The 115,343-nt window shown below is 32.5% G+C and carries 80 protein-coding genes and 3 tRNA genes (2 of these 83 only partly in view); 37 read left to right on the plus strand and 46 right to left on the minus strand.

Annotation, left to right across the window (positions count from 1 at the left end; all coding sequences use genetic code 11):
- The 5 genes from ABD939_RS06405 to ABD939_RS06425 form a co-directional block, all read left to right on the plus strand.
- Positions 1 to 1,122 carry the 3' portion of a GMC oxidoreductase gene (locus tag ABD939_RS06405; RefSeq protein ID WP_345165911.1) on the plus strand. It extends 591 nt beyond the left edge of the window, so only the last 1,122 of its 1,713 coding nucleotides appear in the window; its start codon lies off the left edge, out of view; it ends in the stop codon at positions 1,120 to 1,122.
- A gap of 4 nt (positions 1,123 to 1,126) precedes the next feature.
- Positions 1,127 to 1,759, plus strand: coding sequence for a gluconate 2-dehydrogenase subunit 3 family protein (locus ABD939_RS06410; RefSeq protein ID WP_345165914.1), 633 nt, complete (start codon positions 1,127 to 1,129; stop codon positions 1,757 to 1,759).
- Positions 1,760 to 1,778: 19 nt separating this feature from the next.
- Positions 1,779 to 2,579 carry a 3-keto-disaccharide hydrolase gene (locus ABD939_RS06415; RefSeq protein WP_345165916.1) on the plus strand — a complete coding sequence of 267 codons (801 nt, stop codon included), beginning with the start codon at positions 1,779 to 1,781 and terminating at the stop codon, positions 2,577 to 2,579.
- A gap of 93 nt (positions 2,580 to 2,672) precedes the next feature.
- Complete coding sequence (locus ABD939_RS06420; protein ID WP_345165918.1) at positions 2,673 to 3,065, plus strand: transmembrane 220 family protein; 393 nt, start codon at positions 2,673 to 2,675, stop codon at positions 3,063 to 3,065.
- An 84-nt stretch (positions 3,066 to 3,149) separates the two neighbouring features.
- Positions 3,150 to 5,960, plus strand: coding sequence for a TonB-dependent receptor (locus ABD939_RS06425; RefSeq protein ID WP_345165920.1), 2,811 nt, complete (start codon positions 3,150 to 3,152; stop codon positions 5,958 to 5,960).
- A gap of 10 nt (positions 5,961 to 5,970) precedes the next feature.
- Here ABD939_RS06425 and azu read toward each other — a convergent pair whose 3' ends face one another.
- The 7 genes from azu to ilvD form a co-directional block, all read right to left on the minus strand.
- Positions 5,971 to 6,477 carry an azurin gene (azu, locus tag ABD939_RS06430; RefSeq protein WP_345165922.1) on the minus strand — a complete coding sequence of 169 codons (507 nt, stop codon included), beginning with the start codon at positions 6,475 to 6,477 and terminating at the stop codon, positions 5,971 to 5,973.
- 17 nt (positions 6,478 to 6,494) lie between these two features.
- Positions 6,495 to 8,087: an NADP-dependent glyceraldehyde-3-phosphate dehydrogenase gene (locus ABD939_RS06435; protein ID WP_345165925.1), complete on the minus strand. Its 1,593-nt coding sequence runs from the start codon at positions 8,085 to 8,087 to the stop codon at positions 6,495 to 6,497.
- Between the two features lie 163 nt (positions 8,088 to 8,250).
- Entirely contained in the window at positions 8,251 to 9,516 is a 1,266-nt protein-coding gene (gene ilvA / locus ABD939_RS06440) for a threonine ammonia-lyase IlvA (protein WP_345165928.1), read from the minus strand.
- A 123-nt stretch (positions 9,517 to 9,639) separates the two neighbouring features.
- A complete protein-coding gene (gene ilvC / locus ABD939_RS06445) occupies positions 9,640 to 11,115 on the minus strand; it encodes a ketol-acid reductoisomerase (RefSeq protein ID WP_345165931.1) in 1,476 nt (491 codons plus the stop codon).
- Positions 11,116 to 11,136: 21 nt separating this feature from the next.
- A complete protein-coding gene (ilvN, locus tag ABD939_RS06450) occupies positions 11,137 to 11,670 on the minus strand; it encodes an acetolactate synthase small subunit (RefSeq protein WP_345165934.1) in 534 nt (177 codons plus the stop codon).
- Positions 11,671 to 11,681: 11 nt separating this feature from the next.
- Positions 11,682 to 13,415: a biosynthetic-type acetolactate synthase large subunit gene (gene ilvB, locus ABD939_RS06455; protein WP_345165936.1), complete on the minus strand. Its 1,734-nt coding sequence runs from the start codon at positions 13,413 to 13,415 to the stop codon at positions 11,682 to 11,684.
- 50 nt (positions 13,416 to 13,465) lie between these two features.
- Positions 13,466 to 15,145 (minus strand): dihydroxy-acid dehydratase, encoded by a 1,680-nt coding sequence (gene ilvD / locus ABD939_RS06460; RefSeq protein ID WP_345165939.1) that lies wholly within the window; start codon positions 15,143 to 15,145, stop codon positions 13,466 to 13,468.
- Between the two features lie 604 nt (positions 15,146 to 15,749).
- On the opposite strand from ilvD, the gene metK reads away from it, so the two are divergent.
- Positions 15,750 to 17,003, plus strand: a complete 1,254-nt coding sequence (gene metK / locus ABD939_RS06465) for a methionine adenosyltransferase (RefSeq protein WP_345165942.1) — start codon at positions 15,750 to 15,752, stop codon at positions 17,001 to 17,003.
- An 80-nt stretch (positions 17,004 to 17,083) separates the two neighbouring features.
- Here the strand turns inward: metK and ABD939_RS06470 are convergent.
- The 6 genes from ABD939_RS06470 to ABD939_RS06495 all read right to left on the minus strand — a co-directional run bounded on the left by ABD939_RS06470 (position 17,084) and on the right by ABD939_RS06495 (position 23,350).
- A tRNA-Tyr gene (locus ABD939_RS06470) sits at positions 17,084 to 17,165 on the minus strand.
- Positions 17,166 to 17,314: 149 nt separating this feature from the next.
- A complete protein-coding gene (locus ABD939_RS06475) occupies positions 17,315 to 20,095 on the minus strand; it encodes a carboxypeptidase regulatory-like domain-containing protein (protein WP_345165944.1) in 2,781 nt (926 codons plus the stop codon).
- A 41-nt stretch (positions 20,096 to 20,136) separates the two neighbouring features.
- Positions 20,137 to 20,976 (minus strand): GLPGLI family protein, encoded by an 840-nt coding sequence (locus ABD939_RS06480; RefSeq protein ID WP_345165947.1) that lies wholly within the window; start codon positions 20,974 to 20,976, stop codon positions 20,137 to 20,139.
- Between the two features lie 88 nt (positions 20,977 to 21,064).
- The gene (locus ABD939_RS06485; protein WP_345165950.1) at positions 21,065 to 21,898 is read right to left on the minus strand and encodes a GLPGLI family protein; all 834 of its coding nucleotides are present in this window, start codon (positions 21,896 to 21,898) and stop codon (positions 21,065 to 21,067) included.
- A gap of 250 nt (positions 21,899 to 22,148) precedes the next feature.
- Complete coding sequence (locus ABD939_RS06490; protein ID WP_345165952.1) at positions 22,149 to 22,976, minus strand: GLPGLI family protein; 828 nt, start codon at positions 22,974 to 22,976, stop codon at positions 22,149 to 22,151.
- 2 nt (positions 22,977 to 22,978) lie between these two features.
- Positions 22,979 to 23,350: an SH3 domain-containing protein gene (locus ABD939_RS06495; protein WP_345165954.1), complete on the minus strand. Its 372-nt coding sequence runs from the start codon at positions 23,348 to 23,350 to the stop codon at positions 22,979 to 22,981.
- 125 nt (positions 23,351 to 23,475) lie between these two features.
- On the opposite strand from ABD939_RS06495, the gene ABD939_RS06500 reads away from it, so the two are divergent.
- The 6 genes from ABD939_RS06500 to ABD939_RS06525 all read left to right on the plus strand — a co-directional run bounded on the left by ABD939_RS06500 (position 23,476) and on the right by ABD939_RS06525 (position 31,364).
- Positions 23,476 to 25,005, plus strand: coding sequence for a sensor histidine kinase (locus ABD939_RS06500; protein WP_345165957.1), 1,530 nt, complete (start codon positions 23,476 to 23,478; stop codon positions 25,003 to 25,005).
- Positions 24,998 to 25,678 (plus strand): response regulator transcription factor, encoded by a 681-nt coding sequence (locus ABD939_RS06505; RefSeq protein WP_345165960.1) that lies wholly within the window; start codon positions 24,998 to 25,000, stop codon positions 25,676 to 25,678. Before ABD939_RS06500 ends, ABD939_RS06505 begins: the two co-directional genes overlap by 8 nt.
- A 32-nt stretch (positions 25,679 to 25,710) precedes the next feature.
- Complete coding sequence (locus tag ABD939_RS06510) at positions 25,711 to 26,493, plus strand: hypothetical protein (protein WP_345165962.1); 783 nt, start codon at positions 25,711 to 25,713, stop codon at positions 26,491 to 26,493.
- 2 nt (positions 26,494 to 26,495) lie between these two features.
- Complete coding sequence (locus ABD939_RS06515; protein ID WP_345165965.1) at positions 26,496 to 27,110, plus strand: deoxynucleoside kinase; 615 nt, start codon at positions 26,496 to 26,498, stop codon at positions 27,108 to 27,110.
- Positions 27,111 to 27,405: 295 nt separating this feature from the next.
- The gene (locus ABD939_RS06520) at positions 27,406 to 29,850 is read left to right on the plus strand and encodes a protein-disulfide reductase DsbD family protein (protein ID WP_345165967.1); all 2,445 of its coding nucleotides are present in this window, start codon (positions 27,406 to 27,408) and stop codon (positions 29,848 to 29,850) included.
- A gap of 20 nt (positions 29,851 to 29,870) precedes the next feature.
- Positions 29,871 to 31,364 carry an aminotransferase class V-fold PLP-dependent enzyme gene (locus ABD939_RS06525; RefSeq protein ID WP_345165970.1) on the plus strand — a complete coding sequence of 498 codons (1,494 nt, stop codon included), beginning with the start codon at positions 29,871 to 29,873 and terminating at the stop codon, positions 31,362 to 31,364.
- On the opposite strand, the gene ABD939_RS06530 is transcribed toward ABD939_RS06525, so the two are convergent.
- The 4 genes from ABD939_RS06530 to ABD939_RS06545 all read right to left on the minus strand — a co-directional run bounded on the left by ABD939_RS06530 (position 31,354) and on the right by ABD939_RS06545 (position 37,360).
- Positions 31,354 to 32,352 carry an App1 family protein phosphatidate phosphatase gene (locus ABD939_RS06530; RefSeq protein WP_345165973.1) on the minus strand — a complete coding sequence of 333 codons (999 nt, stop codon included), beginning with the start codon at positions 32,350 to 32,352 and terminating at the stop codon, positions 31,354 to 31,356. The two genes, ABD939_RS06525 and ABD939_RS06530, sit on opposite strands and share 11 nt — an antisense overlap.
- Positions 32,353 to 32,430: 78 nt before the next feature.
- Positions 32,431 to 34,173 carry a chondroitinase-B domain-containing protein gene (locus tag ABD939_RS06535; protein ID WP_345165975.1) on the minus strand — a complete coding sequence of 581 codons (1,743 nt, stop codon included), beginning with the start codon at positions 34,171 to 34,173 and terminating at the stop codon, positions 32,431 to 32,433.
- A gap of 138 nt (positions 34,174 to 34,311) precedes the next feature.
- Positions 34,312 to 36,708 (minus strand): sodium-translocating pyrophosphatase, encoded by a 2,397-nt coding sequence (locus ABD939_RS06540; RefSeq protein WP_345165977.1) that lies wholly within the window; start codon positions 36,706 to 36,708, stop codon positions 34,312 to 34,314.
- 124 nt (positions 36,709 to 36,832) lie between these two features.
- Positions 36,833 to 37,360, minus strand: a complete 528-nt coding sequence (locus ABD939_RS06545; protein ID WP_345165979.1) for an inorganic diphosphatase — start codon at positions 37,358 to 37,360, stop codon at positions 36,833 to 36,835.
- A 179-nt stretch (positions 37,361 to 37,539) separates the two neighbouring features.
- On the opposite strand from ABD939_RS06545, the gene ABD939_RS06550 reads away from it, so the two are divergent.
- The 4 genes from ABD939_RS06550 to ABD939_RS06565 all read left to right on the plus strand — a co-directional run bounded on the left by ABD939_RS06550 (position 37,540) and on the right by ABD939_RS06565 (position 41,158).
- Positions 37,540 to 39,768, plus strand: coding sequence for a M1 family metallopeptidase (locus ABD939_RS06550; RefSeq protein ID WP_345165981.1), 2,229 nt, complete (start codon positions 37,540 to 37,542; stop codon positions 39,766 to 39,768).
- A gap of 118 nt (positions 39,769 to 39,886) precedes the next feature.
- The gene (locus ABD939_RS06555; RefSeq protein WP_345165982.1) at positions 39,887 to 40,180 is read left to right on the plus strand and encodes a PID-CTERM protein-sorting domain-containing protein; all 294 of its coding nucleotides are present in this window, start codon (positions 39,887 to 39,889) and stop codon (positions 40,178 to 40,180) included.
- 529 nt (positions 40,181 to 40,709) lie between these two features.
- Positions 40,710 to 41,045, plus strand: coding sequence for a DUF4174 domain-containing protein (locus ABD939_RS06560; protein WP_345165984.1), 336 nt, complete (start codon positions 40,710 to 40,712; stop codon positions 41,043 to 41,045).
- Positions 41,030 to 41,158 (plus strand): DUF4174 domain-containing protein, encoded by a 129-nt coding sequence (locus ABD939_RS06565; protein WP_345165985.1) that lies wholly within the window; start codon positions 41,030 to 41,032, stop codon positions 41,156 to 41,158. The genes ABD939_RS06560 and ABD939_RS06565 overlap by 16 nt, the downstream gene beginning before the upstream one ends.
- Before the next feature lie 44 nt (positions 41,159 to 41,202).
- On the opposite strand, the gene ABD939_RS06570 is transcribed toward ABD939_RS06565, so the two are convergent.
- Positions 41,203 to 43,707 carry a DUF5686 family protein gene (locus ABD939_RS06570; RefSeq protein ID WP_345165987.1) on the minus strand — a complete coding sequence of 835 codons (2,505 nt, stop codon included), beginning with the start codon at positions 43,705 to 43,707 and terminating at the stop codon, positions 41,203 to 41,205.
- Between the two features lie 67 nt (positions 43,708 to 43,774).
- Positions 43,775 to 44,752 carry a pyruvate dehydrogenase complex E1 component subunit beta gene (locus ABD939_RS06575; protein WP_345165988.1) on the minus strand — a complete coding sequence of 326 codons (978 nt, stop codon included), beginning with the start codon at positions 44,750 to 44,752 and terminating at the stop codon, positions 43,775 to 43,777.
- Between the two features lie 314 nt (positions 44,753 to 45,066).
- On the opposite strand from ABD939_RS06575, the gene ABD939_RS06580 reads away from it, so the two are divergent.
- The 5 genes from ABD939_RS06580 to ABD939_RS06600 all read left to right on the plus strand — a co-directional run bounded on the left by ABD939_RS06580 (position 45,067) and on the right by ABD939_RS06600 (position 50,101).
- Positions 45,067 to 45,813 (plus strand): electron transfer flavoprotein subunit beta/FixA family protein, encoded by a 747-nt coding sequence (locus tag ABD939_RS06580; protein WP_345165990.1) that lies wholly within the window; start codon positions 45,067 to 45,069, stop codon positions 45,811 to 45,813.
- 10 nt (positions 45,814 to 45,823) lie between these two features.
- The gene (locus ABD939_RS06585; RefSeq protein ID WP_345165992.1) at positions 45,824 to 46,783 is read left to right on the plus strand and encodes an electron transfer flavoprotein subunit alpha/FixB family protein; all 960 of its coding nucleotides are present in this window, start codon (positions 45,824 to 45,826) and stop codon (positions 46,781 to 46,783) included.
- A 120-nt stretch (positions 46,784 to 46,903) separates the two neighbouring features.
- Positions 46,904 to 47,527 (plus strand): bifunctional nuclease family protein, encoded by a 624-nt coding sequence (locus ABD939_RS06590; RefSeq protein WP_345165993.1) that lies wholly within the window; start codon positions 46,904 to 46,906, stop codon positions 47,525 to 47,527.
- 24 nt (positions 47,528 to 47,551) lie between these two features.
- A complete protein-coding gene (locus tag ABD939_RS06595) occupies positions 47,552 to 49,078 on the plus strand; it encodes a NupC/NupG family nucleoside CNT transporter (RefSeq protein ID WP_345165995.1) in 1,527 nt (508 codons plus the stop codon).
- A 198-nt stretch (positions 49,079 to 49,276) separates the two neighbouring features.
- A complete protein-coding gene (locus ABD939_RS06600) occupies positions 49,277 to 50,101 on the plus strand; it encodes a thymidylate synthase (protein WP_345165997.1) in 825 nt (274 codons plus the stop codon).
- Between the two features lie 73 nt (positions 50,102 to 50,174).
- Here the strand turns inward: ABD939_RS06600 and ABD939_RS06605 are convergent, their stop codons facing one another.
- On the minus strand, positions 50,175 to 50,471 hold the full coding sequence (locus tag ABD939_RS06605) for an isoamylase early set domain-containing protein (RefSeq protein WP_345166000.1): 297 nt from the start codon (positions 50,469 to 50,471) through the stop codon (positions 50,175 to 50,177).
- Between the two features lie 316 nt (positions 50,472 to 50,787).
- Between ABD939_RS06605 and ABD939_RS06610 the strand changes: the two genes are divergently transcribed.
- The 5 genes from ABD939_RS06610 to ABD939_RS06630 are packed head-to-tail and all read left to right on the plus strand — an operon-like array spanning position 50,788 to position 55,177.
- The gene (locus tag ABD939_RS06610) at positions 50,788 to 51,711 is read left to right on the plus strand and encodes a dihydrofolate reductase (RefSeq protein ID WP_345166003.1); all 924 of its coding nucleotides are present in this window, start codon (positions 50,788 to 50,790) and stop codon (positions 51,709 to 51,711) included.
- Positions 51,712 to 51,720: 9 nt separating this feature from the next.
- The gene (locus ABD939_RS06615) at positions 51,721 to 53,277 is read left to right on the plus strand and encodes an NAD(P)/FAD-dependent oxidoreductase (protein ID WP_345166006.1); all 1,557 of its coding nucleotides are present in this window, start codon (positions 51,721 to 51,723) and stop codon (positions 53,275 to 53,277) included.
- Positions 53,278 to 53,322: 45 nt separating this feature from the next.
- Positions 53,323 to 54,216: an ACP S-malonyltransferase gene (gene fabD / locus ABD939_RS06620; protein WP_345166009.1), complete on the plus strand. Its 894-nt coding sequence runs from the start codon at positions 53,323 to 53,325 to the stop codon at positions 54,214 to 54,216.
- On the plus strand, positions 54,217 to 54,711 hold the full coding sequence (gene lspA / locus ABD939_RS06625) for a signal peptidase II (RefSeq protein ID WP_345166011.1): 495 nt from the start codon (positions 54,217 to 54,219) through the stop codon (positions 54,709 to 54,711).
- 43 nt (positions 54,712 to 54,754) lie between these two features.
- A complete protein-coding gene (locus ABD939_RS06630; protein ID WP_345166013.1) occupies positions 54,755 to 55,177 on the plus strand; it encodes a hypothetical protein in 423 nt (140 codons plus the stop codon).
- Positions 55,178 to 55,288: 111 nt separating this feature from the next.
- Here ABD939_RS06630 and ABD939_RS06635 read toward each other — a convergent pair whose 3' ends face one another.
- The 6 genes from ABD939_RS06635 to ABD939_RS06660 form a co-directional block, all read right to left on the minus strand.
- Positions 55,289 to 56,029, minus strand: coding sequence for a hypothetical protein (locus tag ABD939_RS06635; RefSeq protein ID WP_345166016.1), 741 nt, complete (start codon positions 56,027 to 56,029; stop codon positions 55,289 to 55,291).
- A gap of 33 nt (positions 56,030 to 56,062) precedes the next feature.
- Positions 56,063 to 57,694 carry a RagB/SusD family nutrient uptake outer membrane protein gene (locus tag ABD939_RS06640; RefSeq protein ID WP_345166019.1) on the minus strand — a complete coding sequence of 544 codons (1,632 nt, stop codon included), beginning with the start codon at positions 57,692 to 57,694 and terminating at the stop codon, positions 56,063 to 56,065.
- Positions 57,695 to 57,704: 10 nt separating this feature from the next.
- Complete coding sequence (locus ABD939_RS06645; protein ID WP_345166022.1) at positions 57,705 to 60,872, minus strand: SusC/RagA family TonB-linked outer membrane protein; 3,168 nt, start codon at positions 60,870 to 60,872, stop codon at positions 57,705 to 57,707.
- Between the two features lie 250 nt (positions 60,873 to 61,122).
- A complete protein-coding gene (locus ABD939_RS06650; RefSeq protein WP_345166024.1) occupies positions 61,123 to 62,499 on the minus strand; it encodes a helix-turn-helix domain-containing protein in 1,377 nt (458 codons plus the stop codon).
- Positions 62,500 to 62,877: 378 nt separating this feature from the next.
- Positions 62,878 to 63,897 (minus strand): UDP-glucose 4-epimerase GalE, encoded by a 1,020-nt coding sequence (galE, locus tag ABD939_RS06655; RefSeq protein WP_345166027.1) that lies wholly within the window; start codon positions 63,895 to 63,897, stop codon positions 62,878 to 62,880.
- Positions 63,890 to 65,047 (minus strand): DegT/DnrJ/EryC1/StrS family aminotransferase, encoded by a 1,158-nt coding sequence (locus ABD939_RS06660; protein WP_345166029.1) that lies wholly within the window; start codon positions 65,045 to 65,047, stop codon positions 63,890 to 63,892. Before ABD939_RS06660 ends, galE begins: the two co-directional genes overlap by 8 nt.
- 153 nt (positions 65,048 to 65,200) lie before the next feature.
- On the opposite strand from ABD939_RS06660, the gene ABD939_RS06665 reads away from it, so the two are divergent.
- The 3 genes from ABD939_RS06665 (at position 65,201) to ABD939_RS06675 (ending at position 68,376) form a co-directional block, all read left to right on the plus strand.
- Entirely contained in the window at positions 65,201 to 66,436 is a 1,236-nt protein-coding gene (locus tag ABD939_RS06665; RefSeq protein ID WP_345166032.1) for a 3-deoxy-D-manno-octulosonic acid transferase, read from the plus strand.
- 100 nt (positions 66,437 to 66,536) lie between these two features.
- Positions 66,537 to 66,914: a hypothetical protein gene (locus ABD939_RS06670; RefSeq protein WP_345166035.1), complete on the plus strand. Its 378-nt coding sequence runs from the start codon at positions 66,537 to 66,539 to the stop codon at positions 66,912 to 66,914.
- Between the two features lie 88 nt (positions 66,915 to 67,002).
- Positions 67,003 to 68,376 carry a hypothetical protein gene (locus tag ABD939_RS06675; protein ID WP_345166038.1) on the plus strand — a complete coding sequence of 458 codons (1,374 nt, stop codon included), beginning with the start codon at positions 67,003 to 67,005 and terminating at the stop codon, positions 68,374 to 68,376.
- A gap of 60 nt (positions 68,377 to 68,436) precedes the next feature.
- Here the strand turns inward: ABD939_RS06675 and ABD939_RS06680 are convergent, their stop codons facing one another.
- A complete protein-coding gene (locus ABD939_RS06680) occupies positions 68,437 to 69,582 on the minus strand; it encodes a T9SS type A sorting domain-containing protein (RefSeq protein WP_345166040.1) in 1,146 nt (381 codons plus the stop codon).
- Positions 69,583 to 69,863: 281 nt separating this feature from the next.
- On the opposite strand from ABD939_RS06680, the gene ABD939_RS06685 reads away from it, so the two are divergent.
- On the plus strand, positions 69,864 to 70,931 hold the full coding sequence (locus tag ABD939_RS06685; RefSeq protein ID WP_345166044.1) for a T9SS type A sorting domain-containing protein: 1,068 nt from the start codon (positions 69,864 to 69,866) through the stop codon (positions 70,929 to 70,931).
- An 87-nt stretch (positions 70,932 to 71,018) separates the two neighbouring features.
- On the opposite strand, the gene ABD939_RS06690 is transcribed toward ABD939_RS06685, so the two are convergent.
- The 14 genes from ABD939_RS06690 to ABD939_RS06755 all read right to left on the minus strand — a co-directional run bounded on the left by ABD939_RS06690 (position 71,019) and on the right by ABD939_RS06755 (position 92,984).
- Positions 71,019 to 71,771 (minus strand): SDR family NAD(P)-dependent oxidoreductase, encoded by a 753-nt coding sequence (locus ABD939_RS06690; RefSeq protein ID WP_345166049.1) that lies wholly within the window; start codon positions 71,769 to 71,771, stop codon positions 71,019 to 71,021.
- A gap of 42 nt (positions 71,772 to 71,813) precedes the next feature.
- Positions 71,814 to 73,112, minus strand: a complete 1,299-nt coding sequence (locus ABD939_RS06695) for an MFS transporter (RefSeq protein ID WP_345166052.1) — start codon at positions 73,110 to 73,112, stop codon at positions 71,814 to 71,816.
- A 29-nt stretch (positions 73,113 to 73,141) separates the two neighbouring features.
- Positions 73,142 to 73,843: a FadR/GntR family transcriptional regulator gene (locus ABD939_RS06700; RefSeq protein ID WP_345166055.1), complete on the minus strand. Its 702-nt coding sequence runs from the start codon at positions 73,841 to 73,843 to the stop codon at positions 73,142 to 73,144.
- Positions 73,844 to 73,948: 105 nt separating this feature from the next.
- The gene (locus ABD939_RS06705; protein WP_345166061.1) at positions 73,949 to 74,869 is read right to left on the minus strand and encodes a polysaccharide lyase family 7 protein; all 921 of its coding nucleotides are present in this window, start codon (positions 74,867 to 74,869) and stop codon (positions 73,949 to 73,951) included.
- 51 nt (positions 74,870 to 74,920) lie between these two features.
- The gene (locus ABD939_RS06710) at positions 74,921 to 76,417 is read right to left on the minus strand and encodes a PKD domain-containing protein (RefSeq protein ID WP_345166064.1); all 1,497 of its coding nucleotides are present in this window, start codon (positions 76,415 to 76,417) and stop codon (positions 74,921 to 74,923) included.
- Between the two features lie 21 nt (positions 76,418 to 76,438).
- Positions 76,439 to 77,677 carry a hypothetical protein gene (locus ABD939_RS06715; RefSeq protein WP_345166068.1) on the minus strand — a complete coding sequence of 413 codons (1,239 nt, stop codon included), beginning with the start codon at positions 77,675 to 77,677 and terminating at the stop codon, positions 76,439 to 76,441.
- An 18-nt stretch (positions 77,678 to 77,695) separates the two neighbouring features.
- Positions 77,696 to 79,297, minus strand: a complete 1,602-nt coding sequence (locus tag ABD939_RS06720) for a RagB/SusD family nutrient uptake outer membrane protein (RefSeq protein WP_345166070.1) — start codon at positions 79,295 to 79,297, stop codon at positions 77,696 to 77,698.
- Between the two features lie 6 nt (positions 79,298 to 79,303).
- Entirely contained in the window at positions 79,304 to 82,549 is a 3,246-nt protein-coding gene (locus ABD939_RS06725; protein ID WP_345166075.1) for a SusC/RagA family TonB-linked outer membrane protein, read from the minus strand.
- Between the two features lie 390 nt (positions 82,550 to 82,939).
- Positions 82,940 to 83,317: a cupin domain-containing protein gene (locus ABD939_RS06730; protein ID WP_345166079.1), complete on the minus strand. Its 378-nt coding sequence runs from the start codon at positions 83,315 to 83,317 to the stop codon at positions 82,940 to 82,942.
- Positions 83,318 to 83,337: 20 nt separating this feature from the next.
- The gene (locus ABD939_RS06735) at positions 83,338 to 85,590 is read right to left on the minus strand and encodes an alginate lyase family protein (RefSeq protein WP_345166082.1); all 2,253 of its coding nucleotides are present in this window, start codon (positions 85,588 to 85,590) and stop codon (positions 83,338 to 83,340) included.
- Positions 85,590 to 86,624 (minus strand): polysaccharide lyase family 7 protein, encoded by a 1,035-nt coding sequence (locus tag ABD939_RS06740; protein WP_345166085.1) that lies wholly within the window; start codon positions 86,622 to 86,624, stop codon positions 85,590 to 85,592. The genes ABD939_RS06735 and ABD939_RS06740 overlap by 1 nt, the downstream gene beginning before the upstream one ends.
- An 18-nt stretch (positions 86,625 to 86,642) precedes the next feature.
- Positions 86,643 to 88,943, minus strand: a complete 2,301-nt coding sequence (locus ABD939_RS06745) for a chondroitinase-B domain-containing protein (RefSeq protein WP_345166087.1) — start codon at positions 88,941 to 88,943, stop codon at positions 86,643 to 86,645.
- 468 nt (positions 88,944 to 89,411) lie between these two features.
- Positions 89,412 to 92,072: a glycoside hydrolase family 3 C-terminal domain-containing protein gene (locus ABD939_RS06750; protein WP_345166091.1), complete on the minus strand. Its 2,661-nt coding sequence runs from the start codon at positions 92,070 to 92,072 to the stop codon at positions 89,412 to 89,414.
- 27 nt (positions 92,073 to 92,099) lie between these two features.
- Complete coding sequence (locus tag ABD939_RS06755) at positions 92,100 to 92,984, minus strand: hypothetical protein (protein ID WP_345166094.1); 885 nt, start codon at positions 92,982 to 92,984, stop codon at positions 92,100 to 92,102.
- Between the two features lie 167 nt (positions 92,985 to 93,151).
- Between ABD939_RS06755 and ABD939_RS06760 the strand changes: the two genes are divergently transcribed.
- The 4 genes from ABD939_RS06760 (at position 93,152) to ABD939_RS06775 (ending at position 105,599) form a co-directional block, all read left to right on the plus strand.
- Complete coding sequence (locus ABD939_RS06760) at positions 93,152 to 97,285, plus strand: hybrid sensor histidine kinase/response regulator transcription factor (RefSeq protein ID WP_345166096.1); 4,134 nt, start codon at positions 93,152 to 93,154, stop codon at positions 97,283 to 97,285.
- A gap of 240 nt (positions 97,286 to 97,525) precedes the next feature.
- Positions 97,526 to 100,585, plus strand: coding sequence for a SusC/RagA family TonB-linked outer membrane protein (locus ABD939_RS06765; RefSeq protein ID WP_345166098.1), 3,060 nt, complete (start codon positions 97,526 to 97,528; stop codon positions 100,583 to 100,585).
- A gap of 18 nt (positions 100,586 to 100,603) precedes the next feature.
- Positions 100,604 to 102,148, plus strand: a complete 1,545-nt coding sequence (locus ABD939_RS06770) for a RagB/SusD family nutrient uptake outer membrane protein (protein ID WP_345166101.1) — start codon at positions 100,604 to 100,606, stop codon at positions 102,146 to 102,148.
- Between the two features lie 100 nt (positions 102,149 to 102,248).
- Positions 102,249 to 105,599 (plus strand): CRTAC1 family protein, encoded by a 3,351-nt coding sequence (locus tag ABD939_RS06775; protein ID WP_345166104.1) that lies wholly within the window; start codon positions 102,249 to 102,251, stop codon positions 105,597 to 105,599.
- 84 nt (positions 105,600 to 105,683) lie between these two features.
- Here ABD939_RS06775 and ABD939_RS06780 read toward each other — a convergent pair whose 3' ends face one another.
- Positions 105,684 to 106,832: a glycoside hydrolase family 5 protein gene (locus tag ABD939_RS06780; protein WP_345166107.1), complete on the minus strand. Its 1,149-nt coding sequence runs from the start codon at positions 106,830 to 106,832 to the stop codon at positions 105,684 to 105,686.
- Between the two features lie 331 nt (positions 106,833 to 107,163).
- Here ABD939_RS06780 and ABD939_RS06785 point away from each other — a divergent pair, with 331 nt between their 5' ends.
- From ABD939_RS06785 to ABD939_RS06795, 3 genes are all read left to right on the plus strand, one after another.
- Positions 107,164 to 107,811 (plus strand): T9SS type A sorting domain-containing protein, encoded by a 648-nt coding sequence (locus ABD939_RS06785; RefSeq protein ID WP_345166109.1) that lies wholly within the window; start codon positions 107,164 to 107,166, stop codon positions 107,809 to 107,811.
- Positions 107,812 to 107,877: 66 nt separating this feature from the next.
- Positions 107,878 to 110,163, plus strand: a complete 2,286-nt coding sequence (gene bglX, locus ABD939_RS06790; RefSeq protein WP_345166112.1) for a beta-glucosidase BglX — start codon at positions 107,878 to 107,880, stop codon at positions 110,161 to 110,163.
- 26 nt (positions 110,164 to 110,189) lie between these two features.
- Positions 110,190 to 111,518 carry an endo-1,4-beta-xylanase gene (locus ABD939_RS06795; RefSeq protein ID WP_345166115.1) on the plus strand — a complete coding sequence of 443 codons (1,329 nt, stop codon included), beginning with the start codon at positions 110,190 to 110,192 and terminating at the stop codon, positions 111,516 to 111,518.
- A gap of 81 nt (positions 111,519 to 111,599) precedes the next feature.
- Here ABD939_RS06795 and ABD939_RS06800 read toward each other — a convergent pair.
- The 4 genes from ABD939_RS06800 to ABD939_RS06815 form a co-directional block, all read right to left on the minus strand.
- Positions 111,600 to 111,683 (minus strand) — tRNA-Leu (locus tag ABD939_RS06800).
- Between the two features lie 26 nt (positions 111,684 to 111,709).
- Positions 111,710 to 111,781 (minus strand) — tRNA-Gly (locus ABD939_RS06805).
- Between the two features lie 98 nt (positions 111,782 to 111,879).
- Positions 111,880 to 114,492: a DNA mismatch repair protein MutS gene (gene mutS, locus ABD939_RS06810; RefSeq protein WP_345166118.1), complete on the minus strand. Its 2,613-nt coding sequence runs from the start codon at positions 114,490 to 114,492 to the stop codon at positions 111,880 to 111,882.
- A 207-nt stretch (positions 114,493 to 114,699) separates the two neighbouring features.
- Positions 114,700 to 115,343: the 3' portion of a leucine--tRNA ligase gene (locus ABD939_RS06815; protein ID WP_345166121.1), read on the minus strand. It continues 2,407 nt past the right edge of the window; only the last 644 of its 3,051 coding nucleotides appear in the window; the start codon falls outside the window, past its right edge; it ends in the stop codon at positions 114,700 to 114,702.

Below are 115,343 nucleotides of genomic sequence, written 5' to 3' on the forward strand. Positions count from 1 at the left end.
AAAATTGAAGAAAATTTTGAAGATCGTTTATTAACCATTGGAAGAACAGCTCATAAAACTGGTGACGCAGAACATGAAGGGCGCTCTAATTGCCAATTTAGAAATAGATGTGTTAGAGGCTGTCCGTTTGGAGGCTATTTTAGCAGTAACTCATCAACTTTACCTGCTGCAGAGAGAACAGGCAATATGCACCTTAGACATAACTCTATCGCCTATGAAATAGTTTATGATGAAGAGAAAGGTATAGCTTCAGGTGTTCGAATTATCGATGCAGAAACTCATGAAAAAATATTTTTTAAAGCGTCCATCATTTTTAGTTGTGCCTCAACAATAGGATCAGCTAGTATTTTAATGCAATCAAAGTCTGAAAGATTTCCCAATGGCTTAGGGAATGACAGTGGAGAGCTAGGACACAATATTATGGATCATACTTCAAAATCTGGAGCCTCAGCTAAAGTTGATGGTTTTGAAGATATGTATTATAAAGGACGCAGACCAAATGGATTTTACATTCCACGTTTTAGAAATTTAGATGAAAAGACTAAGCAAAAAGATTTTTTACGTGGTTATGGCTATCAGGGAAGTGCTAGCAGAACAAATTGGAAAAGTGGTATGGGAGAACTTAGCTATGGGGAAGACTTAAAAGAAGACTTGATGAAACCTGGTCATTGGCGCATTGGCATGGGAGGTTTTGGAGAATGCCTACCTTACCACGACAATAAAATGACCTTAAATTATGATAAATTAGATGATTGGGGTTTACCAACCGTGAACTTCGATGTTACCTTTAGAGAAAATGAATTAAAAATGAAAAAAGATATAATGAATCAAGCAGTAGCAATGCTAAAAGCTGCTGGCTTCAGTGATGTTAAAGGCCACAACCCTAAAAGTACTCCTGGTATAGCTATTCATGAAATGGGTGCTGCAAGAATGGGACACGACCCTAAGACATCTGTATTAAACAAATACAATCAAATACATGCAGTCCCAAATGTTTATGTTACAGATGGCGCATGCATGACTTCATCTGCTTGCCAAAACCCATCATTAACCTATATGGCAATAACAGCACGAGCAGCTAATCATGCAGCTGCAGAATTTAAAAAGAATAAAAAAGCTTAATACTATGGATAGAAGAACCGCTCTTAAAAATTTAAGTATGAGTTTGGGCTATACAGTTGCTGCTCCAACAATTTTTAATATGTTATCGTCGTGCACTTCTGAAACCGATACATGGACACCTTTATTTTTGTCTTCTGATGAGAAACATATTATTATTCATTTATCAGATATTATATTACCAGCCAGTGATACTCCTGGAGCAATAGATATTAATATTAACGCACCTCAGTTTTTAGATTTGATGTACAATGATATAGAAAAGGATGAGAACAAAACACTATTTAAAAAAGGGGCAACGCTTTTTGCAGAAAAGTTTACAAATAAATTTAACATAGAAGTTGCTAAAGGGAATAAAGAGCAATTTGAAACGTTATTTGCTTCTTATTTTAAAATTTCTGAAGAGGAAACAAAAGTTGTTTTAAAAGAACAAAAACTTCCTATTCAAAAAGTAAAAGACTCTAATATAGACAACTACTTAACATACAAATTTTTACTTTCTGTAAAAATGTACACATTATTTGGCTACTTCACATCAGAAAAAGTTGGTGAAGAAGTATTAAATTACGACCCCGTTCCCGGTGCTTATAATGGTTGCATACCTATGGAAGAAATTCCTAATGGCAGAGCTTGGTCTTAATAAAACAAATAAATTCTTTATGAAAAACTTTTCAAATTTAGTTCTAATAATCTTGCTAGTTTTTTTGGTTGGGTGTAATAAAAAACCTGAAAAAAAAGAAATAATTAAAGTATCTGAAAATTGGGAATCGCTATTCAACGGAAAAGATTTAACAGGTTGGACTCCTAAAATTAAAGGACATGCCTTTGGAGATAATTACAATAATACGTTTTTAGTTGAAGACGGTGTTATGAAAGTTTCCTATAAAGCATATGATTCATTTAATAATGCTTTTGGGCATATTTTTTACAAAAATCCATACAGTAATTATCGCTTTAGAATGGTTTATCGTTTTACTGGAGAACAAATTTTAGGAGGCAGACCATGGGCTCTAAGAAATAGTGGTATCATGATACATTGTGAAGATCCAAAAAATATGGGTATAAATCAAAATTTCCCTGTATCTATTGAAGTCCAACTTTTAGGAGGAAATGGTTTAGACAAACGTTCTACTGGTAATTTATGTACACCTGGTACTCACGTAAAATATAATGACAGTTTAGTGACAGAACACATCATTCAATCATCTTCTAGAACATATCATGGCGAACAATGGGTTAACGTGGAAATTGAAGTAAGAAACGACTCTATAATTAAACATTTTATTAATGGTAAAGAAGTACTTCAATATACTAAACCTCACATTGGTGGCAAAGTAGACTACAATATGGAATTTTGGAAATCAAAAGAAAATCAACCTTTGAAGAGTGGTTATATTTCACTGCAAAGTGAAAGTCATCCTGTGGAGTTTAAAAAAATTGAAATTTTAGAGCTTCATTAAAATGTGTTTAAAAAAATTGAAAGTGAAATCTAAGGTTTAAATTTACAAGCCACTTTATATTAATAACTAAAATTTAGCCATAAATTTGTTATTATGAAAACATCACCTATTCCTAGCAAGAGACAAAAAGTAATCAACTATATCCTTTTTTTTCTTTTTGTTGTTTTTGCAGTTGTTCAACTCAACGATCCTGATGGACTTTTATGGTTTACCATTTATTTACTCGTAGCACTAACTTGCTTAATTTCTAATTTTAAAAGAATACCTAATTACGTTTTAATTTTCTTTACAATTGGGTTGTTAGGTTATGCGGTTTTTCATTTTTCTTTATTTATAGATTATTTACAGACAGAAAATAAAGAAGAGATTTTTGGTGAAATGGTTTACGACAAACCTTATTTAGAAGGCACTAGAGAATTTATTGGACTGGTAATAGCGGCTTTAGGTGTTATATATCAACTTAAATTAAAAACAGAACCTAAGTAAAACATAATCTCTTTTCCAAATTCATTCAATTGGCTTATTTTTGCATTTATTTTGTTTAAAACAACTCTCAAATCAATCAAAAAAATGAATAGACTTTTTAACCTACTACTTTTAATAATTATTACCCTTTTAAGTATTTCAGGTTTCTCGCAATCTACAATTAGTGGTAATGTGGTTGATAGTAATGGAAATTCTTTAGAAGGTGTTTCTATAGCTCTTAACCCTTCAAAATATAAAGGTTACACAAATGTTAATGGCTTTTTTGAAATACAGAATATTCTTGATGGAAACTATTCCATAAGCATTTCTTATATGGGTTTAAAACCAATAAATGAGTCCATTAAAGTTTTAGGCAAAAACCTATCACTTTCGTTTGTTTTACAAGAAAACTTATTAAATCTACAAACAGTTGTAGTTACTGGTACATTTGATCCTAGAACTCAATTGGAATCTACAACTGCTATTAGTATTCTAAGACAGAAAGACATAAAACAAACCTACCCACAAGGAACAGCTGGCTTACTTCAAAATGTTCCAGGAACATTTACAGATGCATCTGCTGGTGAGGTTTACACTAGAGTTTATACTCGTGGTATTTCCGCCTCTGCTGAAGATGATATGGGTTGGTACTATGTGTCTTTACAAGAAGACGGTCTTCCTGTAAGTTTAATTCAGCATTCGTATTACAGTCCTGATCTTTTTCACCGAGTAGATTTAACCACAAAAAAACTGGAAGCTATTCGAGGAGGTAGTGCAGCTATAACATCACTTAATGCACCTGGAGGTATTTATAATTTTATATCTCACGATGTAAGTAATAAGTTTGGCGGAGAGTTACAATTATCTGCTGGTGCTCAAGGTGGTAATAACGCGCTTTATAGAGTTGATACAAATATTGGAGGACCTTTAGGTAATAACTGGTATTTTAATGCTGGTGGGCATTATAGGAAAGATGATGGCGCTAGGGATAATGAATTTACATTTAGTGATGGCGGACAATTCAAATTCAATGTAATTAAGAATACCAATAAAGGCTACTTTAAATTATACGGAAAATTATTAGACGATAAAACAAACAGGTATACCGGTGTAGCTGCAACAAATTGGGATAACCCAAAGGCTGCATTTGGTCAAGATTTTAATTCAACTTCTTTATTAATGCCTAGTTTTAATGGCAGTATTCCTGACGGACGAAACTTAAACATGTCTAATAGTTTCAATCCAGCACAAGGTGTTCATGCTAAAGATTTAGCTTTTGGGTTAGACTTTAATCATGATTTAGGAAACAGATTAACATTAAAAAACAATTTTAAATTCTCGGCTAAAAATGCGAATTGGCAAACCTCAATAAGTAATGCTTTTGTATCACTTAATAATCCATTAGCTTACTTTATAAGCGGTGCAGATTTCCCAGTTGGTCAAGTTGTTTTTAAAGATGCCCGTTCTGGAAATGAAGTTGCAAGACTAGATAATAGTGGTATTTTATCAGGTAATCCTGCCCAGTATTTAACCGCTGGTAGTTTGCCAAATGATGCTATTATGGGAACTTCAGCTTGGTATAAAGATATGAGTGCCGACGAATGGATGAACGAATTCACGCTTCAAAAGAAATGGGATAATCACGATTTCTCTACGGGTTTTGTGGCTGCACATTCAAGCACATCATTATTTACACAAGGTAGTTTTGCTTATGTAACTTATGAGCCCAACCCAAGAATGTTACAAGTAACATTGGAAAATCCCGGACAACCTGTATTGTCTTTATCTGATGAAAACGGGCTTAGTAATTATGGCGGTTTGTTCTACGTAAATGCTAATGCAAAAGTGAATCAAATAGCAGCTTTTGCTAACGACCATTGGAAAGTTTCAGACAAAATTCATTTAGATTTAGGTCTCCGATTTGAGAACGTAGCCCATAACGGAAGTAAAGATCGTTTTGCACCAGCGGGATCACCTGGAGGTATTGATGGAGATATTACAACAGCTTACGATAAAAGTGTAAACGCACCCACTGGAGAAACTGATGATTTTAAATATAATTACACTTATTTGTCATATTCGGCTGGTATAAATTATAAGTTTAATGATAATGCTGCTTTATTTAGTAGATTTTCCAAAGGAAATAAAGCTCCGGAATTAAATTACTATTTCAATAATTTCTCTAATGTTCCAATAAATCAAAAAGGAGAAATTCAAAAGATATTGCAAGCAGAACTTGGTATTAAACTAGATTCTGAAAGAGCTTCTTTTACAGGAACTGCATTTTGGAGTCAGCTAAAAAATATTGGTATTGCCAATTTTGAATTTGATGGCGATGATAATAGTATATTTTACACACCCATTCAGTTTAATACTTCTGAAACTATTGGTTTTGAATGGGAAAGTATTTACAAGCCTTTTGATTATTTAGCCTTTAAGTTTAATGGTGTTATACAGAACCCAAAAGCACTTGAATGGAATATTTACGATGCAGCTGGGAGTGTTGATACTAGTGATGATAGTATTATTGATTATTCTGGAAACATATTACCCTTCAACCCAAAATTGATGTTTAATTTAAGCACAGAGTTTGAAAAAGATAAGATTTCTGCATTTTTAAAATGGCAATATATGGGGAATAGACAAGGTAACGTTGCAAACGGATTTGAACTTGCTGCCTATAGTATTTTTAATTTAGGCACGGGTTACAAAATAAGTAATCACTTATCAGCAAACATACTGGTAACCAATTTATTTAATTCTGAAGGTTTGGCTAACTTTTTTGGAGCAAACAGTTTTGGTGCAAATGCCAACGGTGCTACTCCTGATTTTGTTTCTGCAAATCCTGATGCTAGTTTTGTGGTTTTCCCTGTTTTAAGACGTCGAGCTTTATTAAGTTTAAACTATAGCTTTTAAAGACTATTTATTACTCAACTATAAACTTTCCTTTCATTAAACCTGAATGTCCTGGAAAGCTACATAAGAATTCATATGTTCCAACAGCTGGTGCGTCAAATTCAATTACAGCAGTTTCTCCACCTCCAAGCATTTTGGTATGAGCAATAACATCTTGTGTCCCTTCTGGGATATAATCGTTCTTACTAGCTGTAGCAGCTTGATTAGAAAATGCCATTAAATTAACACCTTGTTTAAGTAAAACAAAGTTGTGTCCCATAACATTTTTATCCATTTTACCAATATGCCTTAGAGTAATCTTTATCTTTTTACCAGCTTCAACTTTAATTTCTGTTTTATTGAATTGCATCCCATCATTACCTGTAATTACAACATCGTTTGGGTTGCTTTCAACTTGTTCTGAAGATGTAGACTTTTTTTCATAAGAAAATCCCTCTTTTTTCTTTTCTTCTTTACCTCCACAAGCAGTAATAAAAATAGCTAGTAGCAATACTAATAATAGCTTAAATTTCTTCATTCTTTAATATTTCTTAATTACAAAATATAGTCAGTACTTATAAAGTTAGACGTTTTCTTTTCAAGTAATTCAGTTAATATGGCATTGTTATACTCATTGTCTTTAGACGCCACAAAAGTTCTTATTGAAAACGAACGTAAAGCATCATGAACACTTAATGTCCCAAAGGCTGAATCTTTTCTTCCTGTAAATGGGTAGACATCTGGTCCACGTTGACATGAACTATTCAAATTAACTCTACAAACCAAATTTACTAAAGTATCAATTAATGGAGATAATGTATGGACATTTTTTCCAAACAAACTTACTTGTTGTCCGTAATTAGATTCTGCCATATCATCTAGTGGTTCATCTATATCTGAAAAAGATATCACAGGAACAACGGGACCAAATTGTTCTTCTTTAAAAACTCGCATATTCTTGGTTACTGGATAAAGTATAGCTGGGAATATAAAATTCTCATTGGTTTCTCCTCCTTTTTTGTTTAAAACTTTCGCACCCTTTTCTTTTGCATCATCAATTAATTCTTGAATGTAAGCTGGTTTATCTTCTTCAGGTAGAGGTGTCAATTTAGCACCATCTTCCCATGGGTTTCCAAACTTAAGCTGGTCTACTTTATAAGCGAATCGTCTATTAAATTCTTCTACAATAGATTCGTGAGCATAAATAACTTTTAGAGCGGTACAACGTTGTCCATTAAAAGATAATGTTCCCGCAATACACTCCTCTACAGCTAAATCTAAATCGGCATCCGGCAATATAATAGCTGGATTTTTTGCTTCCAAACCTAAAACCATACGTAATCTATTTCCTTTTGGATGTTGCGATTGTAATGCGTTTGCAGATTTACTGTTTCCAATTAAAGCCAATACATCTATTTTTCCAGATTGCATAATGGGTGTGGCTAAAACACGACCACGACCATAAACAATATTTACAACACCTTCAGGAAAACTACTTTGAAAAGCTTCTAATAATGGAGATATTAATAACACTCCAAGTTTTGCTGGTTTAAATATTACAGGGTTACCCATAATTAATGCTGGAATTAACAGCGTAAACGTTTCATTTAAAGGATAATTATACGGCCCCAAACACAAAACAACTCCTAATGGACCTCGACGAATATGTGCATAAACTCCAGAGTTTTTTTCAAACTTAGCAGAGTCTCTATCTATTTGTTTATAAGCTTCAATAGTATCATATATATAATCGACTGTTCTATCAAACTCCTTTTGCGAATCAGGAAGATTTTTACCAATCTCCCACATTAAAAGTTTTACAACTTCTTCACGTTTAGTTTTCATTTGTTCTACAAAAGATTCCATACAAGCAATTCTGTCAGCAACTTTCATAGTTGGCCACAGACCTTTTCCATTATCATAAGCTTGAGTTGCAGAATCCAATACTTGTAATGCTTCTTTTTCTCCTAATTGAGGTATAGTCCCTAAAAGTGTTTGCTTATATTTTGATGTTGATGAAATGGTTGAGTATACTTCTGCCGTATCTCCATTCCAATTTTTCAACTCTCCATTTACTAAATATGTTTTTTGGTGTAAAAGCGAATCTATTTTGTATGCTTCTGGAATATCTTGAAACTTTACTTTCATGAGGTGAAATTTTTGTTAATAATTTAGCTAAACTACCTTTAAGTTAATTGACAACTATCCTGTAATATACGGTTCTAATAAAAAAAACCGCATACTTTATATTAGAATTAATAGAAATTAAAACGCAAACGTTTTAGTTAAAAAGTGTAAAATAAAACCCTAATTAAACTAAAAACTGAAATAAATCTGGCTTGTCGTTAAGGTAATCACCAAAAAATTTATGATGCTTCATTTTATCAATTAGCGGTTTTAAATCTGAAGCTGATTTTAATTGTACTCCTACAACAGCAGATCCATTTTCGCGATTAGTTTTTTTGGCATATTGAAAATATGTAATATCATCATTCTCTCCTAAAATATCAACAACAAACTCCTTTAAAGCACCAGCTCTCTGTGGAAAATTAATAATAAAATAATGCTTTAAATTAGCGTATAGTAGAGCACGTTCTTTAATTTCTGGTGTTCTTGTTATGTCGTTATTACTTCCACTAACTACGCAAACAACATGCTTTCCTTTTATCTCATCTTTATAAAAATCTAATGCAGAAATACTTAAAGCACCAGCGGGTTCAACGACAATAGCATCTTTGTTATAAAGTTCTAAAATAGTCTCGCAAACTTTACCTTCTGGAACGGTTATTATACCATCTAGATTTTGTTTACAAATCTCAAAATTTAAATCTCCTACACGTTTTACGGCGGCCCCATCGATAAATTTTTCAATAGTTGTTAGCGTTGTATTTTTATTATTCTGAATAGAAGTTTTCATTGAAGGCGCACCTTCAGGCTCAACCCCAATAATTTTTGTGTTTGGAGATAGTATTTTAAAGACCGTTGATAATCCAGCAGCTAACCCTCCACCTCCTATGGCTATAAAAACATAATCAATTGGGATATCAGATTGTTGTATAATTTCTAGACCTATTGTTGCTTGACCTTCAATAACTTTTTCGTCGTTAAAAGGATGAATAAATGTTTTTCCTAACTCGCTACATTCAATCATGGCTGCATGATAAGCATCATCAAAAGTATCGCCTTCTAATTTAATATCTATATAATCCTCTCCAAACATTTTAACCTGCTCCACTTTTTGATTTGGAGTTGGTGCAGGCATATAAATAGTTCCTTTTATCTCTAGTAATTTACATGACAAAGCAACACCTTGTGCATGATTACCCGCACTAGCACAAACAACACCACAAGATGATTGACTTGTGTTTAAAGAACTTATTTTATTGTAAGCACCTCTAATTTTATAAGAACGAACTTGTTGCAAGTCTTCTCTTTTAAAAAAAATATTAGATTGAAATTGCTTTGAATATCTTAAACTGTAGCCTAAAGGGGTTACTTCTGAAACCTTTTTTATGTTTTCAGCTGCTCTTTTGATATCTTCAATTTCAGGAAAATATGTGTTTTTTTCCTTATTCATCTTTTTTTATTTTTTAAAAAGTTATAGAATTAAACATTATAAGAATAAAAAAAGCCTGTCAGGTTTAAAGTCTAACAGGCTTAATAGTACAAAGTAATTATAGTTTAGTTTAGTTGTTTTGTACTATACTATAGGTTTCATTGCCGTCATAGACGATCTTAAAAATTCACCTACTTTTTCAACAGGATGATTTCTTAAAGCCGCATTTACCTCAATAAGTTTTGCATTATCAACACCTTCACCATTATCTTTGGCGTAAGGCTTTCCAATAACATCTGTTTTTATATTCTTCATAAAATCTGTTAATAAAGGCTTACATGCATGATCGAATAAGTAACATCCGTACTCAGCTGTATCAGAAATAACAGAATTCATTTCGTACAATTTACGTCTTGCAATAGTGTTTGCAATAAGCGGTGTTTCGTGTAAAGACTCATAATATGCAGATGCATCAATAATTCCAGAATCTGTCATCGCTTCAAAAGCTAATTCCACACCAGCTCTCACCATAGCAACCATTAAAACCCCATTGTCGTAATACTCTTGCTCTGATATTTCAATATCTCCTGCAGGTGTTTTTTCGAAGTTAGTTTCAGCTGTAGCAGCTCTCCATCCTAATAAATCTTTATCATCATTAGCCCAATCTGCCATCATACCAGCAGAGAAATGACCTTCAATAATATCATCCATATGCTTTTGGAATAATGGACGCATAATATCTTTTAACTCTTCAGATAATTCAAACGCTTTAATTTTTGCTGGGTTAGAAAGACGATCCATCATGTTAGTAACACCACCATATTTAAGACCTTCTGTTACAGTTTCCCATCCGTATTGAATTAATTTTGAAGCGTAACCTGCATCAATACCTTCTTCAACCATTTTATCGAAACAAAGTATTGAACCTGTTTGTAATAACCCACAAAGAATAGTTTGCTCTCCCATTAAATCGGACTTCACTTCAGCAATAAAAGACGATGCTAAAACACCAGCTTTATCTCCACCAGTAGCAACTGCGTAAGCTTTTGCTTGAGCCCAACCTTTTCCTTCTGGATCATTTTCGTCATGAACCGCTATTAATGTTGGGACACCAAAACCTCTTTTATATTCCTCTCTTACTTCTGTTCCTGGGCACTTAGGCGCTACCATAATAACCGTAAGGTCTTCTCTTACTTGAGTTCCTTCTTCTACAATATTAAAACCATGAGAATAAGATAATGTTGCTCCTTTTTTCATTAAAGGCATAACTGCACCTACAACACTTGTATGTTGTTTGTCTGGTGTTAAGTTTAAAACTAAATCTGCAGTAGGAATTAACTCTTGGTAAGTACCAACATTAAATCCATTTTCTGTAGCATTAATAAAAGACTGACGCTTTTCAGCAATGGCAGCATCACGCAATGTATAAGAAATATCTAGACCAGAATCTCTCATATTTAACCCTTGGTTTAAACCTTGAGCACCGCAGCCTACGATAACTATTTTTTTACCTTTTAATGCGTTTACGCCATCTGTAAATTCTGAAGCGTCCATAAATCTACACTTCGATAATTGATCTAATTTATCTCTTAAAGATAGTGTGTTAAAATAATTTCCCATTGTTATATTTAATTGTAATTATTATTGGTTATTGAATGCTGATAGCATTTCAGTTATTTTCATTTCGTCTTTTGTGACCGCAATACGACCTGAGCGCACAAACTGCATGATTCCAAAGACATTTAAATCACGCCTTAAAGATTCTATCTCATGTCTTCTACCTGATTTTTCAAGCACAAAAAATTGTTTGTTTACGGTAACGATGTTAGAGTCACTTTCCTTTATTATATTTTGAATTTGAGGTTCATCAAATAATAACTCAGATTTTATTTTAAACATACATGATTCAGTAAAAATAGTTTCTTCATCTGTATGATAATATGCTCTAATAGTTTCAACCTGTTTTTCAATTTGTTTAACAATTTTTATGGCATTGGTTTCAGTCATATTAACTACAATAACAAAACGATTAACACCATCAATTTCAGATTGCGATGTTGTTAAACTTTCTATATTAATGTGCCTACGTTGAAAAATTGCTGAAATACGATTTAATAAACCAATGTTATTTTCGGTATAAATGGATATCGTAAATGTTTTTATATCTTCACTCATGTCTATAAATCTTAACTTAATCTTATATCTGAAACCGATGCTCCTGCTGGAATCATTGGAAATACATTATCCTCTTTCTCTACACAAACTTCTAAGAAGTATGATTCTTTTGAAATCATCATTTCTTTTACAGCTTCTGCTAACTCTTCTCGTTTAGTTACTTTTTTGGCTTTTATGTAATAGCCTTCTGCAATGGCAACAAAATTCGGATTTGTCATTTCTGTAGACGCATAACGTTTATCGAAAAATAATTGTTGCCATTGACGTACCATTCCTAAGAATTCATTGTTCAATACCACAATTTTTACTGCTGTTTTTTGCTGAAAAATGGTTCCTAATTCTTGAATGTTCATTTGGTAACCACCATCACCAATAATAGCAACAACTTCGCGTTCTGGTGCTGCCATTTTAGCTCCTATAGCTGCTGGAAGCGCAAAGCCCATAGTACCTAAACCACCTGAAGTAATATTACTTTTTGAAACATTAAAATCAGCATACCTGCAAGCAATCATTTGATGCTGTCCAACATCAGAAACAATAGCCGCCTTTCCTTCACTTTCAATATTTATTTGCTTTAATACTTCTCCCATCGTTAACCCTTCTTTCGTTGGGTTGATATCGTCATTAATTACTTTTTCAAATTCTATAGCATATAAATCTTTGAATTCTTGTAACCAAGATTCGTGAGTGTTTTTATTTAAAGCATTTAAAAGCATAGCTAAGCTTTCTTTAGAATTACCTAAAACAGCAACATCAGTTTTAACATTTTTATCAATTTCTGCTGGGTCAATATCAAAATGGATGATTTTTGCTTGTTTTGCATAAGTATCTAAACTACCTGTTACACGGTCATCAAAACGCATTCCTATAGCAATTAATACATCACATTCATTGGTTAGTCTATTTGGCGCATAATTACCATGCATACCAACCATACCAATATTTAATGGATGTGAAGTTGGCAATGCAGAAGCACCTAAAATAGTCCATGCAGCAGGAATTCCTGCTTTTTCAATTACAGCTTTAAGTTCCGCTTCTGCTTCACCTAAAATAACACCTTGCCCCCAAACAATCATTGGTTTCTTGGCATTATTAATTAACTCCGCAGCCGCATTAATAGACTCCTGACTTGTTTTTGGAACAGGCTTATAACTTCTTATACCCGTACATTTTTCATATTTAAAATCGAACTCAGAAACTTGAGCATCTTTAGTAATATCAACTAAAACTGGCCCTGGTCTTCCACTTTTAGCTATGTAGAATGCTTTGGCTAATGCAGCAGGAATATCTTCTGCTTTGGTAACTTGACAATTCCATTTTGTAACTGGCGTAGAAATACCAACTATATCAGTTTCTTGAAACGCATCACTCCCCAATAAATGAGAAAATACTTGACCTGTAATGCATACAAGTGGTGTAGAATCTATTTGAGCATCTGCTATACCTGTAATTAAATTAGTAGCTCCTGGTCCTGATGTCGCCATAGCAACACCAACTTTACCTGAGATACGCGCATACCCTTGTGCTGCGTGTGCTGCACCTTGCTCATGACGTGTTAACACATGATGAATCTGGTCTTGAAATTTGTATAATTCATCATAAACAGGCATGATAGCGCCTCCTGGATATCCATAAAGAATATCTACGCCTTCAGCTATCAAGCTCTTTACTATAGCTTCACTACCAGTTATACGTTCTGTTTTTTCTGCCACCTCTTGTTTATTATTGATTGTTTGTGTTTTCATAGTTCTCAACGTTTAATGATGAGATTCCTGCATATGCAGGAATGACAATTTTATGCATCTGTAACACAGCCTTTTGAAGCTGATGCTACTGACTTTGCATATTTATATAATATTCCTTTATTATGTTTTAAAGCAGGTTGAACCCATTTTGCTTTTCTTTCTGCTAATTCTTCATCTGAAAGCAAAACATTAATTGAGTTATCCTCTGCACTTATTCTTATTTTATCGCCTGTTTTTAACAGACCAATGTTTCCACCTGATTGTGCCTCCGGAGTAATATGTCCAACAACAAATCCGTGTGTTCCACCAGAAAAACGTCCATCTGTGATTAATGCTACAGATTTACCTAAACCAGCACCCATAATAAGTGATGTTGGCTTTAACATTTCAGGCATACCTGGGCCTCCTTTAGGACCTACATAACGAATGACGACTACATCTCCTCTTTCTACTTCTCCGTTTGAAATCCCTGTATTTGCTGCTTGCTCACCATCGTAAACCACTGCTTTACCTTCAAACAATAAACCTTCGTTTCCTGATATTTTTGCTACTGCTCCATCAACCGCTAAATTTCCATAAAGAATCTGTAAGTTTCCTGATTTCTTTAATGCGTTTTCTTTTTGATAAACAATATCTTGTTCTTCAAACTCTATAGCCTCCACATCTGCTAAATTTTCAGCTAGTGTTTTTCCAGTAACTGTAATGCAGTCTCCATGTAAAAAACCGTTTTCTAACAAATATTTCATGATAGCTGGAATTCCTCCAATACTATGTACATCTTCCATCAAATACTTTCCTGAAGGTTTTAAATCACCAATTAAAGGAGTTCTATCACTTACACGTTGAAAATCTTCTAATGTAAACTCAATATCAGCTGCATGCGCAATCGCTAAAAAGTGTAATACAGCATTGGTTGAACCTCCTAGAGCATTAACTAGTGTAACGGCATTCTCTATGGATTCTTTAGAAATAATATCTAAAGGTTTTAAATCTAATTCCAAAAGATTTTTAATAGCTATAGCTGTTCTTTCGCTTTCTGATAATTTATTAGGGTTCTCAGCAGGTATGGAAGAGTTATAAGGTAATGCAAACCCCATACATTCTATAGCCGATGCCATGGTATTTGCAGTATACATACCACCGCATGCTCCTGCACCTGGAATCGCTCTTTTTATTATTTCTTTATATTCATCTTCACCAATCTCTCCTGCCACTTTTTGACCTAAGGCTTCAAAAGCCGATACTATATTCAGTTTTTTTCCTTTGTAATTTCCTGATGCTGTTGAGCCTCCATACATCATTATTGATGGGCGATTTAAACGTAACATGGCCATTACTGCTCCAGGCATATTTTTATCACACCCAACAATAGCTACTAAGGCATCATAACTTTGGGCATTCATAACTGTTTCAATAGAATCTGCAATAATATCTCGAGATGCAAGAGAGTAGTTCATCCCGGAGGTCCCCATAGAAATACCATCACTAACGCCAATTGTATTAAACCCTAAACCAACTAAACCAGCTATATTACACTCAATTTTTACTTCATCCTTCAGCCCATTTAAATGCATGTTACACGGATTACCATCATATCCTGTGCTAGCAATTCCTATTTGAGCTTTACTCATATCCTCATCAGTTAATCCTGCAGCATATAACATGGCTTGAGATGCTGGTTGAGATTCATCTTGAGTAAGCCTTTTACTATGTTTATTGAGTTCTTTCATTATTTTTTAAAATAATTTAATGCTTTTACTTATTTCAATTCAAGATTCTAAACTATTTAAGACTTTTATTAAAAATTCAATAAAACTCGAAAATTTGCTCGAAATTAATTTATTAACAACTTATTTATACTATTCTTTAATTTTTATGGTTAAATTCATACTACAAAAAAATAATTCAACTATTTGATTCACTGTGCTTTAAGCTGATATTTTTATGATGTTCAAAAAAATGAAAATGTATAATAAAAAAGCCTTCCGTTTCGGGAAGGCTAATAATATTTATTTAATTTATAAATACAGCTTCCTTATCCTTGTGAAATAATCACAATGACAATAATAGAAACTATATTTAAAATTTGTTTTTTCATACAGATAGTACAAATATTTAGAAATAAAAATTAATATCCTATTTATTAGTAAAAAAGAAGAAAAGTGATTTTAATTTCTATTATTTTTTTATTTTTGCATCACAAAATAACAGAGGAAAGATTTGACTGATTGCAACCTCTTTTGCACTAAGTAAAATTAGTACAAAATAAAAATGCTAAAGGCAGTGTAAACTTCCTGAGACGTTATCGTCAAATCTTACTTAAAATACATTTTAATGGCCTATTTATTTACTTCAGAAAGTGTATCTGAAGGACACCCAGACAAAGTAGCAGATCAAATTAGTGATGCTCTAATTGACAACTTTTTAGCTTTTGACACTGAATCAAAAGTAGCCTGTGAAACATTGGTTACAACAGGGCAAGTAATTCTTGCTGGTGAAGTAAAATCGACAACCTATTTAGATGTTCAAAAAATTGCGAGAGATACTATAAACAAGATTGGTTACACAAAAGGCGAATACATGTTTGATGGTAATTCATGTGGAGTTCTTTCTGCAATTCATGAACAGTCTGAAGAGATTAACCAAGGTGTAGACAGAGGAAGTAAAGAAGAACAAGGTGCTGGAGATCAAGGTATGATGTTTGGCTACGCTACAAATGAAACAGAAAATTTTATGCCTCTGGCGCTTGATTTATCACATCGTATTTTAGTAGAACTTGCTGAGTTACGTCGTGAAAATAATGATATCACTTATTTAAGACCAGATTCTAAAAGCCAAGTTACCATAGAATACAGCGATGATAACATACCACAACGCATCGATGCCATAGTAGTTTCTACACAGCATGATGATTTTGATGATGATGATACTATGCTTGCAAAAATCAGAAAAGATATTGTAGAGATTTTAATTCCAAGAGTGGTAGCAAAACTTCCAGAATCTGCTCAAAAATTATTTAACGACTCAATCACTTATCATATTAATCCAACTGGTAAATTTGTAATTGGTGGCCCTCATGGAGATACTGGACTAACAGGACGAAAAATAATTGTAGACACTTACGGCGGCAAGGGTGCTCATGGCGGTGGGGCATTCTCAGGTAAAGACCCAAGTAAAGTAGACCGAAGTGCTGCTTATGCTACAAGGCATATTGCAAAAAATTTAGTCGCAGCCGGTGTTGCCGACGAAGTTTTAGTTCAAGTAAGTTATGCTATTGGTGTTGTAGAACCTATGGGTATTTTTATAGATACTTACGGTACTTGTGCTTTTAATATGACTGACGGTGAAATTGCAGAAAAAGTATCTGAAATTTTTGATATGCGTCCATTCGCTATTGAAGAGCGTTTAAAACTTCGTTCGCCAATGTATAGTGAAACAGCGGCTTATGGACATATGGGCAGGAAAAATGAAACAGTTACAAAAACATTCTCACAACCAAACGGCGAAACGAAAACTTTGGATGTAGAATTATTTACTTGGGAAAAGTTAGATTATGTAGACCAAGTTAAAGAAGCTTTTGGGCTATAAAACTTATTTAAAAATTTAAACAAAACTACTAGTTTTAGTGGATAAAAAAAGCCTGCAAAAGCAGGCTTTTTTTTGTTAAGTGGGGAGAGCAGGATTCGAACCTGCGAAGACGTAGTCAGCAGATTTACAGTCTGCCCTCGTTGGCCGCTTGAGTATCTCCCCAAAACAAGGCACAAATATATTATTGTTTGTTAATTCTTCAAAGGAAAAATTGCAATTTATATTTCTTTTTAAACATAATATCTTAAATATTTATAGAACGATAAAGCCCATTATAAATAATGGGCTTTATCAACAAAACAAAAGTATTTTTACAACGTATATATGACTCTGAATGTTACAAACCTTGGCTGAAGAAATACAGCATCATTTCTTACAGAAAACGTACCTATATTATTACTAATATTTGCATCTATATTAAGTATATTATTTGCTCGTATTTCAAATTCCCACTTGGCATCCCTATCTTTTCTATAACCTAAACGGGCACTCCATCTTTGGAAAGAATCTGAATTAACACCATCGTTTTGATTTGTATATGCATAATCTGTTACGAACGTTAAGGCATCCCAAATGTATGCATCAAATCTAACAGAAGGAGAATTTGTAATAATCTGTGTGCTTCTTGAACCCTGATTTACATCTCTCACTGTATAAGTATAGCGTAATCTTACGTTAGGTGCCTCTCTAAAGTTCGTTCTTATTTCAGGCCTGTATGTTTGAGTAAAATTCTCGTTCACAGACTGTCTATCTCCAATAAATTGATTTTGCAAACTATAATTAAATCTGGTAAATAATCTGGTCTGTATTTTACCAAATCGTTTTTGCCAACTACCAAAAGCAGATAAACTTTCATCTGCAAAAGGGGAATTAAAAAATGTTCCTGTGGAAATTACGTTACTAAAAACAGCATCTCTCCTAATCTGATCAATATTATTATTGTAAGTAACACCAGCAAAAACATTTGTGTTATTAAATAAATTGAAACTACGATAGTTTAAACTTAAAACATGAGACAGTCCATTTTGAAGTTCAGCGTTACCAAAACTTATCGCATCAAAACTATTGAGCACAATATTTTCTGCAATACTGGTTACATCTGTAAACTGGTTGTTCATACGATAATTAAACGTTAAGCTTTCAGACTTCTTAAACTGAACACGAGCTTCAAATTCTGGTAAAATCCTAAAGAAATTATCTTCAAAGGTTTCTCCAAATTGAATATTTTGATTCCCATAGGCATGAACAGATAATCCTGGTCTGAAGGTAAACTTACCTGTTCTTACATTGTATCTGGTTGCTAAATAAATATCACTAAAATTATACTGCGTATCATTTACTCCTCCTAAAACGTTCCCTTCTCCATCGTCTATATTTGGGTTTATTGCCTGTGTATTATTAGAACCCGTTTCATCCAAAAATTGAAAGATATCAGAGTTAAAATCCTGACGACTCAGAATAGTCCCTAAAGTGAAACTAATATTACTTTTGGGATTTATAATATTATAGTAATCTATTTTAGCATCTAATTGATTTGATTTCACTTGGCGATTTTGTCCTAATCTGTAAAAATCTAAATCTCGATTCAACCCTAACTGTTCAGCTGTTTCATCATAAGCATCTTCATCAATAGTATTTGGGTCATCATCAATACCATTATCATTATTTGTAGGATCGTTATTCAGAAAAGCATTATAAAAGGGGTCTTCATCACGGATTAGATGCTGAGCCTCTAACGCAAATATGTTATTCTCATTAAGTGTGTAGTAGTAATTCAAATTTTGATTAATACTAAATGGTGTTACTTGATCTAATTGTGATGTTGTTCCAATAACAGATGATAATTCTGCTTGTCGCTCTTCATCCTTTGATAATCGGGCTAAAACATCATAATCTAATTGATTATTTGCGTTTGGTTTGTAAGATAGACTTAATTTTGCCAAACCTTGATCTGATGCTTCTCGACCTGTATTAGTAGTTTCTTCATCCGGTATCCCTAAATCAGGATCTGTGTACCTAATAAAGCTTTCTTGACGTGTATTTAATCTTGTTGTGTTGTAAATAATGAACCCACTTAAATCTAGCGCCGGATTGGGTGAATAACTAAAATTTGTAGCTAAAAGTTTGGACTCTACTTGTTGTGCGTTCTGAGCAGACGTTAAACCACTAAGTCCGTTATTTCCTAAATTTAAATTTGTTCCGCTATCTCTACTTGGTGATCTAAATCCTCCACCAAAACTACGAACATCTCTGTTTGATAATGCTGGCTCACCAATATTATTCATATCTCCAATAACATTGACACTATACTTAGGGCTATAATAAAACAACTTTGGTTGCACTAAATACAGCTCGTCGTTAGGTGATGGTGCTGTTCCTGCACCTACTGTAACATCACCAAACCAAAAATTTTCTTTTCCTTCTTTAAGTTTAATGTTTATAGCAACGCTATTTTGATTGTTAGTAACACTTCGTAACTGACCAACCTCAGAGAAATTTCTTAAAACTTCAATTTTATCTACAGCATTTGATGGTATATTTTGGGTTGCTAATTTAGAATCTCCATCAAAAAAATCTTTTCCATTTACGGTTATTTTTTGAACTCTGTTTCCTTCAACTTCTATCTGTCCACTATCATTTATCTCTACACCCGGTAATTTTTCTAAAACATCTTCAAGTTTACGTTCTGATCCATTTTTAAAAGAGTCTGCATTGTAAACAATAGTGTCTCCCTTAATGGTTACTGGCATTTCATAAGTTAACTCAACCGCTTCTAAAGAGTTATCAAGAGCCAGAGTAAAATCTTTAGTTATATTGGCTTCTTTTGTTTCAATAACGTCATTAAAAGTTTTCATACCTACATAACTAACCTGCAGTTTGTATTTTTCGTTTTTTCCTAAGGCAATCAAGTATTTTCCATCAGAATCTGTAATTCCATAAGATTCTAAGGCACTTGTAGTTTCATTTATAGCTATAATGTTTGCTAATTCTAAAGGATTACCTATACTATCTTTAACTATACCTGATAGTTTTATTTGTGAAAAAGAATTTCCAGCAACTAATAAACAAAGTAGTAATATTATTTTTTTCATTTTTTGGTTGTTTTTTGATTGATTGATTTTATTAAATCAATTTAATTTCTTCTACCATTACCTTGGCGTCGGCCTCTCATTTCTCTCATCTCTTCCATCTTTTCGGTAGTAATTATTGTATATTCTTCTTGAGTAACTTCCTCTCCTTTTTCAGGTTTTTTAATTTCTTCCTTTTCTTTTGGGTTCATAACAATTTTTGTGCACAAAATTGTTGTTCTGCCTGCGCTTACCTCTAAAATTAACCCAGGTAAACCCCAATAATTATCTGGCCCTTGGTTTATAGGTACTTGTGGTGTATACCAAGCAACAACCTCTATAGTTTTTTCCTCTTCAGCTTCTTTGCTCTCATCTTTTTCTTCATCATTTCTTCTAGATCTACTACCCCAGTCAAAACTTGTATCAGGGATTATTGCCGTAGCTTTAAAACAAGCATACTGACCAATCTGTTTTGTTTCACTTCCCATTTTCCATGCTAGAGGCTCTAGTTCATCTTTAATTAGAAACTGCTTTCCAAAAAACTCTTGGTCTTGTAATAATTCTTTAGTTTTTACATTTTTATACTTTGGTCCGCCACTAAGACCACTGGAAAAACCACCCCATCCACGACCAGAATTTGGCGCTTCTATTCTCTCTTCTTCTTTGTAAATGGATTCTTCTTTGTTGAATACAAGTGTATACTGTTTTTCCAAAAAACTTTTCATTCGTTCTTGGAATCTTTTAATTTGATCTGGTGTAAATTGTCGATTTCCAGTAAACCGACTCATATCCATAGTCGTTTTACTTTGATAATAAGCTTTACCTTGAAAGTCTTGAGCAAAAGCACCACCAACAGTACAAATAATTAAAATAGATGTAAAAAGTTTAAATAGAAAAGGCTTCATATGTTTTGTTTTTTAGTCTTAATTATTTTAAGACTTGCGAAATAACAAAAAGTAAAAACTAGACTATGTTAAACTTGCGTTAAAGAACTTAACTACGTCGTCTTCTCCCTCTGCTATCACGAAACTCTTGCATTTTAAGCATTACAGTTTCTTGATAATCTTTCTTATTAATTTCTTTTCCTTTATCGGGAGCTTCAATTTCAACTTTCTCTTCAGGATTAAGCACAATTTTAGAACAAAGCATTGTTGTATTATCTGCACTAACCTCTAAAATTAAACCCGGTAATCCCCAATAATCTGATGGTCCATGACTAACTGGAATTTGAGGTGTATACCAAGCAACAACTTGTGTCATTTTAATTTCTGGTTGTTTAACTACTCCTGTAGAATCCGTTTGAGGTTCGTTTGACCTCAATCTATCCCACGAAAAATTATACCAAGTCAATTCATCAGAAGGTATAAGAGCTGCCGCCTTAAAACAGGTGTAGTTTCCGATTTTTTTCGTTTCAGAACCCATTTGCCACTCAATTTTTTGAAGTTCGTCTTTCACTAAAAACTTTTTTCCATAAAACTCTTGGCTTTGTGCTAAGGCATTATCCTTTACATTTTTATACAAATCTCCTTGAGTGAAATTTTTACCCCAAGAATCAGTTGCACCAGACATAGCATCTAATTTCTCATCTTCTTTAAAAAATGATTCTGTTTTGTTAAAACTTAATACGTAAGTTTTTTGCAAACGATTTTTCATCCTTGCCATTACTTGCTTTTTTTGAGCTTCACTTAGTCTTGCTCCCCATCTACCTAAATCCATTGTTGATTTTGAAAAATAATAAGCTTTACCGTAAAATTCTTGTGCACTTATTGTTATTGTTGTTAGCAATATAAATGATGTAATTACCAGTGTTTTCAGTGAGGTTTTCATTGTTTTAGACTTAAAAATGATTATTTTGTTCAACAAATATAAACAATTATTAAACAATAATATTTTGTTTAATTCATTTTTAGCAATAAAATAACACTTTTTAACAAATCAAAATTCTTGTTAATCTCTTAATTTCAATACTTTACAATGCTTTTAACCTTTTCAAAAAACGAAGCTTATTTGCTCATACAAAACATTTATATTAAACAAAACAGTTTGTTTAAACATTTAGATTTTAGCTTATTTGGTTTTAACCACCAATTGTTACAAATACACTCTCACCATCTCGCCCCCTTTTTCTGGACCTGAACATCTCCATGTTTTCTTCTTGCTTTTTCTTCCTAATACTGTCGAATTCTTTTTGAGATACTTCTTTCCCTTTTGTTGGCTCAACAATTTCAAACTCCTTTTCTGGGTTTAAAACAATTTTAGTGCAAACTAAAGTTAGTTTACCATCATTAACTTCTAAAACTAACCCAGGTAATCCAAAAAAATCTCCAGGTCCTGAGCTAACTGGTATTTGTGGCGTATACCAAACTGTTACAACACGTTCTTTTGTAACATCTTCATAATTGCCCTCTTCAGTAATGGTTTTTGTTGTATAGTCTTCTTTAAAGACTGCCTTAAAACAAGCATATTCACCAATATATTTGGTTTCGTTAACTAACTCCCATTTCTTCGGTTGTAAAGTATCTTTTATCAAAAAGATTTTTCCAGATATTTCTGTTTTATTGGCATATCGGTTTTCTTTAATATTCCTATAAATTATATCAGACCCTTGATTCAATTTTATAGTAATACCTGATGAAGAAGGTGGCGATGGTCTATCCAGCTTCTCATTTTGCTTGTAATAAGATTCGTTCCTGTTAAAATTTAAAGTATATTCTTGTTGAAATTGACGTTTCAACTGCTCTTGAATTTGTTTTTGCATATCAGAATTCACCTTTTTTTCGTCAATCTTTAAATCCATTTTTCTATGAGATTTATAGATAGCAATACCTTGAAAATCTTGAGCCATGAGGCAATTTGTAATTAAAAAAAGAACTGATGTTGTAATAATTTTTAGTAATTTTTTCATGATTATTCCTTGTTTTTATAGTAATTAATAGCAGCTTTTCTAATTTTTTTTACACTCTTGTAAAAGCTTTTTATTTCATCTGTGTTTCCTTCAACTTTATAACTTAGTGAACTTTTTACTCCGTTTGACATTTTATCTCCGTTACAAATAATTTCAAAATGAAGCTTTTGATTTTTATCAGTATCATCCAAAATTTCCATAATATCTTCTACTTTAAAAGTAGATTCTATTTCTTCGGCAGATTCGACTTCTACTGAAATTTTTAAATCATTAAACTTAACATCCTCAATAACAACATCACCTTCTAATTCTTTAGATTGACTAAAACTTACCATTGTAAGTAATACCATTAAAATTGTAAATACATTTTTCATTTTTAAATTGTTTTTATGATTAATACAACACAAATGTAAAAGTCATTTTCAGTTTTTAAAGTTAACCAATGTTAACGTGTGTTAACCGATTAGTATTTAATAATCTTAACATTTACTTTTGGAGTATGAATGATAGAAAATACAGATATACATTATATATTATAACAATAGTTATACTATCTACCATCGCAATACAAGGATATTGGAACTACAAGAATTATATTTTCAACAAACAGCAACTCATAAAAGATATTCAAATAAGTCTTGACAAAGCGGTTGATGATTACTACACAGAATTAGCCCAAAAAACAACACTTGGTTTTAAAATAGAAGGCGATGCACAAAAAAATGTATTAGACGATGGTGGCTTTTTTGATAGTGTTGCCGCAAATATTGATAAATCTAACAGCAAATTTAAAGACTTTCGAGCTTTAAAAATCGATTCTGTTAAAGGAATAACTGTTTTTAGAGGGTTTAAAGCAGACTCTTTAATGAACGAAAAAGATGAAAAAGGAAAGCATTTTATCAAAAAAGGTGATAAAGGAATAAGTAAATGGTTAAAAAAAGAAAATGACAGCAATAGTGCTAAAAACTTCGGGTTATTAACCTCAAAAGTTTTAATTTCTATAACAAATGATACTTTAGATGTAAAACAAGTAGACAGTATTCTTTTTACAGATTTAACCAGAAAAAATATTTCTATTGATTATTTTTTAGATTTTAAAGAAGCAGAAAAACGTTTCCCTAGTGTTATAAAATCTATAAAAGAAAAGGAACCTAAAATAGATCCTAATCTTTTAAACGTTAAATCTAAGTCTACATTTTTACCAAAAAACAGTTCGTTAACCATTTATTTTGAAAACATTAATTGGACCGTTTTTAAACGTATTTTTTCTGCATTTTTTATTTCTGCATTTTTAGTATTAGCAGTAGTTGCTTGTTTATTTTATCTTTTAGAAATAATAAAAAAACAAAAACAATTAGCAGAAGTTAAAAATGATTTAATTAGTAATATTACCCACGAATTTAAAACACCAATTGCCACAATAGGCGTAGCAATAGAAAGTATAAAAAACTTTAACGTAATTGATGATAAAGAAAAAACAAAAAGCTACTTAGATGTTTCAAATACACAACTAAACAAGCTTAATATTATGGTTGAAAAGCTTTTAGAAACAGCAACTTTAGACAGTGATAGCCTAGATTTAAATAAGGAAGAAATAGATGTTTCTATATTACTGCATTCTTTAGTAAACAAACATAAATTACAAACAGAAACTAAAATCATCAATGTTAACTTGCCTCCAGAATCTATAATCGTTTCAGTTGATTTTTTTCATTTTGAAAACGCTATTAATAATATTCTAGACAATGCCATTAAGTATGGAGGTGATGTAGTTAATGTAAATTTATCTCAAAATAAAACTTCATTTAATATATCAATTTCCGATAATGGTAATTCTCTTAAAAAAGTAAACAAAGAGAAAATTTTTGAAAAATTTTATCGTGTTCCAAAAGGAAACACTCATGATGTTAAAGGTTTTGGAATTGGTTTATATTACACCAAAAAAATTATTGAAAAACATAACGGAAGTATAGAACTTGATTTAACTAAAAACATGACTAATTTTAAAATTTCACTTCCTAATGAATAAAACAACTATAATTCTTGCAGAAGATGAGCCTGCTTTAGGCCAAATAATAAAGGAAAGTTTAGAAACTAGAAATTTTGATGTTTTACTATGCGAAAATGGAGAAAAAGCTTTTGAAGTTTACAAAGCTGAGTCACCAGAATTACTGGTTTTGGATGTTATGATGCCAAAAAAAGATGGATTCACATTAGCAAAAGACATTAGAGCTATAGATGATACCATTCCCATTATTTTTTTAACTGCTAAATCGCAAACTCAAGATGTAGTTGAGGGTTTTACTATTGGTGGAAACGATTACCTCAAAAAACCATTTAGCATGGAAGAGTTAATTGTAAGAATTAATAATTTACTAAACAGAACAAAACTTCAAAAAACCTCAGATATTTTAAAAATCGGCAATTTCACTTTTAACTTTCCCAAACAATTACTTCAATATAATAATGAAGATGCGGTTCAGCTTACACATCGCGAAGCACATTTATTATTTCATTTAATAAAAAATAAGAATCAAGTTTTAGATCGGTCGTTAATACTAAATAAACTATGGGGAAGTGATGATTTTTTTAATGCTAGAAGTATGGATGTTTTTATTACAAAGCTCAGAAAAAAATTAATAAAAGATGAAACTATTCAAATTATTAATGTTCGCGGTTTTGGTTACAAGTTAATTTGCTAAAAGTGGTTTGATTTTTGTATTTTTCAAAACTAATGAAAACTACAATCTATCTTTTTTTTCTAATATCATATTCAATTTTCTGCCAAGAATCTATTGAGGCTACATTTGTTAAAAAAAGCCCTTTTGAAGCTGATAAGCTAGTCTCGGTTGATAATTTTGGCACTAAATATTACATTAACAACGATGTTTTTTACAAGAAAAATACTTCTCAAATATTAACCTACAATAATTTACAACTTGGTAACTTAGAAACCGTAAATGCTTTTAACCCTCTAAAAATAAACCTATTTTATAAAGATTTTAATACCGTAATTATACTTGATAATAGACTAGCCGAAATTTTTAAGATTGATTTTAATACAGCTTCTAAGTACAAAAACGTGTCGCATGTTTCTACGGGGTACGATAATACCATATGGCTTTTTAACCAAGACACTCAGCTTTTAGAGGTTTTTGATTACAAAACAAGAACAACAAGAGCGCAAATATTACAGCCTATCGACAATGAAATTTTAGATTTAAAAAGCAATTATAATTACTGCTATTTACTCACAAAAGAGCATCTTACTATATACAATTATTTTGGCAGTGTAATAAGAATATTAAAGAATGAAGGCTATACAGAATTAGCAGAAAGCAATGAAGCTCTTTATCTAAAAAAAGGTGACAATTTATTTTACCTAGGAAAGAATTCAAAAAACGTATTACCCGTTAATTCAAAAAACATTTTAATAAATCAGTTTTTTGTAACCAACGAAACCTTGTATATTTACGACAATGAAACTCTCCAAGAATTCCAAATAAAAATCAATTAACTATGCATATTGCTATTGCCGGAAATATTGGCGCTGGAAAAACGACGCTTACTAAGTTATTAGCAAAACACTATAAATGGGAAGCTCAACTGGAAGATGTTGTAGATAACCCTTATTTAGATGATTTTTATAATCAAATGGAACGTTGGAGTTTTAACCTACAAGTTTACTTTTTAAATAGTAGGTTTCGTCAGGTTTTACAAATTCGTCAAAGCGGAAAAGACATCATACAAGATAGAACTATTTATGAAGATGCACACATTTTTGCACCCAACTTGCACGCTATGGGATTAATGACAAATCGCGATTTTGAAAACTACAAATCGTTATTTGATTTAATGGAATCATTAGTTCAGGGGCCAGATGTATTAATTTATTTAAGAAGTTCTATCCCTAATTTAGTATCGCAAATTCATAAACGTGGGCGCGATTACGAAAACTCTATAAGCATTGATTATTTAAGCAGATTAAATGAGCGCTACGAAGCTTGGATTCATGGTTACAACAAAGGTAAATTATTGATTATTGATGTTGATAATTTAAATTTTGTAGATAATCCAGAAGATTTAGGAGACGTAATAAACACTATTGATGCTGAGATTAATGGTTTGTTTTAATATAATTTTCAATCAAATTCTATTCATTAACAACTAATTTCAATTTTAATTTTCTACAGTACTTTTATAAGGGTATTTCATTTTTTCCGACTCTTAAGAATAAGTTAATGAGGTTTTATACACTAAAATTTATAATTATTTTTGATTTTATTATTGACTAAATTAGTGTATAACAAAAAAGGGCTATTTACGTAAATAGCCCTTTTTTAAATAAACTCTCAATTAGGCTTAATAATAAAATAAATAGTGCTCAATAAAAATAAGTACTTTTATAGCGCTTTATAAACTGAAATACATGAAAAAAATATTCTTTTTGTTTGCCCTATTTGCAATTGCTATGGGTAATTCTCAAATACTTGAACCTGTAAAATGGTCTACATTAGTAGAGAGAATTTCTAACACAGAATACAAATTAATCACCAAAGCTACTATTGAATCGGGGTGGCATTTATACTCTCAGAAAGTACCAGAAAATGGACCAATACCAACAACATTCAATTATAATGATTCCAAAGGTAGGATTGATTTCATAGGGAACACAAGTGAAGAAGAAGGGCATACAGTTGATGATCCTGTTTTTGGGATGAAAATTAAATTTTTTGAAGATAATGCCATATTTGAACAAAAGATAAAAATTCCTAAAGACATTGACATTATCAATGGAACGGTCGAGTTTATGGTTTGTGATGATACTAGATGCTTACCGCCCACTGAGATCGATCTAGTTTTTAATATTGAAAATAATTCGAATAATAGTAAGTTAAACACCCAAAGTGGTATTTTAAAGCCTGTTAAATGGAGTACATCTATTAACAAAATTTCAGATTTAGAATACGACTTAGTAATTAAAGCAGATATTGAAAACGGATGGCACGTTTATTCTCAGTTCACAGAAGATGGAGGATCATTACCAATAGTAATAGAAAAAGCTAACAAAACAGACAACTATGAATTAATAGGTAAAGCTAGCGAAAGTGATACCATAAAAAAGTATAATGAAACTTTTAAAGTATACGAATCTTATTTCGATAACTCAGCAATATTAAAACAACGGATAAAACTAAACAGTGATGATATTAAGCAAGTACAGTTATATCTATCAGGACAAGTTTGTAAAAAGGTGTGTTTACAAATTAATGAAAAGTTCATATTTTCTCTAAATAATGAAGATTTAGAAAGTTTAAACACAAGTTCATCCAACATTAATAATAGTTTAGTTAATAGTTCTCTTTACGGAATGAATCCAGAGGATTTGAAAACATCCTCAGTTAAATGCGAAAATGAACTTATAACTAGCACTTCAGATGTGCAAAGTGGAGGCAAGTCGCTTTGGAGTATTTTTGGCCTTGGTTTCCTTGGTGGTTTGTTAGCATTATTAACACCCTGCGTTTTTCCAATGATACCATTAACGGTTAGTTTCTTTACTAAAAGCAGTGGACAAAATAGAAGTGCTGGTATATCTAAAGCACTCCTTTACGGTTTTTTCATATTTGCAGTTTACATTATACTTAGTGTACCATTCCATTTATTAGATTCTGTTAATCCAGATATTCTAAATGAAATATCAACCAATGTATGGTTAAACATTATATTCTTTGCAATATTCATGTTTTTTGCGTTCTCTTTCTTTGGATATTATGAACTTACATTGCCTTCAAGTTGGACTACAAAAACAACACAAGGCGAAACTTCAGGAGGTCTTATTGGTATCTTTTTTATGGCTTTAACACTGGCTATTGTATCTTTTTCTTGTACGGGACCAATTTTAGGTTCTTTACTTGCAGGATCTTTAACTGCTGATGGTGGTGCGTGGCAACTCACAGCAGGTATGGCAGGTTTTGGAGTTTCTCTAGGGCTTCCATTTGCAATTTTTGCAATGTTTCCTAACATGATGAATGCCTTACCAAAATCTGGTGGATGGTTAAACACAACTAAAGTTATTTTAGGATTCTTAGAATTAGCTTTAGCATTTAAGTTCTTATCTAACGCTGATTTAGTGGCACATTGGAATATTTTAAAAATAGAACCTTTCTTAATTATTTGGATAATTATTTTTGCAGGCTTAGCACTTTATTTGTTAGGAAAAATTAAATTCCCACATGATTCTCCAATTAAAAAGTTATCATTTTCTAGAATAGCTGGAGGTTTATTAGTAGTTTCTTTTGTTATCTATTTAGCATCTGGCTTCAGAGTAAACAAAGAGACAAATACATTTACACCCTTAACACTTTTAAGTGGATTGGCGCCACCAGTGGGTTATAGCTTTTTATATCCAAACGACTGCCCAAATAATCTGGAATGTTTTAAAGATTTAAAAACAGGAATAGCTTATGCTAAAAAAGTAAGCAAACCTATTATGCTAGATTTTACAGGATATGCTTGTGTTAACTGCAGAAAAATGGAAGAACATGTTTGGCCCCTTAAAAGTGTAGACAATCTTTTAAGAAACGATTATGTTCTAATTTCACTATATGTTGATGATAAAAAAGCACTTCCAGAAACAGAGCAAGTAGAAGTTAATAGAGTGAACGGAGGAACGAGAAAGCTTGAAAGTTATGGCCATAAATGGGCTAATTTTCAAACACAGTTCTTTAAAACAAATTCTCAGCCTTATTACGTATTATTAAATTCTGACGGAACAGAAATTCTAAATCAAGCTGTTGGTTACACTCCAAATGAAGATGATTACGTACAGTTCTTAGAATGTGGTTTAGAAGTATTTAAGGATAACAATAATTAGTATTCATTTCGCTTTTAGTTATGATAGATTCAGCAACAAAGAAATCTAAAAATTTAGAAATCTATTTTCAGCCATTTCGAAAGAATATAGTTGGAATTGATGACTATTTTGAATCTCCATACGGAAGAAAAAAAATAATTTATGCAGATTGGACTGCCAGCGGAAGATTATACAGACCTATTGAGGAAAAAATATTAAACGAAATGGGGCCCTATGTGGCAAATACTCATACAGAAACATCCATCACAGGAAGTGTAATGACTCATGCTTACCATGATGCCAGAGACATTATCAAAAAACATGTCAAAGCATCAAGTAACGACGTATTAATTACTGTTGGCACCGGCATGACTGGAGCAATAAACAAATTCCAACGTATTTTAGGACTTAAACTTTGCGAAAATTTAAAGGATAACACACAAATTCCTGAGGAAAAAAGACCTGTTATTTTTGTTTCTCACATGGAGCATCACTCTAACCAAACCTCCTGGTTAGAGACCATTGCAAGAGTAGAAGTGATTCCTTCAAACAATGAAGGTTTACCTTGTTTGATTAAATTAGAAGAGCTTATTAATAACTTCAAAGAAGTTCCAATTAAAATAGCAGCGATAACAGGCTGCTCAAACGTAACTGGTATAAGAACAAATTATCATGAAGTAGCAAAAGTTATGCATCAAAACAATGGCTTGTGTTTTGTTGATTTTGCTTGCTCAGCACCTTATGTTGATATAGACATGCACCCTGAAGATGAAGATCAATATTTAGATGCTATTACATTTTCTCCACATAAATTTTTAGGAGGTCCAGGATCATCAGGTGTACTTATTTTCAATAAGAAATTATATAAAAACTTAGTCCCAGACAACCCAGGAGGCGGAACTGTAAGTTACACAAATCCTTGGGGAGATCATGATTATATTGACGATATAGAAACCCGAGAAGATGGAGGAACTCCGGGGTTTTTACAAGCCATTAAAATAGCACTCTCTATTCAGTTAAAAGAAGAAATGGGTGTTAAAAACATACTAGATAGAGAACATGAACTTATTGACATTGTATTTAATAGGCTTAGTAGAATTGAAAATCTTAAAATTTTAGCACCAAAGCATAAAGACAGATTAGGTGTGTTTTCTTTTTATATTGATGATGCACACTATAATCTTATTGTTAAGCTTTTAAACGATAGGTTTGGTATTCAAACTCGAGGTGGTTGTTCTTGTGCAGGAACTTATGGGCATTATTTACTTAATGTTGATGAAACAACATCAAAATCAATAGAGTTAAAGATACTAGAAGGTTGTTTAATTGAAAGACCAGGCTGGATAAGAATGTCTATTCATCCTACTATGACTAATGATGAAATAGAATTTATTTGTGATGCTATTGAAGCTGTTGCTAAAAACTATAAAGATTGGAGTGTTGATTATGAATATAATGCTGCTAAAAACGAATATATACACAAAGAAAATCTCAATATAGAGACAGAAATTACTAAGAACTGGTTTAAGCTATAAATCCATTTTCTCTAGCATGTTTAATAGCTTGTTCACTACTCTCAACTAATAAAACAGGAATTTTATTATAATCCTTATATAGGTTAAAAACACGACTCATTTTTTTTCTATGGTTAACACTCCTTAAATAGATTGCTAAAATTCTATTCGGGAAAGCTTCTGAGACCTCTTTGTAAATATCTGGATCGTGCTCTCCAATATCTCCGATTAAAATAAACTTTAACTCAGGATAGGTATTTAAAAGATTAACAATCTCTTTTTGCTTTTGTGGTTTCTCACCCTTTGGTTTTTTTAAAAATGGTTTTGGAAAACTTCTTAAAATTATGGGGCCTTTAGGAAAATTGTTCTTATTTAAAAAATACTTTAGGTATCTGTACAAATTCCATGGACTATGACTTACATAAAATATAGGATTAGATTCCTGACCTGTTTTACCATGATGCAATAAATTATAGAATTCTGGAGCACCTTCAAGAGGTAAACGTTTACCTGCAGAAGTTAAAAGTGTATTTAACAAAACACGCCATTTTAGTAAAGATGTTAGCCCTGTATGCAAAATAGTATCATCAATATCACTAATAACACCAAACGATACTTTACTTGATGGAATAAGCATCTCTCCATGAAATCTATTTTCAGATTTTATAGCTCTTTTTTTTTGTACTTCTTTGTATGAAAACTCAATATTTACCCAACCTTCTGTGTTTGCGTGCCGACTTAAATCCTTAACCTTTTTATCCAATAAAAAATAGCCTCTATGATCTGTTTTTGTTTCGTAGAAAATATCTTCTCCTATTTTAACTTGAAGTTCTGTATTCTTAATTTCATCAGTTTCAAAACGCTTCCATGCATTAAAAAGAAGTTTAAAAGCACCGCGTTGTTCTAAGTTAATACTTTCATCCTCTATTGCCCTTCCTCTAAGGTACAAATGGTTTGATTTACCATAGGTTTGAAAGGCAATAATTTGAAGTAAATCTTTCTTGAACATAAATATTTTTAAATCAGGTTAAAAATACAAAAAACCATATAAAAGCATAGTTCTATAAACTTCAATAAAAAAGATTTCCTATTCCACTACAAAACGACTTGCACCTTTATCGGTTTTTAAAATATACACTCCGTTTGAAAAATAACTTATATCAATTTTTGCTGTATCAAATTCAATTTTTCTATTTAAGATTTGCTGACCGTAAATATTAAATATTTTGATATCTCCAATAACTCCAGTATTTGAAGAAATAGCCAAATCATTATGACAAGGTATCGGATAAATTTTAATTCCTTTATTATTGAAATTTTGCATACCAACCGATAATGTATTTAAAGCTCCAAAGCCAATAGTTAATCCAACATCAGACAGCTTATATGGCCCTATATTTCCTAAAGCTCCAAACTCTTCCGCGCCAGCATCAAAATCTACTTCTCTATCTCCGTAGAGAATATCTTTATTTAAAAATGAATAACTTCCTATACCTGCATTAATCGCTGGACTTCCTGTTGCTAACCTATAAAAATCGCTTCCACTTATTAGCAAACCTGATGCTACTGTTTGGTTAGAATTTACGCCGTTAGTTAAATCCCAATTTCCATTTTGAGTAATATTCCCTTCATAACTTGAAGCACCTATAGCTGGAGTTACTTCTTGAAATGCGTTAATACTAGAATCTAGTATTATATTGTTAGCAACAATTAAATTTTCTGGTGCTAGAGTTGCACCACTTAAACTAGTTCCAATTCTAATACCTAAATCACAATCTACTAGTGTGTTATTTAAAATTTGTACATTTTTAACTTGATAATATCCACTTAAAGGAGAATTTTCTAAACCATTCATTATATTTAAAGCTCCTGTGGTATTGGAACCTGAACCATTTGGTTTTCTGTATCTAAGTCCTTCAAAATAATTGTTGTATACTTTATGGTCTTCACCAATAACTCTTACTCCACCAGAAAATAAATTGTTATTACCAAAAAAGTAATTTCCAAAAACTTCGGTATTATTCCCATGTCTTAAGGTTAGTGTACCTTGATAATCTCTAAAAGTGTTGTTATAATATTTATTACTTCCACTTTTATTTGAAATAATTTCCACTTCGCCAGACCAATTATTAAAAAAATTATCATAAACTTCAGTAAATGAATCGGAAAGTGATGTTGCACTAACGCCTATTCGTATGGCGTCTTGGTCATTTAAACCATTAACATCATTATTTACGGATACTCGATCAGCAAAGTAATTATGATGTATTTTGGAATAATCGGGAGTTGAATTGTTATGGTTATCATTAATAATACTACCAACTCCATTTTTTCCAATAAACGAAGAATAACTTACTTCATTATATTCTCCATAAATAATAACCCATTTAAAAACATCTTCTTCTTGACTTACAGTTCCGTTGTATGAATCTATTTTTATATTCCGAACATGACAGTTTACACAGTCGTTATTGCTTGTATCTCTAAACTCTATTATTGGTTCAATTCTTCCTCCACTTGAAATAAGACCTGATGCATTTTGAAAAACAACCCCTTCAAAAATAACATATGAACCTCCTAAACTTATGTTTGAACGTCCTTCAAAACTTACATTTCCAGCATTTTGAGCCCTTATTATACAAGGGTCTATTTCTGTTGCATTTACATTAATAGAAATTTGTACATCCATCCATGTTCCATCTGTTAACTCAATAATGGTGCCGGCTGTAGCGTTTGTAATAGCATCTTGAAGTTCAGTACTATTTGTGACTACTTGAGAATTAACATTTAAAATACAGACTAGACTTAAAAGTTGGAAATAGTTTTTCATTAACAGATGTTTTTAATTGAAAAACCAAACTGGTTAACCAATTATAAAATATATTAAAGTTTTAACTATTATTAATGAAATAAAACAAAAAAACCACGCAATTAGCGTGGTTTCAATTATTGGATTAAAAATCATTTATTAGTTAACGACTTCCTTTTCTATTTCCTTAGCTTCTGTAATAATATTTTTGCCATCATTTTTTAAAGCTTCAATATTTGCTTTTACTTCCGCTTCTGTTCCTTCAAAAGTTTCGTAATTTGTTGAAGTTACACCGTCCTCAGTTATAATAGTTGTTACTACAGCTTTAGTAATTCCGTCTTCATTTTTATTCATTTCTACTTTTACTTCTTTAGATACTTCAACTTGCTCTGTTGCATTATTATCTGAAAGATAAGCGGTAACTGAATCTGCAGATAACGCTATACTAGGAGCAATTACTAATGCTACTACCGACATTAATTTTAATAAAATATTCAATGAAGGTCCTGACGTATCTTTAAATGGATCTCCTACAGTATCACCTACAACAGCTGATTTATGAGCCTCAGTTCCTTTTCTACCTTCTTCTTCAATAGTTTTCTTAGCATTATCCCATGCACCACCTGCATTAGATTGAAAAATAGCCATAAGTACACCACAAGTAGTTACACCCGCAAGTAAACCTCCTAACATTTCGGCACCACCTAAAAAACCAACAGCAACAGGAACAGCAATAGCTAATAAACCTGGTAAAACCATTTCTCTAATTGATGCTTTTGTAGAAATATCTATACATTTACTATAATCTGCAACACCATCTGCATCATCAAATATTTTTCTATCAGCATCAGATGCTTTAGACATATCTGAATCATACTTACGCATCACTTCTAGTGCAGCCTTTAATTTAGGAATGTCTCTAAATTGACGTCTAACTTCTTCAATCATTGCCATTGCAGCTCGACCAACCGCATTCATAGACAACGCTGAGAATACAAATGGTAACATACCACCAACTAACAATCCAGCCATAATTTTAGGCTGAGATACGTCAATAGCAGTCACATTAGCTGTCTTCATAAAAGCTGCAAATAATGCTAATGCGGTTAAGGCAGCAGAAGCAATTGCAAATCCTTTACCAACTGCCGCAGTTGTATTACCAACAGCATCTAATTTATCTGTACGCTCACGAACCTCACTGGGTAATTCAGCCATTTCAGCAATACCACCTGCATTATCACAAATTGGTCCATATGCATCAACTGCTAATTGGATACCAGTATTTGCTAACATTCCTACCGCTGCAATAGCGATACCATATAAACCTGCAAAATGATGTGAAATCATAATTGCTGCAGCAATTAAAAGAATTGGAATCATTGTAGACATCATTCCTACACCTAAACCAGCAATAATATTTGTCGCAGCTCCAGTTTCTGATTGTGCCACAATTGAGTTCACGGGTTTTTTCCCTGTAGCAGTATAATACTCTGTTATTTTACCAACACCTAATCCAGCAACTAAACCAGCTATTGTTGCCCAAAATACTCCCATTGCTCCAAAAGGTAATCCTTCAACAGACTCTGGTATTAAAGCATTAATAATGAAATATGATGCTACAACCATTAATCCAGCAGAACCAAATTCTCCAATATTTAATGCTGTTTGTGGATTCCCACCATCTTTTACTTTTACAAAAAATGTTCCAAGAATTGACATTACAATTCCTACAGCTCCAAGAACTAGAGGCAAATAAACCGCTCCTAAGCCTGCAAAATCAGGTGTTAAGATAAAAGCTCCTAATACCATAGTTCCTATTATAGAACCTACATATGATTCAAATAAATCGGCGCCCATACCAGCTACATCTCCAACATTATCTCCAACGTTATCAGCAATAGTTGCAGGATTTAGTGGGTGGTCTTCTGGAATACCAGCCTCTACTTTACCAACAAGATCAGCTCCAACATCGGCAGCCTTTGTGTAAATACCACCGCCAACACGCGCAAATAAAGCAATTGATGAAGCTCCTAATGAAAATCCTGAAAGTACATTTAATACCATTCCTAAATTTTCTTCTCCAGGCCAAATACCTTGATATACGATAAATAAACCGCTCAATCCTAAAATTCCTAAGCCTACAACACCTAAACCCATTACAGCACCTCCGGCAAAAGCCACTTCTAAGGCACGCCCTAAAGATGTTCTTGCAGCTTCGGTAGTTCTAACATTTGCTTTGGTTGCCACCTTCATTCCAATGAAACCAGCTAAAGCAGAACATATAGCTCCAATTATAAATGACACAGCTACTACACCACTTGATCCTACTTCAGACTCCCCTTTAAAATATAATAAGACAGCTACAGCCGCTACAAAAATTGCTAAAACTTTATACTCAGCTTTTAAGAATGCCATGGCTCCATCTGCTATATTCTTAGCAATACGAGACATTTTTTCATTACCAACTTCTTGTTTCGATACCCATCCGCTTTTTATAAAAACGAAAATCAAAGCTAAAACACCAAAAAGTGGTAAAAATTTTACTATTAATTCCATATTAGTTAGTTTAAATTAATTATTTTTTTAATGTCGCCAAAAATAGGAAAATCTATGTGATAAAAAAAGTCACCTTTAATTAAAGATGACTCAATTTTATATCGAAATATTATTAATTCCGTAATTATATAGTAAACGTTCGCTTTTTCTTATGCTCACTTTCATCATAACGCTTAACACATTCATGATAAATTTTAATGGCTTCTTCAGCATCTCCCCATCCACCAACATCTACTTTCTTTTCTTCTAAATCTTTATATACTTGAAAGAAATGCTCTATTTCTTTCAGTCTATGTGGATTTAAATCATAAATATCATTTCTTTGACTCCAAACAGGATCTGAAACTGGTACACATATAATTTTCTCATCTGGCCCCTTTTCATCAGTCATATGGAACACACCTATTGGTCTTACTTCCATAACAACCATAGGATATGAAGGTTCTGTTGAAAGTACTAGTATATCTAGAGGATCTTGATCTAAAGCTAAGGTTTCTGGTATAAATCCATAATCTCCTGGATACATCATTGAAGAAAATAAAGTTCTATCAAATCTTATTTTATGAAGTGTAAAGTCGTATTCATATTTATTTCTACTTCCTTTTGGAATCTCTATTAAAACATCAAAAGTTAATTTTTTATTATCTGCCATATATCATATGTTTTTGACTGCAAATGTACTGAACACTTTAGCTTTTAACAACAATAAAAATTAAGAGAGCTATGTTTTTACAAAAGTTTAATTTTTACTTAACCTTATTAAGTATTTACAACAATTACGCTTCAATATTTGCTATATTGTGCATGACTAACTCTTATAATTTAAAAAACATGCGTATTTTTTTCATTTTTGTATGTGCAGCAATATTTAACCTGAATGCACAAACCAAACCTTGGCAAGGTAAATTTGAACCTATTGATAATTTAATTGCTCCGCCAAATACCTACAGAACAGCAAGTGGTGCACCCGGAAAAGCGTATTGGCAACAACGTGCCGATTACAAAATTAAAGCAACCTTAAATGAAAAAAACAATACACTTACAGGAGAAGAGGTAATAACCTATTATAATAATTCACCTGATGATTTAAGTTATTTATGGATTCAACTAGATCAAAATGTTAATAAAAAAGAGAATGAAGATTTTGGCGATATTAATAATAATGTCAAAGACAATATAACCACTAGAAAAATGCAGTTCTTAACTAGAGCTATAGATTTTCCTGCTGGATATTCAATAAAATATGTAAAGGATAGCTCTGGTAATAATTTAAAAACTTTGGTAAATAATACCATGATGAAGTTAAAGCTAAATAAAGTTCTTAATTCTGGAGAATCTGTTACATTTTCAATCTCTTGGTCTTATCATATTACAGACCGTAGTATGTATTCACTTTCAAGAGAAGGTTACGAATACTATCCTGAAGACGACAACTCTGTCTATTTAATTGCGCATTGGTTTCCAAGAATGGCCGTATATAATGATTCTGAAGGTTGGCAAAATCAACAATTTCAAAAGCTTGGAGAGTTTGCATTGGAATTTGGTAATTATGATGTTGAAATTACCGTTCCTGATGATCATATTGTAGCTTCAACTGGAAAATTACAAAACGAAGAAGCTGTACTTAATAAAACACAACGCAAACGTTTTGAGTTAGCTAAAAAATCTTTTGACAAACCTGTTCTAATAATTACAAAAGAAGAAGCTGAAGCTAACGAAAAAACAAAGTCTAATAAGCAAAAAACATGGAAATATACTGCCAATAATGTTCGTGATTTCGCATTTGCTTCATCAAGAAAATTTATTTGGGATGCACAAGCAGTAAAACTACCAACTAATACTGTTATGGCCATGTCTTTTTATCCAAAAGAAGGCTTACCCGTATGGCAAGAAGAATCAACAAAAGCTGTAATGCATGCTCTTGAAGTATATTCTGAAGCTACTTTTGATTACCCATATCCTGTTGCTATTTCAGTAAATACATCTAACATTGGCATGGAATTTCCTATGATTAGTTTTAACGGAGGAAGAGCCACTAACGGCAAAATAAGCGATAGAGCTAAAGCAGGAATGATAGGCACCATTATACACGAAGTTGGACACAATTGGTTTCCAATGATTGTAAGTTCTGACGAACGTAAATGGATGTGGATGGACGAAGGATTGAATACTTTTTTACATCAACGGACAGTAGCAGAACGTTACCCTGATTTTAATAGCGTAACTCCAAAAAGCATTGTGCCTTTTATGAGTGGTGATAAAAATATATTACGACCAATAATGACCACTTCTGATAATGAATTAATGAGTCAGTTTGGTGCAAATTTTTATTTAAAGCCTACTGTTGGCCTGCAAATGTTGCGAAACTCAATTATTGGTAAAGAATTGTTTGATGAAGCATTCAAAGAATACGCTAACCGATGGAAATACAAGCACCCAAATCCGTCAGATTTATTTAGAACCCTTGAAGATGCCACAGCTACCGATTTAGATTGGTTTTACAGAGGTTGGTTTTTTACCACGGATAATGTAGATATGGAATTAAGTAATGTAAAATGGTTTACAGTTTACGAGGAAAACGCTAATATAGAAGACCAAAAGCAAACTTCTAAAATTAAAATTAAGGCCTCTGAAAAAACAGCAGAAGCTAATGCAAAAGACTTCTCAAATGGACCAGAAGTTATAAACATGACATCAACCCCAGACGCTAACTACGGGCAGTTTTTATCAAGGTTAGACGAACCAGAAATTAGAAAACAATTATCTGGAAAGAATATTTATGAGATAACCATAAAGAATAAAGGTGGCTTAGTTATGCCTGTAACCATAGAATGGACTTATACTGATGGCACAAAAGAAATTGATAGGTTGCCTGCACAAATTTGGAGAAGAAATGAATATAAAGTACAAAAGACTTTTGTGAAATCGAAAGAAGTGAGTGAGGTTAATTTAGATCCTAATTTTGAATTTGCAGATACAAATATTGAAAATAATAGTTTCCCAAAACTTGATACTAAATCTGAGTTTGATAGTTTTAAGGATAAGAAAAAAGGGAATTAATTACGGTTCTCTTAATTTTTACCATTAAAAGTTATATTGATGTATTACATCGAAAATATAAGCTCGATTAGAAAATACTCTATATTTTTACAGGGCTATTAACTTAATAATCAACAAAATGAAAACATTGAACAATATTTTTACAACGCTAATGATTGCTCTAGCGTTTACTTTTTCTTCAACACTTTACGCTGATGGAGGAGGAAATGCTGATGGAAGTTACACTGGAGATACTGGGGTTAATCAATATAACCAACCTGGAGGTAACTGTGGGAATGGACCACACACACATGCAGGAAATGCAATATGTAACAAAGGTGGCGGTGGTGACCAAGTCCCATTAGATGGTGGCCTAAGTATTTTACTAGCTGGTGCTGCTGCTTTTGGAATTAGTAGATTAAGAAAAAAATAATAATATACTTTACTTTTCACAAAAGGGTTTTATAAATTTATAAAACCCTTTTTTTATATAATGATGGTCTTAAAACCTAATTACTTTTTTAAATTTTAACACCTATTATAAAAACTTCTTCAATATGATTATTCCCAAATGAGTAAGGAATAAAAATAATAATCTTTTCAGGTATAATTTGTAGCTAACTAAGCATAAAAGCAAAATCCATGAGAATATCATGGATTTTGTTAATAATTAAATAAATACTTGTAACTAACTCAAGTACACTCAAACTAAACTAAACAATCAATCAAATTTTACTATTCATAACAATTTCCTTTTTGATTACTTCAAAGATAAATCTTTATAATGATATATTTTTATTTATATTTTTTATGAAAAGCATAAGTAATATTTATAATCTGTAAAGTTACCATCCAAATTAAAAACTAAGCCTACTATATTTTAAATTTTTTTTTTAATGACTTATTAAACTATTAAAAAGTCCATATCTTAGGGCTAGTTGAAATCAATTAAAAAACAATGTATGACTTCTAAGGTTAACTTACCTTTTTTAAAAATAGTCTTAGCTATTCTATTTACACTTAACATGAATAACATTGACGCTCAAAATATGAAATCACACCAATGGGAAAATAGATTGCTTTTAGTTATAACTGATGATACAACTAATGACACATATAATAATCAATTAAACGAATTGAAGCGATGCATAAGTGGTCTCAGAGAACGAAAAATAATAGTTTACCAAATAAAAAAGGATGGTTACAAAACAGGAGTATTAGGAAATAGAAATTGGGAAAAATCAAGTAGTTTATATAAAACTTACCAAAAACTAATTCACCAATGGAATTATTATTAATTGGATTAGACGGCGGCATAAAATTAAGGCAGAGTAAAATGCTTTACTGCAAAGATTTATTTTCTGTAATTGATGTTATGCCTATGCGCAAATCTGAAATTAATAATAATTAAGGTTTGTTTTAACTATCTCACTTTTTACAATAGACATAGTAAACTTAAAAATAAAAGCCAAAACTTCCTGTAATACCAAATTTTCTGGCATCTGGGTTTAAAATATCGTCTTTATAATTACCTCTAAAATTAAAGTCTATTCGAAACACTTTAAATATATTTCCAATACCTAAACTGTATTCGTAATAAGGATTTTTTGAGGGTGCTATAAGAGGAATACTATTAGGGTTATTTGTAGTGTTTAATGCAATATTCGCATCAGATATTTCACCCCAAACACCACGAATACTTAGAATTTCTCTTAAATTTAATTTCCGTAAAAAAGGAATTCTAGAAAACAAGCGTCCGTTAAAATTATGCTCAAAATGAAACGATGTATATGTGTCGCTTACAAACTCATAAAAATCTAATTGAGAAAAGGTGTTATAGATTGAAAAATAAGTTTGGTTACCCGGTATAACACTTAGCAAACCTAAAGGCACTTCACCAAAGGTTTTACCAGCTTCAATAGTTGTTGTCAATCTTCCAAAACCACCAACTTGCCATGGTTGAATATATGAAAACTGTACTTTTGTATAATCGAAATCGCTATTAAAAACAGTTCTATCTCCTTTACTAACTTGAGCAAATAGTCTTGCAAAATCATCATTAGCAGTTAAGCGTTCTACACCAAAACCTGTCATTTTTCGCTTAGGGAAATAAGATACAGATAAAGAAGTTTCAAACTGTTTTACTTCACTTTCTATACCTGTTGGGGTATTATAATCTAAACTAAAAGTTGGTGATGCCGATTCTAAAGTTCGATAATTTCCCCCAAGCCTAAAAATTACATTCCGCCAAGGTTCTGCTTCAATGGCTAAACTAGTTAAATTTATAGTGGTTAATTTATCGTTTGCTCCTGTACCAACTACTGCTGATGAGGCTAAACTACGCCCTAAAACATCTGTACTTGTTGTTAAACTTGCTCCTATTTGTTCTACATCTCTTCTATTTCCTCCAGATATAATTAGTCGGCTTTTTTTATCTAACAGCCATTTTCCAGAAATACCATATTTAAATTTATCATCTCTAAAACCGTAGGCTAAAAAACCTTCTATTCTCCATAGGTCGTTTCTTCCAAAATAAGTTCTACCACCAGTTCGTAATCGCAAACCTTCAACTTCATTAAAACCAAAAGTTGAAAAAATAGGACCATAATCTAATGGTAATGTGTTAAACTCTATATATCCTGATGATAGTATACTTCCTAAGTTATAAAGTCTTTTAAACTTTTTAACCGTTTTTAAGGTATCTAGCATTTTATAAACACCTTTTTCATCTTGGTTTAATTCTTCTAATCTGTTTTCAGCCCAAAACTTGTCGTCTCTATCATAAACATCTTTATCATAATTATAAACTTCTTGGTCATAAAACTTTTTATCTTTCCCTATATCAAATTTGTAATTATTATATAATGTGGTTCGTTTACCGTAAATACCTCGTGACTTTTCTTTTTTACTGAAGGCAAAATCACTCATCATATAATCGCGTTTTACAAGAAAAAGTGAATCGTTTAGAACTTCAAATTCTTGCTCTATATAGATGTCTTTCACCCAGTTTATATTGGCACTTTTGGACGCCTGAAGATTAATATCTTTAATAGCATAGGTAGTATCTGCTACCCAAAAATCGCCTTTGAAAGTGAGTTCATTTTTTCGGCGTGGATAGTATATGATATTGTAGCACCACTTATTATCTATATAAGCACTATCTGATAAGACATAATTATAGGTGTTTATTCCTGTTCTTGAAAGCGGACTTACGAAGCTTTTATCGAAAAACTGAAGATAGTTATCATAAACATTAAAATCAGAATACAAATCATCCACAAAATCGATAATAACTTGATTATCACTAAAACCAGAATTTTTATTTCCTTTTAAATCCTCCTTTTCTTTATTCAATAAGTTATCGCCATAAACCTTTGTTGCTGCTTCATTTATAAACATTGGCAAATAGGTTTTACCTGTAACTCTGGATGTATCTACTTGTTCAAAAACAAATTCCATACCTCTAAAGAGTTTACTTTTTATAAGTGCGCTATCAATAGTATTTATGTCAAACTCTACTTTTTCGTATTTATCGTATTCATATTGATTGAACTGTTTTAAACCATTACTTCTTTTATTTGCCCATATTTTTCTGAGCAAATCTATAGCTGGATTATTCTTTTTAGATTGTTTACCAGAGACTATTAATACTTCATCTAACTGACCAGCCTCTTCCTTAAGTGTAAACTTTAAATTATAATTTACTTTTTTTAATAAAGGTATATTTAATGTTTCATAACCTATAAAAGATACGGTTAGTGCATCCCATGTTTCGTCAGACTCTAAATAGAACTTTCCGTTTTCATCTGTTATAGTTCCTTGAGTTGAACCTTGAAATAAAACATTAGCAAAAGATACAGGTTCGTTAAATTCGTCAAACACATAACCACTAACTTTAGTTTGTGACAAAACAGAAAGAGCTCCGAAGAAAAAAAATATAATGAGTAATCTTAATTTCATATTATAAAAAAACTTCATCAACAATCGTGCTAATGAAGTTTACATAACGTAAAAAGTTTTACTTTATTTATTTATACATCACCTTTTTAACCGCTTTTATAACGTCTTCATGGTTTGGTAACCATTCTGCAAGTAAAACTGGCGAATAAGGTGCAGGTGTATCTGCTGTATTTATTTTTACAATAGGTGCATCTAAGTAATCGAAAGCTTCAGATTGAACCAGATAAGTAATTTCGGTTGCTACATTTCCAAAAGGCCATGCTTCTTCTAAAACAACTAACCTGTTGGTTTTTTTAACAGATTCAATAATTGCTTTTCTATCCATTGGACGAACCGTACGTAAGTCAATAATCTCACAGGAGATTCCTTCTTTTTCTAATTCATCAGCTGCTTTGTAAGCTTCTTTTATAATTTTTCCAAAAGAAACAATGGTTACATCTGTTCCTTCTCTTTTAATTTCTGCAACACCTAATGGTATGATGTATTCGCCTTCTGGCACTTCACCTTTATCTCCATACATTTGCTCGCTTTCCATAAAAATAACCGGATCGTCATCACGAATAGACGCCTTAAGTAAGCCTTTAGCATCATAAGGGTTTGATGGAACAACTACCTTTAAACCTGGTGTATTTGCAAACCAATTTTCAAAAGCTTGCGAGTGTGTTGCTCCTAGTTGACCAGCAGATGCCGTTGGACCTCTAAATACAATTGGGCAATTAAACTGACCACCAGACATTTGCCTAATCTTTGCAGCGTTGTTTATAATTTGATCAATTCCAACTAGAGAAAAGTTAAACGTCATGTATTCAACAATTGGTCTGTTTCCCGTCATTGTAGAACCTATAGCAATACCTGCAAAACCAAGTTCAGCAATTGGTGTATCTATTACACGTTTGGCACCAAACTCATCTAACATTCCTTTTGATGCTTTGTAAGCACCATTGTATTCTGCTACTTCTTCACCCATTAAATATACGCTTTCGTCTCTGCGCATTTCTTCGCTCATAGCTTCACAAATAGCTTCTCTAAATTGAATTGTCTTCATTAAAGTTTATTTAAATTCGAATTGCAAAAATAGGAATATTTCATAACACTACAGAGAAAAAACCATTTCTAATCATGTAAAAATTAATCTATTCTTTTAATGATTTTTAAAAAAATGACTATTTATAGCATAAAAACCAAATTATTAAGGTATTCACGCTAAGAGATATCTATATCAAAACAACCCATAATTAACTAAAAAAACGATTAAAAGTAGCTGTTTTTGAAATTTATTATGCGTGCATAGTAAATATTCAGAATAAAATAATTAACTTCGTAGCGTTATAAAAATAAGACATTTTAATATAAATAAATATGAAAATATTAGTCTGTATAAGTCATGTTCCAGACACGACATCGAAGATTAATTTCACCGAAAATGATACTAAATTTGATACTAACGGTGTGCAATTTGTAATAAACCCAAACGACGAATTTGGATTAACTCGTGCCATGTGGTTTAAAGAAAAACAAGGCGCAAATGTAACGGTTGTTAATGTAGGTGGTGCTGAAACCGAACCTACTTTACGTAAAGCTCTAGCTATTGGCGCAGATGCCGCAATTAGAGTAAATACACCAGCTTCTGATGGATTTTCAGTTGCAAAACAAATTGCAAACGTTGTTAAAGATGGTGGTTATGATTTAGTTATTGCAGGTCGTGAATCTATTGATTACAATGGGGGTATGGTTCCTGGCATGATTGCTGGTTTAACCAATTCAAATTTTGTAAATAACTGTATTAGTTTAGAAATTGATGGTACTTCGGCTACTGCCACAAGAGAAATTGATGGTGGTAAAGAAACTGTTTCAACATCATTACCATTAGTAATTGGTGGACAAAAAGGTTTAGTTGAGGAAAGCGACTTACGTATTCCTAATATGCGAGGTATTATGATGGCTCGTAAAAAACCATTAAATGTTGTAGAGCCTGTAGATGCTAACCCTGAAACAACATCAGTTTCGTTTGAAAAACCAGCCGCTAAAGGTGCTGTAAAATTAGTGTCACCAGATAATTTAGATGAATTAATTAGCTTACTTCATAACGAAGCTAAAGTAATTTAAAAATAAAGATATGTCAGTTTTAGTATATACAGAATCAGAACAAGGAAAATTTAAAAAGGCAGCATTTGAAGTAGCATCTTATGCTAAAGCTGTTGCCGATAAATTAGGTACTACAGTAACCGCAGTAGCGTTAAATGTTAATGATACTTCAGAATTAGGTAACTATGGAGTAGATAAAGTTTTAAGCGTTTCTAATACTGAATTAGCAACTTTTAACGCAAAAGCCTATGCTGAAGTAATTAAACAAGCAGCTGAAAAAGAAAGTTCAAAAGTTGTTATTATAAGTTCTAGTGCAGACAGTAAATATTTAGCACCGCTTTTAGCAGTTGGTTTAAATGCTGGTTTTGCGTCAAACGTTATTGAGGCACCATCAAACATGTCTCCGTTTACAGTTAAACGTTCAGCTTTTACAAATAAGGCTTTTGAGATTGCTCAAATAAACACTGATGTAAAAATTATTGGTGTATCAAACAATGCATTCGGATTAGTAGAAAATTCAGGAAGTGCTTCATCAGAAGATTTTTCACCTTCAATTCCAGAATTAGGAGTTTCAGTCAAATCTGTAGATAAAGCTACCGATAAAGTAACTATTGCTGATGCAGAAATTGTTGTTTCTGCTGGTCGTGGTTTAAAAGGTCCTGAAAACTGGGGCATGATTGAAGAACTTGCCGATGTTTTAGGTGCAGCAACTGCTTGCTCTAAACCTGTTTCAGATTTAGGTTGGAGACCACATAGTGAACACGTTGGACAAACTGGAAAACCCGTAGCATCAAACTTATATATAGCTATTGGTATTTCTGGAGCTATTCAACATTTAGCTGGTATTAATGCTTCAAAAGTAAAAGTTGTAGTAAATACTGATGCCGAAGCACCTTTCTTTAAAGCTGCAGACTATGGTGTTGTAGGCGATGCTTTTGACGTAGTACCGCAACTCATCGAAAAATTAAAGACTTTTAAGGCTCAACAATAAATTATTTTTTTATAAATTGTTTAGTAGAATTGAACTGATTAAATTAGCATTTTAACTTAAATCTGTATTGTTCAGTTGGTAAAGTCCTAATTTAAACGGTTCTTTGCGTTTTTATAAATTATGAGTTTAGTAAAATTAAACATAAAAGGAATTTCGTATAGCCAAACCCAAAATGGTGCATACGCCTTAATATTAAATGAAGAGGATGGTGATAGAAAACTTCCTATTGTTATTGGTGCTTTCGAGGCGCAATCTATAGCCATAGCTTTAGAAAAAGAAATAAGTCCGCCACGACCTTTAACACATGATTTATTTAAAAATTTTGCCGACAGGTTTGATATTGTTGTAAAACAAGTTATTATTCACAAACTAGTTGATGGCGTTTTCTACTCAAGTTTGATTTGTGAACGCGATAAAATTGAAGAAATTATTGATGCAAGAACTAGCGATGCAATTGCTTTAGCACTTCGTTTCCAGGCGCCTATTTTTACTTATAAAAATATTCTTGATAAAGCAGGTATTTACTTAAAGGTAAATCCTAAGAAAGATGATGAAGATCAAGATACACAGGATAGTATTTTAATGGACGAATTAGTTGCAAATGAACTAGAACCAAACGCTCCAGTAGAAAGTTTTAAAAGTAAAACAATTGAAGAACTTCACAAACTATTAAACGAAGCTGTTGCTAATGAAGATTACGAAAAAGCAGCTAGCATACGTGATGAGATCTCAAAACGAGAATAATAACATCTTCATTATTTTGAATCTATGAAAAAGCTTTTATTGTTATTTATTACTGTTTTTTTAATAGGACATTCAACAATTTTAGCTCAAAATACAGATTCAATAACTATTGAAAATAGCATTAAAACTCAGTCTTCTGCTCTTCAAGATTCTACTAAAAATGTTCTAGAATCTAAAGAAGGTCTTAATATTGATACTTCTTCTGCTTCAAATAAAATTGACAGTACCAATACAATAATTGCTAGTGAGGGCTTTACTGTTAAAAGTCTTTGGCGAGGTGCTTTAGGTATGGTTTCATTAATCTTTATTGCATTTCTTTTTAGCAGTAACAGAAAAGCCATCGATTGGAAAATTGTTGGTATTGGATTAGCTTTTCAACTTTTAATAGCCATAGGTGTTTTAAAAGTTGAGTTTATAAAAACTATTTTTGAATTCATTGGCAGTTTATTTGTAAGCGTACTAGATTTTACAAGAGCTGGAAGCAAATTTTTATTTGAAGGCCTAGTAGTTGATATGGATACCTTTGGATTTATTTTCGCTTTTCAAGTATTACCCACAATCATTTTCTTTTCAGCCTTAACCTCGGTTCTTTTTTATCTAGGGATTATTCAAAAAGTAGTAAAAGCCATGGCATGGTTACTTTCTAAAGCATTAAAAATTTCTGGTGCTGAAAGTTTAAGTGTTGCAGGAAATATATTTTTAGGGCAAACAGAAGCACCCCTTTTAATTAAGGCTTATTTAGAAAAAATGAATAAGTCTGAAATGCTATTGGTCATGATTGGAGGCATGGCAACCGTTGCGGGTGCTGTTTTAGCAGCATACATTGGTTTCCTTGGAGGTGATGATCCTACACTTCGATTGTTTTACGCAAAGCATTTATTAGCAGCATCAGTAATGGCTGCACCTGGTGCTATAGTAATTTCTAAAATCTTATACCCGCAAACTGAAAAAGTAAATACTGATGTATCTGTCTCTCAAGAAAAAATAGGCTCAAATTTTTTAGATGCTATTGCTAACGGAACTACTGAAGGTTTAAAATTAGCAGTTAATGTTGGTGCTATGCTTTTAGTTTTTGTAGCTTTTATAGCCATGTTTAATGGGATTTTAGGATGGGTTGGAGATATCTCTTCTATAAATAATTGGATTGCATCAAATACTTCTTACGAAAGTTTATCCCTAGAATTTATATTAGGCTATGCTTTTGCTCCACTTATGTGGCTCATTGGAGTTGCTAAAGAAGACATGGCGCTTATGGGGCAATTATTAGGTATTAAACTTGCTGCTAGTGAGTTTATAGGTTATATACAATTAGCCGACCTGAAAAACGTTGGAAATTCAATTCATTTAACTTACGAAAAATCAATAATAATGGCAACATATATGCTTTGTGGGTTTGCCAATTTTGCCTCAATAGGTATACAAATTGGCGGCATTGGTTCTCTAGCACCAGGGCAACGTAAAACACTTTCTAAATTCGGAATGAAAGCACTTATTGGAGGTACAATTGCATCTTTAATTTCCGCAACTATTGCTGGAATGATAATTGGTTAATCATTGATTATCAAAAATTGAAGTTTTTTAGCCAGACCATAACCTATAACCTAGTTAATAACTTTTTAATATTATCATAGTAAAAATAAAAGTCCTGACTATCATTTTTTTTAAATTCGCTACCGCAATGAAACACTCTTCATTGCTACCCAATAACTTTTTAATTTTAAGATTCCTTATTCATTAGGAATAATGCTTATGAAACAATATCACGACCTAGTAAAACACGTTTTAGAAAACGGTAACGAAAAAGGAGATCGCACAGGTACAGGTACGAAAAGTGTATTCGGACATCAAATGCGATTTGATTTAAGTGAAGGATTCCCAATGGTAACTACCAAGAAACTACACTTAAAATCTATTGTTTATGAGTTGCTTTGGTTTTTAAAAGGTGACACGAACACCAAATATCTTACTGAAAATGGCGTACGTATTTGGAATGAATGGGCAGATGAAAATGGAGATTTAGGACCTGTTTACGGACATCAATGGCGTAACTGGAATAATGATGAAATTGACCAAATTAAGGAAGTTATATACGCATTAAAAAACAACCCAAACAGTCGAAGAATGTTAGTCTCTGCTTGGAATCCATCAGTTTTACCAGATACTTCAAAAAGTTTTAGTGAAAATGTTGCAAATGGGAAAGCAGCACTTCCACCATGTCATGCTTTTTTTCAATTTTATGTTGCTAATGGTAAATTATCCTGTCAGCTTTACCAAAGAAGTGCCGATATATTTTTAGGTGTACCTTTTAATATTGCATCTTACGCTTTATTTACGATGATGATGGCTCAAGTATGTGGTTACGAAGCTGGAGAATTTATTCATACATTTGGTGATGCTCATATTTACAGCAACCATTATGAACAATTAGAATTACAACTCTCAAGAGATATTCGTCCGTTGCCAAAAATGATTTTAAACCCTGAAATTAAGGATATTTTTGATTTTGATTTTGAGGATTTTACTCTGGTAAATTACAATCCACATCCTCACATTAAAGGAGTTGTGGCTGTCTAATTTTATCTCATATCAACAAAAAAGCACCTTTTTATTAGGTGCTTTTTTGTTATTCTTTTGTTCTTAGTATTTACTAAACACTTACAACACTGTTTTCTGCACCTGCAAAATCGTTCCAAGCATAAGCATCAGCAGCATCATCGTTAACATAAACACCGTCAACAATATATTTAAATTCGTACGAGCTTCCTGCTTCTAAATCAACAGTCCCTTTAAAAGTTCCATTTTTTAATTTTTTAAGCGGCGCTTTTTTAGCATTCCATTCATTAAAAGATCCAACTACTGATACTTTCTTTGCATCTTCAGCTGGTAAAGAAAAAGTTACTTTACAAACTGGTTTACTTTTTAAAAATTGTTTTTTAATAGCCATAATTATATAATTTATTTTTTTACTTCAATGTTTAATAACACTGCAAATTTATAAACAAATTTTAACCCTAACTATTTAATCCTCATTACTAATAAAGAATTATTAATTTAATAATTTGTACTAAACAAAAAATCAAACTATATAAAAATTTAGCAAATTATTTATATAATTATCAACAATTAAATATACGTTTGTATCTGATTATCAAGAGCTTTTGATACTTAAACGTTTTCGTAGAAACTAATTTTACATCTCATTTATTTAAGTATTTAATATCATTAAAAAACTTTAACTTTACAATCGTTATAATATCAATATGTTCGGAAAAAAGAAAGCCAAACCACAAATAGATAAAGACCAACTGGAGCTTATTGAAAATGCTCAGAAACGTATCAAACAGAAAAAGCGTTTATATATACATTTCGTATTGTTTTTAATTGGCTGTGTGTTTTTAATTGTTGCAAATACGGTGTTAGGTATAGGCAAAGATTTTACAATATTAGGTAAAGAATGGTTTTTATTTGCTGTTCTTATATGGTTATTCTTGTTTCTTTATCATGTGTTTAATGTTTTTGTAACTCATAAATTTATGGGGAAAGCATGGGAAAAAGAGCAGTTAGAAAAACTAGTTTCTAAACAACAGCAGCGTATTAACAAACTAAAAGCTGGTTTTGTAAAAGAAGAAACACTTATAGCTCAAAGAGAAGCTTACAGCGAAGAAAACTCTACAAAACAGGAATTAAAAACTAAAGGAAATCTTACCATAATTGTTGCTGCTGCAGAAAATGATGCCATTGGTTTGGGTAATAAATTAATTTGGCATTTAAGTGACGATCTAAAACGTTTTAAATCGCTTACAAACGGGCACCATATAATTATGGGGCGTAAAACCTTTGAGAGTTTCCCTAAGCCCTTGCCTAACAGAACCCATGTTGTAATTACTCGTCAAAAAAATTACAAAGCACCTGATGGTGTTATAATTGTTCATAATTTAGAAGATGCCATTGATGCAACTAAACAAGATTCGCAACCATTTATAATTGGTGGTGGTCAAATTTATAAACAAGCAATGAGTTTTGCTGATAAAATAGAGTTAACTCGAGTACATAATGATTTTGAAGCAGACACTTATTTTCCTAAAATAGATGATAACGCTTGGAGAGAAACTGCCAATATTTTTCATAAAAAAGATGTTGATCATGATTATGAGTTTTCGTTTTTGACTTATGAGCGAAAGTGATTTTGAAGCATGATAAAAGAAATCCAACTTCGCATTACCCTAAAAGAGGAAGAACAGCCAGATATTCTAGTTTTAAAATCTGCTATTAAGTTAGCCATAGACAGAAAAGACATTACTGGTGTTAAAATCCTTAGAAAATCTATTGATGCCAGAAAGCCTAAAATAATTTTCAACTATAAAGTTGCGGTTTACATTAAAGAACCTGTTCCTGAAACATCAAAATATAAATTTGATTATAAAGATGTTTCAAAAGCTAAACCCATTCATATTATTGGTTTTGGTCCAGCCGGAATGTATGCAGCTTTGCGCTGTATAGAACTCGGTTTTAAGCCTATTGTTTTAGAACGAGGTAAAAATGTACGAGACCGACGTAGAGACTTAAAAGCTATAAACCAAGACCATTTTGTTAATGAAGATTCTAATTATTGTTTTGGAGAAGGCGGGGCAGGAACCTATAGTGATGGAAAACTCTACACTAGAAGTTTAAAACGTGGTGATGTTAGGCGTATTTTTGAAAATCTGGTTTATCATGGTTCTACAAATCAAATTCTAGTTGATGCACACCCACACATTGGAACAAACAAACTACCTAAAGTAGTTCAAAATATTAGAGAGACTATTTTAAAATACGGTGGTGAAATTCATTTTGAAACCCGTGTTACAGATTTTATTATAAAAAACAACAAAATTAGAGCCCTTCAACTTAAAAATGACGAAGAGTTAACAGTTGAAAAAGTAATTCTAGCCACAGGGCATTCGGCTCGAGACATCTTTTATTTACTTAACAAAAAACGAATCGCTATTGAAGCAAAATCATTTGCTATGGGTGTTCGAGTAGAACATCCGCAACATATCATCGATTCTATTCAATATCATTGTTCTAGCGATCGTCATGAACTATTACCAGCTGCTTCTTATGGCTTAGTAGAGCAAGTTCGAGATCGTGGAGTCTATTCATTTTGCATGTGCCCAGGAGGTTTTATTGTGCCTGCAGCCACAGCCAATGGCGAGGTGGTTGTAAATGGCATGTCTCCATCAAAGCGAAATAATTTATACGCTAATTCTGGTATTGTTGTTGAAATTAATGCAGATAGTGATTTACCTAAGTACGAACAATTTGGAGCCTTAAAAGGTTTAGAATATCAAAAGAATTTAGAACGTTTGGCATTTACATCTGGTGGCAGAACTCAAGTAGCACCTGCACAGCGGTTAACAGATTTTGTTAAAGGCAAATTATCTAATACTTTAAATGATACCTCTTACCAACCCGGACTTAAATCTGCTCCTTTACATTCTTTACTTCCTAAATTTATTGGTGGCAGACTTAGAAAAGGATTTGAAGCTTTTGGCCGCAAAATGAAAGGATATTATACTGAAGAAGCTAATATTGTTGGTGTAGAATCTAGAACCTCATCACCCATTTCAATTCCTAGAAATGAACAGTTACAACATCCACAAATTTCTAATTTATTTCCTTGTGGCGAAGGTGGTGGTTATGCCGGTGGAATTGTTTCTGCGGCAATGGACGGAGAACGTTGTGCGGAAGCCGCAACTAATAACCTATAGTTGTAATTTAATTGTTATTTTTGCTTCACTAAAAAAACGACTAACATGAATGCATATATTTTTCCGGGGCAAGGCGCACAATTTTCAGGAATGGGTTTAGACCTTTACGAAAACTCACCTTTAGCACAAGAACTATTTGAAAAAGCTAATGCTATTTTAGGCTTCAATATTACAGACACCATGTTTGAAGGCTCTGCTGAGGATTTAAAAGAAACTAAAGTAACACAGCCTGCAATTTTTTTACACTCTGTAATTTTAGCTAAAACACTAGGAGATAGTTTTAAGCCAGATATGGTTGCGGGACATTCTCTCGGGGAATTTTCAGCACTCGTAGCAAACGGCTCGTTAAACTTTGAGGATGGTTTAAAACTGGTATCTCAAAGAGCTACAGCAATGCAAAAGGCTTGTGAGTTACAACCAAGTACTATGGCTGCTGTTTTAGGTTTGGATGACGACATCGTAGAAAAAATTTGTGCCATGACTGAAGGAACTGTTGTTGCCGCAAATTATAATTGCCCAGGACAGTTAGTTATTTCTGGAGAAGTTGAAGCAATTAACAAAGCCTGCGAAGCTTTAAAAGAAGAAGGCGCAAGGCGTGCTTTAGTATTACCTGTTGGTGGTGCATTTCACTCACCATTAATGGAGCCTGCTCGTGAAGAATTAGCTGCGGCTATTGAAAACACGATGTTTAGTAAGCCAAACTGTGCTATTTATCAAAATGTAACAGCAAATGCCGTGATAGATGAATCGGCTATAAAAGCGAATTTAATTTCTCAATTAACAGCTCCTGTTCGTTGGACGCAATCTGTTCAGCAAATGATAACTGATGGTGCCACATTATTTACAGAAGTTGGCCCTGGTAAAGTATTACAGGGTTTAGTAAAAAAGATTAATAGAGATTCTCAAACTGCTTCTGCAACTCTAGAAAGTAATAGCTAAATGAAATTATCTAAACGCTCCGCTTATATTTCTATTGTAATTATTCTAACAATAGCAGTAGACCAAATCTCTAAAATTATAGTTAGAAAACACATTAATCCAAATGAAGTAATAAGTGTTATAGGAAAGTATTTCTCTCTTCACAACGTTGAAAATACAGGTGCTTTTTTAGGTATGGGTAGCGATTTAAATCCTACTTTAAGAATTGTTTTATTGCTTATTTTACCCATTGCCGTTTTAGGCTTTGTTTTACGATATGTTTTAAAAGACAAAACTTTAGATAATTGGTCAATTTTTGCATTTTCGAGCATTATTGGTGGAGGTATCGCAAATGTTTTTGACAGAATTGCTTACGGTTCTGTAACTGATTTTTTTTATATAAAACTTACCGATTTGTTACGAACTGGTATTTTCAATATGGCCGATTTATCAGTAACAACAGGTATGATTATTTTGGTTATTGTTAGTTTTAGAAAGAAGAAAAATATAAAATAGTCTATTTCATAATTTAGCAAAAAAGCTAAAACAGAAATAACAAATGAAAATAAAATTCAAGAAGAAAAGATTACTAGCGAATTTATTCCTCGGAATAGTTTGGATTGGACTCGGAATTTTTAATATTCTGGAGGACTATAATTTACGTTGGTCAGATTATGGATATTTAGTTATTGGAATTTTATATATTGGACATTATTTATACGATTTCAAAAATCAATATTTGACTATTGAAAACGGAATAATACGGAAAAACGCATTTTATGGATTTAGAAAAAAAATAAATCTGAATGATATTAATTGGATAAAAAAATTTGCTGGAGATTACACGCTAAAAACAGAACTAAAGGAATTGAAAATTAATACGGAATTGATTGACAAAGAATCACTTATTGAATTGAATAAAATATTAGCGGAACTGAATTTACCATCTGAAAAAACGCCATTTGCTAAATTAGGTGTTTAATCACTCAACTAATAGTACACAAACGCAATTATATAACTCAAATTTTAATAAAATAGGGACTGCTAAAACAGCCCCTATTTTATTGAGAGAATTTAATTTTGGCCAGTAAATTTATAATACTTGGAAAATACTGGAATCGGAGTCTCCAAAGTCTCCGCTACCAGAAGCATATTCTGTCCCATCAATAGTTAGGGAAAATTCACCAGGGTCTGCTAATCCATCTCCAAATGAATCATAAACTACTAAACTATAACACCTTCCTAAACATAAAGTTACTGGTATAGTTGTAGATGTATCTCCATCACTAAAAGAAGAATCCGGTCCAGAAATTACAACATTTCCTTCAACGTCTAGTATTTCATAAGATATTTCACTTGCAAAGTCATCAAATATAAAATCAAGTGTACCACTTACTTCTGACACACAACTACTACTAGGTTTTTGATAATATGTTAAAGTTGATGAGTTCCCATTAGTAATGCCTTCGGATGGTAAAAGCATAAATACTAAATCATTTGAGCAATCTAAATTCACATCCGCTAATTGAATTGAAAACACACCTTCATTACTATTAGCTGGTATAGTTACACTTTCAGGGAGTGTATACGAACCAGAATCTCCCGACGTATTATCCAAATCAACACTTAAATTAAACACTCTGTCTGAACTTGATATATTATTAGAGTATACAATAATGTCTTTACTTGCAGTACTACCTGGGTCTATAGCTGATTGGTATTCTGTGTTACTGAATGTAACATAATCAAGGGTAGACTCAAATTGATCATCCTCACAACTTTGAAATAATACTACTGAAAATAGTATTAAAAAGATATTTATTATTTTTTTCATGAATTATAATTTTATATGTTAAAACAATGACAATTAATTTTGATCTGCCTCAGTTAAAAACGAGTTTGCATTAATTTCATCTTGTGGGATTTTAAACACCCAATCATCGTTAGCTGATGGTCTTTCTTGAATAAAACCATCACCATAAATATTTAAAGAAGCTCCAGAGTTTGTGTGATCAATACCCTCATCCCATCTTATTTTATCATGATAACCAAAACCTTCACCCCATAATTCTACACGTCTTTGAAACTTAATCTGGTCCATGAGTGCATCTTGGGTAGTAAAAGCAGTTTTATCAAAAGCAGAATCTCTTTCGGACGCTAAAATATCAAGAGCATCTTGAGCTCCAGATATGTCATTCATCATAGCTTTTGCTTCAGCTTCAATTAAAACCATCTCAGATGAACGCATATAAATAACATCATCTGGATTATTGGTGCCTGGTCTCGATTGTTTGAATTTAACATTCATGTAAGGATGCGTGTTATGACGTGAAGTAGCTCCATATTCTGCTATAATAGCAGCTTTTGCAGCATCAAAAGATGCTGCATCATCATAATTAGGGTCTACTTCAAAACTTCCACCTTGTCCATTATAAGCAGCGGAGTTGGTATTCGGTGCTAGTGGCAACCATGCTTTATTTCTGTAATCCGTAGCAGGGATATCTTCATACAATTCTATATCTATAATTTTATTATTACCTCTACATTCCCCTCCATTAAACATAAAAGAGATATAGTAAAAATATGCTGAAAAGAAATTTGATTCTGTATCAATGATGCGGCTTCCCCAGATTACTTCAGATAGCTCAACAGAATTAAACCCTATATCCCAACCTGCTTCATCTAGCAACGGAAACCCTTCTCTTGCTAAAGCTGCATTTGTTGCCGCAGTTGTCCAATCGCCTTTAGATAAAGCAACACGAGCTTTTATACCATAAGCTGCATTTAAAGAAATATTTGATTTATTGTCAGGAGCACTCGCAACTTTCAAAAACTCGATAGCACTATCTATATCATTTTCTATTTGATTATATACCTCAGCTACAGTTCCCCGAGGAGCACCTTCACTTATACCTAAACCATCTGTTAGTGGCACACCTGGATCTGTAGTAGGATCACCTATAATATATCCTTTAGAAAATGTAGTAACCAATCTCCAGTAAGCCCATGCTCGATAAGCATGTGCTTGTCCTAAAATTCTATTTATTTGCGGTGTTTCAGGAAAATCTGAAGCTGCAACATTATTAATAATAGCATTTGATGTAGCAACAAAGTGATAACGTTGGTACCAAAAATTAAAAACCGTGGTAGAATTAGCATTGGTATGTAATAACCATTGTGCTTCTCCTTTCATCCAATTAAATCCTGGACCAGTATGAATAACCTCACCTGAGATAAAATCTAAGGACGGTAAAAAATGACTTTCACCGTTTCTACTTCCAGAACCTCCATTTAATTCTGATGAATACATTTGCCTATGAAGACCATTTAAAACAAGGTCTATATTATCTGGATTCGAAAACGCTGCAGCCTCTGAAATAGAATCTGTAGGAACAGTATCAAGATATCTTTCTGAACAACTATAAGTTACTATTAAAGACAAAGCCAACAATAGCATATAAATTTTTCGTGTGATTTTGTTTAACATTTTATTTTTCATTTTTATTTTTTTAAAATCCAACATTAACACCAATAGATATAACTCTATTTGGGCTATAATCATTTCCTTCTGGAGTACCAGCTAAGTTGTATTGCGGATCTAAACCAGAACGTTTAGCCCACATAAACAAATTCTCACCAGTAAGAAATAGTCGAAATCTGTTTACACCTATTTTTTCAGTAACAGTATCACTTAAATTATAAGCTAAACTTACATTTCTAAGTGCTAAAAAGTCAGAATCCGTTAACCATCTTGATGAAAGTCTTGCAGATATATTTTGGTCTCCATTTTGTAAACGAGGAACATTAGTTATATCTCCTGGTTGTTTCCATGCATTTAGAATATCGGGATGTAATGATTCACCATATTCACCTTCATGCATCATATCTGCATATCCGTAGTCTAATAATTGTCCTCCTAATTGATAGGTTAATAAAACACTTAAATCAAAGTTTTTATAACTGATACTATTGTTAATTGATCCTATTAAGTCTGGAACCGTATTTGAATCGATGTAGCCACGACCTGCTTCTTGAAAATCGTTAGTTGTTTTATGAGTTCCATTATCGTTTAATATAGGAATCCCCACATTTCCATCATCATCTTCTTCATACATATAATACAGCGCATCCCCATTACTTGGATCTACACCAGCAAAATCATGAATGAAGAAATCATATCTTGATCGACCTTCTGCCCATCGCTTAGACCCTATTACGAATGGCTCGGGTAACGACTCAATTTTATTTTCTAAAGTTGATGCTTGTAAGCCTAAATCCCATGAAAAATTATCAGTATCTACTAAACGAGCATTTAAAGTAAGTTCAAATCCTTGATTGTACATGTCTCCAATATTATTTGGTCCTTGATTTTGACCAACACTCGGTCTTAAAGGCACATTATATAAAAGTTCTGAAGAATTCTTTCTGTAGAACTCTAAGGCTCCAGATAAGCGGTTATTAAACAACCCGAATTCTAAAGCTAAATCCCAACTCTCAACACTTTCCCAACGTAAATCTGCGTTACCTGTTGATTGCCAAAAAATACCAGGGTCGCCTTGATTTGGAAGAATTCCATATAAAGCCTGTGAAATATAAAAATCACGTTCGAGAGTAGTAGCATTAATATCTTGCCATAAAAAGTCATTTCCTACTTGACCATAAGATCCACGTAATTTTAAATTATTAACAAATGAAACACTATTCATAAAACTTTCCTGATCAATTCTCCATGACCCTCCAAATGAATAGAATGTACCCCATTTGTTATTTAAAAAAATAGATGAACCATCTCTTCTAACAGATCCACTTAAATAATATTTATTATTAAAGTTATAGTTAAGTCTGGCAAAAAAACCTTCAAGCCTATAATCTTCTCTACTTCCAGATCCATCTAAAATGATTGAAAAATTATCTAATTGATAAATTCCGGATGCTGTTTCAGTTTCTTTAAACGTTCTTTGCTCTTCATAAGCTCTATTGAAACTTTCATGACCCAATGTTAAATCAACATTATGATTACCAAAAGACTTATTATAATTAATTATTTGATTAAAATTTTCAACAGTTCTTGTAAATCTAGTTTCATCAAATCTCCCATTCGGATCTCCATCACCAACAACTGGGTTCTCATAACTCTGATTAATACTAGTTTGAATATCTTTACCGTAAGTTAAGCTTAGTTTTAAACCATCTATAATGGTTATATCGGTATTAAATCTGTAGCCATAATTATTTCTTTTAGTGAGTTCATTATTCAAAATCGCCTCTTCTAAAGCATTACGACCAATATTAGTTGGTCTTGATTGAATGCCTAAGGCGGGATTACCTTCTCCTCTATCCCACAAAATATTACCAGCTTCATCCCTTAAAATTACTCCAGTGTTAGGGTCTAATAAGAAAGGGGAATAAATAGCCCCTATATCTTTAGCAAAACTAAAAACGTTAGCTGTTGCATTATTTCTTGATGGAGGACCTGTTGTCTTTTCATCTGCAAAATTAATGCTAGCTCCAAATGTCAACCAGTCAGTTGCATCTAAATTACCATTTATACGGCCAGTAGTTCTCTCATAATCACTTTCAATAACATATCCTTTTTCTTTTAAGTCAGAAATCGAAAGAAATATGTTACTGTTTTCTCCACCTCCTGCAACAGTCACAGAATGATTTTGCCTGCTTCCTTGTCTTTCTAAAGCATCCCACCAATCTAAATCCTCTGCAATTAGAGAAGCATTAGGATTTATTTGACCATCAACTCCAACAATTTGATCGTTAGGGACATCAAAAGGATTTCTACCTAAAAGACCAAAAATATTTGCTGAGGCTGCTGCAGCAGGATTTGCAGATGCTTGACCAACAGGTGAGTTTTTATAAGCTTGCCACATAGCTTCGTAGTACTGTGAAGGACTAGTTGCATCGTATTCATCTATTGCTCTGTTCATTATTCCATACTGACTAGTAACATTTACTGAAACACCAGAACCTCTTTTTCCTTTTTTAGTGGTAATTATAATTACGCCATTTGCAGCACGAGAACCATAGAGTGAAGTTGAGGCTGCATCCTTAAGAACAGTTAAAGACGCTATATCATCTTGATTTATCTGGTTTAGACCTCCTTGAAAATCTATACCATCTAAAATTATAAGAGGTGTGGTACTACCATTTAAGGTTCCTACCCCTCTAATTACAATACCTGGTGATGATCCTGGCTGTCCTGAAGCCGAAAGAAATTGAACGCCAGAAACATTCCCTTCGATAGCAGCGATAGGTGATGTTAATGATCTTAATTCTAAACTTTCTGACTGAACAACAGCAGCAGAACCAGTAAATGCTTCTTTTGTTGTTGTTCCATAAGCTACAACAACAACTTCTTCAAGAGCTGTAGCATCTTCTTGAAGTGTAATATTAATCGTAGTACTTGTTCCAACCACAATTTCACTTGTTACATACCCTATGTAACTAAATACAAGTGTTTCACCTTGACTTGCATTTAACGAATAATTTCCATCAAAATCTGTTGATGCTCCAGTTCTAGAACCTTTAACAAGTACCGTTGCTCCCGGCAATGGCAAATTATTTGCGTCCGTAACTTGTCCTGTGATAGTTTTTTCTTGCGCTTGCAATGATGCTAAACCGCCAATAAAAAAAACTAACATTAAGTAGTAGTTTTTTAATTTCATAAATTAAGTGTTTTGAATTAGTCTATGCAGATTGAAAAAAGGTAAGCAGTAAGGTTTTTTAAGTGACTAATTCAAAAAACTATAACTTTACAATGAAATCAAAGTTCAGAGAAATCATAAAGAATATTTTAAGTAAAGTACTCTTACTACTCTACCTTTTACAATTGCAACAACGAAAAAAAGAATAAAGAGCTATTGTAGAGGCAAACCCCATAATAGTTTACTTTACCGATAGTATTTTACTTTTGATTTACTTGGCTTTTACTTTATTTTGAGAATGAATAAACTCTGAAGGCGTTAGTGAAGTTTCCTTTTTAAATGCTTTATTAAAAGTTACTTTGTTATTATAGCCTACTTCGTAAGCCACATCAATTATATTTAAACTCCCATGAACATCTTCTATTAGTATTCTTGTCGCTTCCTTAATTCTAAACTTATTTATCAGTTCGAAAAAATTCATTTCAAAATGTTCATTAATTATTTGAGAAGCATTGTGCCTTGTAGTGTTTAGCTTTTGTGAGAGTCTTTCAAGATTAATATTGTTTTCTTTGTAGACCTTCTCTTCAACAAGAAGTTTTATCAAATTCTCTTTAAGTTCTTTTGATAGTGCGTCTGTTAAGCCTGATTTCTGATATTTCTCTGAAAATAATTGGTCTCTAAGTGGAATAAATTGATTTTTAAAAATATCAGGCTGTACATAGGCCATATATGCAATATATATAACCATGATAGACATAACTAATACTTGTATATAGTACATATAAACAGACCCTAAAACATCAAATACTGAAAACCCATAAAATAAATATGAAATCACATAAATAATGTGTATTCTGTAAATATTCTTTTTCCATTTAGCTTCATATTTAGGAATATTTCCAATAGAGTTTCCTTTCTTTTTATGAAATAATAGTATTCCTATAAGCACTGTATAAATAGATAACGAAATCACTTTAGAAATAAAAATTACAGAATCAAACGTTATTTTATCTGCATGAATATCTAACATCATCTTCACTTTTTCGGCTGAAGATGCTTGATACATTGGAAATAAAAATATGAGTAATGCTATTGTTGGTAAAACATGAAAAAGATGAACTATTTTAAACTTATACGTTCTAGTTACACTTCTAAAATAAAAATATAATAATGGCCCAAATAACAAGGCAACCAATGAAGATATTCTATATGTATGAGGGAAATTATATCTGTAATTTGTTATGTATAATACAAATTCAAGTATAAATAAGGAATGGGCCCCTACAAAGCAGGATATAAATAATTTGGAAAACTTGTTAGATTTTTTAGTAAAATTTATTGTGACGGAAAAGAAGAAACCTATTAAGGCTACGTATAAATATAAAAAAGACAACCAATTAAAATTGGCAATATATTTTTTTTTTAATTTTTTATACTGATTTGAATCTTCTATACTTTCATAAGCTCCATTATTTAAAATTGAAAAGTCTAGTGTATTATTAATGTACTTTTTTGTAAAGACATAAGCATCATCTGGCTGCTCTAATTCTGCATTAAGTAAAGCTAATTTTTTAAAAATTTGAATTGAATCATTTCGTTTAGTCAATAAAGCGTCATGATAAAGAGTCAACAATTCTAGCTGAGTCATATCATAGTTAATACTCTTCTCATATATTAAGCTATCGATTTGGACTCGTGGTAAACTTTGTGTATTACAAACCAATGTGTTCGTTGCTTGCATGTTAAACACAAAACATAACAAGCATACTAAAATGAATACTTTAGGCTGATTAGTCATTAATTTGATTGATGAATAAAATATAGTTGGCATGGTTAATACCCAAATAACACCAACTTAACATGAAATTATAAATAATGTTGCTTAAAACTCTTAAAAAAACCTTAAAAAGGTAATCACCGATAATAAATTACCTCTAAAGTGAGAACTCCATTAGTAATATGCAAAAAAAAGGTTGCTAGTAATTTAGCAACCTTTTTCAATATATTATGTAATTTAAGCTAATACTTATGCTCTTACTTTTTGCTCCCAATTCCATGCAGAAAGCATAGCATCATCAAGAGATAATTCGGTTTTCCATCCTAATTCGTTATTAGCTAAATTTGTATCTGCATAAGCTGCAATAACATCTCCTTCTCTTCTATCTACTATTTTATAGTTTAGTTTTTTTCCAGAAACACGCTCGAAAGATTCTACAACTTCAAGCACAGAACTCCCTTTACCAGTTCCTAAATTAAAAGTCTCATATTTTGCTTTATTTTTATTTTCTAACAATCTTTTTAGAGCAATAACATGAGCTTTTGCCAAATCAACAACATGAATATAATCGCGAACGCAAGTACCATCCGGAGTAGGATAATCATCTCCAAAAACAGATAATTGTTCTCTTAAACCTATAGCTGTTTGTGTAATAAATGGCACTAAATTTTGTGGTACTCCTATTGGTAACTCACCAATATGAACAGAATCATGTGCACCTATAGGATTAAAGTAGCGTAAAGCTATAGCTTTTAATGTTGGAACAATTTTACAAGTATCTTGAATAATTTCTTCACCAATTTGTTTTGTATTTCCGTAGGGAGACTCTGCTTTTTTAACTGGTGCATCTTCTGTAATTGGCAATTCATCTGCTTGCCCATAAACAGTGCATGATGAACTAAAAATAAAACTAGCTGAAGGCAACTTCTTCAGTTCTTTAAGGATATAAACCAAAGTCCCTATATTATTTTCATAGTACATTAGGGGTTCTTTAACACTCTCACCTACCGCCTTACTGGCAGCAAAATGTATAACTCCTTTAATGTCATTATGCTTTGCAAAAAACAATTCTACTTTATCCTTTTCTTTAAGGTCTAATTTTTCAAATGCGGGTTTTACACCAGTTATGGCTTCAATCCCATCTAAAACTTGTTCTGAAGAATTAGACAAGTCGTCGATAATAATAACCTCATACCCTTCATTTTGTAATTCAACTACGGTATGAGACCCTATAAAACCTAAACCTCCTGTGACTAATATTTTATCCATTTATAAATTCAATAATTGTTGATGTAATAAATTCTATTTGTTCATCATCTAACTCCGTGTGCATTGGCAAGGAAATTACTTCTTTTACTAACTTATTGGTTATTTCAAAATCAACTTCCTCATACCTCTCATCTAAATATGCTTTTTGTTTGTGTAGTGGAATTGGGTAATATACACCACAAGGAATTCCTTTTTCATTTAAATGTTTCGCAAGTGCATCTCTATCAATACCCTTAACTCTTAATGTATATTGATGAAAAACATGACAATCACAATTATCGCAAATTCCATTACAGCTTTTACTAACTGTTTTAGGTGTTATTATACTATCAATACCTTCAAAGGCTTTACTATATTTTCTTGCAGCTGCTTGTCGTGACTTATTATAACTATCTAAATGGGGTAATTTCGCATCTAAAACTGCAGCTTGAATACTATCTAATCTTGAATTAACTCCAACAACATCATGATGATAACGTTCATACATACCATGATTTACAATACCTCTAATAGTGTGTGCTAAATCATCATCATTAGTAAAAATGGCTCCCCCATCTCCATAACAGCCTAGGTTTTTGGAAGGGAAAAATGATGTAGCTCCAACATTACCAATAGTTCCTGCTTTTACTTTTTTACCATTTTTGTAGGTATAATAAGCACCAATGGCTTGCGCATTATCTTCAATAACTAAAAGGTTATTAGCTTCTGCTATTTCCATAATGGCATCCATATTAGCGCATTGTCCGAATAAATGCACTGGTACAATGGCCTTTGTTTTTGGCGTAATTGCTTTTTTTATGGCCTCTATATTAATGTTAAAATCGTCTTCATTAACATCAACTAATACAGGTGTTAATTGTAACAAAGCTATAACTTCTACCGTTGCAGCAAAAGTGAAATCTGCGGTAATTACTTCATCACCGGGTTTTAATCCTAAACCCATCATTGCAATTTGAAGCGCATCAGTACCATTAGCACATGGAATAACATGCTTTACACCTAAATATGCTTCTAAATTCTTTTGAAATTGATGAACTTTTGGACCGTTTATAAACGCAGCAGTTTCAATTACTTCTTGTATTGAAGGATTAACAACATCTTTAATGTCGTTATACTGACCTTTTAAGTCAACCATTTGTATTTTCTTCATCTAAAATAATTTAAAGTCTGTATTTTAAAGAAATCCTGACTTATTTTAATGAATCCCAATGTGGGTTTGTAGTTTTCAAAATTACAAAATTCATACACGCTAACCAATGAATTTGTTTCAAAGAAATGTATTTTAGCAGTTAAAGAAAGAATATTGCGTTTTATTTATAACATAGGAATTTATTTAACCGATTTTGCCTTAAAATGCATTGCTCCAATTAATAATAAGGTAAAAAAAGGTGTACTTGGAAGATCGGAAACCTTTAAAATCCTTAAAAAAAACATTACCACAAAAGATAAAACATTCTGGTTTCATTGTGCATCATTAGGAGAATACGAACAAGGACTTCCTGTTTTTAAAGCATTAAGAGATCAATACAAAAACCACAAAATTGTACTTAGTTTTTTTTCTTCTTCAGGTTACGAAATAAGAAAAAAAACACCGATTGCAGACGTTGTAGTTTACCTTCCTATTGATACTAAAAAAAACGCCAAACGGTTTTTAGATATTTTAAACCCTGAACTTACTATTTTTGTTAAATATGACATTTGGCCAAATTTTTTGAATGCATTAAAATTCAAAAACCTTCGAGCTATTTTAATATCTGCTTCTTTCAGGAAAAGCCAACTCTACTTTAAATTCTATGGTAAAGAATTTAGAAACGCATTATTTGCATTCGAACATATTTTTACACAAAATGAAATTTCAAAAAAACTACTTTCATCCATAAACTATAATAAAGTTACTATTTCGGGCGACACAAGATTTGATCGTGTTTTTAGTCAATTAGAATTAGACAATACTCTAGATTTTATAAGTGATTTTAAAAACAACAATCTTTGTATTGTTGCAGGAAGCACATGGCCTGAAGACGAAACTATTTTAATAAACTACATAAATAATAAAGCGTCGAAAGATATTAAATTCATTATTGCACCTCATAACATAAAACCAACACAAATAGAAAATTTAAAACAAAAACTAAATACAGATGCTGTTTTGTTTTCTGAAAAGACAAACAAAAACCTTAAAAATGCTTCCGTTTTTATTATTGATACTATAGGAATACTTACTAAAATTTACAATTATGCAGATATAGCATATGTTGGCGGAGCTATGGGCAATACAGGTTTACACAATACCTTAGAGCCTGCAATATTTGGGGTTCCTATCATTATTGGCAAAAATCATTCTAAATTCCCTGAAGCACAACAAATGATTGAAAATAAAGGTATGTTTTCAATATCTAATCAAAAAGAGTTTGACGAAATTTTAAACGAATTAATATTTAATTCAGAAAAAAGAAAAAAAACTGGAAGCTATAATTTCAATTTTATACAAAAAAACAAAGGTGCTGTCATCCAAATACTCGATTATCTGCGTATATAAATTGATATCGTTAACATTTGTTAAAAAGATCCATTATATTTTGTTAATATTTAACAAAACTTTTTAAATTAGTAAACAATAAACACTAAAACACAAACCGATGAAAAAATTATTTTTAAGTACTGCTTTATTACTAGCGTTAAGTTTAACGTTCACATCTTGTAGAGATACAAAAAAAGCTGATTCTGTAGAAGACGCTATTGAGAACGCGGGAGATGCTATTGAAGATGCTGCAAATGATGCTGTTGACGCTGCTGGAGATGCCGTTGACGAAGCTGGAGACGCTGTAGACAATGCTGTTGATGCCGCTGGCGAAGCTGTTGACAATGCAGTAGACGCTGCAGGCAATGCAGTTGACAGTGCAGTTGATGCTGCTGATAAAGCTGTAGACGATGCCGCTAAGGCAACTGGAGATGCTGCAAACAAAGCTGCTGAAGCTGTAAAAGCTAAAGTAAAAGAAGTTAAAGTTGATCACTAATAACTTATATTGAACTTATAAAAAACCGCCAAATGGCGGTTTTTTTATTAAATTTATATTCTCATCCCAAATAGATTACCATCGAATAATGCAAAAAAAAAGTATAACGATTTTTTCTTTATTTTTTCTATTAATAGCTACTGGAAGTTCGTTCTCTCAGGATATTGCTATTCGTACTAAATTCATTGAAAGTGGTAATTTGTATAAAAATTTCAACGATTTCACCAATATTTTAGCTCAATTTGAAGAAAATGAAAAATGTATAGTTACTGAATATTTAGGCAAATACACGTATAAAGTAAAGTATAAAGAATGGGTAGGCTATGTTAAAGATGACTTTTTAGATGTTAATGAAGCTATGATGGATCTTTATTTTGCCAATGAAGAAAAGCAAAGACTTAAAGCTATTGAAGCAAAAGAGAAAAGACAGAAAAGAATAAGAGAAATTACAAAACCTAAAGATGATAGTATTAAAAAAAGAAAGCAAGACTCTTTAAACAAATTAAAAGAAGCCCAACAAAAACAACTGGAAGCTCTCAGAATTGCTAAACTAAAACAAGAACAACTAGCCAAACAAAGAAAACTAGATTCTATGGCTGAAGCTAAAGAAATTCAAAAAAGAAAACAGCTTGAAGCTCTTAAAATTGCCAAGGAAAAACAAGAAGCTCGAAACCAAAAAAGAAAGCAAGACTCTTTAAACAAATTAAAAGAAGCGCAACAAAAACAACTGGAAGCTCTCAGAATTGCTAAACTAAAACAAGAACAACTAGCCAAACAAAGAAAACTAGATTCTATTGCCGAAGCTAAAGAAATTCAAAAAAGAAAACAGCTTGAAGCTCTTAAAATTGCCAAGGAAAAACAAGAAGCTCGAAACCAAAAAAGAAAGCAAGACTCTTTAAACAAATTAAAAGAAGCTCAACAAAAACAACTGGAAGCTCTCAAAATTGCTAAACTAAAACAAGAACAACTAGCCAAACAAAGAAAACTAGATTCTATTTCCGAATTTAAAAAAGAAGACCCCAAATATTTAGAAAAATTTAAATTTAAAAATACTTGTCATTATTTTATCAATGAATATGATAACTATTATAAACGACAAATAATAATAACAGAAAAATATTCGCTTAATGAGAAATTAAGTATTGAGCTTATTAGGGAGGGTAATGTCGCAAAAATCCATATTAACTTAGCAGAAGATTTAGGTTGCGTTAGTTATGTTCCAAGTACAAGATCGAGTGTAAGGTTTACTCTTGAGAACAACCAAGTTATTATTCTATACCATTCAGGAAGTTTAAATTGTACAGATTTTAGCTTAGAGGCTTTATTATCAGACTCTAAAATAGATTTACTGAAAGAATCTCCCATAAAAATGGTTACTTTCAGGGGCACAAAAAAAGCGGTCACTACTTCGGATCTTGATTATAAAGATTTTTTTATTGATAAGCTAAAATGCATTGAATAATAAGTAAAAAAGGCAGCTTAAAATTAAGCTGCCTTTTTTACTTTGATATTTTTTATTAGCCTATTTAATAACAACACGTTTAGTAACTGAAGTTTCATCAGAATTTACTTTGAGTAAGTAAACACCAGATGCCATTTCTGAAACATCAATAGCATCATTTTCTAATGTCTTAGTTGCTAAAACTCTTAACCCTAAAATATTATATAATTCAACTGAATCAATCTCTGTTTTTGAAGATTTAATTGTTATAGTTGTTGAAGCTGGGTTAGGATATATTCTAAAATCTGAAACCGCAAAATCCTCTGTAGACAATACGTCATTAGCTGGATCAACATTTGGTCCTCCAAAAGTAGAATCAGGTAAAGTTGTTCCACTAAGAGCATCAGGAACGTTTTTTGCATCCGTACCTGAAAATGTCCAATTTGGTCTTGTTGAACCTGAATTAGTTTGTCCAGCCATCCAATCTGTAACTGAATCATATCCTGTTGAAGTACCTTGTCTAGCTATATAATAAACATTTGATGTTGAGCCACCTCCTGGAGTATTATCGCAACTAATAACCGAGCTAGTACTAGGAAAAGAGAAATAACCAGGAGTAGTTGTATAATTTGTAGTTACATTCATTTGAGCCCAAGCATATTCAGTATCAGCAGCCCCACCATCATCATCCATAGAACTTACAGAATCATATATATTCCACGAAGTATGAGCTCCGGCTGAATCAAACTCTCCATCAAGAGGACTTCCATCAACTACTACACCATCTGGATCTGCAGGTGCACTAATAAGTAAATAGGATGCTGTATAATCCAATAAGTCACCATCGTATCCTGTTACAGAAGTTTGATCATAATCATTAGATCCTGCAGCCGCTAATAAAGTAGCATAAGAATTAGTTCCTACGGCTGGTGTAAAAGTAATTGTAAGATAACCATTAGCCCCAAAACTAAGACCACTTAAATCTAAAACTTCTTGGACTTCACCAAGGTTTCCGCTTTCTCCGTCACCTTCAATTGTTATAAAATAAGTGCCTGCAGGCAATGTTCCACTAGCAGGTCCTCTCAATTCAATATATTCGTCAGGAGTGTCAGTACCAGATATGCTGGCAATTAACTCGTTGATATAATAACCTGCAGAATTATCATAGGTTTGACTGTAACCCAAAGCTGAGATAAGTAATAATGCAAAAAGTAATTTTGTTTTCATAATTGTTTTAGTTTTAGTTAATATTAAATTTTTATAAATTAAAATCAGTGAAAATTATATCTAGCCTAAAGTCCTAGGAACTATTTAATAATTTTAGAGAAATAATTGGTTTACCAAATTGGTTTACCAAATATAATAAAAAAATCGTAACTATTTAGCTAAAAGAGCATTAAATTAAACATTAACAAAAAACACAATTAATATTAAACTAAATATATTTTAAGTATAAACCTTTATCAATCAAAATATATGTTATAAATTGGTTAACCAATTAATTTTTTATGAAAAAAATACTTTATAGTTTTATATTTTATGTTTCATTTGTTAGTCAAGTTAACGCTCAAGTTACTTTAAGCTCTAACGGACCTGGGAATACCTATGAGGATATAAATGCCGTTTTAGCTCCAGGCAATAATGTTATTGAAGTACCTGATTGTGTTCACACTGCTTTTGGAAGACATATTGACGAAGTTTTTGATAATGAATTAAACACTAATGTTTTTCGTTTTATAGCTCATAGAACCCCTGATAACGATAGATGTCAAAATTTTGACAGACAACGAATTGAAATAAAAACTTATAGTCCTTCACCAGATAATTTAAAAGCCGTAATTGGTGAAACAGTTGAATACAAATGGAAATTTAAGTTACCTAGTAGCTTTCAAGTATCTCCAAATTTTACTCATTTGCACCAAATAAAATCTGTTGGTGGATCTTTAGCATCTATTCCTATGATTACTTTAACTGCAAGGAAGGGAAATCCAGATCGTATTGAATTAAGATATACACCAACTAATGATCAAAATACAATACAGACTGCAGATTTAAGTTTATTTAAAGGGCATTGGGTGGAAGTTAATGAAACCATAACGTATGGCGATAATGGTAGTTATTCTATCGTAATAAAACGTATTTCCAATGGAGCAACATTATTAAATTACAACAATGCATCACTTGATATGTGGCAAGACGGCGCCGATTTTGCAAGACCAAAATGGGGTATTTACAGAAGCTTAAATACTATAAGTGATTTACAAGATGAGGAAGTTTTATTTAATGACTTTAGCATTGAAGAAATTCAAACTTTAACTAATAAAGAATTAAAAGAAAAACTTGATAGTGTCCGCATAATTCCTAATCCATCTAAAAACTCCATTACTTTCAAAAACATCCAAAAAACGGATTATGATGCCATTGTTCTGCACAATAGTTTAGGTGCCGAGGTTAAAGTAATTAAACGGTTAAAAAACAAAAAACTAGATGTTTCTATTTTAAGTAGAGGCCTTTATTACATTAAACTTGTTAAAGATAAACGTGTCATAAAAGTATTAAAGTGCTTAATTGAATAAAAATCTTCGATTTATTAAATAGAAAAAGGTTGTTGAACTTTCGTCCAATAACCCTTTTCAATAACTAAAATAAATTGAACTTAATTTTTATATTCCTAAACCTTGTCCTCCACCAACTTGTATAGTTTCAGCAGTTAAGAAAGAAGCATCATCACTCGCTAAAAATGAAACAACTGATGCAACATTTTCAGGTTGACCTAGTCTTCCTAACATAATATTATTTTTCCATGAAGCAAAAACTTCTGGCTTTGTTGATTTAATTTGCTTGTGGAAATCAGTATCTATAGTACCTGGAGATACAGCATTTACTCGAATACCATATTCAGCTAAATCTTTAGCTAAGGCTCTTGTTATTGCATGAACTCCTGCTTTAGATGTTCCATAAATACCGGCACCAGGTCCTCCAGCGTTCCATCCGGCAATTGATGTGTAATTAATTATAGAAGCATTTTCTCCCTTTTTAAGAAATGGGATAGCTGCTCTTGAAGCAAAAAAAGTAGAATCAAGATTCAATGCCATTACAAATCTGTAAAATTCGGTAGTCATTCCTTCAAATCTAGATCTTCCACCTAAACCTCCGGCATTGTTTACAAGAAGGTCTATTTTTCCATACTTCTCTCCAATTTTATTAATATTTGAAGTTACAGCTTCTTCGTCTGTTACATCAAATCCATAATACTCCGCAGTTATTCCTTCAGCAGCAAGCTCTTTAACTCTATTTGCCCCTGCTTCATCTTCTATACCATTTAAAACTACTGTATACCCATCTTTCCCAAGTCTTTTTGCTACTTGAAAACCTATACCACCTGTAGCTCCTGTGATTACTGCTATTTTACTCATAATTATTTATTTATATTTAATTTTTATATTGCTTATATAATTTTACTTTTCTTTTAAAGGCTCAATTTTAGGGCATAAAACCCAAATGGCTAGCAATGCTATTATTGCTAGTGCGCCACCTATTATAAATGCAGGTGTATAATTACCACCAGTTGTTACTAGCGTAACTAATATTGTAAGTCCAGCTGCACCTAGTTTAGCGGCCATTCCTGCAAATCCTGAAAGTGTCCCTACAATTTTCCCACTGAAAAGATCACTTGGAATGGTTTGAATATTTCCAATTGCCACTTGAAACCCAAAAAGTAAAACGGCCATAATAATTACTGCATTTATAGCAGAACCTGGCGCCTTTAAGAGGAAAAAACACGGAAGCATAATTAAACAACCTAATGTAATAGTCATTTTTCGTGTTTTATCTATCGACCATCCTGCTGAAATTCTATTTTTGGCAAGTAAACCACCAAATATTGCTCCAACCATTGCTCCAACATAAGGTACCCACGCTGAAAATGCTATTTCTTTTACATTCATTCCAAATACTTCTGACAGATAAATTGGTATCCAAACAATAAAAAGCCACCAAATGGGGTCGATTGCAGCTGAGGCTATTATAACTCCCCAACTTTCTTTACGCTTTAATAGTTCGCCTGTACTTGGAGTATACCCTTCATCATAATTTCCATCTTGGTCAATGTCTTGATTTTTTTGTCCAGATAGAATATATTTTTTTTCATCTTCTGTAAGCCAAGGGTGGGATTTTGGTGTTGCTTTCACAATGTATAACCACGGTAATAACCATAAAAAACCAAGTACTGCTACTACTATAAAAATAGCCTTCCAATCGAAATAAACTGATAATAGTCCAATAACTGGGTAAGCTACTATACCTCCAATAGCTGCTCCTGAATTAAAGATTCCCTGAGCAAGTGCTCTTTCTTTAGTTGGGAACCACTCTGCATTAGCTTTAGCAGCTCCGGGCCAGTTTCCAGCTTCTGCAATCCCTAGTATTGATCTGAAAATTGAAAAACTTAGAATCCCTTGAGCAAAAGCGTGTAACATAGTTGCAATAGACCACACTCCAATTGAAAGAGCAAAACCTAATCTCGTTCCTATCCAATCGAAAATTTTACCAAAAAGAGCTTGACCTCCAGCATATGATAATATAAAAACAGTTGATATTGTACCATAGATTGCTTTATGCCCATCTTTATCCATTTCAGGGAACAATTCATTGGCAATATCGGGCCAAAGTGCTCCAAAGGCTTGCCGATCAATATAATTTATAACAGCAGCTAACGCCACAAGTCCTACTACCCACCATCTTAAGCCTTTAATTTTCATATTTATATTTCGTTTTAAAAATCGTTTAACTAAACGCTATAGCAATATTGATATAACACACTAAAATGCGCTTTCATCTTTTCTTTAGCTAATTGCGGATTTTGTTGTTCTATAGCATCATATATAGCTTGATGTTCATCTATTCCTTTTTCTGCTAACCCTTTATCACAAACGTGATAGGTTTCGAAATTGGTTATAATTTCTGGTGTTATCATTAACATAAAGGTATTCATTGTGTTATTGCCACTAGCTTTAGCAATTGCCAAATGAAACAATAAATCTTCTTGTACGGCATCTTCACCATTTCTAACTTTTTCTGAAAAAGCATTTAAAGCAGATTTCATTAGAGCTAAATCTTCGTCTGTTCTTCTTGTAGCTGCTAATCTTACTGTTTTTAATTCTAATAATATTCTTGTTTCTACTAAAGACTTAAAATCTTGATCTCCTAGCCTTAAAATATCGTCAATCATACCATTCATGGCAATAACTCCAATATTTGCTACAAAAGTTCCACTTTGAGGTTTTGATTTTAATAAGCCATAAAATTCTAGTTTTTGAATAGCTTCCCTTACCATGCCTCTGGAAACCTCAAACTTTTCAGATAACATTCTCTCTGAAGGAAGTTTATCCCCTGGTTCTAAATTTTTATAGTTTATTAATTCTCTTATTTTACTAATAACAAGATTTTGAACCTTTTGATTATCGCTTACTACTAATGTTTCTAATTTCATATAACTTATTGTTTCTATAAAGAGTTAATCACTTAATCGCTCAATTTAAAAAATATTTAGGTAACATTTCTTAAAAAGAAATTTAATGATTTATATGTCATTATTTTAGTGACTTACTTCTAATTCGTAATAGTTTATTTTTGAATAAGCACCTTCATCTCTGGTTTGAAAATAGTTTCCTGCTTTGAAATAATTTTCAAAAACACCCCACCTTCTCATGTGAATGCTTTCGTAGACTTTATACTCATTTCCATTCAAAATTATTACCATTTTACCTTCTGATACTTTAACCTCCAGTGTAAATTTTCTAAAACCAACTTCTTGTTCAAAATTAAAACCTTCGTCATCATCCCATGCCTCTTCATGTAAAATCTCTTCATCACTGGCACTTAAATTTTTAAGCACTTTGGTTTTAACTCTAATTTTACCATTATCCCAATATATTTTTAATATTGGTGGAGCATTATTGTCTTTCGCTCCAATTAAATCTCTTTGCTCATTAGTTAATCTACCATGAATTTGCATAATTATAGTTCTATGGTATTTCCCATCAGAATCTCTTGTGGTTCCTCCCATTTCTAGCTTACCCTTCATGTTAGCTCCTTGAGGAAAAGTCCAATTCACATTATTATCACCTGGTACCATTTGCTCTCTTAATTCTGATCTGGAATACTTTGTATTTGCAGTTACAGAATTACTAGGGTAAGCATAAAAAACTAAAGCTCCTTTTACAGAATCGTTATACATAAAAGGTTTTAAAACCTCGTTTGTAGCATAATCAAAAATTTCTGGTGGTTCTACATTTATAGTTTTGCCTTTGCCTTCACCTTCTGGAATAGTAACTTTCCAGTGGCTTAAATCAATTTTAGGTAACTTAATCTTCTTTCTTTTCTTTTTCTTATTTTTTTTTGTTTCAACTTTATCTTCCGACTCTGAAACGCCACCCTTGTCGGTTTGACTCGTAGCGTTTACAGAGAGAAATGCTATTAACAAAATACTTAATATTTCTTTTCGGAAATGTTTCATTTTACTATTATTTTTCAACTAGAGGCAATTATTGTATTTAATGTTATTGTATTAAAAACCTGGTGTTATTATGTCAATATTATCAATAAATACCTCATTACTACTATCAACCGCATTTAAAGCCCTAACATAGATTACTGCAATGTTGGCTGAAGCCTCGAATGTTACCGTAGTAGTTGTAAATGTATCGTTTGAACTTGATGATTTTGAACTATTAAAGTCGTTATCTATCAAGGCGTAACCATCTGTATTAATTGCACGTGCTGCTGCAGTATTAATAGCTTCTTCAGTAGTTATCTCATTATTTAAAATAAATACTTCTGTATTAATTCCTGCAGCTTCAGATCGTGTATCGATAGTAAAGGTATATTCAACACCTGGTTCAACAGCTACTAACTGATATAATCGACGACAACTATTACTTAGTTTTACACCTCTTCCTCCTCCTGCATTAGGACCAAATTTATTACCATCACTTGTAGATCCTGGTTGTTCATTGGTACAGAATGTAGCGTCTATATAAGCATTCAATTCATCATTACGCCAAAGTGCTCTATATGGGCTATCTATTGTTCCGAGAACATCATCAACCACCGTGCTGTTAGGCGTCATATCCCAAGCATCAGCATTATCACCAGTATTTGATGTATGAACATTACAATCAGCATTTTGCACAATAACTTTAAAAGTTGGTTCTATTCCTCCTACAGGAACCGGTTTTGTAATACTTCTGGAAACCCCTGCAGCATTAGTTGTAGTTAGTGTAACATCATATGTGCCTGCAGCAGCATAAGTATGTGTTGGACTTGCTTCGGTTGATGTATTACCATCTCCAAAATCCCAGCTGTATGATACTGCTAAAATTGATGCATCAGTAAACTGTACATCTAGTGAAGACACATCAAATGTAAAATCTGGAACGGTAGATAATACCAAACCTTCGATATTTTTAGTTACAGAAACTTGAACTCCTAAATAATTTGTTGCAGTAAGTGTTGCTTGAAAAGTTTCAGCTGTTTTGTAAGCATGTACAGGACTAAAATCTAAATCATCTTCTGTATCTTCAACATTCCACTCCACAATATCTCCATCACCAAAATCCCAAACTAAACTTTCTGCCCCAGTTGTTAAATTCTCGAAAGTTACTTCAGAATCTATAGCAGTAAAGTTAAAATCTACAAAAATAGGTGATACATTCTCTGACGCATTAGCTACTAAACCATCAGAACTTGTTGTTGTTAATGTTACTGCATATAAGCCTCCTGTAGCATATGTATAATCTGGATTTGCTTCAGTTGATGTATTTCCATCTCCAAAATCCCATAAATAAGATACTGCATCTGTAGAATAACTTCTAAACACAATTTGTAAATTATCACTAGCACTTGTACTTGTTGTAAATAAAGTGTTAGGCTGAATGTTATTTACATTTCCAGTGGGTGGAACAAACTCTTCATAACCAGTGTCGTAACATGATATAAGACCCAAAAACATAAAAAGTAATAACAAAATACTTTTTATTGGGTTTTTAATTGCTTTATAATTCATAACATTAAATTTTTAAAATTTTTATTGTTTAACTAAAATTTCAAAGAAATCCAATCTACTTTCGTCCCCTGAGTTAGTTACATAAATGATAACAGATTCGTTCTCACCTGCTTCAAAAGAAAGCGCATGTTGCCTCCATATATTATCAACTCTATCAATGTTATTATCTGTTCTTGAAGCAATAATATTTTCTTCTAATAAAGATTCAGTATAACTGGATGTTGATGGTTTCAAAATTGAAACCTTTAGTTCTGCGAATTGTGTAACTTCAAAAGCGGAATGATAGGTTAAAACATATTCTGCTCCAGGTGTTACTTCAATTTCTTGGTAAGCTACTCTAGCTCCACCTGCAGGAAACTTAGCTGCTTGTCTTCCATCAGGTAAGTTAGGTGGGTCTACAGGATTAGTATCTGTATTAATTTGTATTACGGTAGTTCCTCCTCCTAACGGGCTCCAAGCAGAATTACTTGGTACTCTCCAAGAATCTCTACCATCTCCTGTTCCATCAGGTAAACTATTATCCTCAAAACTTGGTTCTGCAATTTCTGGAACTGGAATGGTTGGTACTGCTTCAACTATGGTAAGACTTTCATCTATAGCATTGCTCCAACCATTGTTATCAGTTACTGTTAAAGCTACTTTGTATGTACCTGGACCAGGGAAAGCAACAATTACATTTTGATCGTTAATTGTACCTGCTGGTAAATTAGAAATTTGACTTTCCAAATCTGATATACTTTGTTGAGTATCGTCTGTTAAAGCATCTTTTGCAACTTCTAAAGCAATTTCTAAAGCACTAATCTCTGCTAAAATTGCATCTATCTTTACTTGGTCTGTTTCACACGGCAACTTTAATTCAAGCTCTTCGATATCCTCTTCTATGGCTATAACATCCGGTTTTAAAGCTTCTATAGAAGCAATCAATCGTGTTCTTTCACTATTAATATAATCTACAGCAACTGGAACTTCCTGTTCTTGTCCAGTATTTGGATTAATAATTTCTGTAATTTCCCATTCATATTGTGTTCCGTTTACAGATAAATTTGTACCTGCTTCAAAGAAAACTTCATAATCAGCAAATATTAAAACTTCATCACAAGTAAATTGTGAGGAAGTAATTTCATTAAAATTAAATGATGGTGTTGGTCCTGTAAGATCAACTAAGTCTCCTACATCAGGTAAATCATCATTTAAGCATGAACTTAATAGTACAAATGTACCTAAGAACATACTTTTTAAATTAAACAAATATCTTTTCATTAGTATGCAGTTTTTAATTTAGTATCCGTTATTCTGGTTATAAACACCAGGTAAATTATCCAGTTCTCTTTGTGGAATTGGCAGATAAATTTTATCACTTGTGTATAGGAAGCCATTTCTATTTGAATGTGCCCCTAAAACATTATCTGCTTCATTAAATCTTATTAAATCATATAAGCGTTGATTTTCATAAACAAATTCAACTCTACGTTCTTCCAATAGTTGCTGTTTTGTTAAATTAACAACTTCTTCTAGACCAGCTCTTAATCTTACCTGATTAAATGCTTCAATTGCTCTTGTATCAGTAGTAGAATCTCCACCAGCTAAAATAGCTTCTGCATATAACAACAGTACATCAGCATATCTTAATATAATCCAATCATTTCCATTCGCTTCCCCGGAAGATGGGTACTTAGAGTTAAATGTATCATTTAAAAGATCATCTGCAATAACGGTAATACTTCTAAAAGTTCCATCAAACCTTACTGGTTGTAATTCTGGAGTCATAACAGAAAGTAAATCTAGTGTAGCAACATTTACTCCGTTAGATGGTCCACTTGCTGTCATGGCATTACTAAACCCTTCTGCATCAGTCTCAACTTGATCGTCTAAACCACTTTGACTACTTACAACATTATCTGTATTAATTGCTTCATAAGAAATAGAAAAAATAATCTCTTCATTAATCTCTAAACCTTCATTATTTGTAAACGATCCATCTAATCGTAAATTATCTGATGAAAACTCACCTACAAACTCATTTCCAAAAACCTTTGCGAAGGTAATAGCTTGATTTGCAAGATATTCTTCATTAGTTAAAATATTTACAGTAGGATCATTTGGATCGGCATCGAATAAGAAATTTTCTGATTCATCTCTATCAATAGTCAATAAATCATATCCAAAGGATGCATTGTTTTCTACAATAGAAGCCAATAGTAATTCTGCCTCAGCATAATTTGGATTTGGCTGACTTAAAAAAGTTTTAGCCAGTAAACAAATAGCAGCACCTTCTGAAGGACGATATCTGTTTTGAGGAGCTCCGTTTAAAAAAGCAATTGATGTTCTAAAGTCTTCAACTATTTTTGCATAAACCTCTGATGGTGGTAATTGAGGATAGTTTTCGGCTTCATCTGAATTAATATCTAGTACTTTATCTAAATATGGAACATTCTCGTAAGCTCTTACCAAATTAAAGTGGCATAAAGCTCTAAAGAAATATGCTTCTCCAATGGTATATTGAAATTCTTCTGGAGCTAAAAACTTATTCTCTATAATAGAATTTGCTCTAAAAATAGTAGCATAATTATTAGACCAATACGTTGCAGCATCTCCATTATTGGCATCCATATTATAGGCATCAATATCTGGATAAACACCATTTTGAGCATTCGCTCTACTATTATCTGACCTTAATTCAATTAACAAAAATTCATTTGCTGGAATTTTTTGATAACTATCTATTACCCCAACTGCTAATAACTCAAACCCATCTGCGGTTTGTAACAATTCCTCAAGAGAAAATGCATTTGGGTTATTTAAATCTAACTCTTCTTCACAAGAAGAAAGAAAAGCTATCATAACGAGGCATACTTTTATATATTTAAATGTCTTTTTCATAATTAATTAAAATTGAAAGTTAATACCAGCTGATATAGTTCTCACCACAGGTCCGTCACCTCTTTGGTAACCTGCTGTTAAAGGTGTATTTGCATTACTGGATGTTTGACCTGCAGCTTCTGGATTAAACCCTTGATATTCTCGTGCTGTCCAATAGAACAAATTATTTCCTGTTACATATAATCTTAATCTATCAAAACTTAATTTGCTAGTTAATGATTCTGGTAAAGTGTAACCTATCGTAATATTTCTTAAAGTTACAAAAGAGGCATCTTGTATATGCGCACTAGTAAATCTTCTAGGTACAACTTTATCTCGTTCTACTTCTGGTAATGCAGTTGCTTGAACAGCACCTTCACTTGCAAAAAGTAGTTGATCTAAATCTGCTACTCTTACTTCTCCACCATGAGATCCTTGAAACTGAAATGTGAAATCTATATTTTTATATGAGATATCAGAATTGAAACCCCACGTAAAATCAGGATAAGGGCTTCCTATTTGCGTTCTATCATCAGCATCAATAATACCATCGCCATTTAAATCTTTTACATATACTTCAGCAAAATCGTTATTAAATCTATTAAATGGATTATCTATAAAATCGATATCAATTTCTCTATCAAAAACATAACCGTAAAAAGATGTAATAGGTAAGCCAATACTTGCAATGAATTCTGTTGGTCTACTTTCTTGATCTATTCTGGATATTATTTGTTCATTTCCTCCTAAATCTAAAACTTCATTTCTATTCAAGCCAAATTGACCTGAAAGTCTCCAACTAAAATTCTCATTAGTCCAAATTCTAGAATTAATGGCAAGTTCTACACCATGATTCCTAACTTTTCCAATATTCTGCAAGAAGGTATCAACACCATATGTTGCAGAAACTGGTGCAGAAAGTATTAAATCTTCACTTGTTCTTGTATAATAATCTGCCGTTAAACTAAATAGGTTTCTTCCGAATGTAATATCTAAACCAGGATTAAACTCTACTAATTTCTCCCAACCTAAATTGGCATTTGCTAAAGCAGTGTTTTTTACACCAGATTGTCCATTAGCGCTTATTATTGCATAGGTTTCCTCAAATCTATATAAAGAATCAAATATGTTATTTGAAATTTGATTAGACCCTGAAATACCATAACTAGCTCTTAACTTAAGAAATGTAATAACATCACTTGAAGATAAAAAATCTTCACTTGAAACATTCCAACCGGCTGATACTGCAGGAAAAAATCCGTATCTGGTATTTGAACCAAACCTAGTACTTCCATCTGTACGTGCAGAAATTTGTACTAAATATTTTTCATCATAATTATAATCTAATCTACCAAAATATGAAACTAATTTATCCGACCCATTTTGAGTAAATGTTGTAGCTCCATCTGCTAGCGCTATGTTTTCATTAAAGTCATTAGAATACACACCAAAAGCTTCTGATTCTTGTCTGAAAAAATCTCTATTCGTAAATTCGAAACCTAAAATTGTATTGAAGTTATGTTTTCCAAAACCTCTCTTATATCTTAATACAGATTCAATTACATATTGATTAACTTCATCTCTTCTTTCTAAACGAAATGCTTCGTCACCAAAGTTTACTATGTTCTCATTTCCTAGTACAAAATCTCGGTCATTATTTTTTGTATGTCTGAAAACCCCAGAAATGGTTTGTTTGAAATTAAGACCCTTAGCTAATTTAAAATCCACATAAGCTGATGCATTTAAACTGAACCTTCTTTTTATTCTTGATCTTTCTAGATATGGTACTAACGGACCAACATTTCTAGTTAATCCTAACGTTAACTGCCCAGGCAACCCTTGCTGAGTGTTTATTACAGGTAAACCTGTGTTAGGGTCTAACAAAAGACCTCTTCTATTAGTTTGATCTTGGAAAAAGACTCTATCAAAAAGTCTAGAAAACCCATAACTTCCTACTTCTAAATTTTCATACTGAGTACCTGCAGTACTAAGTTCTCCACCTGCATCTCTGTATGCATTAAAAATGTCTAGGTGGTCTTGATTTAGATATAAAGGTATAGCACCATATTGTCTTAACGCATCAGTAAATCTAGCGGGCAATCTATCTTGATCATTATAACTAGCGCGAAGGTTAACTCCTGCCTTTATCTTTTCGTTTTGAGATTTGGTATCTATTTTTAGGTTTGCATTATATTTTTTAAAATTATCTGCTAGTGCTATTCCCTCATCTTCAAGATAAGCTACAGATGCAGAATATTTTGTAAGCTTAGAACCGCCTCTTGCTCCAAATGAATGACTCGTTATAGTACCACCAGGTAATATTTCATCCTGCAAATCTAGTTCACCTCCACTTAAAGTAGATAAATAATCCCATGCTGCTAATTCGGCATATGCTTGATCGTACCTAAGATTAACTCTATCAAAATTTACAGGGTCTACAATGGCGTCAACAGCACTCTGTAAACCGTCTAAACGAGCTCTTTCTTCAGCAACTGAAAATGTAAAATTTTCATTATCAGTTGCAAATTTGTAACCTGTAAACGAATTGAATGAAAATCGCGTTTTTCCTTCAATTCCTTGTTTAAGGGTAACTAAAATTACACCGTTTGCCCCACGAGAACCGTATATTGCTACAGAAGATGCATCTTTCAATACACTTATTGATTCAATGTTATTGTTATCAATAGATGATAATATATCGGCATCTGTACCTAATACAACACCATCAACTACTATTAATGGAGAAGAAGATCCTGTAATTGAACCGGGACCTCTAAGCGTTATTTTTGGATCACCTCCTGCTTCTGATGCTACAGTTTGTATTCTTAAACCTGCAACTCTACCTTGAAGTGCATCTTCAATACGAGCTACCGCAATGTCTTGAATTTCTTCAGAATCTATTTTTGTTAAAGCACTGGTAACGTTCTTTTGTTTTTGTTCTCCGTAGGCTACAACAACAACTTGTTCTAGTTGAGATATATCTTCGATTAACGAGACACTAATTGTTTTTTGTTCTCCTACAATTATTGTTTGCGTTTTAAAACCAACGTAAGTAAATTGTAAAACGTCTCCACTTTCTACTTCAATTTGATAATTTCCATCAAAATCTGTTGATGTTCCATTGGATGTTCCAACTACAATTACATTAACACCTGGGATAGGAATTTTGTCATTTGCAGAAACAACTGTACCACTAACAGTCTTATCTTGAGCAATGGCCGTAATACTAAAAAGTAGTATTACAATAAGTGTTAGTTTGTTTTTTAAATTCATAATTAGTTTTTTATGTTTTAATATGAGCTCTTACAGTATTACAATACTGCATTAATTAGATTTCTCTAACATTATTACTTTTTTAAACTTAGCTTTTAATAAACCTTTAGAATAAATGTTTTGGTTTATTTGCTTAACGAAGGAGCAAATGCTTTAAGAAAATATTGCACCTATAATTTTTTGTTTATTGTGTCTGTGAATTAGAATAAAATTTTAGTTAGTTATTAGTTTAGTTTTGATGAACCATATAATTGGTAAACCAATCTGGTTAACCAAATATATATAAAATTTTGTTAAAAACAAGTTTTATCAAGCTTTTATAGATAAAAAGCACTTTTTTCTTGATATTATTCCATGAAATCTTCACGGATTAAGGCGTTATTGTTTTTTTTAAGACTCTTTATCTCCAAAATAAGACACACCATCACCACTTAAAAAATCTTCTCTAACCGGACTAAATGTGTCAATTAGCATTCCTTCTTCTAAACAAATTGCACTATGCAATAAATTAGGTTCAATGTAAACACCATCGCCTGCTTCTACAATTTTCTTTTCACCGTCAATTTCAAATTCAAATTTGCCTGAAATACAATATGTTGCTTGTGTATGAAAATGTTGATGTGGCGAGCCTAATGCACCTTTCTCAAATTTCACTTTTACCATCATAATTTGGTTATCGTATCCTAAGAATTTCCTTGACACTCCTCCTCCAAGTTCTTCCCATTGCATTTCTTTTGTGATAATGTACTTTTCGCTAAAACGTTTCATAATTTTTATTGTATTTATTTCTATTTAAAATAATAAGCACCTGTCCATTGGTAACTATTATCATTTATTTTAAGTGTATGCTTAGCTTCTTTTGAAGCACTATTATTTGCTGTAATAAATAGTTTTTTATTACCGTTTATAGTTATAATTTCTATTGCGGTATAATCATTAGTGTTTAAAACTATTTTTAATTCTGAAATACTACTTTTTGAATTTACTGCTGATTCCGTTACTGGACTATAACTTCCATGAGATTCAATAGTAGATACAAATAATGTATTTTTTTCATTTTTACGCCTTAGTATTAAAGTTGGGTCTCGGCGTAAATTAAACTCAGGATCATTGGCTCCAATTCTCGCAAAAAGTATTTTATCTCTATTAGTTGTTGCTGTTGTTATGGTATAAAACTTATTATTATTTAGCCATGAGAATTTAGAATTACCATCATTAGCTTTTGCTGTTGCTTCTAAAAATAAATGTTGATAACCATTTTTATCACCTAATGTTTTTAACGTTTCTTGTACTTGATATTCAAAATTAGTTTCTAAAACTTGTCCGAAATAGTAAAAAGGGAAATCATATTGATTTGATTTATCAGAAGTCAGCTTCATAATATCTAACATGTATGGCTTTTCCAAGTCTTCATCTTTTATGATTACCATGGTACGAAGCATTTCGGTTCCAGGATAAGCGTTTGTTTCTTTTGCACTAACTACTTGAATATTTTCGTTTTCTGAAGAAAAGTAATGTAAGTCTGGATGATGCTCACTTCCAATTTCATATTTTCCATTAAAATGAGACGTTTCATTTTGGATTACTGTGTTATGGGCTATGGTTTGTTTTGCCCAAGTTTTATTTTCCTTTAAATAATTACCTCCTCCTTTTTGCTCTATATTTACAAAACGTGCTAACCCATAATCTTGAATAACCTCTTCACCGTTTTCATATAATGAAAAGGACAATTTATCATAATGACCATGACTCGAGCCTTGTGCCGCATATTTAAAAACCAGCTCAACATCGTCTTGTCTTAAAATACCAACGCCGCCTTGGTTACCATCTGGACCATCACTTAAATTAATTGATTTCTTTTCAAAAGGTTTAACCTTCCCTTCTTTAATTCCAAGCGCTATTGCCAAACCAGAATCGTCTAACAAGACTTGATCTTGTTTTTCTGAAATACTTAATAAACCTTGGTCTTGTTCTCCGTAATAATAAGAGATATCTACTGCCGTAACAAGTGCATTATTGTAATAAGACATACCTTTTTGTCCATCGTTAAGTGGAAAGAAATCACCATCAGCATCAGATAAATTTAACAATGCATTTATTGATTTTAAAAGTACACCATCCTTGTATTCAAAAATCTTTAATTCTGGTTTTACATTATGTAATCCTGTTGCAAAAATTAAAAAGGGGTACATAGCATAACGCTGGTAATATGGCCCTTCATTATAGTAACCATCTGGCGAAAATGGCTCTTCAATGTTTGCTAAAAAACCAGCTTTTCCATCTTTATTTAAAAAGCCTCCATCGTCATCTTTTTTATTAGCATCCAATTTTAAATCTTTAATTCCGTATAAAGCACGATTTATTAACTGCTCATCATCCATAACTAACCCAATCATACCAACAGCAGCGTTACCCCATGTACTGTGGTTATGTACTCTTTGATAAAATTGTGGACTATCCACCGAAATATGGTCTGCAAAAGGTCTAAATAAATTAGTTTCTAACTTGTCACGTTCTGCTTCTGTTAAATAGTTATAAACACAATCATAGGCTTGACTTACATATACCAACCAATTAGAATCATTTAAACATTGCCAAAATAATTTACCCCTAGCATAAGATCTTGTTTTTGGGTGCAGTGGTAAAGTTTTATATAACGCCTCATACTGCATCAACATATCTTTTACATATTTAGCATATTTTTCATCATCAAGAATTTGATATAAAACACCAGCCTTTTGGAGTACTAACCAATTACGTTTGTGTGTTACATGAGTATAACCTCCTGAATAGTCTTTTGGCACAGGAACCTCTATTCCATTTTCAATCTCGGCATCTATTTCTGCTTTAACTTTTTTTAACGTGTTATCAAAAATTGGAATATTTCCTAATTGAGCTCTAATATCTTGTACGCCTTGAGCAGTTAAAATTAATTTTGGATGTTGAGATTGAGAATTTAAATCTGCCTGAGAAGTTGGCTCTTCTTTACAAGAAGATAAACCTATTAATAAAATGGATAATATGTAAAAATGTAATTTCATTACTTGTATGTTTTATTTGGTATTAAGCTCTTTCCAACATTAGACTCTTTAAACCAAACCTCAGCATAACTTCCATTAGCGTATTGTTTGGTAATATCTCCATTATAGATTTCTGAATTTGTTGACTTTTGGTTGGCTTGATTATAAGCTCCTTGTTTAAAATATTGCATTTCACCACCATAAGCCGTTTCTCGTTCTACACCCACAGGTCTTTTTGAACTGTAATATGAAATAACTTGTTGAGGGATATCAGTACTCTTACCAAAGTCTGTTTTCAATAGATTTTTAGTAAAGGTTTTCGTTTTGTGTCCTTTACTAGTAAACGTCAAATACATCATACCATTATAAACATTTACATCATATGTAAACTCCTCACCTAAAGCAATTCCATCTTTTGGCTCTTTTGGATATGTATTAGGAGTTTCACCAACAACTGAAAAATCATGCCCCCAAACCGCTGTAGAAAGATCCCATCGACCTGCATTATCTCCTTTAGTATTAATCTCGTAGTTCCAAAATACCGAGCCTTTTTGATGACTTGGGAATTTTTTATAATAAATTTTTAGGGGTTCATTTTCATGACCTTCATCGCTATGAATTTGCCCAACCACCACTGAATAAGAAGACCTAGCATTTGCATCACCTGTTGTAGACACATGCTGTACTTTTAAAGTACCTGTTAACCTTCCTCCTATTTCTGGTATCCAATGTAATTTTTGTCCTAATTCTGTTCGGGTATTTTTAGACGTTTTGGATGTAATTCCAGAATTTGGTGTTTTATAGACTACCCAATTTGTAGTTCCATCATTTTGAACATAGAAAAAATCTTCTTTTTGAAAATCAATTAAATCCTCAGAACGTGTTCCATCACCCAAAAGAATTTTCCATTTGTTCATAAAAGGAATTACGTCGCTTGGATATTTTTTTTCATTCTTAGGTACTATATCCTTGGATGAATCTAACTTTTTACTAAAGTCTTCTTTACAAGTAAATAGAACTAATACTGAAACTAAAAAGCAAATAAGGTTTTTCATGTCATAATTTGATTGATATTAGTACATCAATTTCAGTTTCAAATTCTGAACTACTTTAATTTCCCCTGAATTAACAACAGTATTATTTTCAGGTTTTTGCCCTTTTTCTCCCCATAATATTGCGACCACTTTTACAGGATTATTTTTAAAGGTATTATCAGCAAATTCTACATTTACAATACCTCTATTTTTAATTAGAATATTATTTTTTTCCATTTTACCACTATTCATGATAGTATTATTGGTAAACTTTAGGTTACCTCCTATGGTAGATTCATCATAGCCGCCACGGTAGTAATTAAGAACCTCTTCACCAACATTATCAAACGTACTACCAATAACATAAACAAACTCACTATTGTAATCTCCTTTATCATTAGTTTCTTTATTTAACTGAATGCCTTTTGCACAATTCTTGATTAATGAATTTCTAACAGAAACAGTATCTGCAAACGCTCCTTTTGAAACTTCTAATACACTATTAAAATCACTTATTTCAGTGTCTTTCAACCAAAGTCCAAAAGCACTTGTCATATTTTTATCAAGTGTTTTAAATGCTACTTGCTCGTTATTACCTTTAAGAATAACAGCATCAATGTGAAGAATTCCTTTTGGTTTCATTTCAAAAGCTTTACCACTGCTAGTAAACATTAATGTAGCTTTATTGTTTTTATCTGAAGATGTTAATGTGATGTTCTTATTTATGGAAAGTGTTTCTGTAATGTTATAAGTACCCGATTTTAAGCTGATAATATCACCAGAATTTGATTCCTTAATAGCAGTAACTAAGTCTTCTTTTGAAACTACAGTAACTGTTTTAGGTTCTATTTTTTCCTTTTCAGTTATAAACCAATCCGTCCCATAATTTGATTTATCGAATAAAACTGTATTTTTAGCAGTATTTAAAATAGCCCCTACTTTATTATTTTCAGAAGTTCTTTTATTTCCAAATAAATCTGTTTCAATAGTTTGAAAATCGAAACCATTGTAAACTTTATCTGAATTAACTTTAGGTGTTTTTAAAAATTCTGAAACGGTATTTACTTCCATTTGAACTGTAATTAAACCACTTGGTTTTACCTCACTTTTATTTTCACTATTAGTGTAATTATTTTTAAAAAGAACACCATCTACTTTATCGTAGTTTTTAATTGGATAATTAAAAGGTGTCTCATTATATAAAATGTTATTTGCAACTACTGTTCTAATAGGTCTTGCAGAACGAATTTCAGATTTTGGTAAAACATTGCTTTGACTTACGTTAGAGCCCACACTAAAATGAAAAGGTGTTTTACAATCTATAAATGAGTTATATGCCATAACCGCATCTGTAACTTGATTATAACGATTTAGTGGCGATTTTGGAATACCATTCATTACTGCCAAAGGTGCTCTAAAAATATTACCTTTTAATTTATAGAAATAATTATTCGTAATCCAATGTCCTGTATTAATTACACGAATCCCTCCTATAAATTCTGAATTATCATTACCAATAAAAATATTACCATCAATGTTAGCATAGTTTCCGTGGCGTAAAACTAACGATCCCTCACTTTCAAAAAAGACATTGTTTTTAAAAGTGTTATTGTTAGATTTACTCGATATTATTTCTACCTCTCCATTACAACGCTCAAACAAATTATTTTCGACGTTGGTATGCGATGGCGTCATTGAAGTTCCACTATCTCCAAGTTGCATAGTTTCTCCATGTGGGCCACCTTTTCTTGGTCGAGGACCAAAATGATTATTAACTATTTGATGATAGTTTTTAATATGCTCATTACCTTTTAACATTACCATTACTGTTGGCCCGAAATTAGATTTTCCAGTAATGTAATTGTTACTTAATTCATTATGACGACCCCATAATTCTACCCAGTGATCAGAAACATCTCTATCTGGTTGCGTAAATTCTTCAATAACACAATTTGTAAATTTAGAATGATTTGCAATTAAAGTGTCATTAACTTTAAAACGGATAACTTGTCCTGTAGGCGTGTGCCCGTTTTTAAAATGCAACCCTTCAACCACTAAATAACTTCCTCCTAACTGCAAGTTGGACTCCCCTTCAATAGATACTTTACCAGGTGTTTCCGCCTTCAAAGTAATTGGATTTCCCTCTACACCGTTTGCAATAAACTTGATTTGTAAATCTTCATAAACGCCATTTTTTAGTATTAATTCATCTCCGGGCTTTGCATTGGAAATTGCACTAATTAATTCATCCTCATTAGAGATTAGGATCTCATTATTTAATGTCTCTTTACAAGAAAATAATATTAACAAACAACTTAGAATAGTTAGATATTTTTTCATTTAAATTTATTTTAATAGTCAGCTTTCATGAGTTATAAATTCTAGCACTTAAGGTATAGAATATTTAACATATGGTTGGGTTCGTAAGGAAAAACTAATATTGAAAATTAATTTTATTGTTATTTGAACACAAGAACCGTTATGAATTTATAAAGCATTTAAGACAATTAGTTTAATTGGTTAACCAGATTGGTTAACCAAAAATAGAATTAATTTTTCATAAAAAAAAGAATACTACTAATTATATTTTATGTGTAAGAGTATTTGTGTTAGTAATAACACTAGAGAATATGACTAAAATAGTATTTTATAGTCAAATAAAAACAAAAGCCTCATCAAAAAAATTGATGAGGCGTAACAAACTAAACTAATCCCATTTAATAAGCTTCTAAACTATTTATTATAATGAACATTTATGTAAATTGTTAAGATATAGGTTTAAACCTAAAAAAGTTAAAACTTATTTTTTTACATTGGTAGCTGAAAAATATCTCCAGATATAGTGAATTCTTTTACAATAACTGAACCTCTAGAAATTCTATCTTCAGAAGCTTGCGCTCCTCCTACTGACAGACTATAACTTCCCGGTTGAATTACTTTCTCACCATCACTATTAACTGTACCTAATTGTTCTTTATCAATTTTAAACTTCAAAGTCTTTTTTTCATCAGATTCGAATAAAATACGATCAAATGCAACTAAAGTTTTATGAGGGTTGTATTCATCTGCATTTGAATTATTAATATATAACTGTACAACTTCTTCACCTTTTAAGCCACCAATATTTTCAACATCTATTTCTACAGTAAAATCATCACCAGCCTCAATAGTTGATTGCATTTTGATATTGCTATACTTAAATGAGGTATAACTCAATCCGTAACCAAATTCGAATAGCGGATCTCCTTTAAAATAGCGATAAGTTTTACCTTTCATATCATAATCACTAAAGGCAGGAATATCATTAATGTCTTTATAGAAGGTAACAGGTAAACGACCAGCGGGATTATAATCTCCAAAAATAACATCTGCAATAGCTGTACCTCCAGCTTGCCCCGGGTACCACGCTTCTATAATAGCAGGAATATTTTTGTTTTCCCAGTTAATAGATAAAGCACTTCCGTTAAGTAATACTAAAACTGTAGGCTTTCCTAGTGCTGCTATTTTCTTAATTAATTCTGTTTGAGTTTTTGGCAACTTTGTGTTAACACGATCACCGCCTGAGAAACCATCAACTTTAACTTTCATTTCTTCACCTTCCAATAAAGGGCTGATACCCATACATAAAACCACAACATCAGCTTCCTTAGCGATAGACAAAGCCTCCTTCTCTAAATTATCTTTTGGTGCTTCCCATAGTAAACGCATTATAGAATGTTCTGTATTATTTTGAACGCACTCAAAACGAATTTTATAGGTTTTACCGGCTTCTAGTTTTACATATTCATATATTTTTTTTGGATGGTGTACATCATTTCGTTCCATTAACAATTTATCATCCAAAAATAACTTCATTGATGAAAATGCCTCACCACCTAGGGCATAATTTCCAGTTTTTTCTACTGAGAGCGTACCTGTCCATCTAACAGAGTAACTGTCATAGCTAAAATCTTCAAAGGGCGGAGTGGTTCTCCAGACAAAATCCACCGTTTCATCAATTTGCTTATATTTCGGTGAACCTTCCAAGGCTATATTGTCAAAATACTCTGCATTCAATCCCTTTTTAGTCAGAGAATTATCTGTAAATAATACTGAATTAGGAATGGCCTCGAAAATAGGTAGTCCTTCAGCTAACTTACATCCTACAGCATAAGATACTTCGGCATTTGGTAATTTTTCCTGAAATCCTAATAACGGTGTTATTGGCTCACTTGGGTAGCCGTTGTAATTTCCTAATAAGACCTCAAGATCATCAGCATTAGAACCTATAACAGCAATTTTTTTGATTTTTTCTTTGTTTAATGGGAGCGTATTATTATCATTCTTTAAAAGCACAATTGATTTACGAGCAGTTTCCAGAGCAGCAAGTCGATGCAATTCAGAATCAATAACATCATATGGAATTTCTTCAAATTTAACAGCACCTTCAGGTGCAAAAAGACCTAGTTTTAATCGGGCTACAACTAACCGTTCTAAGGATACATCGAGTTCTTCTTCAGTGATTAAGCCATCTTTTACAGCTTCTACAAGAGCAGGATATGAATTTCCACAGTTTAGATCTGTTCCTGCTTTAACTGCCATAGCTGAAGCTTCTTTGGCATCTTTAGTAATTTCATGCGCCCCTTCATCATAAAAATCTCTTATAGCCCAGCAATCTGAGACAATATAGCCATTGAACCCCCAATCTTCTCTCAACAAATTATCTAACTCTTTATTACCGCAACAAGGTTTTCCGTTATAACTATTGTAGGCACACATTATGGAATAAACTCCAGCTTCTTTAACTACTTTTTCAAAATGAGGACTGTACGTATTTAAAAAATCTTGCGGACTTGGTTCAGCATTAAAGCGGTGGCGGTCAACTTCGGGTCCACTGTGCACAGCAAAGTGTTTTGCTGTTGCCACCAGTTTTAGGTAATTTGGATCATCACCCTGGAGTCCTTTTATAAAACGCACTGCTAATTCACCAGCTAAATAAGGATCTTCGCCATAAGTTTCCATCCCGCGCCCCCATCGCGGGTCACGAAAAATATTGATATTAGGTGTCCAATATGTCAATCCTTGATAGATACCTCTTTTACCTCTTGATGCAAATTCGTGATGTTTAGCACGAGCCTCATCTGAGATAATATTAGAGATTTTACTCATTTGATTTTTATCAAACATGGCAGCTAAACCAATTGCTTGAGGAAAAACAGTGGCTCTTCCTGCACGACCAACTCCATGTAAACATTCATTCCACCAATTGTACTCTGGAATATTTAACCTTTCTATAGCTGGCGATTCGTAACTCATTTGAGAGACTTTCTCTTCTAAAGTCATTTGAGCTACTAAGTCTTTAGCTTTTTGGTTAAAGTTTATTTGCTCCTTGTTTTGAGGATTGGAATTAACCTCTGAGTTGTTGTTTTTACATGCCATTGTAAGGCACAGCATTAACACAAGTAATAGTGCTTGTTTGTAAAATCTCATTAAAATATTTTTTTCTTAAGTTAGGAATTAAGGGCAAACACCAACGTCATCTAAATAAAATGTACCAGGTACGTCATCTCCTGGAGCGATAAACATTTGAAACCTTATATATTGCCCTGTTGGTATAAAAGACGCACCATCAGGAATTCCTAAAGCACCTGAACCTGTAAAACCTGCTATAGCATTATTAAAATCAAAACGAAGTTCTTCCCAACCAGAACCTGAATGTATTAAAGTAACTTCAGCTTCACGTTCTGTATTATTGTTTGGATCTTGTTGCACGGTTAGTCTTATTGGTATTTCTGATGTCGCCCAAAATTTTAATCTCACGACCTTATCATCTGCACTAAAATCTATTGGGCTATTCATTTGAACTCCAAAACCATCAAAATTACCTCCGCCATCTTGAGTTATTTCTAAAACATTTGAGACTTCTGGATTAGCTCCCGATAAATCAGGATTTTCAACGGTTTGAAGATCTACTCCATTAAAACCAAAAGAGAAGGATATACTTCCATCATCCCATGTTGCAGGAGCACCAAAAATTTGTTCACATGGATCTGCAGGTGGTACTACTTCAAATTGTTGTTCTGTAATTTTATCGTTTGGAGCTATAGCTCTAATTGTCACAAAGAAATTCTCATCCGACTCAGGATACTCATAAATTAATTCTTGTTGTACACCTATTAATTCAAAAGAAGCTCCTTGAAGTCCTGAGTTCACCTCAAAAGCTGTTGCTCCAAGAGCTGTAGGGTTAACGCTTACAGAAAATGGAGCTTCCATATTATTAAACGTTATATTAGCCTGAACCTCTGATGGTGCAGGACCTTCTAATAAAATAGCATCAAACTCAACCTCTCGGTTGCATGATACAAAACAAAAACAAATTAATGCTATTGAAAATAGTCGCATGATTTAGTTATATTAAGATTATAGCACCAAGATAACTTTTTACTTGTTTCAATATAAATAGAAGTATTTCTAAATAACATTTTTGCAACATTTGAAGCTTAAAATGCGACATATTTTATTTTAATTAGAGTAAAATTGCTTTTATTTCACGTTTCAATACAACATTTATGATAAACATTAAATCTAACACATATAAATTGTACAGACTTCTTCTTTTGATTTTATGCCTTGGGTCTATAATTAGAGTACAATCGCAAGTAGATTTTGAATCCTTAAAATTTAATACAGTAAAAGAAAATATTTTTCAAAGACCAATAACATCCTTATTAGTTGACAAATATGGCTTTTTATGGATAGGTACTGAAGGTGCAGGTTTATATAAATATAATGGTTTCTCATATACATATTACAGGCACAATATAGATGATATTAACAGTATAAATAGTAATTCAATTCGGTCTATGTTTCTTGACAATAATGACCAATTATGGATTGGTACTGATGCAGGACTATGCATCTACAATGAAGATCAGAACTCGTTCAAAAGATTTCAAAATTTAACAGATAATACCTCAGAGAATAATTATGTTAATGTACTTTGTTTTACTCAATATGAGGATAGGTTACTTATAGGCACCTATAACGGTATAAATGAATTAGATTTAAAAAACGGCCATTTAAAGGAATATAAATTAGAGGGTCATGCTATATTGGACTTGGAGTTTTCTGCAAAAGGAGATTTATTTATAGCTACAGATTTAGGGTTAAAAGTAGAACGCTATCATAAACAAGGTTACATTGAAGACATAGATTTACTTAATCTCAACTCTAAATCACACATAACAAGTCTCCATATTGATGAGAGCGAAATGCTTTGGGTTGGCACACTTAAGAATGGAACCTTTAGAGGTGATTTAAGAAAAGTAAATACACCTTTTAACAAATTAAACATTGTTAACAGTACTACAATGGCCATTATTAGCGGCACTAATCATGTTTTTGTTGCGATCGAAAATGAAGGACTATATGTTTTTAATATGTCTGGCGAAATTGTAAAGCACTACCAATACAACGTTCAAGACAATAATGGTATTGGGTCAGATTCGGTTTGGTCCATGCTTCTAGATGCCGAAGATAGACTTTGGTTGGGTTATTATGAAAATGGTTTAGGTTTCTTTGATCAGCATTACAGCAAATTTGAGTCCATACAGCGTCAAGAAATCGAGAACAACATTTATAGCGACGATATAAAAGCTTTTTCTAAAACACAAGATGGCAAAATTTGGATAGCGCAGATTAATGGAATAGATGTTTTAAATACTGAAAATGGTATTATTAAAAATGTTTATGGAACAGTTAACTCAAAATACAAAGGCTTAAAAGAAGGTTTATATATAGAAGATATTTTTGTTGATTCTAAAGGAAATGTATGGGTAGCAACTTGGGGCGAAGGAATTTTCTTTTTACCAAATGGAACTAAAACGTTTTTAAATTTCACAAAAGATAATACTGCTGGAGTCTTAAAAACTAATAAAGTAAGATGTTTTACAGAAGACACTAATAGCAAAGTTTGGATTGGTTCATTCTTAGAAGGTGTCTTTTATTATGATTTAAAAACAAAAATATTAAGCGCTCCAAATAGTGAATCTTATTTAAACTCTGAAATTGTAAATAAAGATGTGAAAGTTATTTATTATGATAGTTTTGGATTCCTTTGGATAGGAACATCATCTGGACTTTATCATATTGAAGAACAAGCTAAATTTACTTTCAATGTTACTGATCATAATGATGCTATTTCTTCTAAGTTTTCAGGTCATCCCAGTTCTAGCAGAATACTTGATATTCATGAAACTCAAGATGGAACCATATGGTATGGGACTAACGGAGGTGGATTGTTTGAGTTTAAAAGAGATAGTAAAGAATTTAAACGTTTGGAACTCGAGGGCTACGATTTGTCATTTGTAAATGCCATATTCGAACCTACAAAAGACGAACTCTGGGTAAGTAGTAAGCAGGGTGTACTAAAAATCGATTTAAACTCAAATCAAGTTAGTCAGTTCAATGTTGATGATGGTTTACTTGAAAATTTTCTAATAGATCGTGCGATAGTAATGGACGACAACAACACATTATATTTGGGTACCAAAAGTGGAATTAATACAATAAAACCTCAAAGTATTAATTATAATCCCCATCTGGCAAAACCTTATTTAAAAGATGTAAAATTATTCAATAAAAAGGTAGATCAACGCGATAAAAATAGCCCTTTAACAATACGAAAAGATTCAAATGCAATAGCTTTAAGGCATAATCAAACAGTTTTAACGATCGGTTACGAAGCCATAAGTTTTACTCGACCAGAAAAAAACCATTACGCCTATTTATTGGAAGGTTTTGAAGACAATTGGAACTATGTAGGCTCAAAAACAAGTGCAACTTATACAAATCTAGAACCTGGAGATTACACTTTTAAACTAAAAGTAGCTAACAATGATAATATATGGAATGAAGTCTCAGATATTCTACACATACAAGTATCACCTCCTTGGTGGAAAACAAATTGGGCATATTTAATTTATATAATGTCTTTAGGCTTATTCATATACCTTTTTATGTATTTATACCGAAAACGTGTTAATGAAATAAATACATTTAGACTTGAAAGAGAACGAAGGCGACAAAAAGGAGAACTTCAACAACAAAAACTTCAATTTTTTACAAATATTTCTCATGAATTTAGAACCCCTCTAACTTTAATAATTAACCCTATTAAAGAACTAATAGAAGCTAGCAAATCTGAATTTTCAAAACCAGTACAACAAAAACATCAAATAATTCATAAAAATGCAGAGCGTCTCTCTCGTCTAATTAATGAGTTAATGGATTTCAGGAAATTACAGTCACATAAACTTCAGTTAAAAGTAAGTCAGTTCAATATTGTGAAAAACACAAAAAGTATCCTCAGTTTTTTTAACGAAGAATCAAAACGAAGAAAAATTCAGCTAGATTTAAAATATGATAACGTGAATTTAGACATCTGGGGAGATAGTGGAATACTAGACAAGGTTTTATTTAATCTATTATCAAATGCTTTTAAAGTAACCCCCAACAAAGGCCGTATAAGTGTAAAAATTGACTCTGCGTCCAAATTAATTTTACCTTTAATAGATAAAGACAATCCCGTACCTGCGGTAATAATAAGTGTTAAAGATAATGGGCCAGGTATAGACCAAAAAGATTACAAAAAAATATTTGACCGATTTTATCAAGTTAGCCAATTAAATAAGTCCTATTATGGAAGTACTGGTGTTGGTTTAGAGATGGTAAAAAGTTTTGTTAAACTTCATAAAGGGATAATAGAAGTTGATAGCGAATTAGGTAAAGGCTCTGTTTTTAAAGTATCTATCCCCTTTGGAAAAATGTTTTTTATAAACAGTGAAACTAACCTTGCGGATACTTACAAGCAAAAAGACAACTTGCAAACTGATTTAAAAACCAAAACTGAAGTTTACAAAATTGAAGATATTCTATCAAAAAAAGTATCTAAACGTAAACTACTTATTGTAGAAGATAATTCGGACCTTCAAGATTACTTGGTTTCAGTTTTAGAAGAAGATTATGATTTAGTCGTAGCATCAGATGGTCAGGAGGGTTGGCTTAAAACTATGGAACATAGACCAGATATTATCATTACCGATGTTATAATGCCTATTATGGATGGGATAGAACTTAGCAAAAAAGTAAAGAACGACCCTACATTAAATCAAACTCCAATTGTAATGCTAACCGCTAAAAACCTTACAGAAGATAGAATTAAAGGAATGAAAGTAGGTGCAGAAGCGTATCTTGTTAAACCCTTCGATAATAAAGAACTAAAAGTGGTTATAGAACAGCTTCTTCTTAAAAAAACACGATTAGTTGAACAATACTCTAATGTTTCGCCTATTATCGAAGATGAAAAAGAAAAAGATTTAGATAATGATTTTATTCAAAGAGTTTTGAATTATATTCATGATAATATTGAGAATTCATCTTTAAATGTTGAAAAATTGTCTTCACATCTTTGTTTAAGTCGAAGTCAAGTTTACAGAAAAATTAAAGCTTTAACTGGTCTATCTCCAATTGAATTTATTAGAAGAGTAAGATTAGAAAGATCAAGAACAATTTTTCAGAACGATAAAAACTTAAATGTTAGTGAAGTGGCACATAAAGTAGGCTTTTTATCTGCATCATATTTCACAGTTTGTTACAAAAAGCAGTTTGGAGAATTACCAAAAGGGCGTAAAGTGAGCTCTTAAATTAACTCTGTAACATATTTAAAAATTAGTTAAATTCAATTTCAAAATTACAAATAGCAGTAGCTTTTGCTAGGTATCATGCAAATGCAACATATGAAATATTTATTGCATCAAATAAATTGCTCCTGTTGCAATTACTAGACATAAATTGCAATCAGCATTGCAGAAGTTGGATTAACTCAATATATTTTTTGAAACCAACAAAAGACTAAAACTATTTAATCAAAACTAAATTCTAACATGAAATTAAAGAACTTATGTATTGTTTTCTTTTTGACCATTGCAGGTCAAATCATAGGACAAACAGTTACTGGAACAGTTACTTCAAACGGAGGACCATTACCAGGAGCTAATGTTACTGTTAAAAACCAATCTAAAGGCGTGGTTACAAATTTTGATGGAAATTACACCTTGGATAATATCAGTAATGGCGACGTTATTGTATATTCTTTTGTAGGTTTTATATCAAAAGAAGTTTCATACTCAGGGCAAAAAGAGATAAACGTTTTTCTAGACGAGGACTTAGTCGGTCTAGATGAGATAGTTATTGTAACCTACGGAACGCAGAGAAACACACCAGTTTCTGTTGTGAAATCTGAAGACCTTAGTGAATTTCCGACAGCAGATTTGGGTCAAGCGTTACAAGGAAGAGCCGCTGGTGTAACTGTTACTAATGGAGGATCTCCAGGATCACAAACTTTAGTGCAAATACGTGGTGTAAACACATTTGGTGATGGTACACCACTTTATGTTGTAGATGGTGTTTTCACTAACAGTATTAATAGTCTTGACTTATCAAGTGTGGAGAAAGTTGATATATTAAAAGACGCCGCTTCACTTGCTGTATATGGTTCAAGAGGAACCAATGGTGTAGTTTTAATAACAACTAAGAAAGGAAAGGCGGGTAAAACATCCTTTACGGTTCAAGCTTCTGCAGGGATTCAGGAGTTTAACAGAAGGTATGACCTTATGAATACTTCACAGTATATCCAATTCTTAAGAGAAATAAATGCACTAGTAGGACAAAATGGAGGACCAGATGATCCAATAGAAAGAATAAATGATAATCCCTTATTTGATGGTAATGGTATCGATACCGATTGGCAAGATGCTTATTTTAGACAAGCCCCCCTTTATAACGTTAACGGTAATATAAACGGTGGTAGTGAAAAAGCTAGATTTAATATAGGTTTTTCTAGGCTTAGTCAGGATGGTGTGTATATAGACACTGGTTTTAACCGATCAACGTTGAATATCAATGCAGATGCTAGTATAGCTGATTGGGTAGATATAGGACAAACCCTTGCATTAGCGCATAGCGAAACCATTCTTCCCGAACGTTTTGAAGGTAGAGATCCTTTGTGGAATATTATCGGGCAAGCACCCTATGTGCCTGTTATCGACCAAAATGGTCTTTTTGGTGGAACTGCCTCAGGCGACCTTAATGATGCAAGAAATCAAATTAGAGTTCAGGAGACTAACGATAACTTATCAAGATTTTCATCTATCATTGGTAGTTTATATGCTACTTTTAAATTGGCTGAAGGCCTTACTTTTAGAACACAATTTGGTTTAAATGCAAATTTGAATTTATTTGATGCGCAAAATAGAGCGTTCGAAGAGGGTGGTGGTAGATTTGAAAACCCTATAAATTTTATTACTAAAAATAGACAGACAGTTTCCCAGACTATATTCACAAATACTTTAGCTTTCGATAAGACTTATGGCAAGCATTCTGTAAATGCTTCTGCCGTTTTAGAACAAACAAAAATTAAGCTAGAGTCAGCATCCATTTCTGATAACAACACAGTGTCATCAAGTATTCCTGAAGTATTTTCACCAAATGCTAGAGCCACATCTTTTTCTGTTCCAGAAAACTTAAATTCTGTTCTGTTTCTTGGAGGGTATGAGTTCGATAAAAGATATTCGGTAAGTGCTTCTGGACGTAGAGATACATCTTCAAGGTTTGCTCCTGAAAATGCTTCAGAGTGGTTTTTCTCTGGGGCATTAGGTTGGAACGTAACTAATGAATCCTTCTTTAATGTGGATTGGATTAATAATCTGAAACTAAGAGCAAGTTATGGAGAGACAGGAAATAATAGGACTGGAAATACAGTTAACCAATTCTTGCCTACATTAGGTCTAAATTTACCTTCTTCAATTAATAATGAAACAGCAACTGGTATTAGTCCAAATAATGCGGCTAATCCTGATATAAGATGGGAAACTCAAATTAAGCAGAACTATGGTTTTAATTTAGGAATTTTGAACGATCAGATACAGGTAACTGTTGATTATTTCAAAAACAGAAGTGAGGATTTATTAATACCCGTAGAATTAGCAGCATCAGCAGGTATTCCTGGGAATGCGCAAACAGGACCATCAGTTATAAGAAATGTGGGTATTGTAGATGTAAAAGGTTTTGAGTTCACATTAGGCTACAATGATTACAAAGGAGATTTTAAATGGAATTTTTGGGCCAATTTAACAACTGCTCAAAATGTTGTTGAAAGTTTAGGTGTTAGTGGAGAACCCATTGAACGTGCTAGATTGAATCCACCATTTGCTGCTCCTTTAAATAGATTAGCAGTAGGTGAAGCACCATTCCATTTTTTTGGTTTAGTAGCTGATGGTGTCTTTTCTACTCAAGAACAAATAGATGCGGAGTTACCTAATAATAGCAGTGCTGCTGTACCAGTGCAACCTGGTGATGTAAGGTATCTTGATATAAGTGGTAACGGACAAATTGGTTTAGAAGACAGAGCCGTTATTGGTGATCCTAATCCAGATTTCACATATTCCGTTAACTTGAGAGCTGAATATAAAGGCTGGGATTTTAATGTATTGCTCAATGGCGTTCAAGGTGTTGATGCTTTTAATAGTAACATTTACTATTTAGAAGGCTTAGATAACGGGTTGAATTACGGCACACGTGTAATACGCAGATGGCAAAATCCAGGTGATATTACAGATATACCAAGATTTAGGTTTGGATCCAATATCAATAACGAAATTTCTTCCCGTTATATTGAAGACGCATCCTATCTTAGGTTGAGAAACGTTACTGTTGGTTATAACCTTCCTAGTAATTGGATAAATAAATCAGGTAATGGCTTAATTAAAAAGCTTAGGGTTTATGTACAAGGTCAGAATTTGTTAACTTTAACTAATTACACAGGACTCGATCCTGAAATAGCACCATTTTATAATGCGCTAGGGCTCGTAGATGGGCTAGGAATTGACAGAAGTGCACAACCAAGACCAGTTACCGTATTAAGCGGAATTCAAATAGAGTTTTAAAATAATAGAATTGTTAAGATGAAAAAAATTAGTAATTATTTTTTGGGTTTTGCAGTGTTGTTTGCATTATTGCTTATAGCCGCATGTGACGAAGATGTGCCTGTTGAGAATACAAATGCATTAAACCCTGAGATTTTCTTTGAGTCTCGAAGTCAAGTAGAAGCAGCTGTTAACTCAGCTTATAATCAATTTCAAACCTTATATCAGCGTGTAGGTTATGTTTTTCCGGATGCAATTTCTGATGAGGTTGTCGCTAGTGGAGATCCAAACTTTGCACCTTATAATAGGTTTGAGTTTAATGCCACTCTTGATAATATTGCATTGTATTGGACTGCTTGTTTCAACGGTGTAGGAGCCTGTAACTTTGTCATAGGGAATGAAGACAGGATGAGAGCCAATACTGAAGGCTCTGATTTTTCTAACGAAGATATTGATAATGCATTAGGACAAGCCTATTACTTAAGAGCACTTTACTATTATCACTTAGTAAAACGTTTTGGTGGCGTACCCCTAAAAATAGATGTTCTTACAGCTACTGAAGACCAACCAAGGGCAACGGCTGATCAAGTCTACAATCAAATAATAGCAGACTTACAAATGTCAACAAGTTTGACTTCACCAAAAGGAGCAACAGAAACAGGACGTGTTACAAAAGAGGCAGCCTATGCAATGCTTGGGAAAGTATATTTGCATAGACAGCTATACCCTGAAGCCCAAGATGCCTTTAGCAACGTTATAAATCATAGCTTACTTCCGATAGAAGAATACCGTGATAACTTTAGTGAAACAGGAGAACATAATGATGAGTCTATGTTTGAGATAGGTTATAATGGTGAAGTTGGCACTGAAGCAGAACGATGGGCTCAAACAGGAATAGGAACATCAGAAGTAACGTTTCGTTCTCAAGATTATACTGGATGGGCTAATGCAAGACCATCTACTAAAGTTATAGAAGAATTTGAGGAAGATGACCCAAGGTTAGACCTCGCTATTTTACAAGATGAAGATAATACTTATGGTCCAGGAGATGCTTTTCAATTTCCTTGCCCAGGATGTGTAGGTGGACCAGTTTGGTATAAGTTTTCACAATTGTATGATGAGCAAAATGTATCACAAAATAGTGGAGTTAATGTTAGAATAATGAGATATGCCGATGTGGTACTAATGCAAGCAGAAGTTGAAATGAATTTAGGAAATAATGATGTTGCTGTAGATTTTCTAAACGAAATTAGAGACAGAGCGGGAATGCCAAGGTATGGAACCGCCACAATGGATGCAAGAGGTTTTCCTGTAAATACTAGAGACCAAATTTTCAGAGCCATAGTACATGAAAGGTTTGTTGAACTATGTGGTGAGCAGGTTAGATTTGATGATTTAGTCAGGTGGAATCTAGATGACCAAGAATTATCTATTTTTCCAGATGCTAATTTTAACAACCCAGATCCATCCTTACAAGTTATAAGAAATTATGATCCATCCGTACATCGTGTTATGCCAATTCCACAAAATGAGATTGATGCTAACACCCAAATGAGTGCAGGGGATCAAAATCCAGGATACTAGTATTGAGTTAGTTTAGTTTGTTAAATAAATGGGCGGAAATTTTATTTTCGCTCATTCATTTTTTATATTAATCAAGTAAAAAAGGATTTGTTTAAAAAGAATGAAATACACAAATAAAAAATACATATTGAATAAGCTATTATTGCTAATTTCTGTAACCCTATTTTTAACTTGCGATAACAATAAAAAGAAAGATAAGCAGGATTTAAAGGATTACGTTGCTAATAAAATATTCACAAAACTTTCTGCTGAGGATACGAGAATAACATTTGAAAATAGACTCATAGAAAATGATACTATAAATTATTTTACTTACCCTTATATCTATATGGGAGGAGGAATTGCTACAGGTGACATCAATAATGATGGCCTAACAGATCTTTTCTTTTCTGGTAATATGGTAGATAATAAATTATACTTAAACGAAGGTAATTTGAAATTTAAAGATATTACTCAAGTTGCTAATATTACAGGCGATAATAGATGGTATACAGGTACTACCATGGCTGATGTAAATGGCGACGGACTACTAGACATTTACTGCCTAGTGGCAGGACAATCTGGAAATAAAAAGAACCAACTTTTCATAAATAAAGGTGATAATACTTTTGAGGAGAAAGCATCCGAATTTGGTTTGGATGATGCTGGAAATAGCGTAGATGCAACCTTTTTTGATTTCGATAATGACGGGGATTTAGATGTATACGTGGCTAATTATCCTATAACACCATTTAAATACAATAGCTATCATTATAAGATGCGAATGGACAGGGTAACCGACTTAGAGTCCGATCATCTTTATCGAAATGATGGAGATAAATTCACTAAAATCACTCAGTCGGCTGGTGTTAAATTATATAGTCTATCTCTAAGTGTAACCGCATCAGATTTAAATGATGACGGCTATACCGATCTTTATATTTCAAACGATTTTGGCACACCAGATTGTCTTTATATTAATCAAAAGGATAGTACGTTTAAAAACGAAATTAAAACTGCCACAGCACATACATCATTCTATGGAATGGGCGTAGATATTGCTGATTTTAATAATGACGGACATTTAGATATTGTGCAAATGGATATGGATGCCGCTTCAAATAGGCGATCAAAAGCAAATATGGCTAGCATGAATCCAGAGCTATTCGAAAATATGGAAAAAATCGGATTTCAATATCAATTCATGCAAAATTCTCTACAGATTAATACAGGTTTTAAGCACGAGGGTATTCCAAAATTCAAAGACATTTCACGTTTAGCTGGTGTCTCATCTACAGATTGGAGTTGGGCTCCGCTCTTGGCAGATTTTGATAATGATGGTTATAAAGACCTGTTTGTATCTAATGGGACACGTAGAGAAATTAATAATAAAGATTTTTTTGCAAATCTAGAAGGTGAAAAAAAGCATAAAGATAGCTTGTTAAAGAAAAGCCTAATGATTCCTTCAGAAGCTATAGATAATTATATATTTAAAAATAATGGAGACCTCACGTTTTCAAAAAGTAATGCGGATTGGGGTATTGAAGACAAAGGGTTTTCCAATGGTGCCGTTTATGTTGATTTGGATAACGATGGAGATTTAGAACTCATAACAAATAATATAGATAAAACCGCTTCTGTTTTCGAAAATCATAGCTCTAATATTAATAATTATTTAAGCTTAGACCTTAAAGGAAGTGAAAAAAACAAGTTTGGTATTGGTGCTAAGGTTCATGTCTTCCATGACCAGAAACATCAAATTCAAGAAGTAACATTAAGTCGAGGTTTTCAATCTTCTGTGGCACCAAAACTCCATTTTGGATTGGGAAAATCGAATTTAGTTGACAGCCTTATAGTTATTTGGCCTAACCAAAAATCTCAGAAATTAGTAGAAGTTGAAGCAAATACCAGTTTAGTATTAGATTCTAAATTGGCTAAGGATACTTATAACAAGCAAATTTCAGTAAGTGAGCTATTTCAAAGTTATTCAGATACTTTAGCATTATATAAGCACAAAGAGAATAATTATAACGATTTTAAAAAGGAAATTCTTTTACCTCATAAAACATCACAATTTGGTCCAGGTTTGGCAGTTGGTGATCTAAACGGTGATGGTTTGGATGATTTTTATATTGGGGCAGCATCCAAATATCCAGGAGGTTTATTTTATCAAAACACCGATGGTTCTTTCCAGCAGCAAAAATTTAAAATATTACTGGAAGATAGAAATCATGAGGATATTGGCGCTCTTATTTTTGATGCCGATAAAGATGGAGATAATGATTTATATATTGTTAGTGGTGGCAATGAATTTGCACCAGGCTCCCCTATGTTAAAAGATCGTTTATATGTTAATCAAGGAGATGGCACATTTCAAAAAAATATTAGAGCTTTACCGCCTATTTTTGAGAGCGGCAGTAGAGTTTATGCTTGTGATTTTGACAAAGATGGAGATCAAGACTTATTTGTTGGTGGAAGGTTAGTTCCAGGAAACTACCCTTATCCAGCGTCAAGTTATATTTTAGAAAATGTAAGTGAACCAGGTGTACCTAAATTTAGAAATGTAACAACTAAAGTTGCTACAATTTTTAAAAGACTAGGTTTAGTTACTTCTGCCCAGTGGTTTGACTATGACAATGATGGATGGAAAGATTTAGCCCTAACTGGTGAGTGGATGAAACTGAGAGTATTCAAAAATGAAAACGGAACTAGCTTTAAAGAAGTAACAGAAGACCTTGGTTTAGATGATACTATGGGTTGGTGGTTTAGTCTAAAAGCAAATGACATTGATAGTGACGGTGACCTAGATCTAGTTGCTGGGAATTTAGGAGATAATTACAAATATAAGGCCTCAGGAAACGAAACATTTGATGTATACTTGAATGATTTTGATGGTAATAGAACAAATGACATTGTATTAAGTTACTACAATGAAGGCGAGCAATACCCTGTGAGAGGTAGGGAATGTTCTTCTCAACAGATACCATCCATAAAAAAGAAGTTTAAAAATTATAATGAATTCTCTGAAGCCACCTTAATAGATGTATATGATAAAAAGAAGCTTGAAAGCGGAATCCATTATCAAGTGTCGTCCTTTAAAAGTGCGATATTTATTAATGAAGATGGCAAATTTAAAAGACATGATTTACCGGTTAAAGCCCAAATCGCACCAACAAATCAAATTTTAATTAAAGATTTTGATGTGGATGGAATCAAGGATATTATTTTAGGTGGTAACCTTTATGCTTCAGAGGTAGAAACTCCAAGAGCTGATGCAGGCTTTGGAACTTTTCTAAAAGGATCTAAAGGGTTTGTTTTCGAACCATTAGCTCCAAAAAAGACAGGGCTTTTTATAGATGGTGATGTTAAGGACCTCGCTATTATTAATGTTAAAGGGGAACCTTTTATTTTAGTTGCTAAGAATAATGATTTTTTAAGCTTTGTTGCAGTGAAACATAAAAACAATAATTAAAATTTTTAATATTAAAAATAAAAAAAAGGGCTTTCATTGAAAGTCCTTTTTTATACAAGTTTAATCAGATTCCTGATTCCTTAACTATTCATAAGCTCTTACAACAATATCTGCTATCTCTCCAAATGGCCAAGTAAGATTCTGTCTATTAAATATTGCGAGACCATCATTTGATACTCCACTGTTTCCGTTGTCCCACCAAACGCTAGCCATACCTCTTGAAGCAGCTGCTTCAGCATAATATGTGGCATGAGCGATACGATCGGATAGGTTGTTTTGATTTCCTGAGCTCCATTCACCCAAAACTACAGGATGTCCATTATCTATAAATTTCGTTTTTATTTTATCCATCTCTGCATCTAATTGTTGCTTATCACTATCACTACCCCAAGTTGTATCTGTACCTCCTAGAGTAAATGGAAATGGAAAATAAGAATGAAGTGAAATTATAGTGTTACTATCATTGTTTGGAATTACCAAATCATTAATTGCCTGAGGGAGCGTACTAGCTGCATATGTAGAAATCATTATCTGCCTAGTACTATTATTCCCTCCAGTGGCTCTAATTGCATCTAAGCAGACTTTATGATATTGATTAACCACATCTCTTCCTTCTGCTGTTCCACCTGTCCATTCTTGAGGAGTATTTTCATGTCTAGGTTCATTCAAGGTTTCAAAAATCACATAATCACTGTAATTCTTAAACTTATTAGCAATTTGAGTCCACAATTTAGAAAGCCTATCTTTTACTGAGTCTGCATTATCATTAGTTGGAACGATCCATGTATCATCATGATGGACATTAACAATAACGTACATCTCATTAGCCCTTACATAATTAACAACTTCTTCAACACGATTTAACCAAGCTTCGTTAACCTTATAATCTGGACCCGGACCTTGTTGAAAACGCCATGTAACAGGAACTCTTATGGTATTAAAACCTCTATTTCTAATTTCATTAATGAGGGCTCTGGTAGTAACAGGATTGCCCCAATGTGTCTCGCTTGGTCCTTCGGCATCTAGACTGTTTCCTAAATTCCATCCAGCTTTCATTTCGGCAACAATTTTGGAAGATGATAAATTTCTGATTTCTCCATTGTCAAACTCACTTGCTACGCGCCCGCTTACGTCATCTGGGGCTTCTTGTTCAACTCTAGTAATTCTCATCGTTGGTTCATCACAAGACGATGCAAAAAGGAAAAAGGAAAATAATAATATACAATATTTCATAACTAATTTTTTTCCAAAGTTAATGTAGTAAGTAAACACATGCATATCTGTAATGATGTAAAATCACAAACAAATGTAGCATCTTAACTAATATAGATTGTTACGTAAGAACAAATAAACAAATACCAACTAATGGGCTTTACCAAATAAAGCTTGAAGTTCTCTCAAGTATTTTTTGTCACTTAACAATTAGCTTCTACATAACTGAGTTCTTATTCATTCCTGTAAAGTTGTATAACGCATCATTTGTGATATAACTTGCGTGATATGAATTAATTGAATGTCTTGAGATAGAATTAGTTTTATGGTATTAATTTTAAAACTTTAAATTATGATTAAAAAACTACTTGTATGCGCAACAATTGTTTGCAGTTCTATTTTTGTAAATGCTCAAAGCATGACAAACCTCGTTTTTGAACCTACTATTTTACCAACGTCTACAACAGTAGATATAACATTTGACTACAGTGGTATTTCTGCTGGAGATGTTTTTGAATGGCAGTTATTTTTAGCACTTCCTGATGGCACTCCTAATTGGGCCTCTGGACGAAACATTGCTTATGAAGGTAATATTACTCCAAACGCAATTGGCTCTGGAACACAAACGGTTACAATTAATATCTTTAATGACCCTGTTGACGGAGAAGTGTTTACTTGGACTGGTAAAATCACTCTAGGCGCAGATGGGTCAGATACAGGTTTTAATAATGCTGGAAACCTTGTTACAATCTCCTCTACAGCAAGCACTGATGATTTTTTTAATAAAACAATTTCTGTTTACCCAAACCCTGTAAAGAATGAATTGAATATTAGAAATACAGGTTTAACTATTGAGACAATTTCAATTTTAGATATGACTGGTAAAACGATTTTAAAAGATGTAAAAGTAATCGAATTTGTTGACGTTTCGAATTTAACACAAGGATTCTATTTTTTAAGAACAAACGACAATAGAACCATAAAATTTATTAAAAACTAGTACCAGAAATAAAAAGAAAAACGTTAGAAAAAATTGAATTTTTTTTGAAAAAGTAATAAATATAAAATGAATAAAAGTTTGAGACAAAGTACAACTATTTTAATGCTAATTTTCATAACAGGAAGTTACGCTCAATCAAAAAAACATTTAGATAAAAGTAAATCTATTGAAGAGCGCATTTCCCTGTTAATTAATGAAATGACTCTAGATGAAAAAGTAGGACAAATGAATCAGTATAACGGCTCTTGGGATTTTACGGGCCCCTTACCAGAATCTGGTTCTGAAGAGGAAAAGTATGAACACATAAAAAAAGGATGGGTTGGGTCTATGTTGAGTGTACGAGGCACTAAAAAAGTCAGAGCTGTTCAAAAAATCGCAGTAGAAGAATCTCGTTTAGGTATTCCTATAATTTTTGGTTTTGATGTAATTCATGGTTACAAAACTTTAAGTCCAATTCCTCTGGCTGAAGCTGCTAGTTGGGATTTAGAAGCCATTAAGATGTCTGCAAGTGTTGCAGCCGATGAAGCTTCGGCTTCAGGGCTCAATTGGACATTTGGACCAAACGTTGATATTTCTAATGATGCCAGATGGGGGCGTGTTATGGAAGGGGCAGGTGAAGACACTTACCTTGGAACAAAAATAGCCAGAGCTAGAGTAACTGGCTTTCAAGGCGAAAACTTAGATGCCAATAATACTATTGCATCGTGCGCTAAACATTTTGCGGGATATGGTTTTGCTGAAGCTGGTTTAGAGTATAATAGTGTGGAGATGAGTCATTCAAAATTATACAATGTAGTACTTCCAACTTTTAAGGCGGCCGTAGATGCTGGTGTACGAACATTTATGAACTCTTTTAATACATTAAATGGTATTCCTGCAACTGGAGATTATTTTTTACAAAGAGATATTTTAAAAGGAGATTGGGGTTTTGATGGCTATGTGGTTTCAGATTGGGCGTCCATTAGAGAAATGATAGTTCATGGTTTTGCTGCAGATGGAGCTGATGCTTCTGCAAAAGCTGTTAAGGCGGGTTCTGATATGGATATGGAATCGCATTTATACGTAAAAGAATTAGTTGACCTAGTTGAAAATGGCACTGTTGAAGAGCGTCTTATTGATGATGCAGTACGAAGAATACTTCGTGTTAAATTTGAGTTAGGATTGTTTGATGACCCTTACAGATATTGTAATGAAGAAAGAGAGAAAGCAACAATTGGTAACCAAGCAATAAATAGTGCTGTATTAGATATGGCAAAGAAATCAATTGTATTATTAAAAAACGAAGGAGACTTATTACCGCTAAAGAAATCGGGACAAAAAATTGCTTTAATAGGCGCTTTAGCTGCAGATAAAAATAGTCCACTAGGAAGTTGGAGAATTGCCGCAGATGATAATACTGCTGTATCTGTCTTAGAAGGAATGAAACAATACAAAAACAACAAACTTATCTATGAAAAAGGAACTGATGTATCTATTGGTAAACAATCATTTGTTGAAGAAGTAAAAATAAATACTGATGATTTTTCAGGTTTTGAGGCTGCAGAAAAAGTAGCCAAAGGTGCTGATGTCGTAGTTATGGTACTTGGAGAAGTTGGTTTTCAGAGTGGTGAGGCCAGAAGTAGAACAGAATTGGGATTACCAGGGAACCAACAACAATTATTAGAAGCAATATATAAAGTTAATAAAAACATCGTTTTAGTTTTAAATAATGGCCGCCCTTTAGCCTTACCTTGGGCAGCGGAACATATCCCTGCTATTGTTGAAGCTTGGCAGCTTGGAACTCAAACTGGTAATGCTGTAGCACAAGTGTTATATGGCGATTATAATCCAAGTGGGAAATTACCAATGTCCTTTCCTCGAAATGTTGGGCAATGTCCAATATATTACAATCATCTCAATACAGGTAGACCGGCCAATACTCAAGACAATGTCTTTTGGTCACATTATATTGATGTTGAAAAAACACCATTATTTCCATTTGGTTATGGTCTAAGTTATACAACCTTTAAATATAAAAACTTAAAATTAGAAAAATCTAAATACAAAAAGGGTGATGTTGTAAAACTAAGTGTTGAGGTATCAAATACTGGTAACTTAGATGGAAAAGAAGTGGTACAACTTTATATTAACGATCCTGTAGCGAGTATCGTAAGACCAGTGAAACAATTAAAAGGTTTTGAACTGATTAAACTTAAAAAAGGGGAAACTAAAACAGTAAAATTTACGTTAACTGATGCGGAACTTGGTTTTTTTAATAACAAGGGTGAATATTTAGTAGAATCAGGAATCTTTAATATTATGGTTGGTGGTCAATCTGATAAAGGTTTAAAAGATAAATTTGAATTAGAATAATTGCTATAATGCTTAACTTACATGCTATGAAAAACATAAAAAGCGCCAAAATAATTCACTTAACTTTAGTTCTAATTATTACATTTTTTTCTTGTGCAAATGATGAAGGATCAATTACAAAAATACCTGAACCAATTGTACTTTCTTTTGAGCTTGTTGTATCTCAACAGAACACTTTAAGAATCACAGCAAATAATACCTCGACAGGAATAAACGGATTAAATAGTTATTGGCAATTTACAGAAAATGGTCCTAAAGTTACTGATGAAGCTGGACCTGAAATGCATTTATACGATGCCTCAGGCGATTATTTAGTAACACTAACCGTTGAGGCTCCAGAGGGAGATATTCAACTTAGTAAAACAGTAACTGTTACCGACAGTAATGAAATGCAACCACCATTAAAAGATGCAACTAATAGTTTCTCTGTTGGAATGGCTGTTAAATCTAGCCAACTTAACACCCAACATTCAGATATTTTAATACGCGAATTCAACAACTTGACTGCAGAATTTGAAATGAAGATGAATATCATGTACCCATCACAAGGAAATTATGATTTCACTGCCGCCGATGCAATTGTGAACTATGGTGTTGACAATAATATGAATATTCATGGTCACACCCTAATTTGGCATACAGCCACCCCAGAATGGGTTAATAATTTTTCGGGCACTGATGAAGAATTTGAAGATATGATTGAAGATTATATTACAACTGTAGTAACTAGATATGCTGGAGTTGTAAGGTCTTGGGATGTAGTAAATGAGGCTATTGAAGATAACACTAATAACCTCAGAAATTCTGTTTTTAGACAGCGAATGGGTGATGATTATATTTCAAAATGTTACCAATTTGCAAGAAATGCAGACCCAAACGCCTTACTATTTTACAATGATTATAATATTACTTTTGATGTTGGAAAACAAGAAGCAACATTTGCAATTGTAGATGATTTGAGGTCTAAAAATTTAATTGATGGTATTGGAGCTCAAATGCATATAGACATCTTTTTCCCCTCAGCTACACAAATACAAAGTATAATTGATGGCACAGTATCCAGAGGACTAAAAATGCATTTTGCAGAGTTAGATGTGAGAGTAAATCCAAATAACGACCTTACCTTTTTAACGGAAGCAAGAGCAATAGCACAACAAAATAAGGTAAGAGAAGTTGTAGAATTATACAATGCCATACCTGATGCTAATAAGTTTGCTTTAACCGTTTGGGGAATGCGAGATAGTGAAACATGGCTTATCGATTTTTGGGGACAACCCGATTGGCCTCTGTTGTATGATGATATTTTTAAGCCTAAACTAGCCCACAAAGGATTCTTAGAAGCATTAGATAATTAAATATATCTGCTTTTAAAGATTATTGAAATTTAAAAATTAAACAAAAATAAAAGCCTCATCAAAAAAATTGATGAGGCTTTGTACTGAAGACGGGACTTGAACCCGTACGTCCTAATGGACATTGGATTTTAAGTCCAACGTGTCTACCAATTCCACCACTTCAGCATTGGTATATTTTAAGAAAGTTTCAGAGCGAAAGACGGGATTTGAACCCGCGACCCCCACCTTGGCAAGGTGATGCTCTACCCCTGAGCTACTTTCGCAGTCTTTTAAATGAACGCACAACCTTTAGATTGCGGATGCAAATTTAAAATATTTCTAGGAATTGCAAAGCCTTTTAGCGAAATAAATAAAAATAATTTTACGCTTGTTTTTTCTTAACCAACATACGTTTAATTTCATTCAATTTCATTAGTGCTTCAACAGGCGTAAGTGTATCAATATCAATGTGTAGTATTTCATCTTTAATATTTTCTAACAAAGGATCGTCTAGATTGAAAAAACTCAATTGCATATCATCATTTAAGGTTTTCACCTTATCAGTGAGTTCTTCACTGGAATGTGATTGTTCTAATTTCTTCAAAATGGTGTTAGCCCGATGTAAAACTTGTTGAGGCATACCAGCCATTTTAGCTACATGAATACCAAAACTATGTGCGCTTCCCCCTTCTACAAGTTTTCTTAAGAATAGCACATTATCTTTTAACTCTTTTACAGATACATTGAAATTTTTTATCCTACCAAAAGTATCACTCATTTCATTTAACTCATGATAATGTGTAGCAAACAACGTTTTTGGTTTTGCTGGGTGTTCATGTAAATACTCGCTAATTGCCCAGGCTATGGAAATACCATCATAGGTACTTGTACCGCGACCAATTTCATCAAGCAACACTAAACTTCTATCTGATATATTGTTAAGAATAGAAGCGGTTTCATTCATTTCTACCATAAAAGTGGACTCGCCCATTGAAATATTATCGCTAGCACCAACTCTTGTAAAAATTTTATCTACTAATCCTATTCTAGCACTTTCTGCAGGCACAAAACTTCCTATTTGAGCTAATAAAACTATCAAGGCCGTTTGACGTAATATTGCAGATTTACCAGACATATTTGGCCCCGTAATCATAATAATTTGCTGCTCTGTTCTATCTAAAAAAACATCATTTGCAATATAAGCTTCACCCAGAGGCAATTGTTTCTCTATAACGGGATGACGCCCATTTTTAATTTCTAAATCGAAAGAATCATCAAGTATTGGGTATACGTAATTATTATCTTTTGCTAGTTGAGAAAACCCACATAAACAGTCTATTTGACCAACTAAATAAGCATTTTGCTGTACTGGCTTTATGTATTGATTTAACCAACTTACCAATTCGGAAAATAGTTGCTGTTCTATGGCTTGAATTCTATCTTCGGCACCCAAAATTTTGGCCTCATATTCTTTAAGCTCTTCAGTAATGTAACGTTCTGCATTCACTAAAGTTTGTTTCCGAATCCATTCTTCCGGAACTTTATCTTTATGCGTATTTCTAACTTCTATGTAGTAACCAAAAACGTTATTTGATGCTATTTTAAGTGATGTAATGCCAGTGCGTTCACTTTCGCGCTCTAGCATAGCATCAAGGTAATCTTTACCAGATTTAGACAAACCTCTTAATTCATCTAATTCTTTAGAAAAACCAGAAGCAATACTATTCCCTTTTAACACATTTACTGGTGCATCTTCATTTAAAGTCTCTTTTATTTTTTCACGAAGCACATCACAACTTTGAAGTTTATCACCAATAATTTTTAGTGATTCATTATTACAATTGGATGCTAAAGACTTAATAGGAACAATAGCTTCTAATGAGTTTTTAAGCTGAATTACTTCACGAGGATTCACCTTTCCTGTGGCTGTTTTAGAAATTAATCGCTCTAAATCGCCTATCTGTTTTATGTGGTTTTGTATTTTCTGAAGTATTGTGTTTTCTTTAGTTAAAAAACTTACTACTTCATGACGTTGCTTAATCTTGTCTACGTTTTTTAACGGCAATGCTAACCAACGTTTTAAAAGCCTTCCACCCATTGGCGAAATGGTTTTATCAATAACATTTAAAAGGGTTACAGCATTATTATTAGTAGAATTGTAAAGCTCTAAATTTCTAATTGTGAATTTATCCATCCAAACATACTCATCTTCAGCAATTCTAGAAATACCCGTAATATGTTGTAGTTTATGATGTTGGGTTTCTCCTAAATAATGAAGTATGGAACCCGATGCGATAATACCTTCATACAAATTTTCAATACCAAAACCCTTTAAAGTCTTGGTGTTAAAATGCTTTATTAAAGTTTCATATGCATAATCTGTTTGATATACCCAATCTTCTAAATAAAAGGTATGAAAATCGTCTCCAAAAGTTTCGTTAAAAAGCGTTCTTTTTTGTTTGGGCACTAATACTTCACTCGGACTAAAGTTTTGAAGTAATTTATCGATATACTCTGCATTACCTTGAGAGGTTAAAAACTCGCCTGTTGAAATATCTAAAAACGAAATACCTATGTATTTTTTATCAAAATAAACCGAGCATAAAAAATTATTAGATTTAGATACTAAAACCTCATCATTAAGGGCAACTCCCGGAGTAACTAATTCTGTAACACCACGTTTTACAATAGTTTTGGTTTGTTTAGGGTCTTCCAATTGATCGCAAATAGCAACACGCTCGCCTGCTTTTACTAATTTAGGTAAATACGTATTTAACGAATGATGCGGAAACCCAGCCAACTCGGTTTCACTTTCGCTACCTGCTCCACGTTTGGTTAAAATAATACCTAAAATTCCTGCCGCCTTAACAGCATCACTTCCAAAGGTTTCATAAAAATCGCCCACACGAAACAATAGTAAAGCATCTGGATACTTTGCTTTAATAGCATTGTATTGCTTCATTAATGGGGTTACTTTTTTTGCCTTTTTAGCCAACTTTAAAACAGTTTAATTTTATTCAAAAACTTCAGTAAGATTGCTAATGTACCAAGATTTTGATTTTTTTAGAAACTGAATTAATAGAAGTTATCTACAATTATTAACAATCAAGCTGTTTTAAAATTTAATTAAAAAAAGCCTTAAACATAAATGCTTAAGGCTTTTAATTTTATTGAAATTTAGTTCGTTATAATACTGCTAAAACTAACCAACAATATTTACAATTTTACCAGGAACCACAATTACCTTTTTAGGTGTACGTCCTGCTAATTGCTCTTGTGTTTTTTCGTTTGCTAAAACTGCTTCTTCAATAGCGTCTTTACTCATATCCAAAGGCAATTCCATTGTGAAACGCATTTTACCATTAAACGAAATCGGGTAATTCTTGATGCTTTCTACTAAATGGCTTGCATCAAACTCTGGAAATGGTGCAGTTGAAATAGATTCATTATTTCCTAATTGTTCCCATAATTCTTCAGCAATATGCGGTGCATAAGGAGAAATTAAAACCAGAAGAGGTTCTAAAATATCTTTTGATGTACATTTTTGAGCCGTTAATTCGTTTGCAGCGATCATAAAGGTAGACACTGATGTATTAAACGAAAAGTTCTCAATATCTTCTTGCACCTTTTTAATGGTTTTATGCAACGTTTTTAAATTATCTTTGGTTGGTGTAGCATCTGTAACTTTTAATCCGTTATCATCTGCATATAATTTCCAAAGCTTTTTTAAGAACGAATGTACACCTGTAATACCTGCGGTATTCCAAGGTTTGTATTGTTCTAAAGGCCCTAAAAACATTTCGTATAAACGTAAACTGTCTGCACCATATTTTATGCATATATCAT

It is taken from the genome of Algibacter aquimarinus, assembly GCF_039543265.1.
Lineage (GTDB): Bacteria > Bacteroidota > Bacteroidia > Flavobacteriales > Flavobacteriaceae > Algibacter_B > Algibacter_B aquimarinus.

What these genes read in the sequence shown, in the direction of transcription:
- ABD939_RS06410 (WP_345165914.1), top strand. Translation starts at nt 1,127, where the DNA reads ATGGATAGAAGAACCGCTCTTAAAAATTTAAGTATGAGTTTGGGCTAT.
- ABD939_RS06415 (WP_345165916.1), top strand. Translation starts at nt 1,779, where the DNA reads ATGAAAAACTTTTCAAATTTAGTTCTAATAATCTTGCTAGTTTTTTTG.
- ABD939_RS06420 (WP_345165918.1), top strand. Translation starts at nt 2,673, where the DNA reads ATGAAAACATCACCTATTCCTAGCAAGAGACAAAAAGTAATCAACTAT.
- ABD939_RS06425 (WP_345165920.1), top strand. Translation starts at nt 3,150, where the DNA reads ATGAATAGACTTTTTAACCTACTACTTTTAATAATTATTACCCTTTTA.
- azu (WP_345165922.1), bottom strand. Translation starts at nt 6,477, where the DNA reads ATGAAGAAATTTAAGCTATTATTAGTATTGCTACTAGCTATTTTTATT.
- ABD939_RS06435 (WP_345165925.1), bottom strand. Translation starts at nt 8,087, where the DNA reads ATGAAAGTAAAGTTTCAAGATATTCCAGAAGCATACAAAATAGATTCG.
- ilvA (WP_345165928.1), bottom strand. Translation starts at nt 9,516, where the DNA reads ATGAATAAGGAAAAAAACACATATTTTCCTGAAATTGAAGATATCAAA.
- ilvC (WP_345165931.1), bottom strand. Translation starts at nt 11,115, where the DNA reads ATGGGAAATTATTTTAACACACTATCTTTAAGAGATAAATTAGATCAA.
- ilvN (WP_345165934.1), bottom strand. Translation starts at nt 11,670, where the DNA reads ATGAGTGAAGATATAAAAACATTTACGATATCCATTTATACCGAAAAT.
- ilvB (WP_345165936.1), bottom strand. Translation starts at nt 13,415, where the DNA reads ATGAAAACACAAACAATCAATAATAAACAAGAGGTGGCAGAAAAAACA.
- ilvD (WP_345165939.1), bottom strand. Translation starts at nt 15,145, where the DNA reads ATGAAAGAACTCAATAAACATAGTAAAAGGCTTACTCAAGATGAATCT.
- metK (WP_345165942.1), top strand. Translation starts at nt 15,750, where the DNA reads ATGGCCTATTTATTTACTTCAGAAAGTGTATCTGAAGGACACCCAGAC.
- ABD939_RS06475 (WP_345165944.1), bottom strand. Translation starts at nt 20,095, where the DNA reads ATGAAAAAAATAATATTACTACTTTGTTTATTAGTTGCTGGAAATTCT.
- ABD939_RS06480 (WP_345165947.1), bottom strand. Translation starts at nt 20,976, where the DNA reads ATGAAGCCTTTTCTATTTAAACTTTTTACATCTATTTTAATTATTTGT.
- ABD939_RS06485 (WP_345165950.1), bottom strand. Translation starts at nt 21,898, where the DNA reads ATGAAAACCTCACTGAAAACACTGGTAATTACATCATTTATATTGCTA.
- ABD939_RS06490 (WP_345165952.1), bottom strand. Translation starts at nt 22,976, where the DNA reads ATGAAAAAATTACTAAAAATTATTACAACATCAGTTCTTTTTTTAATT.
- ABD939_RS06495 (WP_345165954.1), bottom strand. Translation starts at nt 23,350, where the DNA reads ATGAAAAATGTATTTACAATTTTAATGGTATTACTTACAATGGTAAGT.
- ABD939_RS06500 (WP_345165957.1), top strand. Translation starts at nt 23,476, where the DNA reads ATGAATGATAGAAAATACAGATATACATTATATATTATAACAATAGTT.
- ABD939_RS06505 (WP_345165960.1), top strand. Translation starts at nt 24,998, where the DNA reads ATGAATAAAACAACTATAATTCTTGCAGAAGATGAGCCTGCTTTAGGC.
- ABD939_RS06510 (WP_345165962.1), top strand. Translation starts at nt 25,711, where the DNA reads ATGAAAACTACAATCTATCTTTTTTTTCTAATATCATATTCAATTTTC.
- ABD939_RS06515 (WP_345165965.1), top strand. Translation starts at nt 26,496, where the DNA reads ATGCATATTGCTATTGCCGGAAATATTGGCGCTGGAAAAACGACGCTT.
- ABD939_RS06520 (WP_345165967.1), top strand. Translation starts at nt 27,406, where the DNA reads ATGAAAAAAATATTCTTTTTGTTTGCCCTATTTGCAATTGCTATGGGT.
- ABD939_RS06525 (WP_345165970.1), top strand. Translation starts at nt 29,871, where the DNA reads ATGATAGATTCAGCAACAAAGAAATCTAAAAATTTAGAAATCTATTTT.
- ABD939_RS06530 (WP_345165973.1), bottom strand. Translation starts at nt 32,352, where the DNA reads ATGTTCAAGAAAGATTTACTTCAAATTATTGCCTTTCAAACCTATGGT.
- ABD939_RS06535 (WP_345165975.1), bottom strand. Translation starts at nt 34,173, where the DNA reads ATGAAAAACTATTTCCAACTTTTAAGTCTAGTCTGTATTTTAAATGTT.
- ABD939_RS06540 (WP_345165977.1), bottom strand. Translation starts at nt 36,708, where the DNA reads ATGGAATTAATAGTAAAATTTTTACCACTTTTTGGTGTTTTAGCTTTG.
- ABD939_RS06545 (WP_345165979.1), bottom strand. Translation starts at nt 37,360, where the DNA reads ATGGCAGATAATAAAAAATTAACTTTTGATGTTTTAATAGAGATTCCA.
- ABD939_RS06550 (WP_345165981.1), top strand. Translation starts at nt 37,540, where the DNA reads ATGCGTATTTTTTTCATTTTTGTATGTGCAGCAATATTTAACCTGAAT.
- ABD939_RS06555 (WP_345165982.1), top strand. Translation starts at nt 39,887, where the DNA reads ATGAAAACATTGAACAATATTTTTACAACGCTAATGATTGCTCTAGCG.
- ABD939_RS06560 (WP_345165984.1), top strand. Translation starts at nt 40,710, where the DNA reads ATGACTTCTAAGGTTAACTTACCTTTTTTAAAAATAGTCTTAGCTATT.
- ABD939_RS06565 (WP_345165985.1), top strand. Translation starts at nt 41,030, where the DNA reads ATGGAATTATTATTAATTGGATTAGACGGCGGCATAAAATTAAGGCAG.
- ABD939_RS06570 (WP_345165987.1), bottom strand. Translation starts at nt 43,707, where the DNA reads ATGAAATTAAGATTACTCATTATATTTTTTTTCTTCGGAGCTCTTTCT.
- ABD939_RS06575 (WP_345165988.1), bottom strand. Translation starts at nt 44,752, where the DNA reads ATGAAGACAATTCAATTTAGAGAAGCTATTTGTGAAGCTATGAGCGAA.
- ABD939_RS06580 (WP_345165990.1), top strand. Translation starts at nt 45,067, where the DNA reads ATGAAAATATTAGTCTGTATAAGTCATGTTCCAGACACGACATCGAAG.
- ABD939_RS06585 (WP_345165992.1), top strand. Translation starts at nt 45,824, where the DNA reads ATGTCAGTTTTAGTATATACAGAATCAGAACAAGGAAAATTTAAAAAG.
- ABD939_RS06590 (WP_345165993.1), top strand. Translation starts at nt 46,904, where the DNA reads ATGAGTTTAGTAAAATTAAACATAAAAGGAATTTCGTATAGCCAAACC.
- ABD939_RS06595 (WP_345165995.1), top strand. Translation starts at nt 47,552, where the DNA reads ATGAAAAAGCTTTTATTGTTATTTATTACTGTTTTTTTAATAGGACAT.
- ABD939_RS06600 (WP_345165997.1), top strand. Translation starts at nt 49,277, where the DNA reads ATGAAACAATATCACGACCTAGTAAAACACGTTTTAGAAAACGGTAAC.
- ABD939_RS06605 (WP_345166000.1), bottom strand. Translation starts at nt 50,471, where the DNA reads ATGGCTATTAAAAAACAATTTTTAAAAAGTAAACCAGTTTGTAAAGTA.
- ABD939_RS06610 (WP_345166003.1), top strand. Translation starts at nt 50,788, where the DNA reads ATGTTCGGAAAAAAGAAAGCCAAACCACAAATAGATAAAGACCAACTG.
- ABD939_RS06615 (WP_345166006.1), top strand. Translation starts at nt 51,721, where the DNA reads ATGATAAAAGAAATCCAACTTCGCATTACCCTAAAAGAGGAAGAACAG.
- fabD (WP_345166009.1), top strand. Translation starts at nt 53,323, where the DNA reads ATGAATGCATATATTTTTCCGGGGCAAGGCGCACAATTTTCAGGAATG.
- lspA (WP_345166011.1), top strand. Translation starts at nt 54,217, where the DNA reads ATGAAATTATCTAAACGCTCCGCTTATATTTCTATTGTAATTATTCTA.
- ABD939_RS06630 (WP_345166013.1), top strand. Translation starts at nt 54,755, where the DNA reads ATGAAAATAAAATTCAAGAAGAAAAGATTACTAGCGAATTTATTCCTC.
- ABD939_RS06635 (WP_345166016.1), bottom strand. Translation starts at nt 56,029, where the DNA reads ATGAAAAAAATAATAAATATCTTTTTAATACTATTTTCAGTAGTATTA.
- ABD939_RS06640 (WP_345166019.1), bottom strand. Translation starts at nt 57,694, where the DNA reads ATGAAAAATAAAATGTTAAACAAAATCACACGAAAAATTTATATGCTA.
- ABD939_RS06645 (WP_345166022.1), bottom strand. Translation starts at nt 60,872, where the DNA reads ATGAAATTAAAAAACTACTACTTAATGTTAGTTTTTTTTATTGGCGGT.
- ABD939_RS06650 (WP_345166024.1), bottom strand. Translation starts at nt 62,499, where the DNA reads ATGACTCAGCTAGAATTGTTGACTCTTTATCATGACGCTTTATTGACT.
- galE (WP_345166027.1), bottom strand. Translation starts at nt 63,897, where the DNA reads ATGGATAAAATATTAGTCACAGGAGGTTTAGGTTTTATAGGGTCTCAT.
- ABD939_RS06660 (WP_345166029.1), bottom strand. Translation starts at nt 65,047, where the DNA reads ATGAAGAAAATACAAATGGTTGACTTAAAAGGTCAGTATAACGACATT.
- ABD939_RS06670 (WP_345166035.1), top strand. Translation starts at nt 66,537, where the DNA reads ATGAAAAAATTATTTTTAAGTACTGCTTTATTACTAGCGTTAAGTTTA.
- ABD939_RS06675 (WP_345166038.1), top strand. Translation starts at nt 67,003, where the DNA reads ATGCAAAAAAAAAGTATAACGATTTTTTCTTTATTTTTTCTATTAATA.
- ABD939_RS06680 (WP_345166040.1), bottom strand. Translation starts at nt 69,582, where the DNA reads ATGAAAACAAAATTACTTTTTGCATTATTACTTATCTCAGCTTTGGGT.
- ABD939_RS06685 (WP_345166044.1), top strand. Translation starts at nt 69,864, where the DNA reads ATGAAAAAAATACTTTATAGTTTTATATTTTATGTTTCATTTGTTAGT.
- ABD939_RS06690 (WP_345166049.1), bottom strand. Translation starts at nt 71,771, where the DNA reads ATGAGTAAAATAGCAGTAATCACAGGAGCTACAGGTGGTATAGGTTTT.
- ABD939_RS06695 (WP_345166052.1), bottom strand. Translation starts at nt 73,112, where the DNA reads ATGAAAATTAAAGGCTTAAGATGGTGGGTAGTAGGACTTGTGGCGTTA.
- ABD939_RS06700 (WP_345166055.1), bottom strand. Translation starts at nt 73,843, where the DNA reads ATGAAATTAGAAACATTAGTAGTAAGCGATAATCAAAAGGTTCAAAAT.
- ABD939_RS06705 (WP_345166061.1), bottom strand. Translation starts at nt 74,869, where the DNA reads ATGAAACATTTCCGAAAAGAAATATTAAGTATTTTGTTAATAGCATTT.
- ABD939_RS06710 (WP_345166064.1), bottom strand. Translation starts at nt 76,417, where the DNA reads ATGAATTATAAAGCAATTAAAAACCCAATAAAAAGTATTTTGTTATTA.
- ABD939_RS06715 (WP_345166068.1), bottom strand. Translation starts at nt 77,677, where the DNA reads ATGAAAAGATATTTGTTTAATTTAAAAAGTATGTTCTTAGGTACATTT.
- ABD939_RS06720 (WP_345166070.1), bottom strand. Translation starts at nt 79,297, where the DNA reads ATGAAAAAGACATTTAAATATATAAAAGTATGCCTCGTTATGATAGCT.
- ABD939_RS06725 (WP_345166075.1), bottom strand. Translation starts at nt 82,549, where the DNA reads ATGAATTTAAAAAACAAACTAACACTTATTGTAATACTACTTTTTAGT.
- ABD939_RS06730 (WP_345166079.1), bottom strand. Translation starts at nt 83,317, where the DNA reads ATGAAACGTTTTAGCGAAAAGTACATTATCACAAAAGAAATGCAATGG.
- ABD939_RS06735 (WP_345166082.1), bottom strand. Translation starts at nt 85,590, where the DNA reads ATGAAATTACATTTTTACATATTATCCATTTTATTAATAGGTTTATCT.
- ABD939_RS06740 (WP_345166085.1), bottom strand. Translation starts at nt 86,624, where the DNA reads ATGAAAAACCTTATTTGCTTTTTAGTTTCAGTATTAGTTCTATTTACT.
- ABD939_RS06745 (WP_345166087.1), bottom strand. Translation starts at nt 88,943, where the DNA reads ATGAAAAAATATCTAACTATTCTAAGTTGTTTGTTAATATTATTTTCT.
- ABD939_RS06750 (WP_345166091.1), bottom strand. Translation starts at nt 92,072, where the DNA reads ATGAGATTTTACAAACAAGCACTATTACTTGTGTTAATGCTGTGCCTT.
- ABD939_RS06755 (WP_345166094.1), bottom strand. Translation starts at nt 92,984, where the DNA reads ATGCGACTATTTTCAATAGCATTAATTTGTTTTTGTTTTGTATCATGC.
- ABD939_RS06760 (WP_345166096.1), top strand. Translation starts at nt 93,152, where the DNA reads ATGATAAACATTAAATCTAACACATATAAATTGTACAGACTTCTTCTT.
- ABD939_RS06765 (WP_345166098.1), top strand. Translation starts at nt 97,526, where the DNA reads ATGAAATTAAAGAACTTATGTATTGTTTTCTTTTTGACCATTGCAGGT.
- ABD939_RS06770 (WP_345166101.1), top strand. Translation starts at nt 100,604, where the DNA reads ATGAAAAAAATTAGTAATTATTTTTTGGGTTTTGCAGTGTTGTTTGCA.
- ABD939_RS06775 (WP_345166104.1), top strand. Translation starts at nt 102,249, where the DNA reads ATGAAATACACAAATAAAAAATACATATTGAATAAGCTATTATTGCTA.
- ABD939_RS06780 (WP_345166107.1), bottom strand. Translation starts at nt 106,832, where the DNA reads ATGAAATATTGTATATTATTATTTTCCTTTTTCCTTTTTGCATCGTCT.
- ABD939_RS06785 (WP_345166109.1), top strand. Translation starts at nt 107,164, where the DNA reads ATGATTAAAAAACTACTTGTATGCGCAACAATTGTTTGCAGTTCTATT.
- bglX (WP_345166112.1), top strand. Translation starts at nt 107,878, where the DNA reads ATGAATAAAAGTTTGAGACAAAGTACAACTATTTTAATGCTAATTTTC.
- ABD939_RS06795 (WP_345166115.1), top strand. Translation starts at nt 110,190, where the DNA reads ATGAAAAACATAAAAAGCGCCAAAATAATTCACTTAACTTTAGTTCTA.